This window comes from Trinickia diaoshuihuensis, assembly GCF_003390925.1.
Taxonomy (GTDB): domain Bacteria; phylum Pseudomonadota; class Gammaproteobacteria; order Burkholderiales; family Burkholderiaceae; genus Trinickia; species Trinickia diaoshuihuensis.
The window spans coordinates 1-104,818 of record NZ_QUBS01000025.1 but is presented as its reverse complement, the minus strand read 5'-3'; the positions used below and the strand labels follow the sequence as shown (position 1 = coordinate 104,818).

The following is a 104,818-nucleotide window of genomic DNA, read 5'->3' as shown; positions in this document are numbered from 1 at the left end:
CCGCCGCGCCGGGCGCCTCGGCGCCGGCCGGCGCGTCCGGCACCGCGCTCGCGCATACGATGCTGATGTGGCCACCGCGCGGCGACGCATCGGAAGGCAGCGACCTCGGAGTCAGCGACATCACACGCGCCGCGCTCATACGCGCCGCGAACAGCGGCCAGGTGGCGATGGCGATTCGGCCGCTCCCGCGCGAAACCACGGTGGAAACGGAGCCGACGGAAAGCCAGGGGCGTGCGCGCGTCGACCTTTTTCTACCCGTTTATCGGACCGCGCCGCCACCCACGCTCGTCGCCGCCCGGCGTGCCTCGCTGATCGGGTTTACGATCGCGCGCTTGGACACGGAGTATTTGTTCGCCAGCGTCGCCGCGCACGAGCCGCGCATGGGACTGCACGTTTCGGGCGGGCAGCCGCCGATGCTGCTTTATCCGCCGGGCATCCCGCTCGCCGCTCAATACGAAGGCGGCCCGCGGTTCCAGCGCACCGATACGCTGCGGTTCGGCGGCGAAGCGCTGTCGGTTACCTTTGCCACGAGCGATCCCTCGCTCGTGGCGTCGGCCGATTTCAGCGGCAGCGCGATCGCCGCGGCCGGCTTCGCCGCGGCGATCATGGCGGGCGCCGCGGTTTTCGTCTTTATGCGCCAGAGCGGCACGACGCTTGCGCAAGCCGGGACGGCGCGCTCGCGCTCGTCGCAAGACGAAGCGCGTTTGATGGCGATCATTCGTTCCTCGAGCGAGGCCATCATCACGATCGACGAGCAGCAGCGCATCGTCATGTTCAACCCCGCCGCCGAACAAGTGTTCCGCTGTTCGGCGATGGATGCGATCGGCACGCCGATCGAGCGCTTCATTCCCGAGCGATTTAGACAGGGGCATCGCAAGCACGTCGAACGGTTTGGCGAAACAGGCGTAACCGAACGCAAGATGGGAAGGCAGCAGCCGGTTCTCGTCGGCCTGCGTGCCGACGGCGAGGAGTTTCCGATCGAAGCGTCGATCGCGCAAATCCACGACGGGCAAGGGAAGTTCTATACCGTGATGCTGCGCGACGTCACCGAGCGCGTGCGCGCAGAGGATGCGCTGAAAGCGTCGCGCCAAGAGCTGCGCGAGCTATCGGCGAACTTGCAAAACGTCCGCGAGGAAGAAAAGACGCGCATCGCGCGCGAGTTGCACGACGATCTCGGGCAGCAACTGACGGCGTTGAAGATGGATCTTTCCGCCGCGGAGCAATCGCTCGCGGAGGCACCGAACGCCCCGCCGTCGGTACTTGCTCAGCTAAAGGGCATGCGCCGGCTCATCGATTCCACGGTAGGCTCGGTGCGCCGCATTGCCGCCGACCTGAGGCCGGTGATGCTCGACGATCTCGGCCTCATGCCCGCCATCGATTGGCTCCTGACCGATTTCACCACCCGCTACGGCATCGAGATCGAGCGCCGGATCGAGCCCGGCGGCGCGCAATTCTCGCGCAACGGAGCGACGACGCTCTTTAGAATCGTGCAGGAAGCGCTGACGAACGTGGCGAGACATGCCGAGGCGACCCTCGTTCGGCTGGCGCTGGTCGTCGAGGACGATCAATGCGTGGTATCGATCTCCGATAACGGTCGCGGTGCGCCCACCGCACCCAATCACGAGGGATCCGGGGAAAAATCCTTCGGCTTGCTCGGTATTCGCGAACGCGTGCATATCCTGGGCGGATCGGTTTCGATCGAAACGGCCACGAGAAAAGGATTCACGCTGAAGGTGCGGATTCCGCTCGCCGCCATACAACAGGAAGAGGCGCTGCCATGACGAGAGTACTATTAGCCGACGACCACACCCTGGTGCGTGACGGCCTGCGTCACATTCTAGAAGGCACCAGCGGGTTCGATGTGGTGGGCGAAGCAAACGACGGACCGAGCACGATTTCGCTCGTGCGCAGTACGCCGGCCGACATACTGGTGCTCGATCTATCGATGCCCGGGCGCAACGGGATCGAGCTCGTCAAACAGATCAAGGAAGAATTGCCGACGCTGCGCGTCTTGGTGTTGACGATGCATGCCGAACAGCAATACGCGGTGCGCGCGTTCAAGGCGGGCGCATCGGGTTACCTCACGAAAGAAAGCGCCAGCAAGGAACTCGTCTCGGCGTTGACGAAGATCTCGGCCGGGGGCGTATACGTGAGTTTGTCGATGGCCGAACGGCTCGCGCAGAGCCTGAACGAACCGACCGACATGCTGCCGCATCAGCGGCTGTCGGACCGGGAGTTCGATGTCTTCCGCCGCATCGCATCGGGCCAGACGATCAGCGAGATCGCCAACGAGCTTTGCGTCAGCGCCAAAACGGTCAGCACCTATAAAACCCGCATACTCGAAAAAATGCAGATGCCTCACGAAGCGGCCCTGGTACGGTACGCGATTCAGCACAAGCTGTTCGAGGACAGCGAAGACTTGTAACCAAAGGTAACGCCCTAGCCGCCGCGAATCGCGTGGAAAGGCCCCGGGACGGGGCGGCGCGTTTATCTGTAGGACCTGCCCTACAAACGTATTCGCTGCCGCCTACAACCGATTCCTACCGAACTGATTTTTATTTGATAAAGCGCTGACGATACTGTTCGCATGGATACGAACAACCGGTCACCGCTAAGAGTATTCGTCGTCGACGAGTCCACCCTCGTGCGCGATCGTTTGGCCATGCATATCGGGCCCGACGGCGCGGCACACATCGTTGGGGAAGCCGAGGATGTCGAAACCGCGCTGCGCGGCATCGAGAAAACCGATGCCGAAGTCGTGATCCTCGACTTACGCTTGATCGACAGCAACGGCATGGACCTGCTTCATGCACTGCGCGACCGTACCGATCCGATCGTCACGATCGTCCTGACGAACTATGCGTCCCCCGTATTTCGCGAGGCCAGCGTCGTGGCGGGCGCGGATTATTTTTTCGACAAGACGACCGAATTCGACCTGGCCATGGAAACCATCGCGCGTTTGGCGCGGGACAAAACGGGCGGGGCTTAGGCGAACACGGGGCCACGATGCCCCGATCCGTCACTAGTTGAGTTTGGAAAAATCGTTGCCACGATTCGTGAGCTCGCGCTCCGCGTAGTCGAAGACTGCACGCACGGCGGCCTCGGGATCGGTTTCGGAGCAATGTGGCAGCGCAATCAACTGCTTTTCGGGCGTGATGATGTCGAGCCGGGCGTCGTAATACTTCCCGCCCGCACCATGCAGGAGTTCGATCGCCAAATGACAGGCGGCGACGCGCGAGGCGAATCGCATCAACCGCAATAATTGAACGCCTGCCTCGGCCTCGATCCGTGCTTCTCCGGGAAACCCGAGATACACGATTTGCATGCCGATCCCCATTTACCGTCTCCCGCTCCGATTAACGTCCCGCCGGCCATGGGCGGCTTGGACAGCCTCATGGCGTGTCTAACGCCATCTTCCGGATGCGGGTCGAAGTCGACTTGATTTGGGTCAATGGGAAATGAGGGGCGATAGAGGGCCGCCGCCCCCTCCGGTGCGGGGACGCCAAGCGCTCGGGCACGCAATCGAATATGACGCGCGCGGGGCGGCCGGGATAAGACGCCCCGCCGATTGCGGCATCGGCTAGGCGCTGCGCCGTGCCTCCGGCGCGGCAACGGGGCGGACGCAATACGCGGCCGACATAGCTTCAGGGCGGACGCAATAGGCCTGCGCATCGTTTTTCGCTTCGGGCTTGACGCAGTAGGCCGCCGCTTCAGGCTTGACGCAGTACGCTTTCGCGTCACCCTTTGCTTCGGGCTTCACGCAGTACGCCTTCGCATCGCCTTTCGCTTCCGGCTTGACGCAGTACGCCTTCGCGTCACCCTTCGCTTCGGGCTTCACGCAGTACGCCTTCGCGTCACCCCTCGCTTCCGGCTTCACGCAGTACGCCATCGCATCGCCCTTCGCTTCCGGCTTGACGCAGTTCGCCTTCGCGTCACCCTTCGCTTCGGGCTTCACGCAGTACGCCTTCGCGTCACCCTTCGCTTCGGGCTTCACGCAGTACGCCTTCGCGTCACCCTTCGCTTCCGGTTTCACGCAGTACGCAACCGGTCCCGCCCCCGACGCGCCGAATTCGCGCGCCGTCATCTCGTCGCTCGCGGCCGCAAGTAGGAAATGCCGTGCCTCGTCCTGCGCGCCGTCGAGCCCGCTGTAAGGATCATGATGAATCATGTAGCCGAAGATCCGTTCACAATCGGCGCCATAGCGTTGCGTATCGAGAATGTGCATGTGCCAGAATTCGTCGACTTCCTCGCTCGGCACGAGCGGGGCGTCCGGATACTTCGCCGCGAGCTTCAAAAATTGCCGATAGCCTTCCTCTGCGCGCTCGACTTGACGCAACGCGATGACACCGTCGCGCCGATGCATGAGCTTCATTTTGATACGGCTGAAATCCAACTCATCGATGGCCTGATACATCTCGGCGATGCCCCGTTTGGTGGTCTGCATGGTGCTATTCCTTCAAGACTTGATGAAAGCGCTCCGTCGGCTGACTTCGGCGCTTGCGGCTAGTGGTCTCGGTGTAGACGCGAGACCGGAATCCGCCGCTTTGCCGAGAAAACTCTCGACGTCGGCGGCGGGAATCGGGCGGCTGAAGAAGTACCCTTGCACTTCATCGCAGCCTTCCTTGCGGAGAAAATCGATTTGCTTCTGCGTTTCGGCGCCTTCCGCGATGACGGTCAGGCCGAGGCTGTGTCCGAGCGCAATCACGGCGCTCGTGATTTGCGTATCGCTATGGCTGTCCGGTACGTTGCGGATGAACGATCGATCGATCTTCACGGTGTCGATCGGGAAGCGGTTCAGATAGGCGAGCGACGAATAGCCGGTCCCGAAATCGTCGATCGATAGACGAACGCCGGTGCGTTTGATGGCCGACAGCCAACGCACGGCTTGTTCGGGATGACGCATCACCATGCTTTCGGTCAGCTCGAGTTCCAAATACTCGCCGGAAAGCCCGGCATCCGAAAGCGCGTCCAAGATGCTTTCGTGCAGGTGCGGATCGGCGAACTGCCGCGCGGACAGATTGACGGCGACGTGGATCTGGGCCAAACCCAATGCGCGCCACTCGGCGGCTTGCCGGCAAGCCTCGCGCAGGACCCAAGCGCCGATGGGCACGATCGCACCCGTTTCCTCGGCGACAGGAATGAAATCCACCGGAGACACGGCGCCGAGCGCCGGATTGTTCCAACGAAGCAGCGCCTCCACGCCGGTGCAATGGTTCGTGCGCAAATCGATGCGCGGCTGATAAAAGAGCGTGAACTCGCCGTTCTCGACCGCGTGGCGAAGCTGCGTCTCCATTTCCACACGCCGGTGCAACGACATGCTCATCTGGCGCATGTACATCTGATAGGTATTCTTGCCGCGCTGCTTGGCGCCGTACATCGCCATGTCGGCGTGCTTGAGCAGCGTCTGCGCATCCTCGCCGTCGCCGGGGAACGAACTGACGCCGATGCTCGCGCTGACCTGCAACTGCGATCCGCCGACCATGAACGGCTGCGCCAGCGCCGCTTGAATCGCGTCGATCGTGTTCATGACGGCGGCCATACCCTCGCTTTCATGCTTGACGAGTACGACAAACTCGTCACCGCCCAGCCGCGCGAGCATGTCGACGTGCGCCAACACCTCTTGCAGGCGCGCCACCACCGCGCGCAGCAGCAAATCGCCGACGTTATGTCCGAGCGAATCGTTCACGTCTTTGAACCGGTCGAGATCGATGAACAGCACGTGCAGCGACGTGGCATCGGCGCGCGCGCGGGCCAGCATCTCGTCCAAGTGCTCGCGAAACATCAACCGATTGGGGAGCCCGGTCAACGCATCGTGCGTGGCGAGGAAATGCAGGTTGTCCTCCGCCTGCCGGCGCTGCAGGAAGTGGCTCATCTGGCTCACGATGGAACGCGCCATCACGAGCGCCTGCGGCTCCACATGACGCCGTTCGCGGGCATAAAATTCCGCCACGCCCACCACGACCGATCCCAAACGCAGCGCGAACGAAAACGTCGTTGCGATACCGGCATCGGTGAGCCAGCCGTCGTGGCCCAGGCGCGGCGCGCCGCGCCCTGCCACGCTCCAGCGAGGCGCCGCCGGCGCATCGTCCTCGGCGATCACATTGGGGCCGTTCACGAGAAGCCAATTTTCGAACGGGCTGTCGATCGCCGTCGACGTCGCGCACAGCAACTGCTTCGTGCCGGCCGGCGTCGGGCGGAATGCGCCCCCATCCCAATCCATTCCATGCACGATGGATTCGATCAGATGGCGGCAGACGTCGAACTCGTTGCCTGCCGTGGCGAGATACAACGTAAATGCATGCTCCAGATCGCGTGCCCGTTCGATCGATTTTTGCTTAGTGATTTCAAGGGCCGTGCCGCGCAGCATTGCGGCATCCGGGCCGCCGTACGGATGCCCGATCACGCGTAACCAGCCGTACCGTCCGCGCCGCGAGCGGTAGCGGCATTCGAGTTCGAACGCATCGTGCGTCTTCATCGCGCGTTTCGCCTGCTCGATCAACACGCCGCGATCGCGCGGATCGATCGCACGCAGCAGCGCCCGCACCGATTGCGCCGGCTGCGGCGGACAGCCGATCAGACGGGCCATTTCGCGCGATACGGATACACGCCCGTCGTCCGCGGTCACGCGCCAATCGCCCAAATGCGCGATCCTTTGCGCCTCGGCGCGGGCTGCCTCGCTTTCGCGCAAGTCGTAGGTCATCTGGTCGGCCAGCCTGACCGCCCGGGAACGCGAACTCGATAAGGCATAAGCCAGCCCCGCCAGCAATAAGCTGATCGTCATGCCCGCGACGAGCGTGACCTCGGGCAAGACGCGTTGCGCACCGCTCAACTCGGCCGCATTGGCCGTAAACTCGATCACCCAGCGGCGTCCCGCGAACGGTTGCTCTGCGCGCCGTTGCAGCACGGCCGTTTTTACGCCGCGGGCGGCGCGCGGGGCCGACGGCACCACCGGGGCGGCGGCGTGAGGCGCACCGCGGGTCGTCCGGGCCGGCCGGCCCTCGGGCGCAACCGCCAGCGCGACCCCGTTCACGCTGTCATAAAGCAACGACCCTTTCGATAGCGGCGTAGGCGCCGCGTTCAGCCGGCCGGCATCGTAAATCTTGAATTTGATCGCGCGCAGCGTCTCCGCGCTGAGCAGCCCGTCCATCATGTCGTTGACGCGAAGACCGGCACCGACCGAGCCGACATAGGCCAGGCGGCGTTGATCGACGGTCTCGGTCGGCATACCCTTACGATAGACCGGCATGCGCATCGCGATCCCGACGAATCGCGCGCTGCGATCGTCCAAGATCAATCGCCCGCTGCTGATCGGCTGGCCGGTGTCGCGCAACGTTTCCATGGCCGCCCGCCGATTCGCGAGCGCATCCATGTCGAGCCCCACCGCTTCGCGATTCGCCGCGAGCGGTTCGACGTAGGTCAACACGTCGTAACTGTCGCGTGGGCCCGGCGGATGAATCGAGAATTCGATACCTGCTTGCTTCAGCATCGGGTCGCGCTGTTGCTCGGCCACGAACGCATCCATATCGGCCGCACGCACGTAGCTCGCATAATTGAGCGTTTGAAACCCCGGATAGCGGCCCTGCAAATCGAGTCCAGTCACAAAATCCCGAAACTCGCCGCGCGTGACGTTCGCGTCCTCGCGAAAGAGCGCACGCATCGCGACGAGCACGTCGGAATAAAGCCGTACCCGTACCGCGATTTGCTGCTCGACGCTGCCCGAGTCGTTATCGAAGCGCAGCTTTGCCTCGCGCTCGACGAATTGACCGCAGACCGAGTAGACGGTCACCGTAATGGACAGCGCGAGCATCAATACGCCGAGGGCAAAACCCGGGGCGTACCAATCGCGGCTCAAACGCCGCACACGTTCCAATACCTCGCGCACTTCATTTCCCCAAACGCCGCGTACCCCAGATGGGCAATACGAAGCGAATGCGCGCATGCGGCCCGGCGCAGGGCCGCTCGCGGGCCGCACCGAATGCTGCAAACGTTAGTTGATCGATTACCGGCTCAATCGGTTATCCGACTCGCCGGTGCCGGCACGCACGCCCGACTCAAGCAGGCGATAAAGTGGAGCAGCCGCCCAAAAATCACGGCGGACCGTTGTAGAAGCGGTTTTCTTATAGGCTCTTTTGTACGAAGGATAACGTTCGGCAAGGTTGATTCAAGTCAAACAAACCCTATCGACACAAACCCTCTAAGGGCCTTGTCAGGCAATGCTGACAGGCAATTCGGCCATAACGGAATCAAACGCGAGAACGATCGAAAGGATCATGCGCTTTACGCGCTAAAAGAGATGGCGAAGCCCTAATGAAACAACCGTTTGAGAATTTGAACTCGAAGCGGGAAGCGAGAATAATTGCGCGCGCACGCCCTGATTCGAACGTAATATAACGGCATTCCAGTAGACGTCGGTGCGTTTCGATAGGGAGTAATCGATACCAGCCACGAATTGATTCCAATGTGCCGGACCGAGTTTCGAGTAGGCATAACTGCCGGCTAGCGATAGCGCGTAAGTCATTGTGTACTTCACGCCGCCTTCGGCGGTCCTAAGCCATGCACTTGCACCGTTTTGCCGAAAACCGACGAGCGTGAATAGCCCGTGCAAGAAGGTCGGCCCCCACTGATAACCGGCGCCCACGCCCGATACCGTGAGCTTGTCGAACACCTGAAAACGCGGCAACAGTCCTTGCGCCCGGGTGCCGACGAGCGGCACGCCGAGCACGGATGTCCCGATGCCGAACGCGGTCGTGTAGTTGTGCATCCCCACATAGGCCGCCCCTAAATGGAGCGAACCGCGGGCGTAGGTGGCGCCGAACGCCACCGCGCTATTGGCAACGAAATTTCCCGGCTGCCCTCCGAACGAATACAGTGCACCGAGCTGCAAACCGTTCCATTCCGGGGTCACGTAGCGAACCGAATTGTCGAGGCGCTCGGCGCCGAGCCGGTCCAAATCGCCGAGATGGAAGGCAAAGACCGAAGGCGTCAGCGTGCCGGCGGCGAATTGGGTCAGGTTCGTCGACATAAAGTCGTACTGACGCCCGAACGTTAGCGACCCGAAGCGGTCGCTCGCGAGGCCGACGAACGCTTGGCGTCCGAACTCGAGCCCGCCCTGCGAAAACCGTCCGTCGTTGACCGTGAATCCGTTTTCGAGGCGAAACACGGCCCGCCAGCCATCGCCGAGCGGCTCGATACCGCGTAGGCCCCAGCGGTTGGATTGGCCGACGCCGCTCGTTTGGGACCAAACGCGGCCCCCGCCCTGATTCGTCGTGAACGTCAACGCATCGTCGACGATTCCATAGATCTGCACCGTAGCTTGCGCTTGCGCGGAGGCGGGCCACGCGAGCGCGGCCGAACAAGCGAGCACCCCGCCACACGCCCCGCGCCACAGCCGCCTATCCGAACGATATGCCATGCTCATCGCGCCTCCGCTGCTCGTAGCCGCTTGATACGACACGTATCGGCGCTCACGTGAGCCGAGCCGCCGAGCAAAGACTGTGGTGCTCGCCGCCATTGCAACATCGATGCACGGCAAAACATACTGCCAAAACTGACAGGGATAGCGCAAAAATGCCCGGCCGATGCGGGATATTCCCCGCATCGAAAAACGCGTCAGGCGGCCGGTGCCGGCGCGGCGAGCGGCGCCGCGCGGTGCTCCCGCGCCCATCGATGAGCGAGCTGCGCGCTGACGGCCGTCATCGTCAGCGTCGCGATAAGCAGTACCGTGTAGAGCGACGACGAGATCAGTTGCAACTGCAATCCAATACTGAGCACCATCAGTTCGACGGTGCCGCGGCTGTTCATCAGCACGCCGACGAGATGCGAATCGCGCGGGGCAATCCGGCATAGCCGCGCACCGAGATAACACCCGGCGTACTTGCCCGCCACGCCTGCCGCAAAAATCAGCGCGAGCCATCCCAACAGCGCCGGCGAATGCAATGCCGAGACCGACACTTGCATGCCCGCGCTGACGAAAAACAACGGCGTGAGCACGACGTCCGCCAGTCCGCTGAAACGGCGCCGCCAAAGGTGAAGCAGATCGCGCCGGCGCGACATATTCACAGCGGCGATCAGTGCGCCGAACGCGCTATGCAAGCCGAACGCCGTGGCGGCCCAAGCCGAGAGCAGCACATAGCAGAGCGCGCACACGAGCATCGCCGAATTGCCGCCCCAACGCTTGGCCAGCGCGAGCACCGCTTGCATCGTCAAACGCACGACGGTGATCGAGAAGGCGAAAAATCCAGCGAGCTGAAGCAAGCCGTAAAGCGCCGAGTGCGTCGACACGCCCGGTTTCGCAAGCGCGGCGATGCTTGCCAGCAGCAGCCACCCCGCAGCATCGGTCACGGTCGCCGCGAGGATCGACAATCGCGCAGCCTCATGCCGCGCGATACCCGCCTCGGTCACGATACGCGCCATGACGGGCAGCGCGGACACCGACAGTGCAATCCCGCAAAAGAGCACGTAGGCGACGCGCGGCACATTGGGCGGCGCAAACGTGCCGCCGCCGAAGCTCGCGAGCGCGCAGCCCAGGCCGAACGGCGCGGCCATTCCTAGTGCGGCGATGACGAACGGCGGCCACGCGGCGGTGCGCGTCTTCGGCATATCGCCGACGATATGAGCCCCCGTCTGAAACATCAAAAAGACGAGACCGAGCTCACCGAGCTTGGACAGCATCGCGGCGGACGCCGGACTGAACAGAGCCTGATAGCCCGCCCCGCCGATCGCTCCGAGCACGGAGGGGCCGAGCAGCAAACCCGCTACGAGTTCGCCGACGACCTTCCCCTGCCCGACCCGTCGAGCGACGACCCCGCAAGCCGATGTCACGACGATCACGACGGACAATTGAAGCAGCCAATTCGACATGAGAAAAATAGGTATTGGAATAAGTCGAAGGCGAGATCCTAACCGATATGCGCGTCAGCGAAGGCGCGCATCGTCGCAAAGAAAATCGAGAAACGTCCTGACCTTGGGCGAGAGGTATTTCCGGTGGCGATAGACGCCGTAAAGCTTGGTACCGAAAAAGCGATAGTCGGTGAGCACCGCCGCGAGCGTGCCGGCCTCGATGTCGCGAGCGATCAACGCGTGGGGCAGGAATGCGAGCCCCATCCCCTCCAGCGCGGCCAATCGCAGCAGCGACTCGTTGTTCGTCTCCAGCGCCGATTCGAATTTGATCGACTCGACGCCGCGCGGACCCTCCACTTCGAGCGCATTGTTGGCCGGGAACATCGAGTAACCCAGCATCGTGTGGGCGGCCAGCATCCCGGCGTCGGCGGGCGCGCCCGCGCGGCGCAAATACCTCGGCGACGCCACGAGGTGAAAGGTCACCGGCGCAATGGGCCGCGCGATCAGCGCGGGACCGAGGGAAAGCGGGTTCGTCACGCGCAGCGCAAGATCGAAACCCTCTTCGACCAGATTGACGAAACGACCCGACAAATCGACGTCCAAACGAACGTCGGGATAGCGCGCCCGATAATCGTTTAGGACCCCTACGAAGTCGGGATTGGCCATCCATACCGGCGCACTGAGTTTGAGCGTGCCGTGCGGCGCCGCCGTGGATTGACCTACGGCAGTTTCCACATCGTCGAGTTCGTCGAGCCATTGCCGGACGTGTTCGAAATACGTCGAACCCGATTCGGTCAAGCTCAAGTGCCGGCTCGTTCGATTGAGCAGCAACGTACCCAGCCGGCGCTCGAGATGCATGACGTGCTTGCTCGCCATCGCCGGCGACATGTCCAGCCGGCGCGCGGCCGCGGCGAAGCTCTTGGCCTCCACCGCCAGGCGAAAAACCCGCATGCTCGTAAGCGTGTCCATCCGATCGTCAACCAGCAGTTAATGATGGATGAATCATAGCCCAGTTGATGCCGCGCCCCGCCCAACGTATCGTGGCGCCATCCCGAGCCGCGGCGGCCGGTAAACGGTTAACGTCCACCCCGCTGCAATCGTTCCTAAACGTCAACGATGACCATCATGATCAACGACAAAACCGCTCCGTTTGCCGCGTTGCTGCTGCGCGTCAGCCTAGGCGTTCTTTTCCTCGCGCACGTCGGCCTTAAGCTGTTCGTCTTCAGCGTACCGGGCTTCGTCGGCTATTTCGCCTCGCTCGGTTTGCCGGCCGTTGCGGCGTATCTAACGATCGCGCTCGAGCTCGCCGGCGGCATCGCGCTGATTCTGGGCGTCTACGCCTCTTGGATCGCCCTGCCGCTCGCCGCCGAAATGCTGGGCACGATCGTACTCGTGCACGGCGCCAACGGCTGGCTCTTCACGAATAAAGGCGGCGGCTGGGAATACCCCGCGTTTTGGGCCGTCGCGCTCGTCGCCCTATTCCTGCTCGGCGACGGCGCCTTTGCGCTTCGCCCGGCCAAGCGCGTGGCGTAGGCGCCCGGCCGGCGCGTAACTAGCGCATGTTGCCCGTATGCCCGAGCGAGTATCGCCCGGGCTGCGGCCATACCGTGAGCCCGTGGGGCTCCATGCCGACCGCGATCGGCTTGACCGCGCCCGTGCTCGTATCGATCGCATAGACCTCGTCGTCGAAACGGCCCGATAGCCATAGCGTCTTGCCGTCGGCGCTGACATTGCCCATATCGGGGCTGCCGCCGCCGGGAATCGGCCAGGTCGCCACGACCTTGCGCGACGCGAAATCGAGCACTGAGACGCTGCCCTTGCCGTGGCGCGGACCGTGCACGAGATTCGATCCGCGATTGGCGATATAGAGCTTGCTGCCGTCGCGGCTGGGATAGAGCCCGTGCGTGCCCACGCCCGTTTTGATAAAGCCGGTCTTCTTGAATGCGTCGCCGTCTATCGCGTAGACGCCGTCGGCCATCATGTCCGCCACGTAGAACGTCTTCCCGTCCGGCGAGATGCGAATGTCTTGCGGCATGCCCTTGGCTTGAAGGACCAAGTAACCGAGCACCTTGCGATCGACCATATCGATCTTCGCGAGCTTGCCGCCGAACTCGCACGTAAAGATCGCGTACCTGCCGTCGATCGAAAAATCGGCGTGATTGATGCCCTTTCACTCGGGCACCGGGAGGCTGGACATCAACCGCATCGTGTGCGGATCGCGAAAGTCGAGCCGCGCATGCGCCTCGGCGACGACGATCGCCTCGCGACCGTCGGGCGTGAAGTACATGTTATAGGGATCGTCCACGGCAATCGCCTTGCCGGGCTTGCCCGTCATCGGATTGATCGGCGTCAGGCTACCGTCGATACGCCCCTCCGCATTGTTGGTGACCCACAGCGTCTTCAAATCCCATGAAGGCACGATGTGCTGCGGGCTGCGTCCTACCGCGAATTTATCGACCACTTTCAACGTGGACGGATCGATGACGTAGACGTCGTCGGAGCGCAAATTCGGCACATACACGCGCGAGAGCGCGCCGCTTACCGCCGCACTCAAATGATTGGCCCCCGCCTCGCCGTATAGATTCGCGGCATCGGTAACGGCGGGCATGCCCGGTACCGTCTGCACGGGCGCCGCCTGCGCCGATCCGATGCAGGCGCCCGCGAGCGCGGCGCCGATCGACGATGCCAGCCACGACCTGCGATCTCCGTTCCAACCCATGGCACGTCCTCCTCTTCGTCCGTCAACGGCCCGCGACGTCCCTGCGAATCGCCTCGACCGTCCGCGCGACGATTGCATCGATGCCCATCTGCCCAAGCTCGGCGCTCGAACGCCGCGGATCGCCGCCATAAACGCCGTCCGCGGCCGTGAGCTTCGGCGCCTTGCGCAACGCGTCGAGCCGCACCATCCGCGGCGAGACGGCCAATAGCAGCGACGTATCGGCGAGCCCCGCGTGCGTGCCGATCTCGTCGTCGCGATAGCCTTTCTCGCGCAACATGCGGGCGTAACCGCTCGAGCTTTCGCGGTAGTACTCGGGCGGCACGAACGCACGCGCCTTGCCGCCTGCCCATGCCTTGTTCAGCCGCGCGACCGCCTGCTTGATGTCGTCTTGGTAGCCGCCGTGATCGCCGAGAAACACCACGTTCATAAATCCGTGCACCTTGAAGCTATTCGCGGCGGATTCGAGCATCTTTTCGAAGACATCGTCCGAAACCGTTATGGTGCCCGGAAAACGCATATGCGAGCTCTGCGGCGAATAGCCGCCCTCCGGGACATAGGCGACGACGGGCGCCACCAGCGCGTTGCCGAGCCCGCGCGCGATACGCGCGGCGAGAACCTGCACGCGCGCGTTGTGCTTGCCGAGCGCCACGTATGGCCCGCTCTGTTCCGTACCGCCGATGGGCACGAGAATCGTCGTCTTTCCGGCGGCGATTTGATCGCGCACCTCCGTCCACGTCAGATCCTCCAACTGGACCGTATCGGGCGTTTGCGCAAAGGCCGACGCCTGCGCGCACACCAAGCCCAAACAAACGAAAGCTTTTCGTAAGAAAAATTGCATCCCTCGCTCCGCAAAAAACGCCATACCGGACCCACGCGGCGGCGATTATGAGCAAAACCGTAACGATGATTTATCGAATTAGGCGTTAACCCTAGAACCTTCGATCGCTAGACTGCATGCATCGGTTCGAACAATGAACCGGCTGCCACAGCAAGACAGATAACTTTTGGAGGTAATTGCCATGAAATCGCTCATTCAATCCGTCGTGATCGCCGCCGCGTTGACCGCACCCGTCGCCGTCTTCGCCCAATCGAACGCACCGGTGACGCGTGCGCAAGTGAAGGCCGAACTCGTGCAATTCGAGCAAGTTGCTGGCAAGAGCGCACTCGGCCACGACCCGTACTATCCGAACAGCACGCAAGCCGCGCAAGTGACGCAAGCGCAAACCGTTGCGCAAAATAGCGGCGAGCAAGCCGTCGGCGGGGTTCACGCCGGGACGTCCGCCTCCGGCGCGCCGCTGAACACGGGCGCAGCCGACGCCATCTACTTCGGCCGTTGATCGCCACTCGTTAGACGAAAGAACGGGCCGGCTGCGCCGCAGTGAGCACGCCGGCCGTATCGACACATTTCGCTGCGCCCAACCGACTAGCGCGTGCCCTCCGCGGCATGCGGCCATACGCCGGTTCGGATCGATACCTCCGCCGCCGGTCATCGGTGGCTTCGCCTAGCCCTTCATTCGGCTAGGCGCTTTTTCCCGTGCGTCTTCCGCCGTCCCGTCCTTTCCATTAAAGCAGCGAAGCATCGAACGCGGCATAATCCGCGCATGCCGCAACTTTCGCGCGGCACGTTTCTGCGAGGTACCCTCGATGCTTCACGACCTGGTCGCGCGCTACGGCCCGGCGCTCGTTTTCGTCAACGCGCTCGCGGCGGCACTCGGATTGCCCGTGCCCGCCATGCCCACGCTCGTCCTCTTCGGCGCGATGGCCGCGCTGCATCCCGCCTCGGTCGGCGGTCAACTCGTGCCCGTACTCGCGCTCGCGGTACTCGCTTCCGTGATCGGCGACAGCGTCTGGTTTCTCGCCGGCCGCGTCTACGGCGGCGCGACGCTGAAAACGCTATGCCGGTTATCGTTGTCACGCGACACCTGCGTGAAGAAAACCGAACGTTTCTTCGGCCGCTGGGGCGTGCGCGTACTCACCGTGTCCAAACTCGTGCCGGGGCTCTCGCTGCTTTCCGTGCCGATGGCCGGCGCGCTCGGTACCCCATACCGGGCATTCGTCGCCCACGACGGTATCGGCGCCGCGATTTGGGCGTCGCTCGGATTGGGCATTGGCGCGCTCGTCGCGAACCAGGTCGATTGGTTCTTCGCCGGCATCGGCCGCTTGGGGCACGCGAGCATTTTCGTGATCGCGGCGCTGCTCGCCGCGTACGCGGCCTATCGTTGGATGCGGCGACGCAGCTTGATGAATAAATTGTCCGATGCGCGCATCGGTGTCGACGAGCTGTATGAATTGATGCTGAGCGAGGCTGCGCCCGTCATCCTCGACATTCGATCCGACGAGAAGCGCCAGATCGATCCTTATGTCATTCCCGGCACGCGTTTCGCCGACGAGCGCAAGCTCGAGGAGATCGTCGCAGCCTATCGTCCCAATCAAAAGATCGTCGTCTACTGCTCGTGTCCGAACGAAGTATCGGCTGCGTGGATGGCGAAGAAATTGAACGAAGCCGGCTTCAGCGACGTGCTCCCGCTCAAAGGCGGCATCGACGCGTGGCGCGAGGCGGGCCGCGAGGTCGCTATGTTGCCGCGGCAAGTGGATGAGCCGACGCCGATTGTGAACGAAAGTGCAAAGATGATTTCGAATCTTAGGCGTTAACCCTAGCGCCTCCAATGGCTAGACTGCAGTCATCGGTTCACGAAACGAACCCGTGCCGAACAGTACAAAACCTTGGAGGTAATGCCATGAAATCGCTCGTTCAATCCATTGTCATCGCAGCCGCGCTCGCCGCTCCCGTCGCGGTTTTCGCTCAATCGAACGCCCCGCTGACGCGCGCCGAAGTCAAGGCGCAACTGGTGCAATTCGAGCAAGCCGGAGGCCGCCGCAGCTTCGGCAACGATCCGTACTATCCGGCCGACGCCCAGCTCGCTCAAGCGCGGGTAGATGCCCAAAACGGTAACAATCAAGCCGTCGGCGGCGTGCGCGCCGGCTCGTCGGCCTCGGGTTCGCCCGTCTCCACCGGCGCTAACGACGCGCTTTATTTCGGCCGTTGATTCACGCCGCGATCGATTTGATTCGATCCGCCAGCAAGAACCCGTTCACCGCATCGACAAACGCTCGCTGCGACTCGACATTCGGCAGGTGCACGCAGGGCAGCGATACGAATCGCGCCCCTGCGATCGAAGCCGCTATCGATTCCCCGTGTTCGGGCAGCGTCACCGTATCGTGCTCACCCGCGATGACGAGCGTGGGTCGATCGATCAGCGCCGCCGTGCGGCGAAAATCGAGATCGCGTACCGCGGCGAAGGCGCCGGCGAGCCCGCGAGGCGGCGTTTCGACGACCATGTTGCGAAACGCATCCACATCGGAAGCGCGCCGGTCGATCGTCTCTTGCGAGAACCAGTTGCGGATGAACCCGTCCGCCGTTTCGCCCATGTCGCGAATACGGGCGAGTTCCGCGATTCTTCCATCGAAATACCGCGCCGGCCCGAGATAGGCCGACGTATTGCTTAGTATCAGGCGATCGACTCGCTCGGATGCCCGAATACCGAGCCACTGCCCGATCATTCCGCCCAGCGATAGTCCCAGGAAATGCACGCGTTCGAGTCCGAGTGCATCGAGCAATTCGATCGCGTCGCGACCGAGCCGATCGATCGAATAAGCGCCGACGGGCGCATCGGAGCCGCCATGGCCGCGCATGTCGTAACGCAAGAGCCGGAAGTGCTCCACGAGGTCGGGCACGACACCGTCCCACATATGCAGCGACGTGGCGATCGAATTGGAGAGCATCAGGAGCGGAGCGTCTTCGCGCCCGTCGAAGCGATACGCAATGCGGGTGCCGTCGCCGGCCGTGAAATACGATAGCGCGTTCATGACATTTTTCCTCGACGTTGATTGAGGCAGTTCGGTTCGACAGCGCAATCGTAGTGTCGGGGCTCGGAGAAAGACATTACAAACTTTTGATATTCTTTGTAATGTCATTCAAACACACCCTTCCTGCCCGCCGATCGCGCCGATGAACGAATTCACGCTCCACGACCTCCAGTGTTTCGACGCCGTCGTCCGCGCCGGCGGCTTCCAGGCGGCCGCGGCGGCGCTGCATCGCTCGCACCCGGCCGTCTTCGCGGCTGTCGCGCGGCTGGAACGGCAACTCGGCCTCGCCTTGCTCGACCGCAGCGGCTATCGCGTGCGCATGACAGCCGCGGGGAAAACGTTTCATGGCAAAGCGCAAGCGCTTTTGAGCGAGTTCGCCGGACTGCGCACCTACGCGGCGCAATTGGCCATGGGTGAAGAAAGCGAACTGCATGTCGTCATCGGCGACCTCTGCCCGCGCGAGCGGATACTCGCGCGGCTTTCGAGCTTTTTCAGCACCTGCCCCGCCACGCGCCTGCATTTGCATGTCGAAGCGGTCGCCGGGCCGCAAGAACGGTTGCTCGACGGCGATGCGGATCTCATCGTGCACCGGATCGACAAAGCGGATCCGCGCATCGAATGGGTCGGCCTCGGCGAGGTCGAACTGGTGCCGGTCATCGCGCCCTCGCTGCTGCCGAAGAACTTGCCGAAAGCGGTCAAGCCCGAACATTTGCGCGAGCTCACGCAGTGTGTAATGCGCGATACGGCCCGGCATACGCCCGCGCGCGACTACTTCGTCGTGCCAGGGGCGGCTCAATGCACGGTAAGCGACCAATCGATGAAGCGCGAAATCATTTTGCACGGCCTAGGCTGGGGCCACTTGCCGCGCCACATGATCGAAGACGATTTACGAAAAAACCGCCTGCGCTCGCTCGCGAACCGGCACATGCCCGGCGCGCGGGAAAAGATCGTCGCCGCGCGCCGCGCCGACCGGCCGCACGGTCCTGTCGCCGAACGGTTGTGGCGGTATTTGAGCGATTGCGGGCTCGACATGAAATCGAAGCGATCGCCATCGGCGCATGCGCAACGCGCCTCCACCGCAGCCTAGTCCCGCTGCCAATCTCGCAGTACGATGTAATGAAGCAGTCTGCCGGTGCGTACCGCAGGGAAAACCTGAATCAATAAGATAAATACGGCCGATTATCATATCGATGAACGTGGTAATCGCCTCGCATCTCTCGCAAACTCAATGAGCACAGCCATTTCCGACCGGATTTGCGAGACAGCCGACGGCAGCACGGAAGGCGGCCGTGCGTGTGCGACGCGCATGCTGCTCGCCGACGATCATCCCGTGTTTCGTGAAGGCCTGCGTGAAGTCCTTGGAAGCCTGCCGGGCCTATGCGTCGTGGGCGAGGCGTCGGACGCCGCATCGACGCTCGAATTGGTCCGCTCGACGCGCGCCGATCTGCTATTGCTCGATCTATCGATGCCGGGCCGTAGCGGAATCGAATTGATCAGAAAAATTCGCGACGAAGCGCCGTTATTGAAAATACTCGTCTTGACGATGCACGAAGAACGCCACTACGCCCTGCGGGCATTCATGGCGGGTGCGCATGGCTATCTGACCAAACACGCGGCGGCAGCGGAGCTATCGTCCGCGTTGAGCAAAGTCTTGGCGGGCGGCACCTATGTGGGGCAATGGATGGCCGAGTACATCGCACAAAACTTGGTCGCGCCGCGCGAAACGGTGCCGCATCAACAGCTCAGCGATCGCGAATTCGATATCTTCATGCGGCTCGCGCGCGGTCAAAACGCCGCCGAGATCGGCCGCGCCTTGAGCCTTAGCACGAAGACCGTGAGCAACTATAAGGCGCGCCTCTGCCGCGTCATGCATTTCGCGAACGACGCGGCGCTCGTGCGTTATGCGGTACGCAATCAGTTGATCGACGATCACGACATCGTGTGACGGCCCCAGAGATGAAGCCCTCGCCTGCCCTCCCCGCCGGCGTGCCGGCATTGGCGACCGAGTCGGCCGCCGGCCGTACGCTTGCGCTTGCCGCTCGTTTGGTCGAGGAACAAGAGCGGCGTGTGGAACAGTTCGAACCCGGTTCCAAAGAGCGCCAAGCCGCCGAAGGCCTGCTTGCCGCGCTTCGCACCAGTTTGACGCTGTGTCGCCGCTACCAATTCGTCGCCGCTCCCGCCGCCGCGCCGCTTCCCGCGCGCGACGATTGGGCTTCGGCAGGCCGAACGCAAGCGGTCCGCGAACAAGAACGCAAACGGATCGCCCAGGAATTGCACGACGATCTCGGGCAACAGTTGAACGCGTTGGGCTTGACCGCGCAGCGCGTCGAGCGTCTCGCCGGATCGCGCGCCCATAGCCATCCGTTGAATACGGCCATACGCGATCTGCAAGCCCAGATCGAATCGGCGCTCACCTCGATTCGGCGCATGACGCGGCAATTGCGACCGCTCGCGCTCGAAACACTCGGATTCCCGGGCGCAATCGAATGCCTAGCCGCGGAATTCGCGAACCGTTCGAACATACGGTTGGCCTGCCGATTCAGGGTCGACGATATCGAGGTGTCGGAGGCCGCCGCCACGGCCATCTTTCGTATCGTCCAAGAGGCGCTAACCAACGTCGCGCGCCACGCCCGAGCGCGTATGGTCACGGTCGACTTTTACCGCGACGGCGACTCTTGTTCGTTGCGAATCGCCGACGACGGCATCGGCGAAGCGCCCGATGCGGGGCGGCGCCGACGAGCGTCGCTCGGGTTGCCGGGCATCGCGGAGCGAGCCGCGCAATTTGATGGCACGGTGTCCATCCGCACGGGCGAAGGCGCCGGCTTCGCCCTCATCGTGCGGATGCCGGTCGCGGCGATCTCCGCCCGCTCGTAAGCGATAGCGAGGGCGCCCATACGCGCCGGGGCCCGGGGCGATTGTCCCATTCCTGAGACAGTGAGTCGGCACGATGCGTCTTCTGACGATCGAGACGTTGGCATAGACTCCTTAGCCATCGACACCTGCCATATGAAGGATTCGTTTGGTGTCCTAACGTTTCGGAGAACCATAATGATCGAAATCCGACGGGCCGCCGATCGCGGCGTAGCCGAACACGGCTGGCTCAGCTCGCGCCATACCTTCTCGTTTGCGCAATACTTCGATCCGGAGCAAGTCGGCTTCTCCGACCTGCTCGTGATCAACGACGACCGCGTCGCGGCAGGGCGCGGTTTCGGCCGCCATCCGCATCGCGACATGGAGATCTTCTCGTACGTGCTCGAAGGCGCGCTCGAACATCGCGACTCGATGGGCAACGGATCGACGATCGTGCCGGGCGACGTGCAACTGATGAGCGCGGGCAGCGGTGTCGCGCATAGCGAGTACAACCCGTCGGCGAGCGATCCCGTCCATTTTCTGCAGATTTGGATCCTGCCGTCCGATGCATCGCTCGGCGCGACGCCTCGGTACCAGCAGATGCACGTCGAGGCGCAAGAAAAGCGCGGCAAGTTGCGCTTGATGCTGTCGCCGGAAGGCGAGGGCGGTGCGCTGGCGGTACGGCAGGACGTTCGCGTCTATGCCGCGCAACTGACCGGCGACGAAACGGCCTCGCTCGAGTTGAGCGATGACCGGTACGCCTACGTACACGTCGCGCAAGGCGAAGTAACGGTGAATGGCATTGCGCTTGGCGCCGGCGACGGGCTCAAGCTGCGCGACGAAAGCGCCCTAAAGTTGACGGAAGGCCGCGACGCTCACGTGCTCGTATTCGATTTACGTGCTCGCGAGACGCCGCCAATGCGCTAACGCCCCGCCACCGCCCACACAACGGGCTAATCATTACCGCCCGTTGCCACGGGGCCGCTTAATACGAACTCCGTACCCCTCGAAGCCGGGCTGCGTTTCCATGAGACGCACACGGCTTCTCTTTGCCGCCAGCCGGTCGCGAACGCATCGCGATCGGCTTAATTTTGTTAGGCGCTTCGTCGCCAAGACAACAACTCCCCCGACGGTGGCAGTTTAATCATGCTCGAATAGTTTGACTTTCGCGCACGGCTAGTATTTATCGGCCATTTTTAAGGGCGCTGTTGCGCAGTAAAACCGGGCGGGGCATATTTTCGCGCAAGTAGCTCCGTGGAAACCGACAAGGCATCGTCGTTTCCGACCTGTCGCCGCATTCCCTCGATCGATAAAGCGCATCAGCGGATGTCCGCGGCGATTAGCAGTTTCCGATATTTTTCGCAAGCACTTAGTTCAAAGTCGCGCATGAACCAAGTAGGCGAAATTTCGGCCACGCAAAACCTAACACCGTTGATAGCCCTCGGCCAATAATGGCCGGATTCGGGTTACATTTTGACGCAATAGTTTTTATGTGGAAATTTAATCGGGTCCCTTTTATTATCGACGTCGAGGACACGCTCTGTCCGCGGCATGGAAAAAACGCAACTCACCGAAAGCACCGGGTCCGCTGAAAAAGCCGGCCGGGGCGCTCACGGTTGCGTGCGCATTGAAGGGCACAGCCAAGCAGAACCGCGCTACACGAAGCTTGAGCGCGGAACAGCCTTATAACCATTTAGCATCGGCCGACGCCGGGGGCACGGAAATAAATAAAAAAAATTACTCAAAAACCTCGTAAATTAGCCTTGAGAATTAGTTATCGAAGGAAAAACGCGCGCACAAGGAAACCAAGGAGCCAGCCATGATGATGGAAAAAATTGAAAAAAATAGCGGCATTCGCCAAACCGTCGGGCCGACGGGCATAACCGGGGATGAAGCGAACCCACGTTGCAAGCAAATCGGTCTGCTGCTGTTCAAGGGCTTTTCTTTTATGACGGCCGGGATGGTCGCCGAGGTCTTCGACGTGGCGAACGAACTCGGTGGAAGCGGGGGTGAAAAGACGAATCTGTATAGCGTTCGCTTGCTCTCGATCGACGGCGGCGATGTCGTCTGTTCGTCGTCGGCGCGCGTCTCGACCGATCGCCTGGAAGCGCGCCACTTGGGCGATTTACACAACCTGATCATCATCGGCGACGCGGGCGCCGCCTTGGCCGCGCGCGACAATCCTTTCGTGCGCTGGTTGCGCGTGATTTACCAGAGGACGGACCGCATCGAGCCGATCGTCAGCCAAGCCGCGCTTGCTTCGATCGACGCGCACCGGCAACGCAAACTCGGCGGCACCGATAGCTGGAACGCCGCGCTCGAGCCGCGCGGCGCCGCGGAGTACGTCCCGAGTGCGAGCGACGATCAGCACCGGCTGCTCTGCCTCGCGCTGTTCCAGGTCAAACGCGACCTCGGGCTCGATGTCGCGATGAAGATCGCGGAGCGCTTGATGCCGGGTACGAGCCGAGTATTGCTGCCGAAGCTGAGCCGCACTAGCCACCGGAGCACGAGCGAGCAAGTACGCGAATCGGCTCGCTGGCTGCTGGCCAATTGCGAGCAAGACATCACGATCGTTGACGCGGCAAGCGTCGCGGCAATGAGCCAGCGAAACTATCTGCGCCACTTCAAACGGGAAATGGGCACCACGCCTTCGGAATTCTTGCTCCAGGCACGCCTCGAGTTGACGCGTCGTTTGCTCGCGGAAACGAAGCTGCCCGTCGACGTCATCGCGCGTCATAGCGGCATGCGCAACGGCGACAACTTGGCCAAGATGTTCCGCAAGCGGCTGACGGTATCTCCCACGGAATACCGTCTTCGCCATGCTCGCGCCACCGTTTGATATTTGACCGATACCGATAGGCCGTCGGCGAATTTCCGTGAAATTCGCCGATTGACCTGTCGACCGCATCGATCGAGACGGGGACGGCGCTAATTCAACCGCTCGCCAACGTTGTCTGGACGATTTTCTTGAAGTGATTCACCGTATCGCTCGAGACCGGTTCGGCGCCGTCCCATTGCAAGGCGCCGCCGCGGTGCGTGCCGTCGAGTTCGAAGGCTTCGTCGATGGCGGTGTTGATCGATCGGGCCGACAAATTACGCAACAGCGGGCCGAGGCCATCGCGTTTCGCGCACCATCCGATCAAGCCCGAATCCGTTGCGATGACCGTCTTGCCATAGCGATGCGCCTGAGCAAGGACGCCGCTCATGCCATAGTGCCGCTTATAGCCCACCCAAACGGCGTCGCACGCACAAAACAGATCGGCTTCCATTTCCGGCGAAATGAATTGGTCGTAGACCTTGATCCTGCTGAACAACGCGCCGCCGATCGAATCGATAAAGCTGCGCACGTCTTTGGTTTGCTCTCCGGCGATCAAGATCAGCGGGTGCTCGTCGCGCCGCATGCAGGCATATAAGAGTTCCTTGATTCCCTTGCCGTCCGAGACCGTGCCATAGACGAGAATGCAGCGCTCGCCGCCTATCCCCAAGCGCGCTCTCGCCTCATGCTGTTCGACGCGGTCGGCGTCCGGATACGGCCCTTCCAAATAGTGAACGGGAGGATACTGCCCGCCCGATGAAGTACGCGCATGCCAAATCGACAGCGTGGGATCGATCGTCAGCACGGCCGATAGATTTCCGCCGCGCAATGCACGATAAAACAGCCGCTTAAAGAGGAGCTGAGCAAGCGGCCGCCGCGGTGCTCGCACTCCCATGTCGCGCAAGTGAAACGACTGGCGCATGGCAATACACATCCAACGCGTGGCGCCGAACGGCGAGCCGAGCACGCCGACCGCATTCAAGAGGTAATCGCCATCGGGCACGACCACGAGGTCGAGGCGGGACGACCGAGTCAGGTGGCGGTACAACGACGCAAAAGCGGCGTAAAAGCCAAAACCCATGCCGGCCGCATTGAGCCATGCCGACGGACGCGCGAGGCGCCGCCCGCGCTCTCGATCGGTCACGACGGTAACGGCGGCTCGTGCGACTTGGTACCCCAAAATCAACGGATGATCGCGATCGCGCGGCTGAGTCCAGAGCATACACTCGTAGCCCGCCTCGACGAGCGCTTCGATCGTCCACTGGACATATCGCCAACGATAGCCGGATAAGTCCGGCTCGATAACGAGCGCACGCGGTTTCATGGAGCGAGCCAAATAGTTTTTGAGTCAATTAGGATGTTCCCGAGGAAAAAACCCCGGCAAGCCGTCGATACGCGATATGCAATCCCATGGCGGGATTTTCGTTGACCGAACGCGAAACGGCCGCATTCAGTTATGCGAAAGTCACTAGGGCCAACGCTAAGAAATTGAATGCGCATGGTTTGGCGAATCCCAGAGGCATCGCGTCCGACGTGTTTATTTATCGAGAATATGCCTCGTTGCCCGGAAGGTGGCAACGACGGCGGACAAATTGACCGAAAACACCTAACCACCCACCCGTGACCGCGCCGGCAAGCAACACCGAGCGGCCAATGGCCACGCTTGCGTTATAACGCGATGCGTGCCGCACCCAATCGGCACGGCACCCGCTCAAGACCCGAGCAATCCCGCCGCGATATTAACGCACAAGCCGAGTACGGCGGCATTGAAGAAAAAAGACAAAATCGACTGCGCCAACGCAGTGCGCCTGGCGCGCCGCGAACAGACCGAGACGTCGGAAGTTTGCGACGCCACCGCGATCGTAAATGCGAAATACATAAAATCCCAATAGTCGAGCGGTTCCTGCGGATCGGGAAACTTGAGCGAAGCCTCGCCCTCGCCCGCCTGATGGTAATAGCGCGCATATTCCAGCGTGAATACCGTCGGGATCAGCAACCAACCGCCGATCATCGTTACGCCGGTCAGCACGTAGTTGATGCTCGCCAGCTTCGCGCCGAGCCCCTTGGCCGCCGACAACTCGACCACGATCGCGACGAGACTCGCGATCGCCGCCGCCGTGATGATCGCGAGTACCGTGGTCGCCCCCTCGTCTTCGCGTTCGGCTACCCGTTGAACGTCTTCCGGACTCGCCCTAACCATCCGAATCCAGATCAAAACCAGGTACGCCCACATACCGGCATCCCATGCGAAGAGCGCGCGCTGGATCGGGCGGAAATGCCAGGGTGCGAGAAAGAACGCGAGTAGGCCGACGGCCACCCCGATAAAGATGCGTGGGCGGTTGCTCAAGAAGCGGACGACACGTGCGGATGGCTCCATAAAACCTCGGGCGAATGGATGGAAGGTACGCGGCCATGGCTATGGGCGACGGCCGGACGCTATTATCGCCGCGGCCGGCACGCCCGCTACCAATGTCCCGCGCGGACGAACGACAAGGCGCGGGCGCGGGCGAATTTGGTATGATGCCTGTACGTTTATACAGCCCTTCGCCAGCCGTCGTGTCGTCCCCTGCTCCCTCGCTCTACTACCTGCTGAATTTCGAGCGCGCGTTGGCGTGGGTCGGCGAGCGCTACGAAGATTTGCTCGACACTGCCGAGCGCGCGTTCCTAAGCGCCTTTCCTCGCTTGCCCGAAGCGGCTCGCGCGCTGCTCGTCCGCATGCTGATGCGGCGCGGCTCCCTGTTTCGCGCGAGCCGGCTCGTCTACGAGGAAATCGGCTGCCCGCTCGCGGCGGCGGCTCCCCTCGCGGCGCTCGGTTGGGTCGATGCCGATTGCGCCGTGACGATCGACGAACTGTTCGCCGTCGCGACGCTGCCCGAGTTGTCGCGCATATTTCCGGCGGCGTTGGGACAAAAACAGGCGCGCAAGGCGGCATGGCTCGAAGCGATTCGTTCGGACCATCCGGCGCCCCGGCGCTACGGCGAGTGGGCGCCGGATAGCGCCGACCGAGTGATCCGCACGGCGATCGATCCGCTGTGCGAGCGTCTGCGGCTCATGTTTTTCGGCAATCTCCATCAAGACTGGTCGGAGTTCGTCCTTGCCGATCTAGGCGTCTACCAATACGAAACCGTGCCGTTTCCGCATTCGGCCCGCGCGTTCCGCGCGCGCGCCGATATCGAGGTCTACCTCGCGTTGCATGCGTGCCGCGCGGCGCTCGATACACTCGACGAGGCGAGCGATCTCGCCGCCTTGCTGGCCGAAACGTCGGCGCTCGACATCGATAATCCCTGGCTCGAAACGCGCTGTGCGAAGCTTTTATACCGCATCGGCAATCGCGCGGAGCGGCTGGCGCACTGGCGCTTGGCCCACGACGCCTACCTGCGCAGTTCGTGGCCGGGCGCGAGGCACCGCCGCATCCGCGTGCTGGAGCGTGACGGCCAATGCGCGGCCGCACACGAATTGGCCTTGCACGCGCTGTGCGCCCCGGAAAGCGAAGCGGAAGCGCAGCGCGTCGAGCGGATGATGCCGCGCCTGCGCAAAGCGGCGGGAGAACCGGGCTCGGGAGCAGGCAAAGCGGCGCGCAACGCGCCCGCGATCGAGCGCGAGACGCTCGTTTTGCCGTACCCCGCGCAGCCGTTCGCCGTCGAATACGTCGCGCGCGATCATCTCGGCAGCGAGGCGGCGCCGGTCTTTTATGTCGAAAACGGCCTAATCAACTCATTGTTCGGCCTGTTGTGCTGGGAGGCCGTATTCGCGCCCGTGCCGGGCGCGTTCTTTCACCCGTTCCAGCGCGGGCCCGCCGATTTGCATGCGCCCGATTTCCAAGCGAGGCGCGCCGAAATATTCGACCGTTGCCTTACCCAGTTGGACAGCGAAGCATACCGCTCGACGATCCTGCACCACTACGAGCACAAGAACGGCCTGCAATCGCCGTTCGTGTTTTGGGCAATGCTCACGCCGGAACTGATGTCGCTGGCGCTCGATTGCTTGCCGGCCGCGCACCTGAAAGTATGGTTTTCGAGGTTGCTCGCCGATATCCGCGAAAACCGCTCGGGTCTACCCGATCTCGTGCGGTTTTGGCGCGGGCAAAAGCGTTACGAACTCATCGAGATCAAGGGCCCCGGCGACAAGCTGCAAGACAATCAAACGCGCTGGCTACGCTATTGCGTCGCCCATGGGATGCCCGTCCGAGTCATCGATATTCGCTGGGCGAGCGACGATCGCGAACAGGTTGCGGCATGAGCTACGTTGTCGCCGTGCGCACGCTGTGCGAGTTCACCGCGAAACGCGGCGACCTCGATCTGCGCTTCACGCCCTCGCCCACGTCGCTCGAGGGAATCGAAGGCCACGCGGCCGTCGCCGCGCGGCGCGGGGCCCAGTACGAAGCCGAAGTGACGTTGGCGGGAACGTACCGCGAATTGACCGTGCGCGGCCGGGCCGATGGCTATGATCCCGCGCTCAATCGCCTAGAAGAGATCAAGACCTACCGTGGGCAACTCGAGTCGATGCCCGAGAATCACCGCGCGTTGCATTGGGCGCAAGCGCTCGTCTATGGGCATTTGTTGTGTCAGGCGCGCGCTCTGGCGCAATTGAACGTGGCGCTCGTTTATTTCGACATCGGCTCGCGCAAGGAAACGATATTCACGCAAACGCACGATGCAGGCGCGCTGCGCGGGTTGTTCGAAGCGCAGTGTGAGCGATTTCTTGCGTGGGCCATGCGCGAAAGCGCGCATCGCGCCACACGCGATGCCGCGCTCGATCGGCTGCGGTTTCCCCACGGAGACTTTCGAAGCGGGCAGCGCGAACTGGCGGTGGCCGTCTATCGAGCGGCGCGCGACGGGGGCGCGCTTATGGCGCAGGCGCCGACCGGAATCGGTAAGACGCTGGCCACACTCTTTCCCGCGCTCAAGGCGTGCGGACAAGGTCATGTCGAGCGTGTGTTCTTTCTGACGGCGAAAACGCCCGGACGCGCACTCGCGCTGGACGCCGTCGAATCGCTTCGTCAGGGCGGAAACGAATTGCCGTTGCGCACGCTCGAACTCGTCGCCCGCGACAAGGCTTGCGAGCACCCGGATAAGTCGTGCCACGGCGAATCGTGCCCGCTCGCGCGCGGCTTTTACGACCGCCTTCCGGCCGCGCGCGAACACGCGCTTTCGACCCACCGCCTCGATCGCGACGCCGTCCGGCGCGCCGCGCTCGCGCACGACGTGTGTCCGTATTACTTGTCGCAAGAACTGACACGCTGGTGCGACGTCGTGATCGGCGACTACAACTACTATTACGACAGCAGCGCATTGCTTTACGCGCTCACGCGTATCAATCAATGGCGTGTCGCGGTGCTCGTGGACGAAGCGCACAACCTGCTCGAACGCGGCCGCAAGATGTATACGGCGCAAATCGATCAGCCCGCGTTCAAAGCCGCCGGCAAACTTGCACCCGCCGTGCTGAAAAAAGCCCTGCAGCGCTTGCAGCGCGAATGGAATGCGTTGAGCCGCGCGCAGACAAATGGTTATCAGGCTTATGACGAAGTGCCGGCACGCCTATTATCGGCCGCGCAAAACTTGATCGGCGCCGTCACCGATCATCTGGCCGACGCCCCCCTTTCGCTCGACGACACGCTGCTGCGCGTTTTCTTCGACGCGATGCACTTCGTTTCGTTAGCCGAACAATTCGGCGAGCACTCGGTATTCGACATCCAACTCGATACGAGGGGCGCCGGCGCGCAAGGCCGAACACAATCGACGCTGTGCGTGCGCAACGTCGTTCCCGCTCAATTCCTCGGGGCGCGGCACGCCGCGGCGCACGCAACGGTCATGTTCTCCGGAACGTTCGCGCCCGAGCGCTTCTATCGCGACATGCTGGGCCTGCCGGAAGCGACCGCCGCGCTCGACGTGCAAGGACCGTTTCGGGCGCCGCAATTGACGATCCGAGTCGCCTCGCACGTGTCCACGCGGTTCAAGGACCGCGAGCGCTCGCTGGTCCCGATCGTCGATTTGATGGCCCGCCAATACGCCGAGGTTCCGGGCAACTACCTGGGCTTCTTGAGCAGCTTCGACTATCTACGGCGCATCGCCGATTCGATGCAAGCGCGCCATCCCGACGTGCCCATCTGGACCCAGGCGCCCGGCATGGGCGAGGCGGAGCGCGACGCGTTCTTGGCGCGTTTTCGCACCGCCGATCGCGGCATCGGCCTCGCCGTGCTCGGCGGGGCGTTCTCCGAAGGCGTGGATCTCGTCGGCAACCAACTGATCGGCGCGTTCGTCGCCACGCTCGGCTTGCCGCAGGTAAACGACGTCAACGAGGAAATGCGCCGCAAGATGGATGCGAAATTCGGCAGCGGGTACGACTACGTCTACCTCTACCCGGGACTCCAAAAGGTCGTGCAAGCCGCTGGGCGCGTGATTCGGACCGAGACCGACGTCGGCGTATTGCATTTGATCGACGATCGCTACCGGCGCACCGAAGTCCGGCGGCTCTTGCCGCGATGGTGGGCCGTGCCGTGAGGCAAGCCGGTGCGCGAGCGCCCTTCTCTCGGCTACCGCTTTTCGCCGCCGCGCTCGCGCGCAAACCGATCGAACCAAGCGAGGCTTTCCGGGTTGGCCATCGTATCGGGATTGGCCACCTTTTCGAGCGGCTGCCCCAGCAGCAATTTCTTGATCGGCAACTCCATCTTTTTGCCCGACAGCGTGCGCGGTACCGCCTCCACCCGAAAAACGTCGTTCGGCACATGGCGCGCCGATAGCGCCTTGCGAATCCGCTCGCGGATCTTTTCGACGAGATCCGCCGTCAGTTCCGTGCCCGGCCGCAACACCACGAACAGCGGCATGTACGATTCGCGCCCCAGGTATTCGAGGTCGACGACCAAGCTGTCGAGGACTTCCGGCAAATCCTCGACGGCGCGGTACAGCTCGCTCGTGCCCATGCGGATGCCGTGCCGATTGATCGTCGCGTCGGAACGGCCGTAGATCACGGCGCCGCCGCGCGGCGTGATCCGTATCCAATCGCCATGCCGCCAGATACCCGGGTACGTGTCGAAGTAGCTTTCGCGATAGCGGCGATTGTCTTGGTCGTTCCAGAAATAGAGCGGCATCGAGGGCATCGGAGCCGTGCAGACCAGCTCGCCCACGGCGTCGACGACGCTCTTGCCCGCTTCGTCGAATGCCTCGACGCGCGCGCCCAAGCAACGGCATTGCATCTCGCCGAGATAGACGGGCAACGTCGGCACGCCCGCCAGAAAGCAACCCGCGAAATCGGTCCCGCCGGAAATGACGTCGATCCAGACAGGGCCCACATGGTCGAGGATCCAGCGATAGGCTTCGGGCGGCAGCGGCGAGCCCGTCGAGCCGATCACGCGCAACGCCGAGAGGCCGGCGACCTGCCTGGGCTCGACACCGGATTTCAGGCACCCCTGGAAGTAGGCTGCCCCGGCGCCGAAAAACTTGATCTTCGCGTCGCCGACGAAACGCCAGAGCGCGCCCGCGTCGGGATAGCTCGGATTGCCGTCGTACAGACAGATCGTGGCGCCGGCCAGCAGTCCCGCCACCTGGCAATTCCACATGATCCAGCCGGTGCTCGCATACCAGTTGAAGCGGTCTCCCGGGTGCAGATCGAGATGGAGCGCCGCGGTCTTCACGTGCTCGAGCACGACACCGCCATGCGAATGGACGATCGGCTTGGGCAGGCCCGTCGTCCCCGACGAATAGACGATCCAAAGCGGATGATCGAACGGTAGCTGCTCGACTTCGAGCGGTGCGTCTTTCGCTATGGCGTCGGCCCAATCGGTCCATTTCACTTCGCCGCCGCGCAGGCTCGGGGCGGCCGTCGTCCCACCAGCCGACGCGGCCGTACGCGAGCCGTCAAGGTTCGGCACGAGGACGAGCTGTTCGACCGTCGGCAGTTGTTGCAGCAATGCCTGGATAAGCGGGATACGGTCGTACGCGTTGCCGCCATATCGATAGCCGTCGGCCGCGATCAGAACTTTCGGTTCGATTTGCCGAAAGCGATCGAGTACGGCCAATTGGCCCATATCGGGGGAGCAGACCGACCAGATCCCACCGATGCTCGCCACGGCCAGAAAAGCCACGACCGTTTGCGGCGTATTGGCCATGAAAGCCGCGACGCGCTCGCCGGGCGCGACGCCCATGCCGCGCAACGCAGCCGCCAGTGCCGCGACTTGCCGCTGCAACTCGGCCCAACCGAGTTCGCCCTCTTCACCCGCTTCGTTGCGATAGACGATCGCCGGCCATGCGCTCGTCGCGTGCCGGAAGACTTGTTCGACATAGTTGATTCGCACGCCGGGAAACCACGTTGCCCCGGGCATCGATGCATGCACGAGCGCGCGGCCGCGCGGCTGTGGGGAGCGAATATCGGCCCAATCCCACAAGGCACACCAAAACGCATCGATATCGTCGACGGACCATTGCCATAGCGCGTCGTAGTCGTCGAACGCGAGACCGCGTTGCGCCCGCAGCCAACGCATGAAGTGATTGATGCGCGAGGACTCGATGAATTGCGGGCTGGGCGACCAGGCCGGCGCGACGTTTTCGGCGATAGGGTTCATTGGCGAAAAGCCCATTGCGAGCCCTGCCGCGCAGGGCAACGGCCCCCAATATACGACAGTTGGCAGCGAGCGGGCCCCTATTCGCGAACCGTCGTATGCTACTGCGGACCCATTCCTAGGCACAGGCGTTGCGACCGGAAATCGGACGATTAGGAGGATTTATGAGCAAGAACGAAGTGCCCGGCGTCGGGCCTTACGGTGGACCGGCCGGCGGCTGGGGCGCGCTTCAAGCCGTCGCTCGCGCGCTACGCCAGCAAATGGGCGTGGGCCGCGAGGCGAAGATGCTGCTCAAGGTCAATCAGCCGACAGGCTTCGATTGCCCTGGTTGCGCGTGGCCCGACCCTCGCAGCACCTCGTCGTTCGAGTTCTGCGAAAACGGCGCGAAAGCCGTTTCCTGGGAGGCGACGACCAAACGCACCACGCCGGATTTCTTCGCTCGCCACAACGTGGCGGAGCTTTGGAATTGGACCGACTTCGACCTTGAAAACGAGGGCCGTTTAACGCACCCGATGCGCTACGACCACGACTCCGATCGCTACCTCCCCGTTTCGTGGGACGAAGTCTTCGCGACGATCGGAAAAGCCCTACGCGCCCTGCCCGATCCGAACATGGCCGAGTTCTACACGTCGGGTCGAGCCTCCAACGAAGCCGCCTTTCTCTTTCAGCTATTCGCGCGGCGCTTCGGCACCAACAATTTTCCCGACTGCTCGAACATGTGCCACGAAGCGACGAGCGTCGGTCTGCCCGAAGCAATCGGCGTCGGCAAGGGCACCGTGACGCTCGCCGATTTCGATCACTGCGACGCGATCTTCTGCATCGGCCACAACCCGGGTACGAATCATCCGCGCATGCTCGCGACGCTGCGCAAGGCCTCGCTGCGCGGCGCGAAGATCGTCGTGCTCAATCCGCTGCACGAGCGCGGGCTCGTGCGCTTCATGTCGCCGCAAGATCCCGTCGAAATGATGACGGGACGCGCCACGCCGATCGCAACCGATTATCTGCAACTGAAAATCGGCGGCGACGTGGCCGTATTGAAAGGCATGATGAAGACCCTGCTCGCGCTCGACCGCGAGCGTCTCGCCGCGGGCGGCGAAGGCGTGCTCGACCGCGCCTTCATCGAAGCGCATACGATCGGCCTCGACGAAATCATCGCCGATCTCGATGCGACGAAGTGGGAAGACATCGAATGCGTCTCGGGCATCGAACGCGCGGAAATCGAGCGCATCGGCCGCCTTTATGCGGAATCGAAAGCCGCGATCGTCTGCTACGGCATGGGAATCACGCAGCACCGCCGCGGCACGGCGAACGTTCAGCAAATCGTCAATTTGCTGCTGATGCGCGGCAACCTCGGCCGCGACGGCGCCGGTATCTGTCCGTTGCGAGGACACTCGAACGTCCAAGGCGACCGCACCGTCGGCATCACCGAGGTGCCGCCTCCCGAACTGCTCGATGCGCTCGCGCGCGTATTCCGGTTCGAGCCGCCGCGAACGCACGGGCACGGCGCGGTCGCCGCCATCGAGGCCATGCGGGACGGGCGCGCGAAGGCACTGATCTGTCTTGGCGGCAATTTACCCGTGGCCATGTCGGACACCGACGCCTCGTTCGCCGCCATGCGCAAGCTCGACCTGGCCGTCCATATCGCGACGAAGCTGAACCGGTCGCACTTGCTGATCGCCAAGGAAACGCTGCTGTTGCCGTGTTTGGGCCGGACCGAACTCGATGAACAAGCAAGCGGCCCGCAGTTCATCACCGTCGAAGATTCGATGTCGATGGTGCATGCGTCGCGCGGGTCGCTGCAGCCCGCATCCGACCTTTTGCGCTCGGAGCCCGCGATCATCGCGGGCATGGCCAAGGCGACGCTCGACGATCCCTCGCTCGATTGGGACGGTTGGATCGGCGATTACGATCGCATTCGCGATTTGATCGAGGCGGTGTTCCCCCAATTCGAGCGCTTCAACGAGCGCGTGCGCGAGCCGGGCGGGTTTCGCCTCTACAATCCTGCCTCGGAACGGCGCTGGGCAACGCCCGAGGGCCGTGCGCGCTTCATTGCGCACAAGGGCGTGTTGGCCGATCCGCGCGTGGACCGCAGCGACGCGCTGATTCTTGCGACGATCCGCAGCCACGATCAATACAACACGACCATCTACAGTTACAACGACCGCTACCGCGGAATCACGGGCCGGCGCGACATCGTTTTCGTCAACGAGGCCGATCTCACCGCGCGCGGATTGAAGCATGGCGATTTGGTCGACGTGGAAACGATCGAAAGCACGATCGATGTCGGTGGATCGAGACGAATCGAACGACTGACGGCGGTAGCCTTCGATATCGCGCCGGGTTCGATCGCCGCTTATTACCCGGAAGCCAACGCGCTCGTATCGCTCTCCGACGTCGATCCGCGCAGCGGCACGCCGTCTTACAAGTCGATCCCGGTGCTGCTCTCGCTAAGCCGCAGAGACGGGGCGCACCAGGACGACGCGCATACCTGGCAAGACGGCGACGTGCCGGTCGATCGCACGGGAGCGGCCAGCGCGGCCGATGCGGGCCGTCCGCCGCTGGACCGGGCGACGCCTTCGTAGCCGGCTCGCTCAGGCGAGTTCGCCTTCGAGCGCGAGTTCGTAGTGGACGGAGACCTGGCCTTTCTTTTCCTTCACTTTCGAAATACGAATGCGCCCGACATCCGACGACACGGCGACGTGCGTGCCGCCGCATCCGTGCAGCGGCAACGCACCGAAGCCGATCTTGCGCGTCTCGCCCTCCAGCACCGTTCGGCGCGGCAATCGAGCGTCGACGTGCGCATTGGCCATCGCCTCGATCGTTTGCGCATCGAACGCCTGCGTGCCGGCATCGCCTTCAAAAACCACCCTCGCTTCGCCGGGCCAGTGATGGCCCTTGACGGCGCGCCACCCAAGCGCCTCGCCGCAATAGCCGATCAGGTGCCCCGCCGAATGCAGCCTGGCATGCAACGCGCGCGATTCGGCGCACACCTCGATAGGCGTGTCGCCGAGCGCGACGGCCCGCTCGCAAACGTGGACGATCTCGCTCTCCACGGCCAGCACACGGAGCACCTCGACACCCCCGATCGTGCCGCGATCGGACAGTTGCCCCCCGCCTTGGGGATGAAACAGCGTTGCCGACAAGACGACATCGAAGTGACCGTCTTCACGCGGGGTACAGCGCACGACGGCCGCATCCATCGCCAGAGTGTCCTCGGTCATATAAAGCCGCTGCGTCATGCCTCGTCCCCCTTCTCGTATCCATCGCCGTCCTCGGACCCCGCGCCGATCGCCTGCCGCACCGCGCCGAGCAAATGGTCGACGTCCGCGGCCGACGTCGCGAACGACGTCACGAGCCGTACCACGCCCGGACCCCAACGATCGTGGTAAAACCCGAAACCTCGTGCCAGCAGCGCCTCGATCAGCGCCTGCGGCAACCGGCAAAACACGATGTTCGCGCGAGGCTCGCCCATGACTTCGATGCTCGACACGCCTCGCAATCCCCGCACGAGCCGTTGCGCCATGGCATTGGCTTGCCTCGCGTTGCGCAGCCAAAGGCCGTCGGCAAGGTAGGCGTCGATCTGCGCCGATAAGAAGCGCATCTTCGAGAACAGATGCCCCGCGCGCTTACGCCGGAACGCCAATTCGCTCGCGATGGCGGGATCGAACGAGACGATCGCCTCGGCGGCGGGCACGCCGTTTTTCGTCGCGCCGAACGACAACACGTCGACGCCGGCCTTCCACGTCAGCTCCGCCGGCGTGCAGCCGAGCGCCGCGAGCGCGTTTGCAAAGCGCGAGCCGTCCATATGCAGCCGCAAGCCCGACGCGCGGCACACCTCCCCGATCGCGGCGATTTCGTCCACCTCGTACAAGCTGCCGACTTCCGTCGCCTGCGTAATCGTCACGCAAGCGGGTTGCGTCGAGTGCACGTCGCCGAGCTTGGCGCGCGCGGCGATCCGCAATGCCTCGACATCGATCTTCGCGGCGGCGCCGTCCACCGTGACGAGCTTCGCGCCGCCCGTGAAAAATTCGGGCGCTCCGCATTCGTCGTTGTTGACGTGACTGTCGCGATGACAGAGTACGCTGCCCCAAGGCGGCGTGAGTGCGGCCAGCGACAGCGCATTGGCGGCCGTGCCCGTCGGCACGAGCAAGACGCTGACCTCTCGCTCGAACAATTCGCCGAATTTGCCGGCCACGCGCGCGGTCAGTTCATCGGCGCCGTACGGTCGCGCTTGCCCGGCATTGCAGGCGACGAGCGCCTCGATCACCTCGGGCGATGCCGCCGCGATGTTGTCGCTTGAAAAACCCAATGCCGGCTCGCCTTGAACGGCCGGCGGTATCTGCTCACGATTCGCCATCGATTTCCTCGACTCCCCAAACAAACGGGGCTTGCGCCCCCATGGCTTGCGCATGGTATCGGGGCGCGAGCGCGCGGCATTGTAAAAAATTGACGCTGTGCGTTCGTTTCGGCGATTGCGCCGGGTCAATAGCCGGACGGCGCCACGCCGAACGCTTGCCGGAAGGCGCGATTGAAGTGACTTTGATCGTAGAAGCCCACCCCCTGAGCCACTTCCGCGATCGTTTGCGAGCTGCGCGAGAGCAATACGCAAGCATGCTCGAGACGCAACCGCAACAGCCACGCATGCGGCGTCATGCCCACCGTTTGTTTGAACTGCCGAAGAAATTGAAAGCGGCCGAGATCGCACAGCGAGGCAAGCGCATCGAGCGTGATCTTCTCGCTCAGATGAGCGAAGCAATAGTCGCGAACACGTTGCCATTGCAGCGGCGAAAGCGATCCGCTCGTTTGCGCAGGCGCGATCGCCCGCGCCCGCGTAAGGAGCAGGTCGAGCAGGCGCAGCCACTCCGATTGCACGGCCAGCGATCCACCCTGCCCGCTTGCTCGCATCACGTCGAACAAGCGAGCGAGTTGGGCCGCCAACTGCGCGTCGTCCAATAGCGCGCCCGCCAAGTGCGGCTCGCGTGGCGAACCGCTCAAGTCCTCGGCCACGCTGCCGAGCAACTCGCTCGACAAACGAAAAGTTTTGAGCGTATAGCCGCTCGCTTCGTCGCTCACGCCGTCGTGGATCTCGCCGGGCGGCATCAACGAGACGCGGCCGGGCCCGACGAGCACCGTCTTTCCACCGAACCGTTGCCGCTGCACGCCTTCGGTGACGAGGCCGATATGGTAATCGAGGTGAAAATGGCGGTCGAAACTGAAAGTCGAAAAACGCGCGGCGCCCAGCACGAGGCCGGGCATATCGGCGATATGTCGATAATGGACGCGATCGGACATAAGTGGTACGGGCGAAACGCGATCGAAGCGAAGCGAGTGAGGGCCCCAGTATAAGCCGGTGAACGCAATGGTTTCAGTCCACCGCCTCGGCATGCGAAGCCGGACGCGGCGCATAGTCGGCGCGCGAGCGCTTAGACGGCTGCACGGCCTGCCCGCCCGGCTCGGCGTCGTTCAAGCGCGCGCGCAGGAACCCCAGAAACGCGTTGATCTTCGGGGAGGCATTCAAGCGCGAGGCGTAGAGCGCATAAAGCTGCACGGGCTCGATCTCCCAGTCGGGCAACAGCCGTACTAGACGCCCCGCCTCGACATCGCCGCGCGCCGCATGCCGGTTGAGCAGCGCAATCCCGCTTCCCGTCATCGCCAGCAAATATCCGATGGTCGGATCCGCCACGCTCACCCGCGGCTCGAATCTGACCTCTTGTGTATGCGCGCCGCGCCGCAGCCGCCAAGTGGACGTCGCCGCGCCGCCCGGCTGGCCCGCCGTGCAGCAATTCGAGCAGATGCAGTGATGCTCGCGCAGATCGGCGGGCGTTTGCGGCAAGCGGCGGCCCGCCAAGTAATCAGGGCTCGCGTACAAGGCCAGCCGGACCTGAAACAACGGCGCGGCGCGCATTGCGGACTCGGCGCTCGGATGGGCACTGACGACGATATCGGCCGCGCCGTCGCCCGGCTTGTAGTCGCTCCCGAGCAACTGCAATTGCAGACGCACACGGGGGTAACGGGCGAGAAAATCGCTCAGCACGGGCGCGAGCGCGAAGCGCGCGAACGGCACCGACGCGGCGACGCGCAGCACGCCGCGCGGCTCGGCATGCATGGCCCCGATCGCGAGATCGGCTTGTTCGGCCTCCTCGAGCATGCGTAGGCATCGCTCGAGATACAGCTCGCCCGCTTCCGTGAGCAGGAGGCTGCGCGTCGTGCGCTCGATCAGACAGACGCCCAACCGCTTCTCCAGCCGCGACAGCGCCCGGCTGACGGTCGATTTGGGCACGCCCAGGCGCGCCGCCGCCACCGTGAAGCTTTGCGCCTCGCAGATGCGGACAAAGAACTGCAATTCGTTTAGGTCGATCATGGCGGGCCCTGTTTATTGTTCCACCAAAGCAACAGACAGTTCGATTCCTTCCTATTGTTGCCGATGATAGCCATTCTTTCGGGCGTACGTTCAATCACGCACAAACGAAGGAGTGCAACCATGTATCTAGTGACTGGCGCCAGCGGAAACGTGGGCAGCTTGGTGGTCGAGCAGTTGGTGAACGCGGGTCATGCGGTTCGAGCCTATGTCCGCAGCCCGTCGAAGCTCGCGCACTTGAATGGGCGCATCGACGTGGCGGCGGGAGACTACGATACGCCCGACGCGTTTTCGAGAGCGCTCGACGGCGTGCAAGGCGTCTTCTTGATGAATATCGGCGGTGCCGAGGGATTTCGCGAATTGGCGCAGCGAGCCGCCGCGCGGGATGTGGCACGAGCGGTCATGCTCTCGAGCGCCATGGTCGAATTCCTGCCCGAGACGATGCTTGGCCGCGCCCATCGCGAGAAAGAGGACCTGCTGACGGCGGCGGGACTCGACGCGCGATTCGTCCGTCCCACCGGCTTCATGTCGAATAGCTACCTGTGGGTGCATGGCATTCGCGCGGAAGGCGTCGTGGCCAATCCCATGGGCACGGGCCGGGCCGCGCCGGTCGCCCCCGAAGACATTGCCGCCGTCGCCGTGCGGGCTTTGACGGATCCCGGCTCGACGGAAAAGACGATGCTCGTGACCGGCGGCGAGACGATCAGCGTGCCGGAGCAGGTCGCACTGCTTGCACAGTGGCTCGATCGCCCGCTGCGGTGCGTCGATATCACGCTCGATCAGGCCGTGGAGAACCTCGCCCGCGCGGGCATTCCCCACCCGATCGCCGCCTCGATCGTGAAGTCGTACGAATCGGTGCGCGAAGGCCGCGGGGCCACCGTATCGGATACGGTCGAACGTCTACTCGGGCGTAAGCCGCTGCGGTTCGAGCAATGGCTGAAGATGCACATCGACGCGTTTCGGTGAGGCCACCTCGATACAATAAAGGCGCGGCTTGACGTGGCTCCCACATGGAGGGGCCGCTTTTCCCGATCGATTCGACAACGCTCGCCTTCTTTGGCGATACTTACGTCGTTAAGCCACGCTAACGACACAGATGAACGAAACTGAATCGATCGGCTCGGCCGATCTGCGCTTCCTGTTGACGATCCGGCAACACGGCAGCTTGGCTTCGGCGGCGCGCGCGCTCGGCCTCACGCCTTCGGCCGTATCGCAACGGTTGCGCCACCTCGAACGGCGGCTCGACACGCGTCTTATCGACCGCACCGCGCGCAGGCTTCGGTTCTCCGAAGAAGGCACACTACTATGCGAACGCGGCACCGAGCTGATCGCGCAATTCGATGCGCTGCAGGAAACGTTGCGTACGCGACGTGGGGGCCTCGTCGGTACGCTCAAGGTCAATGCGCCGTTCGGCTTCGGCCGGCGCTACCTCGCGCCGGTGGTCGCGGACTTTCAACGCGCAAACCCTGAAGTCGCCGTCACGCTGATCCTCTCCGAGCAAGCGCTGACCGGCAGTCCCGAACGCTACGATGTGATCGTTCATATCGGCGAGCTACGGGACTCGAATCTCGTCGGCCATCTGATCGCGCCCAATGCGCGTTTCGCTTGCGCGGCACCCGCACTGCTCAAACGGTACGGCGAGCCGCAGACGCCGGACGATCTCGCCCGGCTGCCGTGCATCGTCTTGCATGAAAACGACGAGGACGCATCGCTCTGGCAATTCAGCAAAGGGAAAGCGCGCTTGAGCGTACGTGTCCCCTCGAAACTCGGTTGCAACGACGGCGACACGGTTCGGCACTGGGCGTGCGAAGGTCGCGGCGTCATCCTGCGCTCCGAATGGGACGTGGCCGACGATCTGCGCCGCGGCGCGTTGCGCCGCCTATTGCCGGCTTGGAAAGCGCCCGATGCCGACGTCATCGCCCTCACGCACCACCGCGCGGGACTACCGCAAAGAACGCGCGCCTTCATGCAATACCTGCAAAGCCGCTTTCGGCCGAACCCGCCGTGGCGGCAGAGCTGACGCGAGGCATCTCTTTTTGATTTAGCGGAACTACATCTAAGCGTAAGCAGCACTTAACGCCGGGCGATCAGCCCTATCCTAGAATCGAGCCATCACAGCAGCTAGCCCGAGGAGGCTAATCGCGATGGCGGATCCTGCCTTGCCCAGTTCGTTTCCCAAAGCCGTTCTGTTCGATCTGCTCACCGCCCTGCTCGATTCGTGGACCGTATGGAATCGCGCAGCGGGCTCCGAAGCAATGGGTCGCGCCTGGCGCTCGACATATCTGCGCCTGACCTACGCAAGCGCCGGCTATGTCGGTTATGAAACGCTCGTCGAGCGAGCCGCAGCCGAGGTGGGGCTTCCCGCCTCGGCCGCCGATGCCTTAGCGGCCACATGGCTCGAATTGACGCCGTGGAGCGGGGCGGCAGCCGCGCTAAGCGCGTTGCGGCCGCACTGCAAGCTCGGCATCGTGACCAATTGTTCGGAACGGCTCGGGCGCCTTGCGGCCGGCATCCTGCCGGTGCAGTGGGACGTGGTCGTCACGGCCGAGCGAGCCGGCGCGTACAAACCCGATCCGCGCCCGTATGCCTTGGCGCTGACCGAACTGAGCGTCGATGCGGCCGACGCCGCCTTCGTCGCCGGATCGAGCTATGACTTGTTCGGCACCGCGAAGTGCGGCCTGCGAACCTACTGGCACAACCGGATCGGCCTTGCGCCGGTAGCCGGCGCACCGGCGCCCGAGATCGAATCGCCGACGCTCGATTCGCTGATCGCGTGGGCGAGCCGATTCGGCGGCACCGCTCCAGCACATTCGGGAGCGCGACAATGACAGCCCTTACGCTCCAAGCACTCGATACTCCGGCGGCGATCGTCGACATCGATCGCATGCAACGCAACATCGCCGTCATGCAAGCGCGCATGGACGCACACGGCGTGCGCTTCCGGCCGCACATCAAAACCAGCAAGTGCTTAGAGGTCATCCGGGCGCAGCTTCGCGCCGGTGCGCAGGGCGTCACCGTTTCAACGCTGAAGGAGGCCGAACTCTGTTTCGAGGCCGGCATCGAGGACATTCTTTACGCCGTCGGCATCGCGCCGGCGAAGCTTGCGCGTGCGATCGCACTCAAGCGGCGCGGCTGCGCGCTGAAACTCGTCGTCGACAACGTCGCCGCAGCCGACGCGATCGTCACCGCGTGCCGAAGCGAGAACGAACGGCTCGAAGTATGGATTGAAGTCGACACCGACGGCCACCGCTCGGGCCTCGCACCCGATGGCGAAACTTTACTCGAGGTCGGCCGGGCATTGCATGACGCAGGCATCCCGGTCGGCGGCGTCATGGCGCACGCAGGATCCAGCTATGAGGTGAACACCGAGGCGGCATTGCGCGCGCTCGCCGAACAAGAGCGGCAGGGCTGCGTGCTCGCCGCGCGGCGGCTGCGCGAAGCGGGGATCGAATGCCCCGGCGTCAGTGTGGGATCGACTCCGACCGCGCTCGCGGCCGAGCGTCTGGACGGCGTCACGGAGGTACGCGCGGGCGTCTACGTGTTCTTCGATTTAGTCATGCACAACGTGGGAGTCTGCACGCTCGGGGACCTCGCGCTCTCGGTTTTAACGACCGTGATCGGGCACCAGCCCGAGAAAGGATGGGTCATCGTCGACGCCGGCTGGATGGCGCTGAGCCGCGACCGCGGCACCGCGAAGCAGCCTTGCGACTTCCTCTATGGTCTGCCGTGCGACCTGGACGGCACACCGATCGAGGGACATTTGCTCATATCGGCGAACCAGGAACACGGAATCCTCGCCGCGGCCGGCAATTCGGTCCGCGGGGAGGAAGACGCTCTTGCCGCCCGGTTTCCCCTCGGCGCGAAGCTTCGCGTGTTCCCGAATCACGCGTGCGCCACCGGTGCGCAGTTCTCCGAGTATCACGCGCTCGATGCACAAGGCGGCCTGACCCCTTGGCATCGGTTCCGCGGCTGGTAACGAGAAATCACGCCGGCCCCGCCGTTCGAACGAATGCGCGGGGCCGGCGTTCGCCGGGCGTCTCAGCCCTCGTCGATCGCCCCATCCAAGGTCAACAGCGAGCAGGCCGTCACGGTCGCCTCCAACGGCGCGGTCCCGAGCGTCGCGGCGAGCTTGGCCAGACTTTGCTCGTCGCAGCCGGCCACGTCGACCGTCATGCACTCGTTGCCGGTCGCAGCGTCCACCTTCACCGCCCAACCGTAGACGCGGGCCCCGCTGTTTGCGAGGCTCCGCCATACGGAGATGATCCGCAGCCGTCCGGCTGGGGCACGAATCGAAAGTCGTTGAACGTTCACTTTGGTTGCCCTTGTTATGACTGTCGAAACGCAAGCCGTGGCACCATGCCACGTTTAAAGCGTAAGTCAGCGGAAAAATAACGGGTAGACTCGCCAAATGTCCGTAATTAAGCATTTTCGGACACTACGTCCGACGGCACTGTGCACTATTCGAGCGCAAAGCGAGCACCACGCACCCGCGGAGGGAATCGATTGTCGAAGGTGTATTTTTATTTCAACCTGCCCAAGAGCCAAGGCTTGCCGGAGCTCGATCTCGCCCGGCTCGACGCTTCCGGCTATACGATCGACCTGCGCCGCGTGGTGGTGGACCGTGCCCCGCATTCGCGGCCGGCGATGGAGCGCGGCGCGCTCGTCACGATGTTGCGTAGGATGCAGACGCACGATACGCTCGTCGTCACCAAGCTCGCGTTCCTGGGCAGCAGCGCACGCGATGTGCTGTCCACGCTAGAACGATGCCGCGATGCGGGACTTCGCGTGCACTGCGAGGAAACCGGTCCCGCCAATCTCGCGAGCGCATCGAAGCCGATCGCGGTGAAGACCTTGGCCGCTGTCGTCGAACTGGAACGACTCAGCGCCAGCGCGCGCACCCGTGAATTTCTGGACCAGGCGAAAAACGAAGGGCGTCCTCTCGGCCGGCCGCCTTCGCTCACTCGTCAGCAGCGCGCTCGCATTCTCGATCGGCTTTCGCGCGGGATGTCCGTCACCGAGGTAGCCCGGCAGTTCGAAACCTCGCGCCAAACCGTCATACGAATTCGAGACAAGGGCGGCGAGTAAGCGTTACTCCACGAGAGCGGGACCGGTCCTTGCGCGGATAGGGCAAAGGAACCGCACATTGAAAACACGAGATACGATCGTAGTCGGCGCTTCCGCGGGAGGCGTCGACGCGCTGGTTGCCATCGCCGCCGCGCTCCCGGAGCGCTTGCCGGCCGCCGTGCTAGTGGCGCTGCATATCGGGGCGCATCCGAGCGTCCTGCCAGAACTGATGCAAAAGGCGGGGCGCCTGCCGGCCCACCATGCGCGCGACGGCGAGCGCATCGCACACGGGAATATCTACGTCGCGCCACCCGACCTGCATATGGTCATCGAGGACGACGTCGTCAGAACGATCAGGGGACCTAAACAAAATTTCTCACGTCCGGCGATCGATCCGCTCTTTCGCAGCGCGGCCGTGGTTCGCGGCCCGCGCGTGATCGGCGCCGTGCTGACAGGACATCTCGACGACGGCACGGCCGGTCTCGCGGCAGTGCAAGCGTGTGGAGGAATCGCGATGGTCCAGGATCCGGAAGACGCTCATGCACCGGACATGCCGCGTAACGCCATGCGCGGCACCGTGCCCGATTACATACTGCCGATCGACAAACTCGCGTCGACGATCGCGGCGCTCGCAGGCAGCACGACGACCGACACGCCTTTGGCGCCGCCACCCGAACTAATGGCCGAAAACGACCTGATGCTAGAGCCCGATTCCATCGAGCGAATGGCGAAGGTAGGCCGTCCGACGGGTATCTCGTGCCCCGAATGCGGCGGCACGCTATGGCGGCTCGAAGCGCCCCCGCCTACTCGGTACCGGTGTCATACGGGCCACGCGTTCGGTGCGGAAACGCTCGGAGCGGCGGGCGATCATGTCATCGAACGTTCCCTTTGGCAAGCGGTGCGCGCCCTACACGAAAAGAAAGCACTCAGCACCGAACGCGCCGAGTATCATATGAGCTTAGGCGAGCCAAAAATCGCGCAACGCTTTGTAGCGCAAGCACGCGATGCCGCCGAAGCTGCACGTGCACTCGAGCAGTTGCTATACAAAAAAGACCGATCGTCGTAAGCCGGGGGCCAAAAAATTCCTTTGACCGGAGACGATGCCAAAGCTCAGCGATGGCCCATCGGCGCCGGCCCACGTCGACTTTCCCGTCGTAGGCCTCGGTGCCTCTGCAGGCGGAGTCCCCGCGCTGCAAACATTTTTCGAGGCGCTGCCCGCGACGACCGGGGCGGCGTATGTCGTCCTATTGCATCTGCCGGCCGAACATACGAGTAACCTCGACGCGGTATTGCAGGTAGCAACGTCGATGCCCGTCGCGCAGATTTCGACCGGGATGCCGCTCGCACCCAATCGCATCTACGTTGCCCCGCCATCGTGCATGGTGTCGATCGCGGACGGCCGGCTCGAAGCCACGCCCATATCCGGTGCGTACTCGATCGCCTGCTCCATCGACGCGTTGTTCCGCTCGCTGGCCGAGGCCGCGCAGGAACGCGCGATCGCCATCGTCCTCTCCGGGGCCGGGTCGGACGGCTCCGTCGGTATCAAGCGCATCAAAGAGTGCGGCGGCATCTCCATCGCGCAAAACCCCAGCGAGGCCGAGCACGACGGCATGCCGCGCACCGCCATCGCGACCGGGCTCATCGATTTCACGCTGTCCGTGAGCGAGATGCCGCAGCGGCTGCTCGACTTGTGGTCGAACGAGGGACGAACGAGCAGGCTAAACGTGCTCGTTCAGACGGATGACACCGATCAATCGGGCAACGCGTTTTCCGAGCGCAACCAACGTGCCCTGCGTGAAATCTTGATCGTTTTGCGTACGCGTACCGGTCACGATTTCAAGCGTTACAAACGCGCGAGCCTGCTCAGACGAATCGAGCGCCGTCTGCAAATCAACGGATTGACCGACCTGCAGCAGTATCGCGACTACCTGCATTTGCATACAGAGGAGACGAAGGCGCTACTGCAAGATCTACTCGTTAGCACGACGCATTTTTTCCGCGACCGGGACGCATTCGAAAAATTGCGCGTCGATGTTCTGCCGCTGATTTTCGCGCGGCGAGGCCCCGACGACCCGGTACGCGTGTGGGTAGCGGGATGCGCAACGGGCGAGGAAGCCTACTCGCTTGCAATGCTGCTGCACGAGGCGTCCGCGAAAACCGCCACAAGCGTGCCGTTCCAAGTATTTGCGACGGACATCGACGACCGCGCCATCGGCATCGCGCGCCAAGGCGCTTATGCACACGCCGCACTCGCCGATGTCGACCCCGCACGAGTCAAGCGATACTTCGTGAAGAACGGGGCGGACTATCAGATCAAGAGGGAGTTGCGCGAGCGTGTGCTATTCGCCCTTCACAACGTCCTTAGAGATCCGCCATTTTCTCGGCTCGATCTGATTTGCTGCCGCAATCTGTTGATCTACCTCGATCAAGCGGGCCAGGTGGATACGCTGCAAGCCTTTCGCTTCGCGCTCAAACCGGGCGGGTTCTTGTTTCTGGGTTCATCGGAAACCCCCGACGCCACGGGCTCGCTATTCACCTGCATGGACAAACAGGCGCGCATTTTCAGCAGCGATCCCGGCGCGCGCGCGACGAGGGCAGGCGCCGCCAACGACCCGCGGGCAACGGGGCTGGCGGCGCTGCCGCTGTTTTCGCCGACGTATAAACGTCCATTTTCGTTCGGCGATCTACATGGACGGCTGCTCGAAGATCATGCGTTACCGAGCGTGCTCATCAACCGCGATTCGGGGATCGTGCATGTTTCCGATCGTGCCGGCCGTTTTTTGCAATTCGTCGGCGGCGAACCGTCCCACAACGTATTGGCGGCGATCCGGCCCGAACTGCGAGGCGCATTGCGCAAAGCCATTTTCATGGCGCTGCAAAGCCGGCATCGAATCGATACCCGCCCTGTTCGCTTCGTTCATGACGGAGCGCCGTTCGCGGTTCGAATGATCGCGCGCACCGTGCACGACGACGAGTCGAACGACGACTTCGTGCTCATTTTGTTCGATGAAATTCCCGATAGCACGGCCGAGCCCGACGAGAGCGCCGCAGACTCCAACGCGCCTATCATCGCGCAGCTCGAACACGAGTTGCAGAGCATGAAGGCCCGGCTACAACGAACGGTCGAGGAGTACGAAACGTCGAACGAGGAATTGCGCGCGTCGAACGAGGAATTGCTGGCCATCAATGCGCAACTGAGGCTAACCGCGGAGCACTTGGAGATCGACAAGGACACCCTTGCGGCAACCAATTCGGAGCTCAAGACCCTCAATACCGACTTGCAAGCGAGGATGGGCCGGACGAATAAAATCAACGACGACTTGCAAAATCTCATCGTGGCCAGCGACATCGGCACGATCTTCGTCGACCGCACGCTGCGCATCATGCGCTTTACGCCGCGGGCAGCGGACGTCTTCGAGATTTTCGAATCCGATATCGGCCGCTCGTTGCTCGAAATTCCCCATCGCCTGCAATACGCTAGCCTAGAACACGACGCAGCGCAGGCGTTCGACTCCTTGCGCTTGATCGAACGCGAAGTGAGAAGCAACGACGGGCGTTGGTTTTCCGCGCGCTTGCAACCTTACATGACGACTCGAAACGTCATAGAGGGCGCCGTGCTCTCGTTTATCGACATTACGTCCCGACGCATCGCCGAAGAGCGTCTGCACAGCGCGAGTCAAACCGCCCTCGAGGAAGTGGAACGGCGTCAGGACGAGTTTCTGGCCGTCGTATCGCATGAGCTGAAGCACCCGCTGAACCTGATCAGCGCCAATGCCGAATTGATCGCTCGTTCGCCGACGGCGCGCGCAGAGCCGGCCCTCGCGCGCGCAGCCGATACCATTACACGAACCGTCGCCGGCCAGGCGCAAATCATCGACGATTTGCTCGATATTTCGCGCGTCAGAACGGGCAATCTCTCCATCACGCGCGTGATCGTCGATCTGGCCGACGTCGTTCACCGCATCTGCGACACAGTCGATCGAGAAGCACGGGCGGACGGCATCCGATTCGCGTGTACGATCCCGGATCATCCGGTCACGATCGAAGCAGACCTCACCCGCATCGAGCAGGTGCTGTGGAACCTCGTCAGCAATGCGCTCAAATATACGGGCCCCGGCGGCAGCATCGAAGTCGCTTTGCGTGAGGACGATGCCCTCGCCAGGCTCATCGTGAGCGACACCGGGATGGGGATCGACCCCGGCGTTATTCCGTATATCTTCGAAATGTTCCAACGCGGCCAGAATGCCGGCGTAACGCGTTCCGGGGGCTTGGGAATCGGCCTATCGCTGGTCAAAGAGCTCGTGGCGCTGCACGGAGGACGCGTATCGGCCCATTCCGACGGCCTCGGCCGCGGCGCCGTATTTACCGTCGAGCTGCCCCGCGCCGCTGGACAAAGCCAGGCGATCGAAGCCGGCTCACTGCCTCCGGCTCTCTTACGCAACACGGAAGTGGTGCTCGTCGACGACGACCGCGAAACCGTCGAGGCATTCAAGCTATTGCTCGAAACCGAGGGCGCGAGCGTCGTCGTCGCCACCGCGGGCGACGAGGCACTGCAGATTCTCGATGAGCGGTGCCCGTCATTCATCCTCTCGGATCTCGGCATGCCGGGTATGAGCGGCGTCGAATTGATCGAAGCGGTCCGCAAGCGCAACCGCTTGACCGGCGTAAAGGCCATCGCACTGAGCGGCTTCGGTCGCGACAGCGACGTGCAGGCGGCGCTGCGCGCCGGGTTCGACGCATATTTGACCAAGCCCGTCACGCTCGATGCGCTGCTGAACACGATGGCGCGGCTGCGGGCGCGGTAAGCGCCGACGAGCACGGCAGCGGCATCTGACGCCGTTGACGCGGAACTTGCGGCGAGATAGGCTCTCGCCGCCACCACCACCGACTTGCGCCATGACGTCGATGCTCTCGCCGCGGCTCGATCACCGTCTCGTCACCCAACGGCTGACGCTAGAACCGGTGGGCGTCGAGTTTGCCTATCAGTTACTCGAATATCAACTCGACAATCGCGCACATTTGCAGCCGTGGGAGCCCGCGCGCCGCAGCGACTTTTTCACGCTCGATACGCTGAGCTCGCGCGCACGGGCGATGGCCGACAGCATGGCTGCCGGCAACGCGCTGCATTGGCTCATGCTCGAGGGCGATACCGTCATCGGCGAATGCAACTTCACGAACATCGTCCGGGGGCCGTTTTTGGCTTGCCATCTCGGCTACTCGATCGATCACCGGCGCCAGGGCAAGGGGCTGATGCGCGAAGCGCTGATGGTGGCGATCGACTATGTCTTCGAGCGCATCGGCCTGCATCGGATCATGGCCAGCTACCGGCCCGAGAACGCGCGCAGCGAGCGGCTGCTCGCCTCGCTCGGCTTCGAACGCGAGGGATTCGCGCGCGCCTATCTGAAAATCAACGGCGTCTGGGCCGACCATGTATTAACGGCGCTCATCAATCCCGCCGTTTAATCGCACCCCTTTAATCGCCTCCTTTTCGCGAAAGGGCTTGAATCGGGCGTGCCAGGCAGACTATGCTTTCCCGTTGGTCATCCGAGGGGGCGAGCATGGACCGTATTCAGGCAATGGAAGTATTTACACGGGTCGTCGACGCAAATAGCTTTACCCGCGCGGCCGAAACGCTGGGCATGCCGCGCGCGTCGGTGACCACGATCATTCAGAATTTAGAGGCGTTTCTCGGGGTGCGGCTGATGAACCGCACGACGCGCCGGTTATCGCTGACACCTGATGGCGCCGCCTATTACGAGCATTGCATCAAGATCATCGGCGAAATCGCCGAAGCGGACGCGAGCTTCCAAGCGGGCAATCGCAAGCCGAGCGGCTTGCTGCGCGTCCATATGCCTAGCGCGCTGGGGCGGCGTATCGTCATTCCGGCGCTCTCCACGTTTCGTAAGCGCTATCCCGACGTATTGCTCGACCTCGGGTTATCGGATCGCCCCGTCGATCCGATCGAGGAAGGCGTGGATTGCATGATTCGCGTAGGCCCCCTCGAAGATTCGTCCATGGTGGCTCGGCGCGTTGGAATGCTCAAACGCGTGACGTGCGCGTCGCCCGGTTATCTGGCCAAGCACGGCGAACCGAAAACGTTCGACGAGTTGGCCGGTCACTATGCCGTGAATTTTCGCGCCGCGCCTGGCGCCCGGCCGATACCGTGGGTATTCGTCGTCGATTCAGAGCCGCACGAAGTCAAGATGAATAGCCTCATCACCGTCAACGATGCCGATGCTTACATGACGTGCGCGCTCGAGGGCTTCGGCATGATTCAGCCGACGCTCTTCATGGCATTGCCGCATCTGCTCGACGGCTCGCTCGTGGAAGTATTGCCCGGCACCAACCCGAAACCGAAGCCGATTTCGATCGTCTATCCGCACAATCGGCATCTGTCGGCGAAAGTTCGCGCATTCGCCGAATGGGTCGCCGAGTTGTTCGATTCGATGCCGGCGCTCGAGGACGTCTCGCGCACCCGCGAGCCGGCGGACAGCAAGCCATCGCGGCAACGGCGCGATGCCGTGACGGCATAAGGGGCGGCGCGCGAGTTCATGCTCCGATCGCCGCGCCGCCCGGGCGAGCATGTCGCGGACAAGCTCGATGCCTATACGCGCATGAAGTGGTTCGCGACCGCCTTGCTTGCGGCAATGGCGGGAACCTATCTGCTTTCGCGGGCCTTCGAGCCCCGATACCCGGCGCTCGGTTTCCTGCGGGCGCTGGCCGAAGCCGCGATGGTCGGCGGCATCGCCGATTGGTTCGCCGTCACCGCGCTGTTTCGCCATCCGCTCGGGTTACCGCTGCCGCACACCGCGATCATCCCCCGCAACAAGGACCGCATCGGCGAGAATCTGGCCGCGTTCGTCGAAACGAACTTTCTCGCTCCGGAGCTGATCTCGGGCAAACTCGCCCGCATCGACTTCGCGATTCAGTTTGCGCAATGGCTCGCCGTGCCCGAACGCGGCCGCCAAATCGCGCAGTGGGCGATCGATTTCGTTCCGAGCTTGCTTGCCGCAATCGACGACGAAGACATTCGCCGCTTTCTACACGAGAACGTCGCCAGGCGCGTACGCGATCTGGATACTCCGCTCGTCGTCGGGACCATTGCGGGCACGCTGCTCGAGGGCGGCCGTCATCAAGCCGTCGTCACCGAATTGCTGGAACAGCTCGGGCAGCTTTTCGAAGAACATAAGCCGCTCATTCGGCAACGCGTGCGCGAGAGCACCGCATGGATCTGGAAGAAGCTCTCGATCGACGAAAAGGTCTCCGACAATCTCATTGCCGTCGTCGATGAGACGCTCGGCGAACTCAGCGCGAATCCGGACCACCCCTGGCGCCGCGGATTCGACGACGCCATCCGCAACTTCGTGGAGCAGTTGCGCTCCTCGCCGGATTACCTCGCCAAATGGGATGCGCTGAAAGAGCGATTGGTCGAACATCCCGCGCTGAGCGACTATTTGGCGAACATTTGGCGCGATAGCAAACGTTGGATCGAAAGCGATACCGCCTCGCCCGATTCTCATATCAAAGCCCGCATCGAGGAAGCCGTCGCGGGAATCGCGGACGGACTGCACAGCGATGCCGCGATGCGCGACCGGCTCAATGCATGGTTGCGGGAAACGATGCTCGCATTGATCGACGGCCAGCGCCACGCCATTGCCCGACTGATTTCGGATACCGTGCATCACTGGGACGCCGATACCGTCACGAACAAGATCGAACTCGAAGTCGGCCGCGATCTTCAATTCGTGCGAATCAACGGCACCGTCATCGGCGGTATTGTCGGTCTCGTACTGCATACGCTCGACGTACTACTCTTCTAATTCAAAATCCTTAACGGCCAATAAATCGGCCTTTTCCGCCAACCAATCGATTCGATTTAGAAATCGCTTAATTGCGACGCAAACGTTTGCGCGCTTACATTAAAAGCCGATAATTTTCTTTCTAATTTTTTTGAATTTTCCACTCACCCTTCTTAACTTTTGTTTTGCAAATCAGGCCTTTATTTTCAACCCCAAAACATCGAAGCTACGCCCAAGCCGCGCAAGCGACTTAATGAAATGCAGTTGCAGCATCCACCTGCAAGTATTCGGGCGGCGAGACCAATCGAATTCAGACCGATTCGATTCATCATCAGCTATCAAAAATGGGGTGATACCTTGCGTAAGATAATCTCAGGCATTCTTGCCGTTGGCGCGGCGCTTGCGCTCGCCGGCTGCGGCGGCGGTGGCGGCGGCAGTTCTCCCGCCGCCGGGGCGACGAGCAACGCGGGCGGCGCGGCGAGCACGACGCCGACATTGGCCGCGGCCACCTCGGTCCTGGACGGCACGACACTCGGCACCGAATATTGGCCCTCGGGCTCGACTTCCACGGGCGGCCTCGGGCAACCCGTGAACGGATTCAATTGCGGCCCGGCCGGAAAAGACTATACGTATACGCATCTTTCCATTTACGTGAATGGAAAGCAGCTTGCGATACCGGCGAACATCGGCGTCGTACAGCCGACGTTGGCCGCGCCGAAGGGCTGCATGTATGCGCTCAACACCGTCGACGAAACCGGCAAGATTCGCATGCTCGAACCGAGCAACGCGCCGTACACGCTCGGGCAATTCTTCGCGATTTGGGGCCAGCCGCTCACGAATACGAACGTGGCGGGTCTCCAGGGCTCGCCGATCGCCGTCTATGTCAACGACGGCGGGAAGCTCACGCAATATACCGACTGCCTGTGCACGCTCGCGCTCCCGATCCACGGCGAAATCACGATTACGATCGGCACGCCGCTTACGCAAATTCCGACCTATGCCTGGACCGATCCGCCGCCGTTCGATCCGAATCCGGTCACGCTGACCTACGGCGGCACGGTCGGCACGACGCCCTATTGGCCCGATGGCGATACCGCCACGGGCGGCTCGGGCGCGAACGTCGACGGCCTGGCCTGCACGCCTAGCCCCGCCGACACGTATCACGTCCACGCGCACCTGGCTATCGTCTATAACGGCCAATGGCTCCAATTGCCGGAACACATCGGGCTGTTGTCGCAGTGCAGCTATGAAATGCACACGCACGACCATACCGGCATCATTCATATCGAGGCGCCCGACGTGAAGAATTACACGCTCGGCAACTTCTTCGACATCTGGGGCCAGCCGCTCACGAGTACGAACGTAGCCGGGCTGTCGGGCGACGTCGTGGCGTATATCAACGATAACGGCGAAGCGCGCCGCTATATGGGCGATTTGCGCGCGATCTCGCTGACCTCGCTGCGCGACGTGACGCTGCAAGTCGGCACGCCCGCGATCGGCACGCTCGCCACCTACTCGTGGTATGAACCGCAGTAATTCGGCTTTCGTCTGAACTGATCGCCGTCCTACGCGCGTACTGTGTGGCATAGCCCGCCATGCAGTACGCGCCTCTCCCGCCTCGGGCACCGCCCAACGCACAATTTCTTTCGATTTTTTTCGGAAGCATGGGAGCAGAGCCCCGCGTGTCCCATGAGATTGAAGTCATTTATTTTTCTTGCCGCATAAAAACCTCGCGGATACCTTTACCGCGCAAGCGATAACAATAAATCCCTCTCCCTTACCCACTAGCACGTATTCGTGCGGCGAGACCAATGGTTCCGGCGCTTGGCGGCGGGACTCGAGCGATGCGGCCGGCACGCGAGCAACGCAGGCGCGGGCCGACCGGATTCCGGCACGTTCCGCCATGTATCGGCATGGCCTCACGTGCGGCAGCCATCGCGACGACATCGGCAAAAACGTTCACCACTTCCTAAACGAGGCGTCGAATTTACCCGGGTATGGCGAAGTGCGGTGCGCTTTATCCGTATGCATTCGTTCGATCGAAACTATCGACTAACAAATCAGGGGCGATATGTTGCACAAAATCAGTTCAAGCATTCTGGCGATCGGCGTGGCGTTTGCACTCGCGGGTTGCGGCGGTGGCGGCGGCGGCAGCAGCGGCGGGACCAGCGCTTCAGCCCCGGGCTCGGGCAGCAGCGCGGGCAGTCAGGCGCCCACGCTGGCCGCGGCGACGACGGTGGCGGACGGCGCCACGCTCGGCACCGAAAACTGGCAAGCCGGCTCGACTTCGTCGGGTGGAACAGGCCAAGCTGTCGGCGGCCTGAACTGCGCCCCGGCGGGCAACACCTACACCTACACGCATCTATCGATCTACCAGAACGGAACGCAGCTCGCGCTGCCCGCAAATATCGGCACGGTGCAGCCCACGCTCACGGCCCCCAAAGGTTGCGTCTATCCGCTCAATACCGTCGACGAAAGCGGCAAGATCCGCATGGATGTCACGAGCAATGCAACCTATACGCTCGGCCAGTTCTTCGCCGTTTGGGGCCAACCGCTTAGCGCGACCAACGTCGCGGGTCTGCAAGCCTCGTCCGTTACGGTGTACGTCAATAACGGCGGCACGCTGACGCAATACACGGGCGATCTTGGCAGCCTCGTGCTGCCGCCGAAGGGCGAAGTGACGATCATGCTCGGCACGCCGCTCGCGCAAATCCCGACCTACACCTGGAGCGATCCGCCCCCGTTCGATCCGAACCCGATCACGCTGACGTTCGGCGGCACGGTCGGCACCGCGGTGCACTGGCCCGACGGCAATACCGCAACGGGCGGCACGGGCGCCGACGTGGACGGTCTGACCTGCGCAACCGGCATGGCCAATACGTTCCACGTGCATGCGCATTTGGCCATCGTCTACAACGGTGTGTGGATGCAATTGCCGCAGAACATCGGCATCCCGCAGTCGTGCTACTACGAAATGCACACGCACGACCATACGGGCATCATCCACGTCGAGGCGTTCAGCCTGAAGACGTTCACGCTCGGCCAGTTCTTCGACATCTGGGGCGAGCCGCTGACGAACTCGAACGTCGCGGGTTTGACGGGCGACATCGTGGCGTATATCAACGATAACGGCGAGGCGCGCCGCTACATGGGCGACCTGCGTGCGATCCAGTTGATCTCGCATCGCGACATCACGCTGCAAATCGGTACGCCGGCCGTCGGCACGCTCGCGACCTACTCATGGTACGAGCCGCAATAAGTTAGCAGTGAGCTCCGTGGGCAGCGACCGGCGAATCACGATCGTCTGTCCACACTCTGGGGCCATCGGCCGATGGCCCCAGCGCACTCCCCTCATTTCTCCCCTCGCGTCGTTCACTTAGGCCGGCATCCCCGACCCGTTGCGCCGGATCGCGCGATAATCGTGCGATCACTTCTCGGGAGCCGGCATGAGCGACGTCGTCGCAGGTGTGTTTCGTTCGCTCAAGTACTTCAACTATCGGGTTTGGGCAAGCGGCGCAATCGTCTCGAACATCGGGACATGGATGCAGCGCACGGCGCAAGATTGGCTGGTCCTCACGCAACTCACGCATCACAGCGCATCGGCCGTCAGCATCGTCATGTCGCTGCAATTCGGTCCGCAATTGCTGTTGCTTCCCGTAAGCGGCTATGCCGCCGATCATCTAGACCGGCGCAAGCTCCTGATGTTCACGCAGGCCGCGCAAGGCGCGCTCGCGCTCGGCTTGGGCGCGCTGACGCTCGCGGGCCTCGCGCAGCTATGGCACGTCTATCTCTTCGCCTTCTTGTTCGGCTGCACGACGGCGATGGATGCCCCCGTGCGTCAAACGTTCGTATCGGACCTCGTCGGCGATGCGGAACTGGCCAATGCGGTCGCGCTCAATTCGACGTCGTTCAATCTCGCGCGGATGGTCGGCCCAGCCGTGGCCGGCTTCATCATCGCTTATGTCGATACGGGCTGGGCCTTCGTGCTGAACGGATTGTCGTTCGCCGCCGTACTTGTTTCGCTGTGCTTCATGCGCACGCACGAACTACGCCGCGGGCCGCGCATGACGCGCACGCCCGGCGGACTCACCGCTGGCTTCCGTTACGTTTGGGCGCGGCCCGATTTGAAAGCCACGGTGATCATGCTGTTTTTGATCGGCACCTTCGGCCTGAATTTTCCGATCTTCATTTCGACGATGGCCGTCAGCGTCTTCCATCTCGGCGCGAGCCGCTACGGCGCGCTCTCCTCGATGATGGCCGTCGGCACCGTGACCGGCGCGCTGTCGAGCGCCCACTTCAGCCGGCCGCGCTTTCGGTCGCAGTTGATCTCGTCGGCTGTGTTCGGCGTGAGTTGCGCCGTCGCGGCGCTGGCGCCGACCTATTGGTCGTTCGGCGCCACGCTCGTCGTGATCGGAATCGCCACGTTGATGTTCCTGACGACGACCAACAGCTTGATGCAGCTATCGACCGAACCCGCCATGCGCGGGCGCGTCATGGCGATCCGGCTTGCCGTGACGCTGGGCGGCACCCCGCTCGGCGCGCCCGTCGTCGGCTGGGTTGCCGATCATGCCGGACCGCGTTGGGCTATTCTCGTGGGCGCGGCATCCGGTTTCGCGGCGACCTTCGTCGCGCTGCGGGCAATGGCGGGCGAATCAACCCGCCCCGAAGAAACGCTCGCCGCCGACGATTAAACAAGTCGAAATATTGCACCGAGCGCAAGGTCGTCCGTATCGGTTGCACGGGAAGCAACAATTCTATTAAATGGACCCCCGTCCGCTTTTTAGAAAAATAACGTAGCTCGACCGTTACGATGACCCATCAAGTAGAGACCGAAATAAGGCGCGAGTCGCCTCGAACAACGGCCCTCAAGCAACGCGGCGAAACACCCTCGAAACGGGGCGGCCCGGCCGGAAAACATTCTCTCGGCCCGTTGCCGTACGTCGTTGCCGCGACGTTTTTCATGGAGTACCTCGACACCACCATCATCGCGACGGCGCTGCCGCAAATGGCGCACGCCTTCGCGATCAGCCCGAACGCGCTGAGCCTCGGCATGAGCGCCTATATGATCGCGCTCGCGATCTTCATTCCCGTGAGCGGCTGGGTGGCCGATCGATTCGGTTCGCGCAGCGTCTTTTTTTCGGCGATCGTCATGTTTACGGTCGCATCGGTGCTGTGCGGGCTATCGAACAACGTCGTGCAATTCACGGCCGCGCGCGTGCTGCAGGGTATGGGCGGCGCACTCATGGTGCCGGTCGGGCGCCTGATCGTCGTGCGCAGCACCGATAAGAGCCGGCTCATGCAAGCGATCTCGACGATCACTTGGCCCGGCATCGTCGCGCCCGTCGTCGGACCGCCGCTGGGCGGCTTCATCACCACCTACGCCTCGTGGCGCTGGATCTTTTTGCTGAACGTACCCGTTTGTCTTGCCGTGCTGTGCGCGGTAACCGCATGGGTGCCGAATTTGCGCGGCGAAGAGCGGCGTCCGCTCGATGCGGCCGGGCTCGCATTGAGCGGCCTCACGCTGACGTCGATCCTGTACGGCGCCGACCTGGCCAGCCAGCCCGGCACGAACCCGCTCGTGGGCTTGTCGCTCGTGGCGTTCGGGGTGGCGATCGGGGCCATCGCGTTCCGACATGCGCGCCGGCACGCCCATCCGCTCATCGATATTTCCACGCTCGAGATCCCCACGTTCTCCGTCACCGTCATCACGGGCTCGATCACGCGGATCGGCATCGGCGCGGTGCCCTACTTGATGCCTTTGCTGTTTCAGGTCGGCTTCGGGTTATCGGCGTTTCAATCGGGTCTGCTGCTGCTCGCGAGCGCGGTCGGCAATCTCGGTATGAAGGCGCTGACGACATCGATCTTGCAGCGCTACGGATTCAAGCGCGTCGCCATCATCGATTGCACGATTTGCGGCCTGTCAACGATCGCGTGCGGTCTCTTGACGCCCACCGAGCCGCTCGCGTGGACGCTCATCGTCGTACTGATCTACGGCATCACACGCTCGATGCAGTTCTCGACGATGGCCACGCTCGCGTACGCCGACGTGCCCTCGCCGCAGATGAGCGCCGCCAATACGCTCTGGAATGCTTCGGCCCAAATGGCAACGGGCTTGGGCATCGCGTTCGGCGCGCTCGCGCTGCGTGCCGCCTCCGCCCTGAACGGCGAAGGCGTCCGCCATGCGTTCACGCTCGACGATTTCCGCTTGGCGTTCCTCAGCGCCGGATTGCTGACGCTCGTGTCGATTTGGGGCTATGTCGGCCTCGCGAGCAACGCCGGCGACAAGCTTCGAGGCGGTTATTGATTCGTCGCCGCGCCGCGCGCATGAGCCGGCGCGCTCGCCGGCCGCTCGCGATGCGCGCCGGGCGGCGCGGGGCTGCGCGCGCTGGCGCCGCGCACCTCGAAGCGTACCTTGTCGAGGCTCGCGCCTTGCGCATCGACGAGTTCGAGCAGGTGGCGGCCGGGCCAAGGTAGCCAAAGCACCCGCTCGGTGTGACCGAGCGGCTTTCCATCCAAACGCCAGGCGCTGCGCGTCGACGCCCCGCCCACGCGCTCGAAAACAATGCGCTGGCGAGCCGCCGGAATATCGGGATCCAGCGCGAAGACGGTCCCGTCCGTGGGCGAGGCGATCCCGGGCGCGGCGCTTTGCGCGTTATCCGCGCGCGGCGGCGCATACGAGGTCGAACGCGACGATGCGCCGCTCGCGTCGGCCGCCAACCCGACCATCGAGATTTCCGTGCCCTTGAGAAACCACTCGTTGCGCGACGGCTCCACGTTGTGCTCGAACGAGACGCGCGTTTGCACGACGCCGGGCGGTACAACAGGCGGCGTGCTCGGCACGCGCCGATGCAGATACTCGACGATCGCCGCCCAGATCGGCGCGGCGCCCGTCACGCCCGAGACGTCCCACATCGCGTCGCCTTCGGCATTGCCCACCCAAACGCCCACCGTATAGCGCGACGTATATCCGATCGTCCAGTTGTCGCGCATGTCCTTGCTCGTCCCCGTCTTGACCGCCGAGAAAACCCGAGTGGCGAGCGGATTGTCGAAGCCGAACGTGCGCGTTCTAGCGTTGTTGTCCGAGAGCACCGTCGTGATGATGTACGCCGTCTCGGCGCTGAAGACGCGGCGCGGGGCATCGTCGCTTGTGGCGCCATGCGCGCCGCCGGGCCGCACGGGCAAGTCGTGCGTCGGCGCGGCAACGCCCGCGTTGGCCAGCGCCCGATAGGCATTGGTCAGCGACAGCAATGTGATATCGGGACTGCCGAGGGCGAGCGAGTAGCCGTAGTAGTTGCCGTTCTGCGCGAGCGGCATGCCGAGCGCCGTGAGCGTCTTGGCGAAGCGATGCGGCGTGACCATGACGATCGTGCGCACCGCGGGGACATTCAGCGAAGAGCCCAGAGCCGTGCGGACACTGACCCAGCCTTTGAAGTCCTTGTCGTAATTCTGCGGAATATATAGACCGCCGCCCGCATCGAGGTCGAGCGGCGAATCGTTGAGCAGCGAAGCGGTGGTCAGGCGATGCTCGTCGATGGCTTCCGCATAGAGGAACGGCTTGAGCGTCGAGCCGGGCTGGCGGCGCGCCAATACGGCGTCCACGTCGCGTGCGTTCGACAGCCCGCCCGAGGACCCCACCCATGCGAGGACTTCGCCCGTCGCATTGTCGAGGACGACGACCGCGCCGTCGTGGACGTTGCGCGCATGGGCCGGCGCGTTCAACTCGGCCAGCGTGCGCCTGAGCGTATCGGTGGTGAAACGCTGCAGCTTCGCATCGAGGGTCGTCACGACGCGCGCGCCTGGTGTGATTTGAACCTCGCCCGCAACGCGTCGAGCGAAATGCGGCGCCAATGATTCGGCATCGGTCGAAACCGTGAGCATCGCCGGCGCGGGCCGTGCGAAGGCGAGTTGCACGTAACTGTCGAGGTTCTCGCAACGCTCGGGGGCTTTCATGTCGCGCAAGATACGGCACGCGCGGTCGCTCACCTTCGCATACGACGCGTTCGGCGCGCGGATCAACGCCGCGGCGATCGCCGCCTCGCGCTCGTCGAGACCCGAAGGGGCCTTGCCGAACAACGTCAACGACAACGCGGACAGACCGATGGTCTCGCCGCGAAACGGAACGAGGTTCAAATACGCTTCGAGGATCTGGTCCTTGCGCCAGGAGCGTTCGAGCCACAGTGCGTTCACCGCCTGCCCCGCCTTCTGCACGATCGAACGCTGCCCCGAGCGTTCCGGGACGTCGCCGAGCAGCCCCGTCAACTGCATCGTGACCGTGGAGGCCCCGCGCGTGCGCGTATTCCAGAGATTGGCCCACGCCGCCGCGGCCGCACCGTGCCAATCGACGCCGCTATGCGCGTAAAAGCGCTTGTCTTCCGACACGACGATGGCTTCTCGCAGCGCGGGGGAGACATCGGCAAGCGCGACCCAATCGCCGCGACGTTCCTGCTTGTCGATGCGCGTCCGCTGCAGCGGCTCGCCGTCGCGCGCGAGCAGCAGCCAATCGGAACTGCGCCACTGCGCGCGCACTTGCGCGAAGCTCGGCAGCGCCTGAGCGCACGGCGCCGCCACCACCAGCAAGGTACAGAGCACGGCGCGCAGCTTAAGCGCGCCTCGCCTCGATTGCATCGACACTCCTTTACCGCCTCGTTGCCTATTGCTTCGCCGGCGGCATCTGCACCACCACGTTCGCATTCGGCAGCACGCCGAACGTCGACGGCGCATACAGCGCCTCGACGCGCGTCGGCGGCAAGCCGAACGTACCGGCGTTGTTCAATCGAATCGTGTACTCGATCGAGAGCTTTCCCTTCGGCAAGTAGTCGTAATACGCGCGGTAGCCCTCGAAGCCGCGCTCGACGAACGCGGGCCATGCGCCATCCTGTTGCGACTTCTCGCCCTCGGTCGCCGCTTGCGAATCGCGGCCGAGCCCGGAGCCGAGGATCGTGGCGCCGGCCGGTACCGGATCGTTGACGACGACCCACGTCATATCCGACTGCGCATCGATATCCAGATGCACGCGAACGATATCGCCGCGCGTATAGACACCCTTTACGGCCGGTTCGACGGCGGTAACCGTCTTCGTGATCCGATACCCCGCCGAGAACGGCGTTTTCAACGCAACGGCGGCCAGGCTTTCGACCGTCGCCCACGGTTTGCCGGTGCCCTGCTGCGTGAGCGTCAATGGGGCGGGCGTGCCGCGCGCTTGCGAAGGCCAAGGCAGCAGTTCGCTTCGTACGTTCGCCGTCTTCGTCACCGGGGTAGCCGATGCGGCGATCGCGCTCGCCGCCGGCGGCTGATTCCATGCCACCGTCTTCGAGGCCGCGCCGAAGTCGAGCTTCGTCTGTCCTGTGACGGGCGTGCTTTCGAACGCGCGCGAGAACGCTTGAATCGCCAACTCGCCCCAGAGATTGGACGTCGTCGTCGACCAAGCGCCGCCGTTTTGCAACGCCAGCAGACCGGCGACGAGACGCGGCATCTCATCCTTCCATCCCGGCACGTCGACGAACGTCAGTGCGGTGCGCGCCGCATTCGTTTCAGAGCCCGTCATCAGCCACCAGAGGTCGTCGCCGTCGGCGGTCGAGAACGTCAGGCGCGTGCCTTGATAGGTCAGGCGAGCGCGGATGATTTGCTCGGCCTGCGCCAGCTTCTCGTCGCGCTGCGGTACCCCTTTCATGCGCGAAAGGATCGCGTAGTAATCGAGCACGGCGGAGGTCGGCCATTGATTCGGCGCGATTTCGATCGAATCGAGCATGCTCGGACGCGCGGCGTTATAGCGCGACAGCGCCTCGATCGCTTCGAGTTTGCGCAGATCCAGATCGTGCCGCGGCGCCCAGACGTCGCGCTTGATTTTGCCTTCGACGAAATTGACGAGACCGCCTTCGAGCTTCGCACGCAGGTCGTCGGGCAACGAAAAGCGCGGATCGGCCTTGGAGGCTTCGTCGGTCACCGCCAACAGATAGGCACTTAGCGTCGTGCTGCCCGTGTTGCCGCTATCGTCGCTCGGCGGGAAGTAGTTCGCCAAGCCGTCGCGATCGAGGTAGACCGGCATCCGTGCCAGCACCGCTTGCCATTGAGCGGCATCGGCCAGGCCCAACGCACGCGAGCTAAGCTGTTCGAGGCAGCCGTAAGGGTAGCGCTCGAACCAGCGGCGCACGCCCGGCAGCCCTTCGGAGAGCTTCGGCTGCAACGATACGGCGATGCCGCCTCGCAGTTGCCCCGCTTGCGTGGCCGTTGCTTCGGCCGGAGCCGATACCGGCAGCGTGAACGTACCGTCCACTTGCGTAAGCGTCGCTTGTTGCACCGTCACCGGGACCGCCGCCGTCACGCGCTGCGTGACCTTGAGCGCATCGCTCGCGTGCGCGCCGCCTTGCTCGGCCGCCGCCACGTTCCAGTTCAGCGCCGCCAGCGCCGAATCGGCAAGCCCATCGGGAGGCGCGACCGTCCACGCTACTTCGCGCGCGGAATCCGCTTGCAGATCGACCGTTTGCGGCTGCAACGATAAGCCGGGCACCTCGGGGGTGACGACGACCTTCATCGCGCGCGCCGTCGTATTGCGCAAGGTGAATTGAGCGCGGAAACGGTCGCCCTCGCGCACGAGCGGCGGCAAGCCGGAAATCAGTTGCAGGTCTTGCGTGCTGCGGATCGAAGTACTGCCCGTGCCGAACGTGCCGTCGCCGACCGCCGCGATGGCGACGATACGGAAGCTCGTCAGCGAATCGTTCAGCGGCACGTCGATCGCCGCTTCGCCGTTCGCATCGAGCGTCACGCGCGGATTCCACAACAAGAGCGTATCGAACAGCTCGCGCGACGGGTTGTGCCCGCCTCCGCCGCCGGCCGGCACGGCCTTGCGTCCGAAGTGCCGGCGCCCCACGATTTCCATCTGCGCGGTGGCGGTTTCGATCCCGTAGGCGCGCCGTTGCAGCATCGCATCGAGCAGATCCCAGCTATCGTTGGGCATCAGTTCGAGCAATGCCTCATCGACCGCGGCCACGGCGATCTGGGTGCCCGCCGGCGCCGCCTTGCCGCCCGGCATTTGCACACGTAGTTTGACTTTCGCGTGACCTCGCACGGTGTACGTCTTCGCGTCGGGCACGACCGTTACGTTGAGCTTGTGCTGCGCCGTACCGACCTTGATCTCGGCCAAGCCGTAGCGGAACGCCGGTTTCGAGAGATCGACGAGCGGAGTCGGCGCCTCGTATTGCCGGCCCTCGTACCAGAACGCACGCACCCATTCGAGCGGTGCCTTCCAGCCCCAGGTGAAGAACGAGTACCAGGGGACTTCGTGAATACGGCCGCGCAATGCCAAAACCGACACGTAGACATTCGGCCCCCAATCGGGCTCGACTTTCAGCGAAACGGTGGGGTCCTTACCATCGAGCTTGACGACGTGCGTCTCGATCACGCCTTCACGCTCCACGTCCACGAGCGCCGTGGCGAAGCGGAACGGCATGCGCACCTGGAAGCGCGCCGTCTCGCCCGGTTGATATGACGTCTTCTCGGGCAGCACGTCCATGCGGTCGGTGTTTTCGCCGCCGAACCAAAGCTCGTCCTCGCGCGTGACCCATACCGAGGTCGTCGCGGTGGACACGTTGCCGTCGCCGTCTTTCGCCGACGCGATCAAGTCGACGTTGCCGGCTTCCTTGAGCTTCGCGTCGCAATGCAATAAGCCATGATCGTCGCTCTTGCCGCTGCAGAGCGTGCCGAGGTCCTTCGTCTCGGTCCGGTTGTCATAGGCGTAGAAGCCGCCGACCATGCGCTTGCGCGTCGAAACCGTGATACGTGCGATCCCGCGCACTTCGAGCGGCACGCCGGCGCGCGGCTTGCCTTGCAGGTCGAGCGCGAGCGCCTGCACGGGCACCTTGTTGCCGACCGATACCCACTGTCCCGACTTCACGCCCGCCACGACCGCCGCGGGCCAAAGCGTCGCGCCGCCGCTGATCGTTTGCACTTCCCCATTCGGATCGGCGAAGGTCGCTTCGAGTTGCAGATGCTTCGGAGCGTCGACATGAGGCAGGCTCTTCAGCACGAACGAGCCGGCCCCGTTGCGATCGAGCGTCAAAGGCTCCTTGTCGGCGATCAGTTTCGAGGAGTCGTCGTTCGTTTGCTGTTCGGTTTGCGCTTCGTCGTCGGAAGGCGACGCGGCTTCGCCCTCCTTCGGTTTGACGTACGGTTGGAAACTGAAGTCGGCGTACGTATCGCCGAATGAAGGCGATGTTGTCGTCATCAAGGCGGAAATCTGAACCGGCAGGCCCGCGGCACCACCGCCCGACATGTAGTCGAGTTGCAACGTCAGCGGGGCCTGCTGGGCCGCCACGAGCGGATGCGCTTTTTCATCGCGCACGGCGATCGTGCCTTTGAATACCGGCAAACGAAACTCCTCGACGCGGAAGCTGCCCGTGTAGTAGCTCGTACCGGGTGAATCGTCCGCATCGGAGCCGTCCCCGCTCGATTCGCTTGCATCGCCTTTGCCCTCGTCGAGGAAGACGTTGTATTCGCCTAGCTTGGCCGATGCGGGGATTGCGAACGTCGAGTCGGCCGAGTGATCCGCCGTCCACTTGAGCGGGAAATGCCAACTTTGGCCACTGCCGAGATGACGGATGGTCAAGCGCGTGGGATATGTTTTCGGCAAGCCGAACCCATGCAACGTTTCCGCACGAATGAAATGCTTCATCGAAACCGTTTCACCCGCGCGCAGCAGCGTGCGATCGAATACCGTATGCGCGCGTATCGTCTGTTGCGCGCTCGTATCGGTCGGCACGTTGAATCGCCATGCTTCGATGCCGCGGTTCCAATCGGAGCGGACGAACGCCATGTCCGGGCCCGTCTTCGGATCGTCGATGCGCGCCGAGACGAAGAAGCCGTCGAAGCTGCCCTTACAGACGGCGGGCTGCGTGAGCGGGCTGCCGATGTTCAGCACCCCGTGCGCATCGGTTTGGCCCGCCGCGACTTGCGCGCCGTTGCAGTCCGTCACCCGGACCGCCGCGTTTGCCACGGGCTCGCCTTTGTCGAGCGTCGTCACCCAGACTAGGCTGTTTTCACGGCCCGTTTTCAAGTGGACGCCCAAGTTAGTCACGAGCACAGCAGTGCGCACATACATCGGCGCCTTCTTGCCGAGCAACGAAGCGCCGAGCGCGGGCGACGACAATTCGATGACATAGAAGCCCGGCTTAGCGACCGGAACACCGACCACTTCGAACGGACGCAGCTTCGCCGGATCGGCCTTGGGCAACTCGAGCGATTGCACCCCCGGCTGACCCGCGAGCAACGACAACGAGCGAATATCGATCAACGGGTTTTTCGAGGTCTTCGCAGCGGAGGAATCATCGGTAGTGCTATCGCCCTCTTGATGCGCGATGACGGGATGCGGGTTGTGCCGCAACAGTTGCGGCATTTGGCGTTGAATCTCCGCGCGCGTCATCGAGTAACCGTCGAACTGATCGACGATGTGCATCCAGCGAACGATGTCCGCATCGGAATTGACGTTTAGCGTCGTGAACCGAGCCGGGCCCGCATTGAGCCCTTGCACATGGAGGTCCGCCTCGACGTTGCGCAGCGTGACGGGCACGAGCGCCGGCATGCCGGGCTCGGCAAAGCGTTCGATGATGCCGAACGTGCCCGAGGAGAACTTCGCGAGCGGCGGTAACGGCGCGGTCGCGGTCTTCAGCGGAAACATATCGGCGTTCGAGAGCGCGCGGCCGCTAACGTCCTTCAGGCCCGACGGCAATACGACCGTCAAGTCGGCGCGTTCCGGCAAGGGCGCGGCGAACTCGACCTTGTCCGTTTCGGGATCTTTGTCGTCGTCGGAAAACGTCGGCTTGAGATCGCCATTCGGGCCCTTGATGCGGATTTTCTCCGCGTCGTCGCGCGAGATCGACGCATTGAATTGAACGCGCAGGGGACGCAGCGGCGTACACGGCGCCTTGGCGTTTTCACGCTCGCAGGTGAAATCGGCGGCAAACGGATTGCGTACCGAGTAGTCGAAACGGCGTTCGACGTCGTTCGCGATCCCACTCGGGCTCGCGACGCCCTTGCCGTAAACGAGCTGCGCTTTTTTACCCGAGGGCAATGCTTGCTGACATTGCAGCGTCAAGACATGCGACGCTTCCTTTTGCAAATCGAAATGCTTGAGCAAGACCTTACGCGTCGCGGCATCGACGTTCTTCACCGCGATTCGGTTGCCGAGTCCGCTCGATTCGCACCAGATGTGGCTCTGAACGGACGCATCGGTGGCGGGGCCGTTCAGACGCAGCACGAACGTTTGGTTCTCCTCGATCGTGTCGCCGGCCGGCTCGATGGTTTGAACGAACGGACCGCCGGTTTGGAAGGCATAGTGTTTCGGTCCGCTCAGGGCCGTGCCTGCCGCCGATTTCAGACCGTCTTTCAAATCGATCGAGCAAGCCATTCCCGGGGGAAGGTCGGCCGTGAAATCCCATGCCCAAGTCTTATCGTCCACCCAACGCGATTGACCGGCGCTCGATGCCGGGTCGTTGCATTTGATCGAGGCGGGCGCCGGGAGCGTCGGGGCGCCGAAGGCCACCATCGACTCGTCGAATTTGACGAGCACTTGGCGGACCTTCGTGACGGTGCCTTGCGGCGAGACCTGCGTGATGCGCGCTGCATCGACGCGTAACGTGGCGGCGGCTAGGAGGCCCAATATCGCGACGGTCGCGGCTACCGATTGGAATTGTCTTTTTATCATCCCGCGTCGCGCATGCAGCGCGCTCCCAGGTTTGAGGTTGTTCTTAAGGATCGGGAGCGATTCTAACTTACGCGGGTGACGGTTGTTTAGTTCGTCCTGAGGGGATCTCGGGGAGGGTTCAGGATTTGGGTCATCGTGCGGGCGTTGCGCGCGAAGACGGTCGCGACCGGATCGGTGTCTCGGTTTAGATGCTCGGATCACGGGGATCTCGCGCTTACCGACAGGGCGATATGATGTGATTAACTCGTTTTCGAGTAGGAAAGGCCTGATTCGGCTCGGCGGCATGCCTAAGCTGGACCAGCGGATGCCGGTAAACGCCTTATGCGGCAATGTCAGTCACAATAAGTTTACAAAACTTTCAAAACATCAAAAATCAGAAAACGTTTGCGGCAAAAAAATGTTGCATGTCGCGATTCCCCATGATTCAATTCATCCATTTCCGAATCAAGCATCCCCATGATGGCGATTAAATAGTTTTGGCGGATGCTCGAGACCAATAATACCCAAGAAGGCATGCTCAGGGATTACAGGCGCTTTGCCAAATGAAAAAATATCTTAAACTCATCACCTCCGCGATAATATCAGCATCGATTTTTACAATTTCCTGTTTTTCGGATTGCTCGAATCTCCCAATCAATCTTCATTTGCTACCAGAAAAATTCATCGGCATTACTTTGATTGCATTCGCATTTTTAACCGCAGGTGCAATCACAGCGACGATAGTTCATTACTTCAACGCAACCAAAATCTCACGCAACGCAATGGTTATTTCTCGACCTCGAGCTATGGCCTTTCTACTGGGCCTCGCCGTTTGCGTTACAACAGTCCTGAGACTTTCTCAAATATAGTGCCAATAAGAAGGGACGATTTGGACCTGCGATACTTTGACGAGCACGTCAACCATCACCACAAACGCCCCAAAAAAACAAACATCGCGCACCGCACGGCCCAATAAATATGCGATTAGATTCAGCCCGCCCCATAACCAAATAAGACTCGCGATCAAATCCTTGATAATTTACCTAATAATCAAAACGAGAACTTACGCATATGTTTACTGAAATGAGAAAATATTTCAAATTTATTGCCAATGGAACGACCACAATCATCCTTTTCGCAATCGCCGGATTTAATGACTGCTCCAATCTACCCATCGGCGTTCGTCTACTGCCAGGCAAGTTTATAGGGATCTTTTTGGTCGCATATGCGTTCCTGCTTGCCGGAGTCACATTAGCAACGGTCGCTAGCTATTTCAATGCAGTCAAGAGGTCACCCAATGCATCCACCATCCCTCGCTCTCAAGCCATGCCTCTTATATTAGGATTTTCCATTCTACTATTAGCAGTTTCAGCGCTATCCAAAAACTATTGCAGATAACGGATCATCAAGTACTCGCGGATTCACATTCGCGCAGCGATGTTACTCGTTGTTGGCTTATATATATGGCGACAGAAAAAAGGCGCGCGAGCGTGTCAATACCTGAACCGGCATTTCGGACGCAGCCGACCCGTACAGTAACGCTATCAAGGCGTACATCGCGGCTGCGCGGGACCCCTCCAACGGAAGGGGCGCCACCGAGGTTACCTATGCGTACGCTATATCAATGGCGCGATGTCAGCGCCCCCGGACTTTCAGGGGGCGGCTCCAAATCGTGATGTCCTAGGTTAGATGCTCAGAACAGCTGGACCATCGAACACCGGGAAAACGCCTTATGAGGCAATGTCGGCCATGATTAACTTACAAATAAAAACGCCATAAACAGAAAATGTTTGCGTCAAAAAAACTTGCACGTCGCGATTTCCCATGATTCAATCCGTCTACTGCCCCCCGTCGCACGTCTAGCATTGTCACAAAATCAAATCAATTATCGCAATAACGTTAATAGACATTAAATCATAAAATGTATCACTTACTGACAATCGCCAAACAATATAAAAGATCACTTTTCGCATTTTCGATGTATATCGTAATATTAGTTTACCCATTGATAGTCGTCACACTTAATATAGCCCCTAGAGGGGAGATGCTGAAACCGATTACGCTCAGGATTATTCGCGTCTCCTCAAGGCATCCGAATATTACCGCCTATGTGAATGATCATTCCCAGGCGGAATTCGATTTTCCGTCGCCATCATACGGCTTAAAACAAGGCTTCGGCGCCCCCATCATCAGCGATCGCGACCTAGCTTCCCTTAATAATGAGAGGGTATGTTATGCACTAACTGATCGAATGAGATTAATTCCATTCGCATCATACACCCGGATTTGGTCTTTAGATTGCAACCAGACGCACCTGGGCTACCAGTCACTTTCTCATGGTTATAAAAAATTGCTCTCTTTGGATATATTGATCGCGATTCCATTTCACGGGTTCGCGTTGATTCTCGTTGGCTTATATATATACGGTGACAGGAAAAAGGTATGGGCATCCCGATAAACGATTTGACCGTAGCGACTAATCAAGGTGCGGCGGCGACATCGGGCTTCGGCATGAAACTCACCTAATCTCGCGTCATAGTTTTGGCGAAGCATTTCGGCGATGTAACGGGAGCGATTATCCGCCCGCCATTCGATTTTCTCGGCCTTCGAGGTGCCGCCAAAAGCGATGCTAGATGGCGGCAAGCGTGACGTCACCGCTATGACCGCCGGTCGTCGCCTCGCAACTCATCGCCTCGCAGTCGCAGCAGTCCAATGTAATCATCACGCGCAACGGCTCGCCGCTGTACAGCAAAACCCGAACTGTCAGAGCCCAGCGTTAATTGCTCTTGGCCGCAGCGAACTTGCGTTCATGTCGGCGCAGGCCGGGGCGCCATCGGCCTGCGCTCAGCAAGAAGCCACGCATGCGCTAAGCGCTCGCCGGAGCCGCCCCTTCCCGCCGATTTCAAGTCTTGCCCCAGACGCGTTGGTAACGCCAGCTTGGCAAGTGCGCATAATGTCCGGATTTCTTCGACAAAGAAGGAATCGGTGCTTTGCCTGGGCATACGCCCATCGCGCCAGTCCATTGGCGCGCGCGCTTTGCGCCATCTTCGCGCATGCGACCAACGCCGAAAACTTCGTAGACCTGCTTAACTGGTCGTCCCTGCGATTCTTGATTTGTTTGAGGGCGTCGACCAACTCCGAGGCCGCCCCCTTCGCCGACGCTCTCCGGCAGGAGCCTTGCCATCCTGAAAGAGCGTGCGCCAATGGAACAGCCGATTCGGATTCAAACCGTGGGCACGCCAGCATAGGGACAGTCTGGTCCGTCTCGAAGCTTGCCCTGACCTGGCCACTTTCGCTTCTACTGACGATCCCTGCGCTCGCACCTAGTCAACAACCCATTACTTCTTGCTTACTGTTAGTCAAGAACGCAGTCGTATGCCTCTCCGCTACTGCAAATAAGAGACTGTGTTCGCGCTTTCGAAGCAGGCGTTCCAGTCGAATATCGCAAAATTACAAACCTTTCAAAACATCAAAAAACTAGAAAACGTTTGCATCAAAAAAGCCTTGCGCCTTGCAGACTATCGTGATTCAATCCACCTGTCGCAGTATCAAACGTATCAGTACCAAAAATCGAACTCGCATTCGAATTCGATAATAGGCGAGATAATACGCATATCCGGGGAAGTTTTTGCAATGAAAGCCACTTCACATTAGTCGTCAATCCGTCGCTTACAATTTTTCTGCTGCAATCGCGATATCGAGATTGCTCGAATGTGCAATCACGACCAAATATTACAAAGTGAAGCCATAGGAAATATTTCGACCCGTACGTAAGCACGCCGATCTACCAGCACCCGTAACTAGATTACTGTAACGCTGCCCTCATCGGCCCCAGATAAATACAATCCATTTGATACCAAAGATGATTCAGAGATCGCTATTTTTGATAAAAAAATATAAATGGTCACTGTATGCTTCATTAATGTACGTAGCAATACTTTTGTACCCCTTGCTGTTCATTGTACTCAACCCGCTCCCTCAAGAAGAAGCATTGACAGCGGTGAGGCTCCGAATTATTCAGGCGTCGATGCACCATCCGAATGTATTGGCTTACGCGAACGACGCCGGAGCGCAGACATTCGAATTTCCATCGCCTGTATATACCATTACCCGCGGCTTCGGCGATCCAGTAGCAATCGACAGTAACTTGGGGGCATTGACCCAAGGGCGCGTCTGCGAAGCACAAGTCGATCGCATGAAATTTGTCGCCTTTGCGTCGTATACACGAATCTGGTCGCTAGAATGCGATGGCATTCAGATCAGTTACAAAGAAATGGCGAAGGCTTATAAAAAAGCGTTATCGTTGAATTTGTTGCTTGCTATTCCGTTTCATGCAGCGATGCTATTCGTTGTGGGTCTATGTGTATATGGCGAGAGGAAAAAGATATGAGCATTCCAATAAACGGTCTTACCGTTGTTCTGAACCAAACAGCGGCAGGTATTGCTGCCGGCAATGCAGTGGCCACGAATCCGAACGGCAGCGTGAATGTGACGGGAACAATTGTTGGCATTGGACAAGCTGTTCAATCCATCGTCTCGGTAGCGACGACAGATATAGTTGCTCCCAGCGTGCCTATCGCAGGTGCGGCGCTGGGAATCACTGGCGCGTACCTCTCGGCGAGTAACATCTTGAATGCCGTGAATAACCATAAGCCGGTCCAAGTCTCCGACGTCGAGGGGCTCATCAGCAATCTAGCCGGCGCCGCTGCGGGTATAGCAGCAACAGCCTTCATCATCCTCCCCGCGGCCGAGGGGGCAGCAGCTTTGGTGATCCCGCTGACGGTGATATCCGCGGCAGCAGGAGCGATTCAATTGGTAGCGTCGGCAACTGGCTGGCAAATCGATGCATCCGGTAACGTCTCTTCTACAACTCTGACATCAGGGCAGTGGGCACAAGCAGCCTCGCAAGCGCAAACACTGAACGCCGACCAAGCTTCGTTGCAATCCTCATTGTCCAGCGTCGGTATCAATACCACTGCACCGAATAGCTTCCTGGTACCGCAGGTGGATGCGAATGGCAATGTTATGGGCTTCACGTCGCAATCACCAATCAGCTCGGCGCAGTTAGGCGACGGAATTACACAATATAATTTCTCCGGCGGCGTCTCGTTCCAGCAGCAGGCAGGCAGTTATGTCACCGCACAGGGAGACCTAAATATCGTACTCTCCCCTACGAGCCGGTGGGTCGTCACTCAGCCAAACGGGACAACCACAACGCTTAAGCTCGATACCAGCACCGGCGGATACAATTCTACCATCAGCGGTCCCAATGGCCAAATATTGCAGCAACTCAATGCAACAGTAACGACTACCGAATCGAATGGAATCTTAGCTACTAACCAAACATTTTCAAGCAATCTGTCTGGAACACAGCAATCGACGCTGACTAATTCGATTACTCAGAGTGGCGGTGGCTCGGCCACCGAGCAAACGGTCGTCTTCAACGGCGACGGAAGCGTTTCATACACAGAGAACAAATCGTCGAACGGTGGAATTGTAACTAGCGATGTAGTTGATGCGAATATTAATGCGTCGCTTGCAATCACCGGCAATAACGTAATATTGAACGGAATTGGTGGTGATCAGATTGCGATTTATGGTCAAGGCGATCAGTTGCACACGTCGACCAGTACGATTAACGTTTCTAGCGGTGCGAGCGCCACTCTCAACGGTTCATCCAATGTCGTGACCGTCGGGGACAGCGCAACGATGTCGATTGGAGGGCCGGGGAATAGCTCCTCGAACCTCACGACGGTATCGGGCAATAGCGCGACAGTAACCGACTCTGGTTCCGGCGACAGGCTATTGCTGACCGGAAATAGCGATATAGGGAACATCTCAGGCAGTGGTGCAACCGTTACAGCACAAGGCACGAGCGACATTGCGAACGCCTACGGCAGCAACAACGGTGAACAGATTAGCGCCACCGGCACTTCCGATGCAGCTAATGCATACGGCGATGCCATTATCACAAATATGGCCGGAGCACACGACGTCGCCAACGAGATGGGAACAGGCGACATCGCCAACGCCTACGGCAGCAACAACGGCGAACTGATTAGTGCGACCGGCACCTCCGACGCAGCTAATGCATACGGTGATGCCATTGTCACAAATATGGCTGGAGCACACGACGTCGCCAACCAGATGGGAACAAGCGACATCGCCAACGCCTACGGCAGCAACAACGGCGAACTGATCAGCGCCACCGGCGCTTCCGATGCAGCCAATGCGTACGGTGATGCCGTTACAACAAATATGGCTGGGGCACACGACGATGCCAATGAGATGGGAACAGGCGATATCGCCAACGCCTACGGCAGCAACAACGGCGAACTGATTAGTGCCACCGGCACTTCCGATGCAGCCAATGCATACGGTGATGCGGTTACGACAAATATGGCTGGGGCACACGACGACGCCAATGAGATGGGAACAGGCGACATCGCCAACGCCTACGGCAGCAACAACGGAGAACTGATTAGCGCGACTGGCACTTCCGATGCCGCGAATGCATACGGTAATGCCGTTATGACAAATATGGCAGGCGCACACGACGTCTCCAACGAGATGGGCGCGGGCGATGTGACGAACGCGTACGGTAGCAACAACGGCGAAATCATTAGCGCTACGGGTGCTTCCGATGCAGCAAACGCGGACGGTGATGCCGTCATTACGTACATGGCAGGCGCAGGCGACCAGTCAAGTGAAAGTGGCGCCAACGACATCGCAAACGCCTACGGCAATAACAACGGCGAAGTAATCACCGCGACCGGCGCGTCTGACGGCGCGAATGTGTACGGAAACGGAATAACATCGAACCTTTACGGCGCAGGCGATGGCTACGCAGTCCTGGGGACCGGCGACATAACCAACATTGTCACGCAATCGGTTAACGCTAGTGGTCAACTCACTGTGTCGATCGTCCATCCTGACGGCAGTTACTTTACCGAAGTTCATGCGGGCGCTGACGCCTTCTCCACAATCGTGGAGCAGGACTGGATCGACCAAAACAACGAGCTTCATGTCCGCACCCCATGGGAAAACGGGGGCTTTCACGAAAAATACATCGATCCCAAATACGGCCCAATCGAATTATTTCAGACAGGACCAGGTCAATCTGTCCTATGGTTTGACGCAACGGGCTATGCCGTGTTGCCTGCTAGCGCAGCGGCCATTGGTTTTAATTTCGGAACTATTACCCCAAATGGATTGATTCCGTTCACGTTACCGACTCCGGGAGGATTATCCAGCGGCGTGCCGATCGCTTCAGGTCCCCAAAGTGGCGACCCCGGCGGCGTCTACACCTATCCTGTGCCGAATCCGGACCCGGACCCGGGCACACCCATTGACCCGCCATCGGAAGCCGACCCCAGTGCGCAGGCCACGGCATCAGTAGCGATGGTGGCATCGGCTGCCCTGCCCACAACCGCTGATACCGCCGGCCAGCAGACCGATCAATTGATCGCAGCAATGGCGGCATATGGCGCGCCCGCGTCGGCGGCTACCTTTGTCCCATCGTCGGCCCAGACGGCCCCCGACACGCCACTTGCAGCGAGTACGCACTAGCGAGCGAAGGGCTGAATGCTCGCTTCGCCTGCGACCCTCCGGTCGTGGGCGAAGCGAGCAGTACGCATCTTTGATGAGAATGCGATAGCTACTTAAACAAAAACCAAATTGAACGCACCAGAAACACCCTCCCTCGCGACGGGGCGCGAGACCGACTCGGCATTGACCTGCCTTGTCGTAATAGCTCGGTTTCACGGCATTGCAACCGATTCGACGCAACTGCGGCATGCATCCGCCAGAGGCAACGATCCGTTTGATAGCCACGCGCTCATTTTGAGCGCACGCTCCCTTGGCCTGAAGGCTAGACGCTCGCCAATGCTGATCGACCGTCTAGACCGCACGCCGCTCCCCGCGCTCGTGTTCGACAAGCGGGGCCGACACTTCATCATTGCCCGCAGCGACGGCAAGACGGCGCTGGTCCTCGAGGCGAACTCGAACACGCCTACGGTCGTACCGCTAGAGGCCTTGAGTGAGCGATCCACGGGAGAAATGCTTCTATTCGCGTCGCGCGCCTCGCTCGCCGGTGAACTTGCCCGCTTTGACTTCTCTTGGTTTATCCCCGCGATTATCAAATACCGACGGCTGTTACTGGAAGTGCTCGGTATTTCGTTTTTTGTTCAGATTTTCGGCCTTGTTTCGCCGCTGATGTTCCAGGTGGTAATGGATAAGGTGCTGGTCAACCACACGTACAGTACGCTGGTCGTAGTGGGTATCGCCCTCCTCGTGAGTTCAACCTTCGAGGTTCTCCTCACGGGGCTGCGTAACTTCATTCTCTCTCACACGACAAATCGGATCGACGTCGAGCTTGGTGCTCGGCTTTTCCGCCATCTCATCGCCCTGCCGCTGCCCTACTTCGCCGCTCGACGAGTGGGTGACACGGTTGCGCGCGTGCGCGAGTTGGACAACATTCGCAACTTTCTTACGGGGCAAGCCCTGACGGCAGCGATCGACCTTGTCTTTTCTCTGGTCTACCTTGGCGTCATGTGCATCTATAGCGTCGCGCTGACGCTCGTCGTTGCTGCATCGCTACCGATTTATGCGGCGATTTCAGTAGGCCTCGTTCCAACACTGCGCCGGCGTCTGAACGAGAAGTTCGCGCGCGGGGCCGACAACCAATCCTTTCTCGTCGAATCGATCTCCGGCGTAGAGACGGTGAAGGCCTTGGCCGTAGAACCGCATTTCATTAAAAAGTGGGAAATGCAACTTGGCGCCTACGTATCCGCCGGGTTTCGCGTGACGCACATCGGAAACATCGGACAGCAACTCATCCAGTATGTTGGCAAACTCGTCGCCCTCGCTACGCTAATGCTCGGAGCCAAATTCGTCATCGACGGCCGTCTCACCGTTGGCGAACTCATTGCATTCAATATGATGTCGCAGCGGGTCGCATCTCCTGTGCTTCGTCTTGCGCAGCTTTGGCAAGACTTCCAGCAAGTCGGAATTTCGATGAGCCGGCTCGGCGATATTCTCAACACTAGAACGGAGCTTGCAACGAGCAAGCAAACGCCGCTCGACGTCACAGGAGACATCCGATTTGAAAACATCCGGTTCCGCTACCGCCCGGATGGTCCTCCTGTCCTTGATGACGTGTCGATAGAGATTGCCGCCGGTCAAACGATCGGAATCGTGGGACGCTCCGGCTCGGGAAAAAGCACACTAACGAAGCTGCTGCAACGCCTTTACCTGCCTGAACAGGGAAGTGTCCGGATCGATGGCATCGACCTTGCATTGGCCGACCCCGCTTGGCTACGTCGTCAAGTGGGCGTGGTGTTGCAGGAGAATCTGCTATTTAACCGATCGATTCGCGAAAACATCGCACTGACCGATCCGGGCGCGCCACTGGAAGCCGTAATGCGCGCGGCAAAGCTGGCGGGTGCGCATGACTTCATATGCGAGCTCCCCCAAGCATACGACACCCCAGTCGAGGAGCACGGAGGCAATCTCTCCGGCGGACAGCGGCAACGGCTAGCGATTGCTCGAGCCTTGCTAACCAATCCCCGCATTCTGATTTTCGACGAGGCAACGAGCGCACTCGACTTCGAAACCGAGAGGGTGATTCAGAACAATATGAAAGCGATCTGCAACGGTCGTACCGTCATCATCATTGCTCACCGATTAACAGCGGTACGCGACGCAGACCAAATCATCGCGATGGACAAGGGGAAAGTCCGGGAACGAGGTACGCATAGCGAATTGATCGCAGAAGGCGGGTACTACGCCCACCTGGTATCGCTACAAAACGGGTGAGATAGTGCGACTTCGCTTAAATGCCGTTTTTGATTTGCTGCGTAGATATAGCGCAGTATGGTCGGCCGGGTGGGCAGCCCGTCATCAACTCGACGGCCCTCGCAAGCTAGACTATGAGCTGGCCTTTCAACCGGCGCACTTGGAGCTGATGGAGACCCCAGTTCATCCGGCACCTCGTTTTGCCGCACGCGCCATAATCGCCCTCACGGTTATCGTGCTGGCCATCTGTGTTTTCGCTCGCCTCGATATCGTAGCCACTGCTAAGGGCAAACTCGCGCCGAACGCACGCGTCAAAGTCATTCAGCCAGCAATAACGGGGGTTGTCCGCGAGATATCTGTCCACGACGGGCAGCGGGTAGTGGCCGGGCAACTGTTAATGAAACTGGACACGACGCAAGCCGCTGCCGATGAAGACAAGGCCATCGCCGCGAAGCTCGACGCGGCGCTGCAAGTCGATCGCGCGCGTTCGCTGCTTACAGCGCAACAGCAATCTAAAGCACCGCATGTCGTCGTAGAAAGCGGGACGCCGAATGCCCGTAGAGACGACGCGCAGCGTCTTGCTGAAGGCGAGTGGCACGAATACGAGGACAAGTACAACGCAGCCCAAGCGGAGCTTTACAAACAAGAGGCGGAACTGGACGGTACGCGACACCAGATCGCAAAGCTAGAAGCGACAGCGCCGCTCGCCCGCAAGCAGGCGAACTCATACAAAGCGCTGTCTTTGGACAAGTATGTGGCCGAAAGCGACTACCTCGATAAGGAGCGGACCGCTCTCGAACAGGAACATGAGTTGGACGCCCAGCGTAGCCATGCCCGAGAGCTGACCGCAGGTATAGCCGAGCAGCGCGCCCAAATCCAATCAATCGCGTCATCGTTCCGCCGTGTTCAACTCGATGCCCTCGAGAAGGCGACGCAAGCGCTAACGCAGAACAGTAACGACGAAACGAAGGCGAAAACCCGCGAGGCGCTATTGAGCCTTACCGCGCCGGTGGCGGGAACGGTCCAACAGTTGGCAGTTCATACGTTAGGTGGCGTCGTGACCACGGCACAGTCGTTAATGGAAATTGTGCCTGACGACACTCTCGAGGCAGAGGTAACCGTCGAGAATAGAGACGTCGGCTTCGTAAGCGTTGGCCAACGCGCCGCTGTAAAAATCGAAGCGTTCCCCTATACGCGTTACGGCATGCTTGAGGGGGAGGTTTCGGTGCTTTCCAACGATGCAGTCCAGGACAAAAAGCAAGGACTCGTTTTTACAGCCCACGTTCGCTTGAAGTCGAACCGAATGTGGATTGACAAGCGCTGGATAGCACTGACGCCGGGGATGGCGGTGACGGCAGAAATTAAAACGGGCAAGCAAACCGTCGCGCAGTACCTGCTTGGTCCGCTTATCGGGGGCATACAGGAGAGCCTGCATGAAAGGTAAGCGAGCAGGCAAAGCGATTTCAATAGGGATACTGGCCTTCCTCCCGACCCTTCCTGCGTTGGCTTTCGACCCGCTCCTATCGGAGGGAACCGTAGCTCCGACGCCGGCTGGCGGTATGTTGGCGCAACCGAGCTATTGCGACTTCGGCCAATTGGGGGTGCCGCTCACCTTGCCCGAAGCTGTGGGCCGTACGTTATGTCACAGCCCGAAAACACGCGAGGCATGGGCAAGCGTCAAGGCGCAAGCTGCTGCGGTGGGGATTGCGAGAGCGGCATACCTGCCCACGCTATCCGGCAACTGGCAAGGTGTGCGCGATAGGTCGGAGACGAATGTATCGGGTCTCCCCCAATTCAGCTCGAAATCGACCGCAAACGTGCAATCGGAGTCGACCACGCTCAGTTGGGTATTGTTCGACTTCGGTAGCCGATCTGCCGCTTTGAGCAATGCCAACGCCTCACTGGCTGCCGCGAAGGCAACTCAAGATGCCACGCTGCAGACCGCATTCGATGATGTTGCGAAAGACTATTACGCCGTACAGGCTGCACAAGGGGCGTTGCAGGTTGCGAGCGACATAGAACGCATGACGCACGACAGCATGATTGCGGCACAGGCTCGCGTCGATCGCGGCGTGGCGCCCATCACCGACGCGTTGCAAGCACAGACGGACCACGATGAGGCAGTCTTCAATTTGGCAAAAGCCCGAGGTGACGCTCAAACAACCATCGGCACTCTCGCTTCGGAAATGGGTTTTGATCCATCGGAGCCCATCGAAATGCCGCAAGCTGCACTCACGCCGCCTCAAGGCCCGCAGTTTAGCGATGCGGTGGAGACGCTGATCGAACAGGTGAAAAAGACGCACCCCAGTGTGCTTGCGGCGCAGGCTCAAGTCGAAGCGGCAAGAGCAAAAGTCGCACAAACCCGCGCTCAAGGCCGACCGTCGGTAAGCTTGATCGCAAAGTACAGCCGCAGCAATCAACCGCAAACCCTAGGACTTGGGCAGCCGACTTTCCCGGCAACGGGGCGCGACAGCTACGTCGGAGTCCAAGTCACGATTCCGCTGTTCGAGGGGTTCACTAGGCACTACCAGGTCGACCAAGCACGCGCCGAAGAGGAACGGCAGGAGGACCTGCTGCAAGACGCTCGGCAGCATGTTGCACTTGACGTATGGAACAGCTACTACGCCCTGCAGACATCCTCGGAAAACGCGAGCAATAGCGCAAAGCTTCTAGCCATTGCCGAGCGTTCGTTCGAAGCAGCCCAGCATCGATACGAGGCGGGCGTCGGAAATATTCTCGAGCTGCTTCATACTCAGACGGCGTTAGCAAATGCAAAGCAGCGGCAGGTTCAAGCAATGGCCGACTGGAACTATGCGCGCTTGGACCTTGCATCGAAGGTGGGGCGGCTGACAATCGACGAGCTAGCCGGTCGATGATCGGTTAACCCTCGGCGCCTGGTAACTCACTCGTGCGTTTAGGCTGGCGAGCACCTGACAAGCCACCCGATACCATTCGCGTCGCCGCGAAATAAAGCACCGCACTCGCAAGCGCCGCCGTCGCCCCCACTGTCGCGAGCCCGATCGCCAGGCCGCGTGCCCCTAGCGCGAGCCGGTCGGCGATCGCCCCGACCGCCAGCGGCCCAAGCCCACCCGCGACGGTATTGGTCAGGAACACGAGAATGGCGATCGCCCGGCCGCGCATCCGATTGGGTAATGCTACTTGCACGGGTACGGGCGCCAACGCCATCACGATGCTGGCGGTGAACGCGCAAAGCCCGTAGGCGATCAGCGCGCCGGTCAGGGCGCTCGACAAAGGCGCCGCCAGCGCCGCGGGAATCAATGCGAACGCCGCGAACATGGCGATGCGTAGGGCCTTCTCGAGTGCGCTCGCGTCGGTCGCGCGCCGTACGAGGAAGCCCGCGCTGATCACCCCGGCCATGCCGCCCAGCATATAAGCCGGACCGGCCATGCGGCCCACCTCGCCCGGCGCCAATCCGAACTGACGAATCAGCAGCGTCGGAAACCAGGCGGAGTATGCATAAAACAACAAAATAAGCGCCGTATAACCGAGAAAATAAGGCACGCAAAATCGATGCGTAACAGTGATTTCTCGTAGCACGACCATCATGCTCGGCACGTCGTCGCTACCCCCTGCACGCCCAGCATCCCCGCGACGCGAGGGCTCGCGAATCGTAGCCGCCACGAGTGCAGCTAAAAAGAGTCCCGGCAAGCCGACGACGACAAAGGCCAACTGCCATGGTTCGAACGCGTATCCCGCAATCGCCTGCGTCCTACCCGAGTGTGCCGTCCAGTCCAGCAATGCGCCGCCCCCCAACAACGCCACCCCGCCGCCGATATACGGTCCCAGCATGAATACGCTCGTTGCTCGTGACACCTTGCGCGGCACGAATAGATCGCTAAAGATCGAAAGCGCCGCCGGGCTGAGCCCAGCCTCGGCAATGGCGGTGCCGGCGCGCCAAACGAGCAACTCGCCAAAGCTGTGCGCCGTCGCGCACATGGCTGTCGAGATCGCCCATATCGCCACGCAGACGGCAATCAATCGCACTCGATTGGATCGATCGACGAGCCGCGCGACGAAGACGCCGGCCGTGGCATAACAGACGGTAAACGCCAATCCTTGTAGCAATCCGATCTGCATATCGGACAAATGCAACGCCGCTTTGAGCGGCTGCACCAGGATGCTGACGATCTGACGGTCGATGTACGAAAAAACGAAACAGAGGAAAAAGATCAGCACGGCATAGGCGCTGCGAGGCGCCGTGACCGGAGCCTGCAACGTCATGCTCGAAACGAGGGGAATGCGCGCCATGGAAATGTCTCCGTCATCGTTGTGTCTTTGATTTGCGATCGCTCAAAACCATTGGGCATCGCTCGCGCAAAGCGCAATGCAATCACCGGGCTCTACTCCCGTGAACGACCGAATGCACACAACGATCCCATCCGCTTCGAAGTGCAGCACGCGCGGCGACTCCCACGGTGCATGCGGATTGAAAATCCGCCCTGCCGCCTGCCCCGCTTGCACGCGATCGCCAAGCTTGAACATCGGCTCGAACACGCCGTGCTCGGGCGCGAACAGGTAGTGCCGCGTCCCCTCGACGCGCAGCAGCCGCGTGCCGCTACTCGCAGGCACATCGGCAGCGCCGGTCAGCCCCGCCGCATGGAGCAGACGCGCCAACCCGTGCTCGACAATCGACAATCCGTCGATATTGCAGGTGCCGAAGCCGCCGAACTCGCCGCAAACGAAGAGCTTGCCGTGCCGCTCGACGGCCGCGCCGTACGTGCGGTCCTCCCCGAGCAAATCCATCACCATCGTATGCGGCGCGCCAAAGGCATCGATGAGACGAATGTACTCGTCATGACGGCGCGCATCGGCCGGTAACGCCGCGAGCACCATCGGCGAGTGATTGAACGACGCGCCGCCCGCATGCAGATCGACCACGATATCGGCAAGCGGAAAGAGTTCGGTATCGACGTAATGCGCGAGCATTTCCGAAACCGTCCCGTTGCGGTTGCCCGGGAAGATTCGATTGAGATTGCACCCATCGATCGGCGACGTCCGTCTGCCCTTCAGAAACGCGGGGAAATTCAGCGCCGGAATGACGATCAAGCGTCCGCGAATCGATTGCCGCGGCAGCGTTTGAAGCAACTTCATCAACGCAAGCGGCCCTTCGAATTCGTCTCCGTGGTTGCCGCCGGTGAGCAGCACGGTCGGTCCCGGCGACCCGTTCAATACCGCGATTGGAATCGGAATATGTCCATACGCGGACCGGTCGTGCGAGTAAGGTACGTTCAGCGTTCCGGTCTGGAACCCCGGGGCGTCGAAATCGACGGTACATTGAATCAAGCTGCGCGGCGTGGCGGTCATCATGCGTCTCCTCGAAAAGCAGGCACGGTGGGAAGTGCCCTGTCGAGACTCGACTATCGGAGAACCAGACCGATATTTCCAATGCCGAATCATGTCAGCCGCGATGCCCGTCCGGCATCCGTGCAATCGATGCCCGATGGGCATCGCTCGTCGCATCGAAATGCATTGGACGGCATCGACCGAAATGAGGCAAAGTACTTCCTAAGCAGTCTTGGATAGAAAGCGATACGAGCGCAACCATCCCCCGGAGCAGGCTATGTCCACTGAATCAACCACGTACCGAGTCGGCGCCGCGACGATCACGCGCGTGACGGAGCAAACGTTCGGCATCGATGCGGCCCGCCTCTTTCCCGATCTGGACCCCACCGTTTGGCAGGCAAACGCGTCATGGCTCTTGCCCGAGCATGCCGATGCGGCGCTCGCCTCGGCGCAATTGAGCGTCCATACGTGGGTCGTTCGGTTGGAAGGTCGAGTCATTCTCGTGGATACGGCTTGCGGCAACGGCAAGGATCGTCCGTTCGGCGCGATCTTTCACCAGCTCGATACGCCGTATCTCGCGCGCTTGGCCGCCGCCGGCGTGGAGCCCGAGGACGTGGACCTCGTGCTGATCACCCATTTGCACGTGGATCACGTGGGGTGGAACACGCGCCTCGTCGACGGCGAATGGGTGCCGACGTTTCCGAATGCCCGATATGTTTTCGCGGCGGCGGAGCGCGCGTATTACGACACGCCGGCCGCGGCCAATCGCATGATGGTGTTCGAAGACAGCGTGCTGCCCGTGATTCGGGCTGGCCTCGCCGACGAGATCGGCGACGACGGCGGAGTCTATCTCCCCGGCATTCGCTTCATGCCGACACCGGGTCACTGCGTGGGACACATGTCGATCGAGATCGCCTCGGAGGGCGAACGCGCGCTGTTTTGGGGTGACGTCGTGCATCATCCGATTCAAGTGCTCAAGCCCGATTGGAGTTCGTCGTTCTGCGCCGATCGGGCCCAGGCGTCGGCCTCGCGCCGCCGCATCTTCGAGTACGCGGCCGATCACGAAGCACAGGTCTTCACGTCGCACTTCGCCGGGTCGTCGGCCGGACGCATCGCACGCGACGAGCACGGCGGCTTCGTTTGGCGGTTCGCGTAAAAGTATGATCGAACTGCGCCATTTGCGGTACTTCATCGCCGTGGCCGAGTCGGGCAGCTTTCGCTTGGCGGCGGAGCGCATCAACATCACGCAGCCCGCGATTACAAGGCAGATTCACGACTTGGAGTCGATCCTAGGCGCGACGCTGCTCAAACGCCTGGCACGCGGCGTCGAGCTGACGCCGGCCGGCGAGGTGTACCTGCACGAAGCGCGCAAGGCAATAGCGGCCGTACATGCCGCATCGAGCGCCGTCAAACGTTTCGCGAGCGGCGAATCGGGCACGCTGCGCCTCGGCGTCAACGACAACGCGAGTTGGGACGGTCCGGTGCCCGATGCCCTACGGTCGCTCCAACGAAGCTATCCGCAACTGGCGATCCAAGTGTCGTCCTTGAACACGCCGCAACAGTACGAAGCGTTGACCTCGGGCTCGCTCGATGCCGGCTTCGTCTACGCATTCGGTCCAACGCCGCCCGGTATCCGCACGTTCGTGCTCGCCAAGCACGAGGTCGTGCTCGCCGTGCCCAACGACTGGCCCCTTGCGAAGCACCGTTCGGTTTCCCTCGAAGCACTGCGCGACGTGCCGATCATCTGCTTTCCCCGGCACGTCTATCCCGCGTATTACGACACGTTGATCGCCGCGTGCCGCGATGCCGGCCTGACGTTGCGTGTCACGCAGGAAGAAGCGACCGAATCGGCCATCCTTTCGCTCGTCTCAGCCGGTATCGGCGCCGCGCTCGTCAATTCGGCGAACTGCTCGCGCGCGCCCGTGCGCGTGAAGTTCGTCGCGCTAAAGTCGTTTCCGGTGCGATTGCCGCTTTCGTTCGCCTATAAGGAGACCAACGACAACCCGGCCCTCGCGCGTCTGATCGATGTGCTGAAATCGAACGGCGCCCGGCCCAAGCGCACCGATGGCTAACGGCAGCGCACGCCCGGCACGTTTCATCGCGCGCTGAAGCATGGCATCGAGCATGGCGTCTACACTGGTGCCATGACTTGATTGCCGAGGCATCGATGACGCAAACCTTTCCGGCCGATCCCATTCGAGCCGTCACCCATCCCGATCCCTATCCTTACTATGCCGCGCTGCGCAAAGGGCCCGCGCTCGTCCGCGACGAAGGCTTGAAGCTTTGGATCGCCGCCCGTGCCGATACGGTTAGAACCGTACTCGACGATGTCCGGTTGACCGTGCGTCCCGCCGGCGAGCCGGTCCCGCACGCCATTGCCGGCGCGCCGGCCGGCGCAATCTTTGCGCGGCTGGCTCGCATGAACGAAGGGGACGCGCATCGAGCCGCTCGCGGCGCCCTCGTCAAAGGGCTCGGCGGCGTCAGTATCGACGGGGTCTTTCAAGCAGCAAGGCGCGAGGCGACGGCCCTTATCGAGCGCGCCGAGCCAGGTCACGACGCGCCGCTCGACGCGCTGGCGTTCGCCCTTCCCGTAAGCATCGTCGCCGAACTGGTCGGCTTGCCGCCCGACGACGCGTTGGAGGCGACCGTACGACAATTCGTAGCGTGCTTGTCTCCGCGATCGCCGCCCGAGGCCCTCGATCGCGCGCATAATGCCGCGTCGGCGCTGCAAGCGAAGCTGCACGCACTGACGCCAGCCGGCGCGAGCGCATCGCCGTTGCTTGAACGGATCGTGTCGGGCGGGCTCCAAGCGAGCGGCGAGCCGCCTAACGCATTGGTGGCCAACCTGCTTGGTTTGTTCTCGCAAACGTTCGAAGCCACCGCGGGCCTCATCGGCAACACCATCGTCACGCTCGCGAGACACGCGGAGTTCACCGCGCGGTTGCGCGAATCGCCGTCCGATATCCATGCGTTCGTGCGCGAAGTGGCGCGCTTCGAGCCGGCTGTGCACAACACGCGCCGTTTCGCGAAGGAGCAGGTTTGCATCGAGGGCACGACGCTGCAACCCGGCGACGCGGTGCTCGTCGTACTAGCCGCGGCCAGCCGAGACGAGGCATGGTTCGACACGCCGGAGCGCTTCGTGCTCGATCGTCCCGAGCATCCGTTACCGGGCTTCGGCGCGGGCCGCCACGCCTGCCCGGGCGAAGCGATCGCGCGGGCCATCGTTTGCGGCGTGGCGATCGCGCTCGTGCAGAGCGGCTTCGACTTCGCCAATCCCAACCTGCGCTGGACCTATCAGCCCTCGGCCAACGGCCGCATACCCGTCTTCAACTCCATCGGGAGCCACGCCTCATGATCGCCGTCATCTTCGAAGTCATCCCCAACCCGGGTCATCGCGACGAGTACCTCGATATCGCGGCGAGCCTGAAGCCGCTGCTTACCGATATTCCGGGCTTTATTTCGATCGAGCGTTTTCAAAGCCTCAGCGATCCGAATAAGTTGCTCTCGCTCTCGTTTTGGCAGGACGAGCAAGCGGTCGCGCAATGGCGCAACGTCGAAGCACATCGTCATGCGCAAGCGCAAGGACGCGCGAGCGTTTTCGCGGACTACCGGCTGCGCATCGCGGGCGTCGTGCGCGACTATGGAATGAAGGAGCGCGAGCAGGCGCCGGCCGATAGCAGGCAAGCGCATGACAACTCAAGCCGTTGAAACGCGGCCCGGCCCCTTGTTGATGTCTGCCAGCGCCTCGATCGCGGCAAAATCGAATGCGTCGAGGCAATGGCGCAGCTCCGCGAGAAAAGCCGCGTAGGCAGGGCCGGCTTCGCTCATGCTATCGATCCACCGCTCGATATCGGTCATGCGTCCGTCTTTCGCCAGCGCGGCCAAGGTCAGGCGATCGACCGCGGGCGGCGCATCGATATCGCGCGACGTCGCGCGCCGCCGGGGCGCCGGCCCCGCCATCAATGACGAATAAGGCACGCGTTCGGTGGCATACGCATCGGCGAGCGGTACGACGATCTCGAACGAAAACGAAGTGCCTTCGCCCGGCGTGCTCGATACGCGCAGCGCGCCGCCCATCTCGGCGACGATGCGCTGGGCGATGAACAGCCCGAGCCCCGTCGTGCCGTTGACCGCTTCCATTCGCGTAAGCGCCGAGAACAGATCGGTTTTCGCGTCGATCTCCATGCCGATGCCGGTATCGGCGACTTCGAAACCGATCAGCCACTGCCCATCCCGGGCGCGCGAGCGCACCGTCATCATGACCGTGCCATCGCGTGTGAATTTCGAAGCGTTCGACAGCAAATTGAGGAGCACCTGCTGCAATCGGCGCCCGTCGAGTTTGACCCAACGCGGCAGCGAGCTAAGCGCCTGGTAAAAGAACCGGTTGTTCAACTGCCCGCACAAGGCAATCGAATACTCCGCGATGTCGTTCAGCAGCGCGGGCAAATCGGTGTCCGCCGGCGCGATATCCAATGGCCGCAACTCGGTCTTCGCATAGCCGACCAATTCGTCGATGAGGCCCAACTGATAGTTCACGCTGCGCTCGATCGCGAGAATCAACGAACTCTGGCGCGGATCGGCCTCTGCCAGCAACATCTTGGCGTAACTCGCGATGGTCGCGAGCGGCGCGCGCAGATCGTGACTGACGTAACCGAGCGTTTCGATCTTTTGGCGATTCTTTTCCTGTGCGTCGGCCAGTGCCTCGTTCAGCGCCAACGTGCGCTGCGCCACCTCATCGCGCAACCGCTCCTGCTCGCTCGCCTGCCATTGCATGAGTTCGTCCCGCGCGGCCTGACGTTGCCGGCCGACATGGGCGATCCATGCGGCGAGCACCACCAAGTGCGTCGCTAGGCCGGTCACAGCAACGATCGGATTCGGATGGATGTCCGAATTGAGCCATGCGAGGTCTTGCCCGAACAAGCCGAGCGATTCCGCGAGATGCAAGCCGAAATTGAAAATACCGAAACTGACAGTGACGAGCATCAGCCGCGCGGTAGGCGTACGCCGGCGCGACAGCACCGCCGCGATGCCCACCTCGGTGATGCCGAGCACCGCGTTGACGGCGAGTACGGCTTGATCGAAATAATAAAGGCTTCCCAATGCGGAGCCCGCGATGCAGACGACTTCCAATATCGCGAACCCAAGCAATATCCGCCGCGCCGGAAGCGCCGTTTTTTCGCCGCGCGCGATGCTCAGGATAAAAACGAGGAACAGCAAGATAGCCGTGCATCCGAATATCGGCACGCTGCGCGCGTTCCAATCCACCGCATTAGGCCATAGATAGAGTTTTGTGAAGCCGCGGATTGCGGCTTCATACAACGCGGTGCACACGCACAACCCCGCAAGGGCGAGAAACGCGCGGCTGCGAGAGAAATACGCGATCAGCAACGCACTCCACGCAAGCGCCATGATGCCGCCGATGAGAGCGCCGCCCCACAACGTCTCACGCCGATCCAATGCGTCGAATTCGGCCGGCGAATAGAGCTGAGGCAGCAAGGCGAGCGGCCCCTCACCCGCTTCCCGAATCAAGATGCCGGCCTGCTCGCCCGGACCGAGCGTGAATCGCAATGTCGGATAACGCGCCTGGAACGCGCCGTCAAGGCGCGCGCGTTCCCAACGTCCGCCACGCTCCAAATAAAACACGACGTCCTCGAGCCGCGGCTCGCGCAACGCTAGAACGAGCGATTGCTGCCCGCCGTCGTTACGGATGACGGCGCGCAGCCACCACACCGATCGCGAGAAGCCGGGTTTGCTCCCGTCTTCCACCGCGACAAATCCGCCCGGTTTGCCCGCCGGCAACGCGATGACGTCATCGAGCCGCATCCGCGCCGAGACATCTTCGAATACCTGCACTTGCGTGAGCTTCGGGGTCGCCGGCTCCCGCACGGCCGACGGCGATACGGCGGCGAATGCGCCCGCCGTCGCACCGCACAGCAATAAAAAGAGCAGTCGAAGCCATACGATCGCGCGCATGGCGGCCTCACGTCGGATCAAGGCACGGCTCCTCGCTCGGCGGGAAGTCCTGTGCACGCCGCTCCTCGCGATAGGTCGAGGGCGTCACGCCGAACCGCTCGCGAAATGCGGTGGCAAAATTGGCCGCGCTCGAAAAACCGATCTCCTCGGCGATATTGGCGACGCTCAACGCGGTGGTGGTCAACAACCGCTGGGCAATCGCCAGTCGTTCGCCGCGCAGATATTCGAAGACCGTCTGGCCCAACTCTTCACGGAAGGCCCGCGACAATCGCTTCTCGTTGGTCCCGACCAATCGGGCCAATTGTTCCACCGTCGGTGGCGCACTCAAGCGTTCGGAGAGGTGCCGGATGGCCGCGCGCACGATGGCGCTGTTGCCGGGCGTCTCGGCCACGGCCGCAGGCGGCGGCTCATGCCGATGCCGGCCTGCCCGGGCGATGTGGACACGCACTCGCGCCAGCACCTCCGCGGGCTCGAACGGCTTCGCGATGTAATCGACGCCGCCGATGTCGAGCCCCTCCAGCCGTTCGTCCAAGCTGTCCGCCGCCGTCAAGAAAATGATCGGAATCGCCCTCGTCTCCGGCGTTTCCGCCAATAGGCGGCAAGCCGCAAAACCATCCATGCGCGGCATGCGCACGTCCATCAAGATCAGATCCGGCGAAATCGCCAACGCGCGCTGATAGGCCTGAGATCCATCGAAAGCGACGCTAATCCGGCATCCGGCACTGCGCAGAATGTCGATTAAAAGGCGCAGTTGGTCGGGTTGATCGTCGGCGACCAGAATATGCGCATCGCTCAGAACGGAACGACTGTTCAACATGTGGGATATTCGCAAGTCGGATGCGACATTTTGCCAGCTAATCCGAAGATTAACGAAAAAATACGCGTTTTCCCGATTGACTGTTGCTTTCCCATCGTCTATTCGCGTGCGAGCGCGTCCTAGTCAGTCACTGAAGCGGCTCCGCCGGCGGGACTAACGTCGTTTAGGGAGGGACTCATCTTTTTCCCTCCAGCAAACGGATTCGCCGCTCCATCAAAACCGGCTTCACTTCCCGCGTTGCGACAATAAGGCCAGACGTCGATAAAGTCATCGATCCGATCGACCGAGCGATCGGCGAGCTTTATTCATCGGGCAGACGTCGCGTCCCCCACGGTATTTGGCGGGTCACGCATAGCATATCCGAGAAGAGTAAGTGATGAGCGCAATCCGCCATCGGCCGGCACAGGCCGAGGTATCGGCTGCAACGGCTCACGCGGGACGTGAGCCGTCAGGGGCACCGCGGGTAGAGACCAACCTTGACCCATCGCATCGGCGTCGCGCACCGTCTTGGGCCACCATCGCGGCGGTTATTTTGCTGCCGATGGCGCAAGCGCAAGCCGACAGTCTCGTCTTGGGCAACCGCGCCCCGAACGCCATCGCAACCATCGGCAGCCCCGTCTCGGCTCTGTCCGCGAGGGCAAACGCGGCGGCCCCGCAGCGCTCGACACAGCTACCCGTGGTAGCCGGCGTAAGGGGATGACCGGCTTGCGCCTTGCGGTTATCCCAAAGCGTGCAATCGATAGCAATAATCGTTAGTTCGTCCCGTACGGTCCGCTCACTACACTGGGCTCGTCTTGTCATAACAAGCCGAGCATGTCCGCCAATCCGCTCCTTCACCTCGCGCCGCAGCCGCTCTACGCACAAATCAAGGACGCCTTGCGTCAGCGAATCGTCGACGGCACCTATGCGCCGCACAGCCAAATGCCGTCCGAGCACGAGCTGTGCGCAACGTTCGGCGTCAGCCGGATTACCGTTCGCCAAGCATTGGGCGACCTGCAAAAGGAAGGGCTCATCTTTCGCTTGCACGGCAAGGGCACGTTCGTTTCAAAACCCAAGGCCGTGCAAAACCTCACGTCGCTGCAAGGTTTCGCCGAAGCGATGGCGAGCTCGGGCTACGAGATCATCAACCAAGTCCGCGCGTTTCGCATCATCAAGGCCGACCGCCATCAAGCGCAGCGCCTACGCGTTGCCGAAGGATCAGAGCTCGTCGAAATTCGCCGGGTACGCCTGCTCAATCGCGAGCCCGTCTCGCTTGAATGCACGTGGATCCCCGAGCCGATCGGCAGGCGGCTCGCGAGCGCCGACCTCGTCACGCGCGACATCTTCCTGATTCTCGAAAACGACTGCGGCATACCGCTCGGCCATGCCGACGTGACCGTCGACGCAATCCTCGCGGACGCGGAGATCGCGGCCGCACTCGGCGTCGAAGCCGGCAGCCCGCTGCTTCGCATCGAACGGCTCACGCACGATGCGGCCGGCCGGCCCATCGATTACGAATTCCTTTATTTCCGCGGCGATGCGTTCCAGTACCGGCTGCGGATCGACCGGGAAACCGCACACGCCCATTCTAGGACCCAGTCATGACCATCGAAGTGCTCGAATACGACATCGTTGTCGTCGGCGGCGGCACGGCCGGCCCAATGGCGGCGATCAAGGCCAAGGAATACGATCCGAGCCTAAAGGTGCTCCTGCTCGAAAAGGCCAACGTCAAACGCAGCGGCGCCATCTCGATGGGCATGGACGGATTGAACAACGCCGTCATTCCGGGGCATGCCACGCCGGAGCAGTACACGCGCGAAATCACGATCGCCAATGACGGCATCGTCGATCAGCGAACGGTTCATGCCTACGCAACCCACAGCTTCAAAACGATCGAACAACTCGATCGCTGGGGCGTGAAATTCGAAAAGGACGGCAACGGCGACTTCGCGGTCAAGAAAGTCCACCACATGGGCGCCTATGTGCTGCCCATGCCCGAAGGCCACGACATCAAGAAGATTTTGTATCGTCAATTGAAGCGGGCGCGTATCGAAATCACCAACCGCTTGGTGGTGACGCGCGTGCTGACCGACGCCCACGGTCACGCGTGCGGCGTGCTCGGGTTCGATTGCCGGACGGCGCAATTTCATGTGGTGCGGGCCAAGGCCGTGATTCTGTCCTGCGGCGCGGCCGGACGCCTTGGACTACCCGCCTCGGGATATCTCATGGGCACGTACGAGAACCCGACCAACGCCGGCGACGGCTACGCGATGGCTTATCACGCCGGCGCAGCGCTCGCGAACCTCGAATGCTTTCAGATCAACCCGCTGATCAAGGACTACAACGGCCCCGCTTGCGCCTACGTGACCGGCCCGCTCGGCGGCTTCACGGCCAATGGCAAAGGGGAGCGGTTCATCGAGTGCGATTACTGGAGCGGTCAGATGATGTGGGAGTTCTATCAAGAACTCCAAGGCGGCAACGGACCGGTGTTCCTCAAGCTCGACCACCTCGCCGAGGAAACGATCCAAACGATCGAGCAGATCTTGCACACCAACGAGCGCCCTAGCCGCGGACGTTTTCATGCGGGCAGAGGCACCGATTATCGCCATCAGATGGTGGAGATGCACATTTCGGAAATCGGCTTGTGCAGCGGTCATAGCGCATCGGGCGTGCGCGTGGATACGAATGCGCGCACGACCGTGGCGGGCCTTTACGCGGCGGGCGACATGGCCGCGGTGCCGCATAACTACATGCTCGGCGCCTTCACATACGGCTGGTTCGCGGGCGAGCATGCGGCGCAGTATGTCGCCGGCCGCGTACATGCACCCGTCGACATGGAGCAGGTGCATGCCGAACAAACGCGCGTGCTGGCGCCGCTCACGCGCGAGCATGGGCTCGCGCCGGCGCAAGTCGAATACAAGCTGCGCCGCTTCGTGAACGATTATCTGCAGCCGCCCAAGGTCACGCGCAAGATGGAGATCGGCCTGCAGCGGTTTGCCGAAATCGCCGAGGACATCGAGGCGATCAAAGCGAACAACGCCCACGAACTGATGCGCGCCGCCGAAGTTCGGGCGATCCGCGATTGCGCCGAGATGGCCGCGCGCGCCTCGCTCTTTCGCACGGAGAGCCGCTGGGGCCTCTACCACCATCGCGTCGATTTTCCAGAGCGCAACGATAGAGACTGGTTCTGTCACACGCATTTGTACAAGGATGCGAGCGGCAACATGGCGAGCGAGAAGCACCCGGTCGAACCGTACATCGTGCCGCTCGCGCGCGAAGAGCGCGGCGCCTACGACGCATTGCGCATTCGCGAACCCGCCCTTGCTCAAACAGTTTGAGCCTTTATCGAAATCGAGGAACGCCCATCCATGTCCTACACGCCGCATGACATCTTCCAGCGCAGCAGCGCGCCGGTGACGATCGACGAATCGCGATGCATTGCCGATAAAGGCTGCACGGTTTGCGTGGACGTATGCCCGCTCGATCTGCTGGCCATCGACTTGACCAAGCGCAAGGCCTACATGCAATTCGACGAGTGCTGGTATTGCATGCCATGCGAGCGGGACTGCCCGACCGGTGCGGTCAAGGTCGACATCCCCTATCTGCTGCGCTGATCGAACAGCGCCGGCTCGCCTTCCACATTGCCTATTCGAATCGACATGAATTTTCGAACTCAAGCTTTTCGCCTGACGATCGCGGCTTTGCTCGGCGTATTCGCGGCCGGCGCGCAAGCCGAGACCATCCGCGTGGCGATCGGTACGCAAGACACGACGATCAATTGTGCGACGGGCGGCTTACTGATCAGAGAGCTGCATCTTCTCGACAAGTATTTGCCTCATACCGGCAAATACAAGGATGTCCAATACGACGTACAGTGGAAAGACTTTACGTCCGGGGCCCCGCTGACGAACGAGATGGTCGCGGGCAAGCTCGATTTCGGGGCGATGGCCGACTTCCCCGGCTCCCTGAACGGCGCGGCGTTCGAAAAGGCCGGCAAACGCAGCGTCTTCATCACCGTGCTCTCCGGCAGCATCGAGGGCAGCGGCAACGGTATCGTCGTGCCCGAGAATTCGCCATTGCATTCGATCGCCGATTTGAAAGGCAAAACGATCTCGGTCCCGTTCGCATCGACCGCGCACGGCATGCTGCTGCGGGCGATCAAGGCGCAGGGCTGGAACCCCGAAACCGACGTCAACATCGTCACGCAAGCGCCCGAGGTGGCGGGCAGTGCGCTGAAGGCCGGCAAGATCGACGCGCATGCCGATTTCGTCCCGTTCGCCGATCTTTTCCCCTACCGGGGCATCGCGCGCAAGATCTACGACGGCGCGCAAAGCCACGCGCCGACGTTCCATGGGGCACTCGTGGATGCGGCCTATGCGCAAAAGTATCCGGAAGTCGTCGTCGCCTATTTGCGCGCCGCGATCGAGGCCAACCGGCTGATGAACGAAGACCCCGAGAAGTACAGTCTATTGATTCAAAAGGTTACCGGCATCGAGGCGCCGGTGAACTATCTGTATCACGGCCCGCTCGGTGTGCAAACGCGCGATCTGACTTGGAAGCCCGAGTATCGGCAAGCGCTTGCAACGGCCATCGATACGCTCAAGTTGTTGAAGAAGAGCGATACCGCACTGACCGCCAATACCTTTATCGACGATCGCTATATCCGCGAGGCCTTCAAAGCCTCGCATCTCGACTACGACGCCGCGCTCAAGAACTACGGGAAGCTTCCCTTGACGGCGAACGACGCCGTGACGGGCAAGCCGATCGGCGATACGGAAGACGTCACTCAGGTTTGGCTCGAAAGCGAGCCGCAAGTTCGCAATTACGCGAATCCGGCCGAGGCCTTTACGGCGCTCGCGGCGCTGCGGCACGCGGGCAAAGCGGTGCGCGTCGTGTATGTCCACGACCATGCGAGCGGTCTCAAGCTGTTTGCCGCGCAGGCTTGGTACGTCCGCGGCAAAAACGGCGCGATCACGGCATTTCTGCTTCGTTCGGACGCCGCCGGATACGCCCAGCGCACCGCCGGCGAAGTCGCCGACTATGCCGCCGTGTCCACTGGCGGCGCCCCTTCGCTCGCCGCGCGCTAACCGAGCGCGGCATTCATTCCGTCAAACAGGAGTCGCGTTCGCATGGGCATCACGTTCGAATTATCCGACCTCCCCGCCGGCAAGACAGCCAAGCTGCGGTCGCACATCGCGCGGCGCGGCCGCGGCGTCCCGTTGCAGAGACGCGCGCTGCAACTCGCTTCGATCGCCCTATGCATCGCCCTTTGGCAACTCGCCGTGCACGCACGGCTTTCGCTCGGCATCGTGACTTTCGCGAATATGCCGGCACCGTCCGACGTGGCGCAAGCGCTCTGGGCACAGTTGCATTCGCCGAAGCTGCCGATGCATCTCGCCGCGAGCCTGTTTCGCGTGTTGGCCGGGTTTTGCGCGGCGGCCGTCGTCGGCGTCACGCTCGGGCTCGCGATCGGTCGTCACCGCCTGCTCGAGGATGCGGTGCTGCCTCCGCTCGAAGTGCTGCGGCCGATCCCTGCCGTCGCATGGATCCCGATCGCGATCCTGATGTTTCCTTCGGCCGAAATGAGCATGGTTTCGATCACGTTCGTCGGCGCGCTCTTCCCCATCTTGCTCAATACCATTCACGGCGTCGAGGCGATCGACCCGCGCTTGGTCGCGACCGCGCGCAGTCTCGGCGCGGGGCCGCTCGCGCTGTACCGGGAAGTCATCGTGCCCGGCGCGGCCCCGGCGCTCTTCACAGGCTTGTCGATCGGCATGGGTACGGCCTGGTTCTGCCTCGTCACGGCCGAGATGATCGCCGGGCAATTCGGGATCGGCTATTTCACTTGGGAATCCTATACCTTGCAAAACTATCCCGACATCGTCGTCGGCATGGCGTTGATCGGCCTGCTGGGGATGGTCAGCAGTTCGATCGTCAAGCGCGTCGGGATTGCCTCGACACCGTGGTATCGCCTGGGCGGAGCGCGGCAATGAACGTGGCCGCCCCCCTCATCGACATGCGGCGCTCGAGCGCCGGGCAGGTCAGCCTGCGCGGCCTCACGGTCGAATTCGGCGGTGCGCAGGCGCGCGCGGCGGCCCTGAGCCAAATCGATCTCGACGTCGGCGCCGGCGAGTTCGTCTGCGTCCTCGGACCCTCCGGTTGCGGCAAATCGACGTTGCTGGGTGCGATCGCCGGTCATATCGCGCCCACCCGCGGACAGGTCGACGTGGACGGCGAGCCCGTCGAGGGTCCGCATCCCGAGCGCGGCTTGGTGTTTCAACAGCACACGTTGTTTCCCTGGAAACGGGTGCTCGATAACGTGGCGTTCGGCCTCAAGATGCAAGGCGTCGGCGCTGCCGCGCGACGCCGGGCCGCACGCGAGCTGCTCGAACTCGTCGGCCTTGGCGCGTATGCGTCGCACTACCCCGCACAGCTATCCGGCGGCATGCAACAACGCGTCGAGATCGCGCGCGTATTGATCAATCGGCCGCGCGTGCTGTTGATGGACGAACCCTTCGGGGCGCTCGACGCCCAAACGCGCCGGCACATGCAGACGCTCCTGCTCGATGTCTGGTCGAAGGTTCGGACGACGGTCGTTTTTGTCACGCACGACATTGAGGAAGCGCTTTTTCTGGGCGAGCGCATCGTCATCCTCGCGCGGCAGCCGGCGGGCATCGTCGACGACATACCCATCCCGCTCGCGCGTCCGCGCACCGAGGAAACCACGCTCGACCCCACGTTTATCGAGTTGAAGCGGCGTTGCCTCGCGAAGCTGCGCGACGCCTCATGAGGCACATCGGCAAATCATGCACGTGCCGCCCTTCACGCCCTTCATCGAGACTCTATGACCGCTTCGCTTCCCATCACCGCCCAACCCGATACCACGGGCGCCGACGCGCGCCTTGACGCCGCCGACGAACACGTACGCCGCGTCGCTCTGCTCGAGCTTGCCGATCAAGGCGAGCCCGACGCCGTACCACGTATCGTCGATCTGCTTTGCCGCGACCCATCCGCGACGGTCCGGCAGGAAGCTGCGCGCGTCCTCGCCGAGTGGGAACAAGACGACGTCGTCGAAGGCTTATGCGCCGCGCTCCTCGATACGCACGAGGCCGTTCGCCGCGCGGCCGCGCAAAGCCTTTCCGAACTGAAGGACCCGCGCTCGGCGCTTACCTTGCTGAAATGGGCCGGCCGGCCCGAACCGTTCGTGCGCGCGAGCGTACTGCGCGGCCTGCGCGAGTTGCGCTGCCCCGAGGCTTTCACCGCCGCCTATCACGCGCTGGACGAGACGACGCCAGCGGTACGGCTCGAGGCAGTCAACGTACTCGGTTGGCTGAAAGACGCACGCGCCCTGCCACCGCTCACGCACCGCGTGACCTTCGATCCCGAGCCCGAGGTGCGGCGCGCCGCGGCGAGCGCCCTGGGTTTTGCATCGAGCGAGGACGATGCCGTCGCGTCCGCGTTGCTCGGAGCCTTGGCCGACGGTGCTTGGCAGGTGCGGGAGCAAGCGGCGGCAACGCTCGGCAAACTCGGCGTCCCGTCCGCGGCCGAGCCGTTGATCGCCGCGCTCGAAGACAGTTACTGGCAGGTGCGGCAAAGCGCGGTCCGTGCGCTTGGGCGGCTGCGGGCGGTGAGCGCCGCCGCGGCCGTCGCTTCGCTGCTGCGGCATCCGATCGGCAACTTGCGCAAGGAAGCCGCGCTTGCACTCGGGGAGATCGGCTCGCCCGATTCGCGCTTGGCGCTGGAGGAAGCTTCGCAAGACGGCGATCCCGAAGTGCGTAAATCGGCCCGCATCGCCCTCGCGCAGATCGAGCAGGCGAAACGATGAACGCACCACCGATCGAAATCAGGCTCGACCCGCAAGCCCACGCGATTACGCTCGTCTGGCCGAACGGCGCCGCGCCGTCGATCGATGCCGGACGGTTGCGCCGGATGTGTCCGTGCGCGGAATGCCGGCGCAAACGCTTATTGCATCAGTCGTTGACGCTAGCCGATGCCGTACGAATCGACGACATCCACCCGATGCCGTACGGCATCCAAATCGCGTTCAGCGACGGGCACGACCGCGGCATCTTTCCGTGGTCCTATCTTGCGGAACTGGCCGGGCAGAGCGCCTGAGCGACACGGGGCCGTCGGCGCGCCAACCCGAAGGGCGCTTGCTCCGTCAAGTTGATACGTTATATCATTGCGCCCGTCCGACGGCCGCTTGAACGGCACGTCGCGTAGTCGCTACAGAGTGATATGTTATATCGTATCACTCTGTGGTTCCGTGACCGCCCGACATGACTTGCCCGCAGTTCAGCCTGCGTGTTCGCGGTCTGCCACGCGCCACCGACCACACTAAACAATGAATCGTCTGATCTTCCCCGCGCAGGTGCTGTTGACCGTACCGATACTCGGTATGCCGGCAATCGGTCACGCTGCCGAACGCGACACCACTCAGGCGGTCGCGGCAGGCAGTGCCGAAGCGAGCGCAACGTCGGGCCGGAACGACACGCTAGACGTCACCGTCCAGGCGAAGCGCCTAAATCAATCGCGCATTGCGTTGTCGCCCGAAGTCGGGAGCAGCGTCTACCGTATCTCCGAAGCGGACATCGATAGCCTGCCGAGAGGATCCGACACGCCGCTCAATCAAGTGTTGCTGCAAGCACCAGGCGTCGCGAACGATTCCTACGGGCAATTGCACGTCCGTGGGGAACACGCGAATCTGCAATACCGTATCGACGGCATTGTGATTCCAGAGCCGATCAGCGGGTTCGGACAATCGTTCGATACGCGCATCGTCGACCAAGTGAATCTGCTGACGGGCGCGTTGCCGGCTCAGTACGGCTATCGCACCGCGGGTATCGTCGACATTCGCACCAAGTCCGGCGACATCGGCAACGGCGGGACGATCGACGTTTTCGGCGGAAGCCACCAGTCGCTCCAAACGGGCGCCGATGTGTTCGGCACGACCGGCCGCCTGAGCTATTACTTCTCCGGCACACTCGGCGAAAACAACCTCGGCGTCGAGGCTCCGACTGCGAACGGCAACCCGCTGCACGATCACACGAGGCAGGGGAACTCATTCGGCTATCTGTCGTACCTGCTCAATCCGCTCACACGCGTGGCCGTGATGTTCGGCGCGGCGAGCAACCGGTTTCAGATCCCCAATACACCGGGTCTGTCCGGAGCGTTCACCCTGAACGGCAGTTCGTCATTCGATTCCGCCAACCTAAACGAGACGCAAGCCGAACTGACGAATTTCGCTGCCATCTCCCTGCAAGGCACCAATGGCGCCGCCCTTGACTACCAGGTCGCCTTTTTTACCCGGTACACGAGAACGCAGTTCTATCCCGACCCCACGGGGGACTTGATCTTTAATGGCGTCGCCTCGAACGACTTTCACAGCAATCGAGCCAACGGCATTCAAGCCGACACCACATACCGGCTGACCGATAAGCACACACTACGCGCCGGCCTCATGGTGCAAGCCGAGCACGCGACGTTTCACAACAGCGTGACCGTGTTCCCGGCCGATGGCTCGGGCAACCAGCTCTCGGACGTCCCCTTTACGATCGACGATTCGAGCGGCAAAACGGGCTATCTGTATAGCTTGTACGCGCAGGACGAATGGAAACTCACGAACAACGTGACCGTGAACTACGGGCTGCGTTTCGATCGCATGGACGAGTACGTTCAAGCGGGACAAGTCAGCCCGCGTATCGGCATCGTGTATCGGCCCGCGGATGCGACGACGATTCACGCGGGCTATGCCCGCTACTTCACGCCGCCGCCGTTCGAGCTGGTTTCAGACTCGACCATCGGCCTATTCAACGGCACGACCAATCAAAGCGCCACGGCGCAAAACGACCGCGTCAAGCCGGAGCGCAGCCACTACTTCGATATCGGCATCTCTCAGCGCATCACATCGGATTTGACGCTCGGCCTCGATGCTTACTATAAGCGCTCATCGGATCTGCTCGACGAGGGGCAGTTCGGTACGGCACTGATCTACTCGCCGTTCAACTACGCCATCGGACGAACCTACGGACTCGAGTTCACGGCCAGCTACAAGCATGAGAACGCATCGGCCTATTTGAACGTGGCCTATAGCCGCGCACAAGGCAAGAATATCGAATCGGCGCAATTCAACTTCAGTCCCGACGAGCTGGCCTATATCGCGAATCATTGGGTGTACCTCGATCACGACCAGCGCATCACCGCATCGTTCGGCGGCGCGTATTCGATCGGGCGCACCACGCTCACGGCCGACGCCATCGTCGGCAGTGGACTGCGCAGCGGGTTCGCCAATACCGATCGGCTGCCCTGGTACGCAGAGGTCGACGTGGGCGTCGTCCAGCACTTGAACGAACCGTATATCGGGAAGGTCGATGCCCGCCTCGTCCTGGTCAATACGTTCGGCAGGGTCTACGAGTTGCGGGACGGGTCGGGAATCGGCGTCGGCGCCCCGCAGTACGGGCCGCGTCGAGCAGTCTACGCGGGTATCACGAAATACTTTTAAACGAGCGACCAGGGGAATATGCGCTATGAACGCATGGGCAGGTTTCATCGATGCAGTCCGGCTCGGAGGCTGGGTCGTTTATCCGCTCTCGGCATTGGCCGTGGCGGCGCTGGCAATCGCGATCGACCGAACCTACGTCTTGTGGCGCTTTGCCCGTTTATCCGCCGTGGCCAAGGCCGCGCTGAAAAACGGCGAGGCAGCGCCTCGAGATCTCATCGAGGCATTGCCGGCAAAGCATGCATACGCGCACATCGCGCGGCCGCTGTTGGCATCGCATGCGCCGTTGTGGCACATCGAGGCCAGTATCGAAGCCGCCGCTTCCGGTACCGAACGTGAGATGAACCAAGGGTTGTGGCTGCTGGAAACGATCGTCACGGCGGCGCCGCTCCTGGGGCTGCTCGGCACGATCGTCGGCATGATGCGCTCGTTCCGACTGATCGGCGCCGACGGTCTCGTCGATCCCACCGGCGTCTCGGGCGGCGTCGCGCAGGCGCTGATTGCGACGGCGATCGGCCTCGTGATCGCGTTGGCCGCGCTGTTTGCTTTCAATTACTTTTCTCGCCGCGTCGATCGCTTGATGGACGAACTCGAAGCATTCGCCAACGCAGCGCTAGCGCAACTGCGTTTGGTGCGCGAGCAACGCGATGCGGAGGTAGCCGCATGAAATTTCGGAGGGCGCGCAAGTCCAACCGAGGGCGCATCGAGATCATTCCGATGATCGACGTCATGTTCTTTTTGTTGGCGACCTTCATGCTCGCATCGCTGTCGATGCAGCGAATCGACGGTGTTCCGCTCGACCTACCCCAAGGGCGGGCGCGGCAAATGCCGAACGATCGGCCGGTCACGCTGTCGATCGACCGAGCGAATGCCGTGTATATCGACCGGCAACGAGTCACGCTCGATCAGGTCGCATCCGTCGTCTCTCGCCTGTTGCCGCCCGATCATGGAGTCATGATGGCGGCCGACGCACAGGCCTCGCACGGGGTGGTGGTGCAGGCCATGCTCGCGGCGCGCAAAGGCGGCGCCGAGCATTTTTTCGTCGCCGTGCACCGTGAGTAATCGGCCGTCGCGTGTCCTCCAAAGCACAAACGGGCGGCTCATGCGGCGGCTGATCTCAGTGACGCTCGCAGCCGCGCTGTGGCTTTTGTCGCTGTCCTATCTCGGCAAACTGATCTCATCGAAAGACAGGTCGCCGCCGCCCATCGAGATGCAGTTGGTCGAACTGCCTCCGACGCTTTCGGCTGCATCCGCTCAGATCGCATCCCCGTCGCAGCCGTCGCATCCGCGTGTCCTTACGCAGCCGCAACCGATGACCGCGCCCACCCATCCGCGGCATGCGAGAGGCGGCTCGACGTCTTTGCCGCTCCGACCCGCTGTCGCCTCGCACGAGATCCCGCCCACGGCGCGGCGGGACGAGCAGCCCGCACCGGAGCACCTCGCCGAATCCGCAGGTGCGGCCGTCGCGCGAAATAACCCGTTGAATGAGCCGCACAGCCATCCAGCGTCTTCCGGCAACGCGCACGCCGAAGCCTCCACGCAAGCCGCTCAGTTACTGTCGCAACCTTTGCCCACGCTGCCGGACGATTTGCGAGAACAAGCGTATCAAGCCGTTGCATTGGCGCGCTTCGTCATCCACGCCGACGCAACGTTCGACGTCGAACTCATCAAACCAACGTCCTATCCGCGCTTGAATGCGATATTGCTCGACGCGTTGCGCAAATGGCGTTTTACCCCGGCGACAGAAAACGGCCACCCGGTTCAGAGCCAACGACAAGTCCGCGTGCACTTCGACGTGCAGTAATCCCCCGCCGGCACGCTTCGCGACCGGCGGTTAGAATCTCGCTGGGCCGCACATCGACGATCGCGATAGGCGCTGCAACGATCCAAGTCGGGTCGCGCATCGCCCCACTCTAAAGGACAAGGCATGGACGCTCTCTCCGCTTTCCCCATCACACGCAAATGGCCGGCACAGCATCCCGACCGGATCCAGCTCTATTCGCTGCCCACGCCCAATGGCGTCAAGGTGTCGATCATGCTCGAGGAAACCGGACTCGCCTATGAACCGCATCTCGTCCGTTTCGATACGAACGATCAGATGTCGCCGGAATTTCGCTCGTTGAATCCGAACAATAAAATCCCGGCGATCATCGACCCGAACGGCCCCGGCGGCAAACCGCTCGCCCTGTTCGAATCGGGTGCCATTCTGATTTACCTGGCCGACAAAAGCGGCAAATTCATTGCCGCGGACGAAGCGGGCCGCTACGAAACCATTCAGTGGCTGATGTTCCAAATGGGCGGCATCGGCCCGATGTTCGGCCAGGTGGGGTTCTTCAATAAGTTCGCCGGCAAGGACTACGAAGACAAACGCCCTCGCGATCGCTACGTCGCCGAAGCGCGGCGACTGCTCGGCGTATTGAATGATCGCCTGCGCGAGCGGCAGTGGATCATGGGCGAGCAGTATTCGATCGCCGACATCGCCACGTTCCCGTGGGTGCGCAATTTGATCGGCTTCTATGAGGCCGGGGAGCTCGTCGGCTTCGCCGACTTCCCCCATGTACAGCGGGCGCTCGACGTCTTTCTCGCTCGACCCGCCGTGGTGCGCGGGCTCGACATCCCGAGCCGCAACTGACCGAGGTAGCGAAGCGTTAGCAGGCGGCGAGCGCCATGCGCTCGGAGCGCCGCCTGCTTTAATTCATGCTCACTGCGCCGGCGCGGCCTTGAGCTCCGCTTCTCTCTTCTCTTGCGCGTGCTTCTTCGCCAGATGATGTCCGACGATGCATCCGCCTACCGCCCCGGCAACCGCATGATGCCCCGCGTAGTGACCTGCCACGCCCCCGACGACAGCGCCTTTGATGCAGCCGGCGGCGTGCGCGGTGCCCGTTGCCGTCAACGCGAGCAGCGCGGACAACAGAAAAACCTTCTTACTGATCGATTTCATCGTGCCTCCTCTATGTTCGGCCGCGCAAACATTGGGGCACGAAATGCGAATTCAAGCTAGTAGAAACGATGCCAATCGGCGTCGATGCACACACTGAACCGAGCCGCGACCAGAAAGCGGGATTCCGCGATTTGTCTAACGCTTTGCACGTTAGACCGCAAACGGCTTGACGACGACCAATACGGCGATCGCGATCGCACTGACGACGATCACGGCCGGAAAATGCCGAGTGAAACCGGGCACCGCGCGCGCACTCCCTGTGGTGGCTCGCCTAAGCATCGCCGACATCATCCCGTGGAGCGCTGACAGGACGAGTACGAAGAACAGCTTGATCATGAGCCAAGGCGCGCTGAACCATCCTCCGGTCCAAGCCAGCGCGATGCCGAGTCCCCACACGAGCCACAACGCCGGCGAAGCCACATACCGATCCCAATTGCGCGCCGCTTCGATGAACCCGGCATGTTCTTGCCCCTGCCCGTTAGCCGCGCCTCGTTGCTTGGACAAAATGGCGACCGCGAGCGCCATCGGAGTCAACCCGGCCAGCAGTGCTAAAACCGCAGCGACGTGCAACGCTTTGAGCCAAAGATAAAGCATGGTGGGTGTCCTTTTTCCGGCTTATGTCCGGCCGTATTCGCGCGCCGGGATGGTTGGGATCGTTCGGTGCGACGTCCGAGCTTCGACGCGCGTCGCGATGATGCATGAAAATCGAGTATTTCGCCGAGCCGACACCGGCTTTCATGTGCGAAAGCGCCACGGCCACGGCCTTCAGCGCGGCTGAAAAGCGATCAACGCCATCCCGAACAGGGCAAGCGCGACGCCGGCGCAGTCCCACCGCGTCGGCGCGATGCCTTCGACCCACCAAAGCCACACGAGCGCGACCGACACATAGACGCCGCCATAAGCCGCATAGACACGCCCGGCCGCCGCCGGGTGCAGCGATAAAAGCCAGGCGAACAGCGCGAGACAAAGTGCCGCAGGCAACAGGAGCCACGCGCTTTTGCCTTCCTTGAGCCATAGATACGGTAGATAACACCCGGCGATTTCGGCGATAGCCGTGGCGACGTACAGGAATAATGTCTTCATGCAAGGGGCAAGGAGCAAGGAGCAGGAACCCGAGGATGCTAACCCAGACCGTCCCTCCGTCGGCCGAAACCGGGTCCAGACCTCGCCAGGACGGCCTTCGCAGCCACTTTGCGAAGAAAACAGTCTGTCAATAGAGCACCGGTCTCAATCGATGAAAACGATTTTAGTCACCCAATTCGCTCGCATACTGTCAGAATTAGTAGTATTGCTTTCGGTTTCATCAGCATTAGGAGCTGCGATGTCCACCCCCGCCGTCAAGCTGACCCGCCCCATGGTTCATGGCGAAGCACTCTGGTTTGCCGCCTACGAATTCGGATGGGGGTACAAGGCATTCAAACTGCCCGCCGATGTTGCCCAGCGCGAACTCGGTGCGCTCGATTCCAGCGAGCGTCAGCTTACGCTCGCGTTCGAACTCGGCCGGCAGCGCATCGCCGGCGCTGTTGCGCCGATGAATACCGAGAATGCGGGGCAACGCATTTCGCTCAAGACCGGCGACCTCAGCGCGTAATCGTTCGTACTCGACATAAGCGGATGCAGCGGCGCGAAGTTCAACGCACCGCATTGAGCTTGCGCCACAAAGTCGTCTTACTGATTCCCAACGTCCGGCACGTTTCGTCGCGATCTCCATTGCAAGCCGCGAGCGCTGCGCGAATCTGATCGGCCTCGACGCGACGGCTGCGCTCGCGCAGCGTCTTCGCGGCCTTGGCGCTGTCTCGCACGTCCCCCGCGCCGACGAACAGTTCCGGCGCAATGGTGCGCATCGTCTCGACGTCGAGCGGCGCAATACTCCCGTTCGCGGTCTCGACATCGGCAAGCTCGACGGCAATCCGTTCGATGACGTTTTGCAACTCGCGCACATTGCCGGGCCACGCATAGCGGCACAACGCCTCTCGTACGCCCGAGAGCACGTGCGAGCGGCACAACGCCTCTCGTACGCCCGAGAGCACGTGCGAGAGCGCCTCGTCACGGCGAACGCGCGCCGCGAGGCGAGGCTCGCGGCGCGCGGCCTGCGACAACAGCGCCTCGGCGAGCGGCATCATGTCGTCGGTCCGCTCGCGCAGCGGCGGCAATGCCACACTCAAGATATTCAAGCGGTAATAGAGGTCCGCGCGAAACGACCCGCCCGCGATGCGCTCGGTCAGCGCGCCGTGCGTCGCGGCGATCACACGAATATCCACGCGCGTCGGCTCGGTCGAACCGAGCCGCACGACCTCGCGCTCCTGCAGCACGCGCAATAAGCGGCTTTGCAGCGGCAGCGGCATTTCGCCGATCTCGTCGAGAAACAGCGTGCCGCGGTGCGCCGCCTCGATCAGCCCGGCTTTGCCGCCTTTACGCGCCCCCGTAAAGGCCCCCTCCTCGTACCCGAACAACTCGCTTTCGAGCAGCGCCTCGGGAAAGGCGCCGCAGTTGATGGCGACGAAGGGAAACTCGCGCCGCGCGCTGAGCCGGTGGATGCTTTGCGCGACCATTTCCTTGCCGGTACCGCTCTCGCCGAGCACGAGCACTGTGGCGTCCGATTTCGCGTAACGCTTCACAAGCGTCTTCACGCGCTGCATCGACGCGCTTTCGCCGATCAAATCGTCGAGCCGGTAGCGGGCCGAGAATTGATGCGTGAGTTGCTTCGATCGCAACGTGCGGTCCAGCCGCTCGACCGCGCGCGACTCCTGGAACGTCAGGACCACGCCGTCTTCGCCGCCATCGCCCACGAGCGGCCCGCGATGCACGAGATAACTGACGCCGCGAATCGAGGCGAGCACGTCGCCGTCGGTATCGGGCAACGCGCGCGATAGATCCGGCGCAATCTCCGCAAGCGCTCGGCCGACCGCGCGCGCAGCGTCGATATCGAGCGCTTGCGCGAGCCGGCGATTGATCGCCTCGACGCGACCGTTCGCATCGAGCGCGACCACGCCGTCCCGCAGATGCTGGAGCAAATTGTCGATATGCAGACGACGTTTGACTTCGACGCGGGTGGCTTCCGCCAATTCCAGCGCCGTCTCGAAGCCGCGCCGTATCGAGGCATGCGAATAGAGGAACACCGCATCGATGCCCGCCGCGGCCGCCAAATCGGCGATGAGCCCCGGCCCGACGATCGCCCCCACGCCGCGCTCGCGCAGCGCATGCACGCAAACCTCGGCGTCTTCGGCCGAGCGATACGACGCGAACACGACATCGAGCCCGTACGCCGTCACGAAATCGCGCACTTCCTGCGGCGTCTCGCCGGGCGTAACGAGCGCAACCTGCCGCTCGCCTTGACGCCGGGCACGCGCGAGCGACTGCATGACGTCGAAGCCGGTCGGCGCGATCTGGACGACGGGCACGACGAGCCGCGTCTTGAGGTATGCCGCGTTCGAACCGCCCGCGAGAATGACATCGGGACGCCGCGCGCCCGCCGATTCCACTTCGCGCACAGCATCGTCGTAGGCGCGCGAAATGACACGGAGGTCGGCGCGCGTATCGTATTCGCCCGCGATCTCGAACAGCAGATCGCGCAATCGGCTGATACCGAAAGCCCAGATCCGCGGATGCGGCGACACCTCGAATGAATGATCGGAAGGTAGACGGCTCACTGAGCACACTCCGTCGTTGGAACCGCGCAGGCGCGCATCGTCGCATTATGCGACGCTCATTTCCATAATGAAACAGGCGATTTCATTTTAGAAACGTAGCGAGTGCAGCATACCGAGCGGCTCTTATAGAAATCAAAGACTTAGGGCGCCATTCACATCCTGGTCCGCCCCTTGCTTAAACGGAGCACCTTTCTTGGAGCAAACGTGGAAACAGGTCATCAGCAACCCCTGCGTGCCGGCGCGGCGTTCCGCGCGGCCGTCGCGAACGAAAAACCGCTGCAAGTCGTCGGCGCGATCACAGCCTACGCGGCCAAGATGGCGC

79 protein-coding genes and 2 pseudogenes are annotated in these 104,818 nt (G+C 62.1%); 53 read left to right on the top strand and 28 right to left on the bottom strand.

The features are described from left to right. The 3 genes from DXT59_RS07220 to DXT59_RS07210 all read left to right on the top strand — a co-directional run. A partial coding sequence (locus tag DXT59_RS07220; RefSeq protein ID WP_162877983.1) for a sensor histidine kinase occupies window positions 1–1,781 on the top strand: 1,781 nt, incomplete at its 5' end. Beyond that, entirely contained in the window at window positions 1,778–2,425 is a 648-nt protein-coding gene (locus tag DXT59_RS07215; RefSeq protein ID WP_116136230.1) for a response regulator, read from the top strand. The genes DXT59_RS07220 and DXT59_RS07215, both read left to right, overlap by 4 nt. 162 nt (window positions 2,426–2,587) lie before the next feature. Continuing rightward, entirely contained in the window at window positions 2,588–2,989 is a 402-nt protein-coding gene (locus DXT59_RS07210; protein ID WP_116136229.1) for a response regulator, read from the top strand. A 33-nt stretch (window positions 2,990–3,022) separates the two neighbouring features. Here DXT59_RS07210 and DXT59_RS07205 read toward each other — a convergent pair whose 3' ends face one another. From DXT59_RS07205 to DXT59_RS07180, 6 genes are all read right to left on the bottom strand, one after another. Then, window positions 3,023–3,337: a hypothetical protein gene (locus tag DXT59_RS07205; RefSeq protein ID WP_116136228.1), complete on the bottom strand. Its 315-nt coding sequence runs from the start codon at window positions 3,335–3,337 to the stop codon at window positions 3,023–3,025. A gap of 243 nt (window positions 3,338–3,580) precedes the next feature. After that, window positions 3,581–4,444 carry a glycine-rich domain-containing protein gene (locus DXT59_RS07200; protein WP_205417385.1) on the bottom strand — a complete coding sequence of 288 codons (864 nt, stop codon included), beginning with the start codon at window positions 4,442–4,444 and terminating at the stop codon, window positions 3,581–3,583. A 12-nt stretch (window positions 4,445–4,456) separates the two neighbouring features. Beyond that, a complete protein-coding gene (locus tag DXT59_RS07195; protein WP_240324429.1) occupies window positions 4,457–7,882 on the bottom strand; it encodes a bifunctional diguanylate cyclase/phosphodiesterase in 3,426 nt (1,141 codons plus the stop codon). Window positions 7,883–8,284: 402 nt separating this feature from the next. Then, the gene (locus tag DXT59_RS07190; protein ID WP_162877982.1) at window positions 8,285–9,412 is read right to left on the bottom strand and encodes a porin; all 1,128 of its coding nucleotides are present in this window, start codon (window positions 9,410–9,412) and stop codon (window positions 8,285–8,287) included. Window positions 9,413–9,609: 197 nt separating this feature from the next. Further along, the gene (locus tag DXT59_RS07185) at window positions 9,610–10,860 is read right to left on the bottom strand and encodes a cation:proton antiporter (RefSeq protein WP_116136226.1); all 1,251 of its coding nucleotides are present in this window, start codon (window positions 10,858–10,860) and stop codon (window positions 9,610–9,612) included. Between the two features lie 54 nt (window positions 10,861–10,914). Next, window positions 10,915–11,790, bottom strand: coding sequence for a LysR family transcriptional regulator (locus DXT59_RS07180; RefSeq protein WP_240324428.1), 876 nt, complete (start codon window positions 11,788–11,790; stop codon window positions 10,915–10,917). A gap of 174 nt (window positions 11,791–11,964) precedes the next feature. Between DXT59_RS07180 and DXT59_RS07175 the strand changes: the two genes are divergently transcribed. Then, on the top strand, window positions 11,965–12,372 hold the full coding sequence (locus DXT59_RS07175) for a DoxX family protein (protein WP_116136239.1): 408 nt from the start codon (window positions 11,965–11,967) through the stop codon (window positions 12,370–12,372). Window positions 12,373–12,391: 19 nt separating this feature from the next. On the opposite strand, the pseudogene DXT59_RS07170 reads toward DXT59_RS07175, so the two are convergent. Continuing rightward, window positions 12,392–13,558, bottom strand: a pseudogene (locus DXT59_RS07170) (YncE family protein). A gap of 22 nt (window positions 13,559–13,580) precedes the next feature. After that, window positions 13,581–14,396, bottom strand: coding sequence for a creatininase family protein (locus tag DXT59_RS07165; RefSeq protein WP_116136238.1), 816 nt, complete (start codon window positions 14,394–14,396; stop codon window positions 13,581–13,583). Window positions 14,397–14,577: 181 nt separating this feature from the next. On the opposite strand from DXT59_RS07165, the gene DXT59_RS07160 reads away from it, so the two are divergent. The 3 genes from DXT59_RS07160 (at window position 14,578) to DXT59_RS07150 (ending at window position 16,605) form a co-directional block, all read left to right on the top strand. Continuing rightward, complete coding sequence (locus DXT59_RS07160; RefSeq protein ID WP_116136224.1) at window positions 14,578–14,895, top strand: DUF4148 domain-containing protein; 318 nt, start codon at window positions 14,578–14,580, stop codon at window positions 14,893–14,895. A 307-nt stretch (window positions 14,896–15,202) separates the two neighbouring features. Then, window positions 15,203–16,210 carry a DedA family protein/thiosulfate sulfurtransferase GlpE gene (locus tag DXT59_RS07155; protein WP_116136223.1) on the top strand — a complete coding sequence of 336 codons (1,008 nt, stop codon included), beginning with the start codon at window positions 15,203–15,205 and terminating at the stop codon, window positions 16,208–16,210. Window positions 16,211–16,296: 86 nt separating this feature from the next. Beyond that, on the top strand, window positions 16,297–16,605 hold the full coding sequence (locus DXT59_RS07150; protein ID WP_116136222.1) for a DUF4148 domain-containing protein: 309 nt from the start codon (window positions 16,297–16,299) through the stop codon (window positions 16,603–16,605). Between the two features lies 1 nt (window position 16,606). Here the strand turns inward: DXT59_RS07150 and pcaD are convergent, their stop codons facing one another. Then, window positions 16,607–17,425 carry a 3-oxoadipate enol-lactonase gene (gene pcaD / locus DXT59_RS07145; protein ID WP_116136221.1) on the bottom strand — a complete coding sequence of 273 codons (819 nt, stop codon included), beginning with the start codon at window positions 17,423–17,425 and terminating at the stop codon, window positions 16,607–16,609. 142 nt (window positions 17,426–17,567) lie between these two features. Between pcaD and DXT59_RS07140 the strand changes: the two genes are divergently transcribed. The 4 genes from DXT59_RS07140 (at window position 17,568) to DXT59_RS07125 (ending at window position 21,202) form a co-directional block, all read left to right on the top strand. Next, window positions 17,568–18,512, top strand: a complete 945-nt coding sequence (locus tag DXT59_RS07140) for a LysR family transcriptional regulator (RefSeq protein WP_116136220.1) — start codon at window positions 17,568–17,570, stop codon at window positions 18,510–18,512. A gap of 219 nt (window positions 18,513–18,731) precedes the next feature. Then, window positions 18,732–19,370: a response regulator gene (locus tag DXT59_RS07135; RefSeq protein WP_162877984.1), complete on the top strand. Its 639-nt coding sequence runs from the start codon at window positions 18,732–18,734 to the stop codon at window positions 19,368–19,370. 11 nt (window positions 19,371–19,381) lie between these two features. Next, the gene (locus DXT59_RS07130) at window positions 19,382–20,299 is read left to right on the top strand and encodes a sensor histidine kinase (RefSeq protein WP_116136218.1); all 918 of its coding nucleotides are present in this window, start codon (window positions 19,382–19,384) and stop codon (window positions 20,297–20,299) included. A 174-nt stretch (window positions 20,300–20,473) separates the two neighbouring features. Next, window positions 20,474–21,202, top strand: a complete 729-nt coding sequence (locus DXT59_RS07125) for a pirin family protein (RefSeq protein ID WP_116136217.1) — start codon at window positions 20,474–20,476, stop codon at window positions 21,200–21,202. An 847-nt stretch (window positions 21,203–22,049) separates the two neighbouring features. Here DXT59_RS07125 and DXT59_RS31560 read toward each other — a convergent pair. Next, window positions 22,050–22,391: a hypothetical protein gene (locus DXT59_RS31560; protein WP_420823368.1), complete on the bottom strand. Its 342-nt coding sequence runs from the start codon at window positions 22,389–22,391 to the stop codon at window positions 22,050–22,052. A 312-nt stretch (window positions 22,392–22,703) separates the two neighbouring features. Between DXT59_RS31560 and DXT59_RS31555 the strand changes: the two genes are divergently transcribed. Next, window positions 22,704–23,114, top strand: a complete 411-nt coding sequence (locus DXT59_RS31555) for a helix-turn-helix domain-containing protein (RefSeq protein WP_420823367.1) — start codon at window positions 22,704–22,706, stop codon at window positions 23,112–23,114. A gap of 94 nt (window positions 23,115–23,208) precedes the next feature. On the opposite strand, the gene DXT59_RS07110 is transcribed toward DXT59_RS31555, so the two are convergent. After that, complete coding sequence (locus DXT59_RS07110; protein ID WP_116136214.1) at window positions 23,209–24,414, bottom strand: glycosyltransferase family protein; 1,206 nt, start codon at window positions 24,412–24,414, stop codon at window positions 23,209–23,211. Between the two features lie 387 nt (window positions 24,415–24,801). After that, window positions 24,802–25,467, bottom strand: coding sequence for a DUF1345 domain-containing protein (locus DXT59_RS07105; RefSeq protein ID WP_116136213.1), 666 nt, complete (start codon window positions 25,465–25,467; stop codon window positions 24,802–24,804). Between the two features lie 143 nt (window positions 25,468–25,610). Here DXT59_RS07105 and DXT59_RS07100 point away from each other — a divergent pair, with 143 nt between their 5' ends. Next, a complete protein-coding gene (locus DXT59_RS07100; protein WP_116136237.1) occupies window positions 25,611–27,329 on the top strand; it encodes a VRR-NUC domain-containing protein in 1,719 nt (572 codons plus the stop codon). Continuing rightward, the gene (locus tag DXT59_RS07095; protein ID WP_116136212.1) at window positions 27,326–29,590 is read left to right on the top strand and encodes an ATP-dependent DNA helicase; all 2,265 of its coding nucleotides are present in this window, start codon (window positions 27,326–27,328) and stop codon (window positions 29,588–29,590) included. The genes DXT59_RS07100 and DXT59_RS07095 overlap by 4 nt, the downstream gene beginning before the upstream one ends. A gap of 32 nt (window positions 29,591–29,622) precedes the next feature. Here the strand turns inward: DXT59_RS07095 and DXT59_RS07090 are convergent, their stop codons facing one another. Beyond that, the gene (locus DXT59_RS07090) at window positions 29,623–31,647 is read right to left on the bottom strand and encodes an acetoacetate--CoA ligase (RefSeq protein ID WP_116136211.1); all 2,025 of its coding nucleotides are present in this window, start codon (window positions 31,645–31,647) and stop codon (window positions 29,623–29,625) included. Window positions 31,648–31,808: 161 nt separating this feature from the next. On the opposite strand from DXT59_RS07090, the gene DXT59_RS07085 reads away from it, so the two are divergent. Then, entirely contained in the window at window positions 31,809–34,226 is a 2,418-nt protein-coding gene (locus DXT59_RS07085) for an FdhF/YdeP family oxidoreductase (RefSeq protein WP_116136210.1), read from the top strand. Between the two features lie 9 nt (window positions 34,227–34,235). On the opposite strand, the gene DXT59_RS07080 is transcribed toward DXT59_RS07085, so the two are convergent. The 4 genes from DXT59_RS07080 to DXT59_RS07065 form a co-directional block, all read right to left on the bottom strand. Further along, window positions 34,236–34,883: an alanyl-tRNA editing protein gene (locus DXT59_RS07080; RefSeq protein ID WP_116136209.1), complete on the bottom strand. Its 648-nt coding sequence runs from the start codon at window positions 34,881–34,883 to the stop codon at window positions 34,236–34,238. Continuing rightward, window positions 34,880–36,001, bottom strand: a complete 1,122-nt coding sequence (locus tag DXT59_RS07075; protein ID WP_116136208.1) for a threonine aldolase family protein — start codon at window positions 35,999–36,001, stop codon at window positions 34,880–34,882. Before DXT59_RS07075 ends, DXT59_RS07080 begins: the two co-directional genes overlap by 4 nt. Before the next feature lie 125 nt (window positions 36,002–36,126). Further along, window positions 36,127–36,936 carry an AraC family transcriptional regulator gene (locus DXT59_RS07070; protein WP_116136207.1) on the bottom strand — a complete coding sequence of 270 codons (810 nt, stop codon included), beginning with the start codon at window positions 36,934–36,936 and terminating at the stop codon, window positions 36,127–36,129. A gap of 73 nt (window positions 36,937–37,009) precedes the next feature. Continuing rightward, window positions 37,010–38,005, bottom strand: coding sequence for a LysR family transcriptional regulator (locus DXT59_RS07065; RefSeq protein WP_116136206.1), 996 nt, complete (start codon window positions 38,003–38,005; stop codon window positions 37,010–37,012). Window positions 38,006–38,125: 120 nt separating this feature from the next. Between DXT59_RS07065 and DXT59_RS07060 the strand changes: the two genes are divergently transcribed. The 4 genes from DXT59_RS07060 (at window position 38,126) to DXT59_RS07045 (ending at window position 41,978) form a co-directional block, all read left to right on the top strand. Further along, complete coding sequence (locus tag DXT59_RS07060) at window positions 38,126–38,968, top strand: NAD(P)H-binding protein (protein ID WP_162877981.1); 843 nt, start codon at window positions 38,126–38,128, stop codon at window positions 38,966–38,968. 130 nt (window positions 38,969–39,098) lie between these two features. Beyond that, window positions 39,099–40,022: a LysR family transcriptional regulator gene (locus DXT59_RS07055; RefSeq protein ID WP_116136204.1), complete on the top strand. Its 924-nt coding sequence runs from the start codon at window positions 39,099–39,101 to the stop codon at window positions 40,020–40,022. Between the two features lie 124 nt (window positions 40,023–40,146). Continuing rightward, the gene (locus DXT59_RS07050; protein WP_116136203.1) at window positions 40,147–40,830 is read left to right on the top strand and encodes an HAD-IA family hydrolase; all 684 of its coding nucleotides are present in this window, start codon (window positions 40,147–40,149) and stop codon (window positions 40,828–40,830) included. Next, window positions 40,827–41,978, top strand: a complete 1,152-nt coding sequence (locus DXT59_RS07045) for an alanine racemase (protein WP_116136202.1) — start codon at window positions 40,827–40,829, stop codon at window positions 41,976–41,978. Before DXT59_RS07050 ends, DXT59_RS07045 begins: the two co-directional genes overlap by 4 nt. Window positions 41,979–42,040: 62 nt before the next feature. Here the strand turns inward: DXT59_RS07045 and DXT59_RS30485 are convergent, their stop codons facing one another. Beyond that, on the bottom strand, window positions 42,041–42,202 hold the full coding sequence (locus DXT59_RS30485) for a hypothetical protein (RefSeq protein WP_162877980.1): 162 nt from the start codon (window positions 42,200–42,202) through the stop codon (window positions 42,041–42,043). Window positions 42,203–42,514: 312 nt separating this feature from the next. On the opposite strand from DXT59_RS30485, the gene DXT59_RS07035 reads away from it, so the two are divergent. From DXT59_RS07035 to DXT59_RS06990, 10 genes are all read left to right on the top strand, one after another. Beyond that, a complete protein-coding gene (locus DXT59_RS07035; protein WP_116136200.1) occupies window positions 42,515–43,087 on the top strand; it encodes a recombinase family protein in 573 nt (190 codons plus the stop codon). A 58-nt stretch (window positions 43,088–43,145) separates the two neighbouring features. Further along, complete coding sequence (locus DXT59_RS07030; RefSeq protein WP_116136199.1) at window positions 43,146–44,132, top strand: chemotaxis protein CheB; 987 nt, start codon at window positions 43,146–43,148, stop codon at window positions 44,130–44,132. A 34-nt stretch (window positions 44,133–44,166) separates the two neighbouring features. Continuing rightward, a complete protein-coding gene (locus tag DXT59_RS07025; protein ID WP_116136198.1) occupies window positions 44,167–47,871 on the top strand; it encodes a chemotaxis protein CheB in 3,705 nt (1,234 codons plus the stop codon). A gap of 91 nt (window positions 47,872–47,962) precedes the next feature. Further along, window positions 47,963–48,529, top strand: coding sequence for a GNAT family N-acetyltransferase (locus tag DXT59_RS07020; RefSeq protein WP_116136197.1), 567 nt, complete (start codon window positions 47,963–47,965; stop codon window positions 48,527–48,529). Between the two features lie 95 nt (window positions 48,530–48,624). Continuing rightward, complete coding sequence (locus DXT59_RS07015) at window positions 48,625–49,599, top strand: LysR family transcriptional regulator (RefSeq protein ID WP_116136196.1); 975 nt, start codon at window positions 48,625–48,627, stop codon at window positions 49,597–49,599. 18 nt (window positions 49,600–49,617) lie between these two features. Beyond that, the gene (locus tag DXT59_RS07010) at window positions 49,618–50,886 is read left to right on the top strand and encodes a DUF445 domain-containing protein (RefSeq protein ID WP_116136195.1); all 1,269 of its coding nucleotides are present in this window, start codon (window positions 49,618–49,620) and stop codon (window positions 50,884–50,886) included. Window positions 50,887–51,222: 336 nt separating this feature from the next. Continuing rightward, complete coding sequence (locus DXT59_RS07005; RefSeq protein ID WP_205417384.1) at window positions 51,223–52,401, top strand: hypothetical protein; 1,179 nt, start codon at window positions 51,223–51,225, stop codon at window positions 52,399–52,401. 535 nt (window positions 52,402–52,936) lie between these two features. Next, window positions 52,937–54,124 (top strand): hypothetical protein, encoded by a 1,188-nt coding sequence (locus DXT59_RS07000; RefSeq protein WP_205417383.1) that lies wholly within the window; start codon window positions 52,937–52,939, stop codon window positions 54,122–54,124. A gap of 187 nt (window positions 54,125–54,311) precedes the next feature. Continuing rightward, window positions 54,312–55,556, top strand: coding sequence for an MFS transporter (locus tag DXT59_RS06995; RefSeq protein ID WP_116136194.1), 1,245 nt, complete (start codon window positions 54,312–54,314; stop codon window positions 55,554–55,556). A 119-nt stretch (window positions 55,557–55,675) separates the two neighbouring features. Beyond that, window positions 55,676–57,169, top strand: coding sequence for an MFS transporter (locus tag DXT59_RS06990; RefSeq protein WP_116136193.1), 1,494 nt, complete (start codon window positions 55,676–55,678; stop codon window positions 57,167–57,169). Here the strand turns inward: DXT59_RS06990 and pbpC are convergent. Then, window positions 57,163–59,490 (bottom strand): penicillin-binding protein 1C, encoded by a 2,328-nt coding sequence (gene pbpC / locus DXT59_RS06985; RefSeq protein WP_116136192.1) that lies wholly within the window; start codon window positions 59,488–59,490, stop codon window positions 57,163–57,165. The two genes, DXT59_RS06990 and pbpC, sit on opposite strands and share 7 nt — an antisense overlap. 25 nt (window positions 59,491–59,515) lie before the next feature. Then, complete coding sequence (locus DXT59_RS06980) at window positions 59,516–65,560, bottom strand: alpha-2-macroglobulin family protein (protein ID WP_116136191.1); 6,045 nt, start codon at window positions 65,558–65,560, stop codon at window positions 59,516–59,518. Window positions 65,561–69,401: 3,841 nt separating this feature from the next. Between DXT59_RS06980 and DXT59_RS06975 the strand changes: the two genes are divergently transcribed. From DXT59_RS06975 to DXT59_RS06955, 5 genes are all read left to right on the top strand, one after another. Then, a complete protein-coding gene (locus DXT59_RS06975; RefSeq protein ID WP_162877978.1) occupies window positions 69,402–69,929 on the top strand; it encodes a hypothetical protein in 528 nt (175 codons plus the stop codon). Further along, the gene (locus DXT59_RS06970) at window positions 69,926–73,108 is read left to right on the top strand and encodes a beta strand repeat-containing protein (protein ID WP_162877977.1); all 3,183 of its coding nucleotides are present in this window, start codon (window positions 69,926–69,928) and stop codon (window positions 73,106–73,108) included. Before DXT59_RS06975 ends, DXT59_RS06970 begins: the two co-directional genes overlap by 4 nt. A 108-nt stretch (window positions 73,109–73,216) precedes the next feature. After that, window positions 73,217–75,355 carry a type I secretion system permease/ATPase gene (locus DXT59_RS06965; protein WP_116136188.1) on the top strand — a complete coding sequence of 713 codons (2,139 nt, stop codon included), beginning with the start codon at window positions 73,217–73,219 and terminating at the stop codon, window positions 75,353–75,355. A gap of 4 nt (window positions 75,356–75,359) precedes the next feature. Then, window positions 75,360–76,778 (top strand): HlyD family type I secretion periplasmic adaptor subunit, encoded by a 1,419-nt coding sequence (locus DXT59_RS06960; RefSeq protein ID WP_116136187.1) that lies wholly within the window; start codon window positions 75,360–75,362, stop codon window positions 76,776–76,778. Further along, complete coding sequence (locus tag DXT59_RS06955; protein WP_116136186.1) at window positions 76,768–78,210, top strand: TolC family protein; 1,443 nt, start codon at window positions 76,768–76,770, stop codon at window positions 78,208–78,210. Before DXT59_RS06960 ends, DXT59_RS06955 begins: the two co-directional genes overlap by 11 nt. Before the next feature lie 4 nt (window positions 78,211–78,214). On the opposite strand, the gene DXT59_RS06950 is transcribed toward DXT59_RS06955, so the two are convergent. Beyond that, window positions 78,215–79,576, bottom strand: coding sequence for an MFS transporter (locus DXT59_RS06950; protein ID WP_240324430.1), 1,362 nt, complete (start codon window positions 79,574–79,576; stop codon window positions 78,215–78,217). 69 nt (window positions 79,577–79,645) lie between these two features. Further along, window positions 79,646–80,659, bottom strand: coding sequence for a succinylglutamate desuccinylase/aspartoacylase family protein (locus tag DXT59_RS06945; RefSeq protein WP_116136234.1), 1,014 nt, complete (start codon window positions 80,657–80,659; stop codon window positions 79,646–79,648). A gap of 256 nt (window positions 80,660–80,915) precedes the next feature. On the opposite strand from DXT59_RS06945, the gene DXT59_RS06940 reads away from it, so the two are divergent. The 4 genes from DXT59_RS06940 to DXT59_RS06925 all read left to right on the top strand — a co-directional run bounded on the left by DXT59_RS06940 (window position 80,916) and on the right by DXT59_RS06925 (window position 84,346). Continuing rightward, window positions 80,916–81,794: an MBL fold metallo-hydrolase gene (locus DXT59_RS06940; protein WP_116136184.1), complete on the top strand. Its 879-nt coding sequence runs from the start codon at window positions 80,916–80,918 to the stop codon at window positions 81,792–81,794. A 4-nt stretch (window positions 81,795–81,798) separates the two neighbouring features. Further along, the gene (locus DXT59_RS06935; RefSeq protein WP_338065152.1) at window positions 81,799–82,710 is read left to right on the top strand and encodes a LysR family transcriptional regulator; all 912 of its coding nucleotides are present in this window, start codon (window positions 81,799–81,801) and stop codon (window positions 82,708–82,710) included. A gap of 95 nt (window positions 82,711–82,805) precedes the next feature. Further along, window positions 82,806–83,993: a cytochrome P450 gene (locus DXT59_RS06930; protein ID WP_162877976.1), complete on the top strand. Its 1,188-nt coding sequence runs from the start codon at window positions 82,806–82,808 to the stop codon at window positions 83,991–83,993. Next, window positions 83,990–84,346 carry an antibiotic biosynthesis monooxygenase family protein gene (locus DXT59_RS06925; RefSeq protein ID WP_116136182.1) on the top strand — a complete coding sequence of 119 codons (357 nt, stop codon included), beginning with the start codon at window positions 83,990–83,992 and terminating at the stop codon, window positions 84,344–84,346. Before DXT59_RS06930 ends, DXT59_RS06925 begins: the two co-directional genes overlap by 4 nt. Here DXT59_RS06925 and DXT59_RS06920 read toward each other — a convergent pair. Together DXT59_RS06920 and DXT59_RS06915 are read right to left on the bottom strand one after the other, a co-directional pair. Then, a complete protein-coding gene (locus tag DXT59_RS06920; RefSeq protein WP_275895765.1) occupies window positions 84,335–86,632 on the bottom strand; it encodes a sensor histidine kinase in 2,298 nt (765 codons plus the stop codon). The genes DXT59_RS06925 and DXT59_RS06920 overlap by 12 nt on opposite strands. Beyond that, complete coding sequence (locus tag DXT59_RS06915; RefSeq protein ID WP_116136180.1) at window positions 86,619–87,428, bottom strand: response regulator transcription factor; 810 nt, start codon at window positions 87,426–87,428, stop codon at window positions 86,619–86,621. The genes DXT59_RS06920 and DXT59_RS06915 overlap by 14 nt, the downstream gene beginning before the upstream one ends. Before the next feature lie 813 nt (window positions 87,429–88,241). On the opposite strand from DXT59_RS06915, the gene DXT59_RS06910 reads away from it, so the two are divergent. From DXT59_RS06910 to DXT59_RS06850, 13 genes are all read left to right on the top strand, one after another. Next, complete coding sequence (locus tag DXT59_RS06910; protein WP_116136179.1) at window positions 88,242–89,012, top strand: GntR family transcriptional regulator; 771 nt, start codon at window positions 88,242–88,244, stop codon at window positions 89,010–89,012. Beyond that, window positions 89,009–90,745: a fumarate reductase/succinate dehydrogenase flavoprotein subunit gene (locus DXT59_RS06905; RefSeq protein ID WP_116136178.1), complete on the top strand. Its 1,737-nt coding sequence runs from the start codon at window positions 89,009–89,011 to the stop codon at window positions 90,743–90,745. Before DXT59_RS06910 ends, DXT59_RS06905 begins: the two co-directional genes overlap by 4 nt. 30 nt (window positions 90,746–90,775) lie before the next feature. Then, the gene (locus DXT59_RS06900) at window positions 90,776–91,021 is read left to right on the top strand and encodes a 4Fe-4S dicluster domain-containing protein (RefSeq protein WP_116136177.1); all 246 of its coding nucleotides are present in this window, start codon (window positions 90,776–90,778) and stop codon (window positions 91,019–91,021) included. Window positions 91,022–91,066: 45 nt separating this feature from the next. Further along, window positions 91,067–92,494 (top strand): ABC transporter substrate-binding protein, encoded by a 1,428-nt coding sequence (locus tag DXT59_RS06895; protein ID WP_116136176.1) that lies wholly within the window; start codon window positions 91,067–91,069, stop codon window positions 92,492–92,494. A 42-nt stretch (window positions 92,495–92,536) separates the two neighbouring features. Further along, window positions 92,537–93,400: an ABC transporter permease gene (locus DXT59_RS06890; RefSeq protein ID WP_116136175.1), complete on the top strand. Its 864-nt coding sequence runs from the start codon at window positions 92,537–92,539 to the stop codon at window positions 93,398–93,400. Beyond that, a complete protein-coding gene (locus DXT59_RS06885) occupies window positions 93,397–94,197 on the top strand; it encodes an ABC transporter ATP-binding protein (protein ID WP_240324426.1) in 801 nt (266 codons plus the stop codon). The genes DXT59_RS06890 and DXT59_RS06885 overlap by 4 nt, the downstream gene beginning before the upstream one ends. A 54-nt stretch (window positions 94,198–94,251) precedes the next feature. After that, window positions 94,252–95,232 carry a HEAT repeat domain-containing protein gene (locus DXT59_RS06880; RefSeq protein WP_116136174.1) on the top strand — a complete coding sequence of 327 codons (981 nt, stop codon included), beginning with the start codon at window positions 94,252–94,254 and terminating at the stop codon, window positions 95,230–95,232. Further along, window positions 95,229–95,522: a DUF971 domain-containing protein gene (locus tag DXT59_RS06875; protein WP_116136173.1), complete on the top strand. Its 294-nt coding sequence runs from the start codon at window positions 95,229–95,231 to the stop codon at window positions 95,520–95,522. The genes DXT59_RS06880 and DXT59_RS06875 overlap by 4 nt, the downstream gene beginning before the upstream one ends. A 283-nt stretch (window positions 95,523–95,805) precedes the next feature. Further along, window positions 95,806–97,908 carry a TonB-dependent receptor gene (locus DXT59_RS06870; RefSeq protein WP_420823369.1) on the top strand — a complete coding sequence of 701 codons (2,103 nt, stop codon included), beginning with the start codon at window positions 95,806–95,808 and terminating at the stop codon, window positions 97,906–97,908. Window positions 97,909–97,933: 25 nt separating this feature from the next. Further along, entirely contained in the window at window positions 97,934–98,572 is a 639-nt protein-coding gene (locus DXT59_RS06865) for a MotA/TolQ/ExbB proton channel family protein (protein ID WP_116136171.1), read from the top strand. Further along, a complete protein-coding gene (locus DXT59_RS06860) occupies window positions 98,569–98,967 on the top strand; it encodes an ExbD/TolR family protein (RefSeq protein WP_116136170.1) in 399 nt (132 codons plus the stop codon). The genes DXT59_RS06865 and DXT59_RS06860 overlap by 4 nt, the downstream gene beginning before the upstream one ends. A gap of 40 nt (window positions 98,968–99,007) precedes the next feature. Continuing rightward, window positions 99,008–99,709, top strand: coding sequence for an energy transducer TonB (locus DXT59_RS06855; RefSeq protein WP_240324425.1), 702 nt, complete (start codon window positions 99,008–99,010; stop codon window positions 99,707–99,709). Between the two features lie 123 nt (window positions 99,710–99,832). After that, complete coding sequence (locus tag DXT59_RS06850; protein WP_116136169.1) at window positions 99,833–100,537, top strand: glutathione S-transferase N-terminal domain-containing protein; 705 nt, start codon at window positions 99,833–99,835, stop codon at window positions 100,535–100,537. 69 nt (window positions 100,538–100,606) lie between these two features. Here the strand turns inward: DXT59_RS06850 and DXT59_RS06845 are convergent, their stop codons facing one another. The 3 genes from DXT59_RS06845 to DXT59_RS06830 all read right to left on the bottom strand — a co-directional run bounded on the left by DXT59_RS06845 (window position 100,607) and on the right by DXT59_RS06830 (window position 101,929). Continuing rightward, window positions 100,607–100,846, bottom strand: a complete 240-nt coding sequence (locus DXT59_RS06845; RefSeq protein ID WP_116136168.1) for a hypothetical protein — start codon at window positions 100,844–100,846, stop codon at window positions 100,607–100,609. Window positions 100,847–100,996: 150 nt separating this feature from the next. After that, the gene (locus DXT59_RS06840; protein ID WP_116136167.1) at window positions 100,997–101,440 is read right to left on the bottom strand and encodes a CopD family protein; all 444 of its coding nucleotides are present in this window, start codon (window positions 101,438–101,440) and stop codon (window positions 100,997–100,999) included. A gap of 171 nt (window positions 101,441–101,611) precedes the next feature. Further along, on the bottom strand, window positions 101,612–101,929 hold the full coding sequence (locus DXT59_RS06830) for a YnfA family protein (protein WP_116136165.1): 318 nt from the start codon (window positions 101,927–101,929) through the stop codon (window positions 101,612–101,614). 238 nt (window positions 101,930–102,167) lie between these two features. On the opposite strand from DXT59_RS06830, the gene DXT59_RS06825 reads away from it, so the two are divergent. Beyond that, window positions 102,168–102,437 (top strand): hypothetical protein, encoded by a 270-nt coding sequence (locus tag DXT59_RS06825; protein ID WP_162877975.1) that lies wholly within the window; start codon window positions 102,168–102,170, stop codon window positions 102,435–102,437. Between the two features lie 40 nt (window positions 102,438–102,477). On the opposite strand, the gene prpR is transcribed toward DXT59_RS06825, so the two are convergent. After that, complete coding sequence (gene prpR / locus DXT59_RS06820) at window positions 102,478–104,496, bottom strand: propionate catabolism operon regulatory protein PrpR (protein WP_205417382.1); 2,019 nt, start codon at window positions 104,494–104,496, stop codon at window positions 102,478–102,480. A 204-nt stretch (window positions 104,497–104,700) separates the two neighbouring features. Here prpR and prpB point away from each other — a divergent pair. Further along, a pseudogene (gene prpB / locus DXT59_RS06815) lies at window positions 104,701–104,818 on the top strand (methylisocitrate lyase); the annotation flags it as partial.

Coding starts and splice junctions, on each gene's coding strand:
- DXT59_RS06930 (WP_162877976.1), top strand. CDS start 82,806: ATGACGCAAACCTTTCCGGCCGATCCCATTCGAGCCGTCACCCATCCC.
- DXT59_RS07215 (WP_116136230.1), top strand. CDS start 1,778: ATGACGAGAGTACTATTAGCCGACGACCACACCCTGGTGCGTGACGGC.
- DXT59_RS06905 (WP_116136178.1), top strand. CDS start 89,009: ATGACCATCGAAGTGCTCGAATACGACATCGTTGTCGTCGGCGGCGGC.
- DXT59_RS07200 (WP_205417385.1), bottom strand. CDS start 4,444: ATGCAGACCACCAAACGGGGCATCGCCGAGATGTATCAGGCCATCGAT.
- DXT59_RS07060 (WP_162877981.1), top strand. CDS start 38,126: ATGTATCTAGTGACTGGCGCCAGCGGAAACGTGGGCAGCTTGGTGGTC.
- DXT59_RS07175 (WP_116136239.1), top strand. CDS start 11,965: ATGATCAACGACAAAACCGCTCCGTTTGCCGCGTTGCTGCTGCGCGTC.
- DXT59_RS07140 (WP_116136220.1), top strand. CDS start 17,568: ATGAACGAATTCACGCTCCACGACCTCCAGTGTTTCGACGCCGTCGTC.
- DXT59_RS06935 (WP_338065152.1), top strand. CDS start 81,799: ATGATCGAACTGCGCCATTTGCGGTACTTCATCGCCGTGGCCGAGTCG.
- DXT59_RS07085 (WP_116136210.1), top strand. CDS start 31,809: ATGAGCAAGAACGAAGTGCCCGGCGTCGGGCCTTACGGTGGACCGGCC.
- DXT59_RS06925 (WP_116136182.1), top strand. CDS start 83,990: ATGATCGCCGTCATCTTCGAAGTCATCCCCAACCCGGGTCATCGCGAC.
- DXT59_RS06855 (WP_240324425.1), top strand. CDS start 99,008: ATGCGGCGGCTGATCTCAGTGACGCTCGCAGCCGCGCTGTGGCTTTTG.
- DXT59_RS07055 (WP_116136204.1), top strand. CDS start 39,099: ATGAACGAAACTGAATCGATCGGCTCGGCCGATCTGCGCTTCCTGTTG.
- DXT59_RS07105 (WP_116136213.1), bottom strand. CDS start 25,467: ATGGAGCCATCCGCACGTGTCGTCCGCTTCTTGAGCAACCGCCCACGC.
- DXT59_RS06970 (WP_162877977.1), top strand. CDS start 69,926: ATGAGCATTCCAATAAACGGTCTTACCGTTGTTCTGAACCAAACAGCG.
- DXT59_RS06910 (WP_116136179.1), top strand. CDS start 88,242: ATGTCCGCCAATCCGCTCCTTCACCTCGCGCCGCAGCCGCTCTACGCA.
- DXT59_RS07155 (WP_116136223.1), top strand. CDS start 15,203: ATGCTTCACGACCTGGTCGCGCGCTACGGCCCGGCGCTCGTTTTCGTC.
- DXT59_RS07110 (WP_116136214.1), bottom strand. CDS start 24,414: ATGAAACCGCGTGCGCTCGTTATCGAGCCGGACTTATCCGGCTATCGT.
- DXT59_RS06955 (WP_116136186.1), top strand. CDS start 76,768: ATGAAAGGTAAGCGAGCAGGCAAAGCGATTTCAATAGGGATACTGGCC.
- DXT59_RS06900 (WP_116136177.1), top strand. CDS start 90,776: ATGTCCTACACGCCGCATGACATCTTCCAGCGCAGCAGCGCGCCGGTG.
- DXT59_RS07165 (WP_116136238.1), bottom strand. CDS start 14,396: ATGCAATTTTTCTTACGAAAAGCTTTCGTTTGTTTGGGCTTGGTGTGC.
- DXT59_RS06980 (WP_116136191.1), bottom strand. CDS start 65,560: ATGATAAAAAGACAATTCCAATCGGTAGCCGCGACCGTCGCGATATTG.
- DXT59_RS06880 (WP_116136174.1), top strand. CDS start 94,252: ATGACCGCTTCGCTTCCCATCACCGCCCAACCCGATACCACGGGCGCC.
- DXT59_RS07065 (WP_116136206.1), bottom strand. CDS start 38,005: ATGATCGACCTAAACGAATTGCAGTTCTTTGTCCGCATCTGCGAGGCG.
- DXT59_RS07185 (WP_116136226.1), bottom strand. CDS start 10,860: ATGTCGAATTGGCTGCTTCAATTGTCCGTCGTGATCGTCGTGACATCG.
- DXT59_RS07100 (WP_116136237.1), top strand. CDS start 25,611: ATGCCTGTACGTTTATACAGCCCTTCGCCAGCCGTCGTGTCGTCCCCT.
- DXT59_RS31555 (WP_420823367.1), top strand. CDS start 22,704: ATGAAGATCGCGGAGCGCTTGATGCCGGGTACGAGCCGAGTATTGCTG.
- DXT59_RS06895 (WP_116136176.1), top strand. CDS start 91,067: ATGAATTTTCGAACTCAAGCTTTTCGCCTGACGATCGCGGCTTTGCTC.
- DXT59_RS07015 (WP_116136196.1), top strand. CDS start 48,625: ATGGACCGTATTCAGGCAATGGAAGTATTTACACGGGTCGTCGACGCA.
- DXT59_RS07190 (WP_162877982.1), bottom strand. CDS start 9,412: ATGGCATATCGTTCGGATAGGCGGCTGTGGCGCGGGGCGTGTGGCGGG.
- DXT59_RS06950 (WP_240324430.1), bottom strand. CDS start 79,576: ATGACGTTGCAGGCTCCGGTCACGGCGCCTCGCAGCGCCTATGCCGTG.
- DXT59_RS07090 (WP_116136211.1), bottom strand. CDS start 31,647: ATGAACCCTATCGCCGAAAACGTCGCGCCGGCCTGGTCGCCCAGCCCG.
- DXT59_RS06825 (WP_162877975.1), top strand. CDS start 102,168: ATGTCCACCCCCGCCGTCAAGCTGACCCGCCCCATGGTTCATGGCGAA.
- DXT59_RS07135 (WP_162877984.1), top strand. CDS start 18,732: ATGCTGCTCGCCGACGATCATCCCGTGTTTCGTGAAGGCCTGCGTGAA.
- DXT59_RS07020 (WP_116136197.1), top strand. CDS start 47,963: ATGACGTCGATGCTCTCGCCGCGGCTCGATCACCGTCTCGTCACCCAA.
- DXT59_RS07150 (WP_116136222.1), top strand. CDS start 16,297: ATGAAATCGCTCGTTCAATCCATTGTCATCGCAGCCGCGCTCGCCGCT.
- DXT59_RS06975 (WP_162877978.1), top strand. CDS start 69,402: ATGATTCAGAGATCGCTATTTTTGATAAAAAAATATAAATGGTCACTG.
- DXT59_RS07045 (WP_116136202.1), top strand. CDS start 40,827: ATGACAGCCCTTACGCTCCAAGCACTCGATACTCCGGCGGCGATCGTC.
- DXT59_RS07210 (WP_116136229.1), top strand. CDS start 2,588: ATGGATACGAACAACCGGTCACCGCTAAGAGTATTCGTCGTCGACGAG.
- pbpC (WP_116136192.1), bottom strand. CDS start 59,490: ATGCAATCGAGGCGAGGCGCGCTTAAGCTGCGCGCCGTGCTCTGTACC.
- DXT59_RS07130 (WP_116136218.1), top strand. CDS start 19,382: ATGAAGCCCTCGCCTGCCCTCCCCGCCGGCGTGCCGGCATTGGCGACC.
- DXT59_RS06940 (WP_116136184.1), top strand. CDS start 80,916: ATGTCCACTGAATCAACCACGTACCGAGTCGGCGCCGCGACGATCACG.
- DXT59_RS07080 (WP_116136209.1), bottom strand. CDS start 34,883: ATGACGCAGCGGCTTTATATGACCGAGGACACTCTGGCGATGGATGCG.
- DXT59_RS06870 (WP_420823369.1), top strand. CDS start 95,806: ATGCCGGCAATCGGTCACGCTGCCGAACGCGACACCACTCAGGCGGTC.
- DXT59_RS07000 (WP_205417383.1), top strand. CDS start 52,937: ATGTTGCACAAAATCAGTTCAAGCATTCTGGCGATCGGCGTGGCGTTT.
- DXT59_RS07180 (WP_240324428.1), bottom strand. CDS start 11,790: ATGCGGGTTTTTCGCCTGGCGGTGGAGGCCAAGAGCTTCGCCGCGGCC.
- DXT59_RS06865 (WP_116136171.1), top strand. CDS start 97,934: ATGAACGCATGGGCAGGTTTCATCGATGCAGTCCGGCTCGGAGGCTGG.
- DXT59_RS07010 (WP_116136195.1), top strand. CDS start 49,618: ATGCTCCGATCGCCGCGCCGCCCGGGCGAGCATGTCGCGGACAAGCTC.
- DXT59_RS06830 (WP_116136165.1), bottom strand. CDS start 101,929: ATGAAGACATTATTCCTGTACGTCGCCACGGCTATCGCCGAAATCGCC.
- DXT59_RS06840 (WP_116136167.1), bottom strand. CDS start 101,440: ATGCTTTATCTTTGGCTCAAAGCGTTGCACGTCGCTGCGGTTTTAGCA.
- pcaD (WP_116136221.1), bottom strand. CDS start 17,425: ATGAACGCGCTATCGTATTTCACGGCCGGCGACGGCACCCGCATTGCG.
- DXT59_RS06945 (WP_116136234.1), bottom strand. CDS start 80,659: ATGACCGCCACGCCGCGCAGCTTGATTCAATGTACCGTCGATTTCGAC.
- DXT59_RS07025 (WP_116136198.1), top strand. CDS start 44,167: ATGCCAAAGCTCAGCGATGGCCCATCGGCGCCGGCCCACGTCGACTTT.
- DXT59_RS07070 (WP_116136207.1), bottom strand. CDS start 36,936: ATGTCCGATCGCGTCCATTATCGACATATCGCCGATATGCCCGGCCTC.
- DXT59_RS07205 (WP_116136228.1), bottom strand. CDS start 3,337: ATGGGGATCGGCATGCAAATCGTGTATCTCGGGTTTCCCGGAGAAGCA.
- DXT59_RS06890 (WP_116136175.1), top strand. CDS start 92,537: ATGGGCATCACGTTCGAATTATCCGACCTCCCCGCCGGCAAGACAGCC.
- DXT59_RS06875 (WP_116136173.1), top strand. CDS start 95,229: ATGAACGCACCACCGATCGAAATCAGGCTCGACCCGCAAGCCCACGCG.
- DXT59_RS07125 (WP_116136217.1), top strand. CDS start 20,474: ATGATCGAAATCCGACGGGCCGCCGATCGCGGCGTAGCCGAACACGGC.
- DXT59_RS07050 (WP_116136203.1), top strand. CDS start 40,147: ATGGCGGATCCTGCCTTGCCCAGTTCGTTTCCCAAAGCCGTTCTGTTC.
- DXT59_RS06990 (WP_116136193.1), top strand. CDS start 55,676: ATGACCCATCAAGTAGAGACCGAAATAAGGCGCGAGTCGCCTCGAACA.
- DXT59_RS06995 (WP_116136194.1), top strand. CDS start 54,312: ATGAGCGACGTCGTCGCAGGTGTGTTTCGTTCGCTCAAGTACTTCAAC.
- DXT59_RS07075 (WP_116136208.1), bottom strand. CDS start 36,001: ATGGCGAATCGTGAGCAGATACCGCCGGCCGTTCAAGGCGAGCCGGCA.
- DXT59_RS06850 (WP_116136169.1), top strand. CDS start 99,833: ATGGACGCTCTCTCCGCTTTCCCCATCACACGCAAATGGCCGGCACAG.
- DXT59_RS06860 (WP_116136170.1), top strand. CDS start 98,569: ATGAAATTTCGGAGGGCGCGCAAGTCCAACCGAGGGCGCATCGAGATC.
- DXT59_RS07160 (WP_116136224.1), top strand. CDS start 14,578: ATGAAATCGCTCATTCAATCCGTCGTGATCGCCGCCGCGTTGACCGCA.
- DXT59_RS06845 (WP_116136168.1), bottom strand. CDS start 100,846: ATGAAATCGATCAGTAAGAAGGTTTTTCTGTTGTCCGCGCTGCTCGCG.
- DXT59_RS07095 (WP_116136212.1), top strand. CDS start 27,326: ATGAGCTACGTTGTCGCCGTGCGCACGCTGTGCGAGTTCACCGCGAAA.
- DXT59_RS06885 (WP_240324426.1), top strand. CDS start 93,397: ATGAACGTGGCCGCCCCCCTCATCGACATGCGGCGCTCGAGCGCCGGG.
- DXT59_RS06915 (WP_116136180.1), bottom strand. CDS start 87,428: ATGTTGAACAGTCGTTCCGTTCTGAGCGATGCGCATATTCTGGTCGCC.